Source organism: Pseudomonas sp. 21 (genome assembly GCF_000955805.1).
Taxonomy (GTDB): Bacteria; Pseudomonadota; Gammaproteobacteria; order Pseudomonadales; family Pseudomonadaceae; genus Pseudomonas.
Map to the genome: position 1 here is coordinate 1 of NZ_JYOA01000019.1, position 90,478 is coordinate 90,478.

Consider the following 90,478-nt stretch of genomic DNA (forward strand, 5'->3'; position numbering starts at 1 on the left):
CTAGGAAAGCCGGGGCGATTCATGTTGTAAACATCTCACCTCCAAAAAGAACCCTATAGAGTGTAGCTCTATAGGGCTCATTTGACATCAGCCCGTGTCGCAATCAGCGGCTCGAGCCGACGATCAGCTAGCCGATAGCAAAGCTCCTTCCAGCGCATTTCCCCAGTAGGACCGGAAGGGCTTTTACCTTGAGCCATAAGGCGCGTTCTCGCTCGCGCTCTGTACCCAAGGCTCAAGGCCAACACGGTCTTTCGCGGAGAACTGTGAAGGCCAGCCGCGGCGCTTGAGCTTCGGGCAATCGCCGTGACGGGTTGGGTCGAGGCCTGGAGTCGGAGAGCGGCGCTGTGGCGTCGTCCACACTAAAGCTGTACAAGGGCGCTATCTCGTGGTTTAGCTCTTTAATTCCGTAGTTCGTAGATTGATCACTTCCGAGGAATTGATGGTCCGACGTTTGCCGCCAGCAGTGGAACTGCAGCACGACTACAGCCGTGAGATGAGGATGACAAACTGGCCATAGGTGATCAGGTAAAAGCTAGAAAACCTTGTAGCTCTAGGCGAAATAGCTTTCATAAGCCACTGATAGAAAAGGCTTTATAGTTTTTAAGTGATTTTTCGCATATTTAACTGAATACGACAGCAGTGGTGCCGCTTCTCAGCCCTTAGGCTTCGCATAATGTATATTATGTTAAATTACAGATAGACCGATGGGTCGTTATCCAGGGCTGTCTGCTATTTCCGCATTCCCCACCAATTCTCCAACTGCTCCTTCAGCGATCCATTCTGGTCAACGCCATTTCCCCGCGAGCATCCCCCGACAACTTCGAAAGCATTTGGCACGAGCCCGACTATTCTTCTGTGCATACGGCCTGCCGGAACTCCGATGGGCAACCAGGAGACGCTTCTTGAATCGGACTCGACTGCTCACTGCATCCTGCCTGTCACTGATTTCGTTCTTCGTCCACGCCCAAACCCAGGTGGCTTTTCTCCAGGGCCACCTCTACGAGCTTCGTCGCGATACTTCGCCAGCCACTTGCACCGAGTGGCCAAACGGCCTCCCGGACGGTGTCTGGGGCAATGGCGGCGATTACGTTCCCGATGGCGAACACCTGAGCGCAAATGGCGATGTGCTGATCACGTCGGCGATCTACAAGCCCACGGGTATCCGCGTTTCCCACACCTTCTATAAAAGCCGGCAGTCCTGCCTTGCGGACCTTTCCCCGCAACCGCAGGCGACGGCCGTGACGCACGACGGCCAGGGAAGCTACGTCGACAGGCTGCAGCGTAATTTCGGCAGCCGCCTGTATTTCAGTTCCGCCGAGGCCGAAGCCCTGGTGAAGAAGATCAATATCGACTGCAAGGCTCCCGATGGTCGTTACCTGCCGCTCTACAACGCACTTCTGGCGCGCCTGGATGAAGGCAGCACGCCCGATGCCTGGATGGAAACCAGCGTGGTCAACACCGGCAAGAAGCTGCAGGTGTTCGACAGCGTTCGGCTGAAAAGCGGCAAGGAGCTCACGCCTCAGCTGACCCTGGAAATCAACGAGTTCGGCGGGTACGAAACCCACGGCGTGCGCCCGCAGGCGCTGTCGAATGCCTGCTTTGGCAGCTACGGCCCGATCTGGAAGCTCTAGTTTTCCTCACCCCTCGTAAGTATTTGAATCTGCTGGATTTGTCTTTTCCGACAGGTGATGCCGACTTAAGCTCGCCGGCCGGCAAAAAGCTGCGGATCACCCATACTCATTCCACACCGATCAGCGCCTGCCAAGCCATCCACGACGCGTGGCCTGTGCGAGGCGAGTGCCTGAACGGCGCAGTAGCAGATGCAAGCCCCCTGCTCTCTTTCCCCAGAGAAGCCCTGGGAGCGGGGTGTCGTGGCCGCCAGGATGCAGCCGGCGGGACAAGCACCCGCCGGGCAATATCGACAGGGCCAAGAGGCCCGCAAGGAATCACAAGAGGGCTGATGAATGCCACATGACGGGAGCCTGCTGCAGGCGACGGTAATCTTCCTGCTGACGGTCGTCATTCTCGTACCCCTGGCGCAACGCCTGAGGTTGGGCGCAGTGCCGGGTTATCTGCTGGCCGGCATCCTCATCGGTCCGTCCATTCTGGGCCTGGTCAGCCATCCAGAGAACGTCAGCCGCCTCTCGGAGATGGGCGTGGTGATGCTGCTGTTCATCATCGGCCTGGAGCTTTCCCCGCGCCGCCTGTGGATGATGCGGCGCTCGCTGTTCGGTGTAGGGTCGCTGCAGGTGGGGCTGACGGCTCTGGCGCTCGGGCTGATCGCCTTCCTGCTGTTCGACCAGTCGCCTGCCGCTGCGGTGGTACTGGGCGTGGGCCTGGCGCTCTCCTCCACCGCCTTCGGCCTGCAGGTACTGGCCGAGCGCAAGGAACTGGGCAAGCCCCATGGCCGGTTGGCCGTGGGCATTCTTTTATTCCAGGATATCGCCGCCATTCCGCTGATCGCCGTGGTGCCGCTGCTGGCCGGTAGCGGTGATCCGTCAAACGAAGGCATTCGCCCGTTGCTGACGGTGGCTGTCGGTATCGGTGTGGTGGTGATCGGCGGCCGTTACCTGCTGCGCCCGGTGTTTGCCTGGGCGGTCGGCTCGGGGCTGCGCGAGCTCTCCACCGCCACCGCGCTGCTGGTGGTGCTGGGCACCGCCTGGATCATGGAGCACGTGGGTGTGTCCATGGCGCTGGGCGCCTTCCTCGCCGGCATGCTGATGGCCGAGTCGCAGTTCCGCCATGAACTGGAATCCCAGATCGAGCCGCTCAAGGGCTTGTTGCTCGGTTTGTTCTTCGTGGGCGTGGGCATGACTGCCGACCTCAGTCTGCTGGTCGATGCGCCGTTACTGGTACTGGGCCTGACGGTGCTGCTGGTCGGCATCAAGCTTCCGCTGCTGTTCGGTCTCGGGCGCTTCACGGGTGGACTGCAACGTTCCGAGGCGCTCTGCCTTGGCGTGGTACTGGCGTCCGGCGGCGAGTTCGCCTTCGTGGTGTTCAAGCTGGCCCTGGATCACCACCTGCTGGATCAGCGGGTGCACGACGTGCTGGTACTGGTCATCACCCTGTCGATGGCCGTGGTGCCGCTGGTGATGATGGCGCTGGCCCGCCAGTTGCGCGGCGATGCGCCCGCCGCCGCGGTGCCGGATGGGCCGCCGGAAGTGAGCGACGAACCGCGCGTGGTGATAGCCGGCATGGGCCGCATGGGCCGGGTGGTCGCCAATCTGTTGCAGGCCCAGGGTGTATCGGTGGTGGCGCTGGATACCTCGATGGACGCCATCGTTCGCCAGACCGAGGAAGGCCATGTGCCGGTGTACTACGGCGATCCGACGCGCCCGGAAATCCTCCACGCCGCCAAGGTCGGCGAGGCGGAACTGGTGATAGTCGCCACCGACGATCCGCAGATCAACCTGAACACCGTGGACGCCCTCTCCCGCCTCTACCCCAAGACCCGCGTGATCTCTCGCGCGCTGAACCGCCAGCAGGTCCTGCAATTGCTCGACCGGGGCGCCAATCCGGTACGCGAAACCTTCCATTCCAGCCTGGAGATGGGTCGCCGCGCCTTCATCGAACTGGGCGTGAGCGAAGAGCAGGCCGCCGCCTGGGTGCGCCGCTACCAGTTGCAGGAAGTGCAGTCGCTGCTTGAACTGCACCGCCAGGGCCGCGACGACGAACCCGGCGGCCGCTTCGCCGACGATGGCAGCGGACTTGCCGGTGTCACGCCCGCCGCGGCACAACAACCCGAGCAACCCCAACCAGGCGCTGATCAGCGCAATGACCGCCCCGCCTGAGGAGAAAAGCCATGCAACCAGGATTCAAGCTCGATGGAGCCCTCTCCCAGGGCATGCTCGACATACTCATCAAGGCCGGACTGGTCGCCGCCCTGGTGATCTTTTCCTTCGAGGTGTTCCAGCCGTTCCTCGAACTGATGCTCTGGTCGGTGATCCTCGCGGTCACCCTCTATCCGGTGCTGCGCTGGGTCAAGGTGCGCACCGGGTTGAAGGACGGTCATGCCGCGACGCTGATCGTGCTCTTCGTGCTGCTGGTCCTGATCGCGCCGATCTACCTGATGGCGACGTCCATTGCCGACTCCGTAGACAGCGTCGGCGCCGTCCTCAAGAGCGGCACCCTGAGCGTACCGGCGCCCTCGCCCTCGGTGGCCGAGTGGCCGCTGATCGGCCCGCGCGTCTATGACTTCTGGCTGGCCGCCTCCAACAGCCTGAGCGATGTGCTGCGCAGCCTGATGCCCAACCTCAAGGACGCCGGCCGCATGCTCCTGGGCGCCGCTGCCAGCGCCGGCGGCGCCTTCCTGCTGTTCATCGGCGCGATCATCATCTCCGGCATCATCATGGCCTTCGGCGAGATGGGCACCATTGCCTCGCAGCGCATCGCCCTGCGGATTTCCGGCGCGGAACGCGGCCTGCACATCTCCGCGCTGTGCACCGCCACCATTCGCGCAGTCGCGCTGGGCGTGATCGGCATCGCCTTCATCCAGATGCTGCTGATCGGCATCGGCTTCGTGATCAAGGGCGTCCCGGGCGCGGGCATCCTGGCGCTGATCGTACTGGTGCTGGGCATCGCCCAGGCGCCGGCGACCCTGGTCACCCTGCCGGTCATCATCTATGTGCTGAGTACCGAAGGCTTCACGGGTACGACCATCGTGTTCGCCATCTACATCTTCGTCGCCGGCCTCGCCGACAACGTACTCAAGCCACTGCTGCTTGGGCGTGGCGTGGACGTGCCGATGCCGGTGGTGCTGATCGGCGCCCTCGGCGGCATGGTGGTCAAGGGCATCATCGGCCTGTTCCTCGGCCCGGTGATCCTCGCCGTGACCTACAAGCTGTTCTGGCAATGGGTGGACCAGCAGGTACCGAAGATGGACAAGCCCGCCACTCCGTCCGAATGACCCAGGGATCGCCATGCCAGAGCGCGCCAGACGCTGCACCCTGATCCTCGCCGCCCTGCTGGGTGGCTGCACCCAGGTCGGCCCGGACTACCAGAAACCGGAGCAGCCGTGGCTGAACGACTGGAGCACGCCGCTGCTGGACCAGGCCGGCCACCGTGCGGCTGCTCCGGATTTCAGCCGCTGGTGGACGGTCTTCGCCGACCCGACCCTGGATGCGCTGATCGCCGAGGCCGACGCGCACAACACCAGCCTGCGCGTGGCCGGCCTGCGCATCGCCGAGGCGCGCGCGCAACTGGCCATCGCCGAGACCGGGCGCTACCCGCAGCTGCAGCAGATCAGCGCCGACAGCCTCTACCTCAAGCAGAACCAGCACGGCGCGCCCAGCGCGCGGGATTCAGTGTTCTGGCAATCCAGCGTCGGCTTCGACATCGGCTGGGAGATCGACTTCTGGGGCCGCTTCAGCCGCGCCATCGAGTCGGCTGACGCGGTGTATTTCGCCTCCCAGGCCAACTACGCGGACGCCATGGTGCTGCTGCGCGCGCAGGTCGCCGATACCTACTTCGGCCTGCGCACCGCCGAGGCGCGCCTGGACATCGCCCGCGAGAACGCCAAGCGCCAGGAGCGCAGCCTGGAAATCACCGAGCGGTTGTTCCGCCACGGCGAAAACGACGAACTGGACTGGCAGCAGGCACGCACCCAGTACCTGGCGACGAAGGCGACCATTCCCGAATTCGAGAACCAGGTGAACGCCCTGCGCAACATTCTCTGTGCCCTCCTCGGCCGCCCGCCAGGCGATATGCCGGAGCTGCTCGCGCGCCACGGCCAGTTGCCGATGCCCAATGGCGCAATGCTCCAGGATGTGCCGGCCAGCCTGCTGCAGCGCCGGCCGGACATCCGCGCCGCGGAACAGGCGGTGGTCGCGCAGTCGGCGCTGGTGGGCGTCGCCGAGGCCGACCTGTATCCGTCGCTGAGCCTGATCGGCAGCCTCGGCTGGAGCTTCGTCTCGGCCAGCAACCTGCCCGACAGCTTCAACCTCGCCGCCGGCCCGAGCCTGATCTGGAACCCCTTCGACTACGGCCGGCGCAAGAACGCCGTGCGCGTGGAAGATGCGCGCCTGCAGCAACTGATCGAGCTGTATCAGCAGGACGTGCGCAACGCCGCGCGCGAAGCCGACGACGCCGCCAGCGGCCTGGTGCGCTCGCTGCAGAGCGCCGGCATCCGCGAACAGGCCTCGCAGGCGGCACAGCGTTCGCTGAGCCTCGCCAGCTCGCAATACCGCGAAGGTTTCGCTGACTTCCAGCGCGTACTCGATGCCCAGCAACTGCTGCTGCAACAGCAGGATGGTTATCTCGTCAGCCGCGGCAACGCGGTCAGCAGCCTGGTGGCGCTGTACAAGGCGCTCGGCGGCGGCTGGGACAGCCTGCGCGCCCCGATCGACTCCGCCACCCGGCAACAGATGCAACAACGCACCGACTGGGGCGACCTGCTCGATGAGCCCTCCCCGGCCGCCAAGGATCAAGGAAGCCCGAAATGAGCGACACCCCCGCTATGCCGCCGGCACCACCCTCGCCTCCTGCTCCCGGCAAGTCCGCACCGGATCGCGGCATGCGTCTGGTATTGCTGCTGATCGTCGTCAGCCTGGTCTGGTACCTGCTCGCCGACCGCTTCACGCCCTACACCCAGCAGGCGCGCCTGCAGGCGTACGTCGTCCCGGTCAGTGCCGAGGTGGCTGGCCAGGTGAAGCGCGTCGCCGTGGGAAACAACCAGGAAGTGCGCAAGGGCGACGTGCTCTTCGAGCTGGACCAGGAGCAATACCGCATCGCACTGCAGCGCGCCGAGGCGGACCTGGACACGGTGCGCCGGCAGATCGGCGCAAGCACCGCCGGCATCGATTCAGCCCAGGCCTCGCTCGCCGCCGCCCAGGCCAACGAACGCAAGGCCAGGCAGGACGCCGAGCGTCTGCAACGGCTCTATCAGGAAGACCCCGGTACGGTTTCCGTGCGCCGGCTGGAGTCCGCGCAGGCGACCCGCGAGCAGGCGGCCAGCCAGGTGGCAGCGGCGCGCGCCGAAGTCGAGCGCGCCCGCGAGCAGCAAGGCGGTCACGAAGAAGACAACGCCCAGTTGCGCAGCGCCACGGCCAACGTCGCCAAGGCACGCCTGGACCTGGACCGCACCCGGGTACACGCCGACTCGGACGGGCTGATCACCGACCTGCGCACCGACGTCGGTCATTACGTCGGCCCCGGCAGCCCGGTGATGACCTTGATCGCCATCCACGACCTGTGGATCAGCGCCGACATGACCGAGAACAACCTCGGTCACCTGCGCAACGGCACACCGGTGCTGGTGGTGCTCGATTCGCTGCCCGGTGAACTGCTCAAGGGTCGCATCCGCAGCATCGGATATGGGGTCAGTGTCGGCCAGAGCACGCCGCCGGGTTCGCTGCCGACGGTGCAGAACAGCCGCGAATGGCTGCGCTCGGCGCAACGCTTCCCGGTGATCGTCGAGCTGGACCGTGACCAGCTGGAAAGCCCGGCTGGCCTGCGCGTGGGTGGCCAGGCCGAAGTCATGGCGCTGCCCAGCGAAGGCAATCCGCTGAACCTGCTCGGCCGCGTGTTCATGTGGCTCATGAGCTGGCTGAGCTATGCCTACTGAGCTGAAGCCAGTCGAGCTGCGTCGCCGCCGCGCGCTGCGACTGGCCTGGGGCACGGCGCTGTGCCTGGCGGCAAGCTACGGAATCGGCATGCCGGTTCCGTTCCTCGCCCCCGTGCTTGCGGTGCTCCTGCTGGCGATGCGCACCCAGGCCCTGCCGCTCAAGGCGGCTCCGGCGCTGGCGGTGCTGGTGATGCTCAGCTGCGGTATCGGCCTGCTGCTGATCCCGTTGCTCCGCCACGCGCCCCTGAGCGGTGTGCTGTTGGTCGGCGTCGGTCTGTATTGCGTATTCCGCTATGCGCTGCGCGGAGGCAATGGCCTGCTGGCGAACCTGCTGGTCATCGGCCTGACCATGATCGCCGCCGCCGGCACCAGCGATTTCACCCTGGCCTTGTCGGTGGTCGAAGCGCTGGCCAAGGGAATGCTCCTCGCCGTGCTGAGCACCGCAGTGGCCCATGCCCTGTTCCCGGAGCCGAGCAATGCGCCTTCCCCCCCTGCCCCACCCCTGCCGAACGAGCAGGACGTCGGCTGGATCGCCCTGCGCGCCACGCTGATCGTGATGCCGGCCTTCCTGCTGGCGATCATTGCGCCGGATCGCTTCATGCCGTTGATCATGAAGTCGGTGAGCCTCGGCCAGCAGGCCGGGGAAACCCGTGCGCGCCACGCCAGCCGGGAGTTGATCGGCTCCACTCTGCTGGCAGGCGTGCTGGCAATCCTGGTCTGGAGCGCCCTGAGCCTGTTCGTGCACCTGTGGATGTTCTTCCTCTGGGTGCTGCTGTTCACCCTCTGGCAAGGGCGTCGCCTGTACGCCGCCGTGGCTACGCGAAAAAGCCCGGCGTACTGGGTCAGCTGCCTGACCACCATGCTGATTCTGCTCGGCCAATCGGTGGCGGACAGCGCCGGCGGCCAGGATGTCTATCGCGCCTTCGCCATCCGCATGGCACTGTTCCTCGCCGTGTCGCTCTACGCCAGCGGCATGCTCATATGGATTGACGGGCGTCGCGCGCGGGCCCGCGCCGCCTAGGGCTTCCAGTCCACGCCGGAGTCGGCCAGGTAGGCATCCACCGCAGCGCCCACCGTCGGGTGAAACGCCGATTCGCCCAGGCCCTCGAACAGCTCGAACTGCTTCATCTTGTCCTTCACCGGATCCTTCATCTCGGCGAACTGCAACTCGACGCCGCGCTGCTCCAGCGCCTTGTCCAGCTCGGCGAGCATGTCCGCGGAGGTCACGTCGATACTGGTCACCGGGCTGGCGGCGATCACCAGTCGCTGTACCGGCGTCGGTGACTCGTCCAGCGCCGCCAACACCTGGTTCTGGAACTGCTCGGCGTTGGCGAAGAACAGCGGTGCATCCCAGCGCAGCAGCACCAGGCCGGGAACGCGCCGGGAGTCAGGGTAACGCGTTACGTCGTGATAGCCGCGCACGCCATCGACCCGGCCCAGCACCGCATGGTGCGGCCGCCAGCCGTCCCAGAGGAATTCGATCACCGAGATCGCCACCGCGATGCAGATGCCCGGAATGGCACCGAACACCGCGACACCGACGAAGCAGCTGATGGACAGCCAGAACTCCCAGGGCTGCATGCGGTAGATGCGTTTCAGGTCGGCGAACTCGAACAGGCCCAGCGCGGCGGCGATCACCACCGCAGCCAGCGCGCTGTTGGGCAGATGCTCCATCAGGTTCGGCGCCACCAGCAGCAACAGGGTCACCGCCAGCGCGCCGATGATGCCGGTGAGCTGGGTTTTCGATCCCGCCGCTTCGGCCACGGGAGTGCGCGAGGAGCTGCTGCTGATGGGAATGCCCTGGAACAGGCCGGAGGCGACGTTGGCCACGCCGAGGCCGAACATTTCCTGGTTGGGGTTCACCGGGCTTTTCAGTCGGGCGGCGTAGGTGCGCGACAGCACGCTGGTGTCCGCGAAGGAAATCAGCGCCACCGCGACCCCGCCCAGCACCACTTCCAGCAGATCGATATCGGTCACCCAGGGGAAGGCGAGCGACGGCAGCCCTTGCGGCAGCTGACCCAGTACCTTGACGCCATGGCTGCCGAGGTCGAACAGGCTGACCGCCAGCGTTGCCAGGACCACCGCAATGAGGATGCCCGGAATGCGCTGGTAGGGTTTGAGCAGCAGGATCAGCCCCAGGCTGCCGGCGCCCACGGCGAAGCTGGTCCAGTTGGCGCGCCCCTCCAGCAGCGCCTGGCCCAGGTGCCAGATATCCCGCAGCGGTCCCTCGCTGTCGACCTTCAGGCCGAACAGTTTGGGCAACTGGCTGATCAGCACCGTGAGCGCGATGCCGTTCATGTAGCCATAGCGGATCGGCTTGGACAGCAGTTCGGTGATGAAGCCCAGGCGCAGCAGGCCGGCAACCATGCACACCGCACCGGACACCAGCGCCATCAGGCTGGCAATCGCGATCGCCCGTTGCGGGTCGCTCGCCGCGTACTGCACCACCACCGCGAGGATTGGCGCGGCCAGTGCCGAATCGGGGCCGAGCACCAGAATCCGGCTCGGCCCGAACAGCGCATAGGCCAGCAGCGGGATGATGGTCGCGTACAGTCCGTAGATGCCCGGCACGCCGGAAGCTTCGGCATAGGCAATGCCCACCGGCACCAGCATGGTGGTCAGCACCAGGCCGGCGGCCAGGTCCCTGGGTAGCCAGCCCGCCTGGTAATGGCGCAGGGTGACGAGGCCAGGCAGCCAGCGCTGCCAGTCGAAGCCGGCTCGGGATCGCGATGGGGTTTCGGACATCGGGGACATGGCTCCTGGCGAAACGACAAATGGCCAAGCGAAGCGGCAACCTTATCGTCGTACAGCGTAGATCAGCGGCCCTGCCGCCAGCGTCGATCCAGCAATGATAGTTTCCGCGCCACCGGCGGATTCGCACCTAGACTTCCCTCAGCCTTCCGCCACTGGAGAAACGCCCGGCCATGAGCAGTCTGTTCGACGCTATCCTACTTGGGCTGCTCGCTTTGCTGCCCCTGATCAATCCACCGACGACGGTCGCGCTGTTCCTCGCCCTGTCCCAGGGGTTCAGCCGCGAAGAGAAGAACCAGCAGGCGCTGCTCACCGCCTGCTACGTGTTCATCATCATGACGCTGACCTACTACATCGGCGAGTTCATCATGGGGGTGTTCAGCATCTCGATTCCGGGGCTGCGCATCGCCGGGGGCGGCATCCTCTGCATCATCGGCGGACGCATGCTGTTTCCCGCGCCCATGCCCTCCCCCGACGCCCGCGAGGACCTGCCCGAGCGCACCAGCTTCGCCTTCATTCCGCTGGCCATGCCCAGCACTGCCGGGCCCGGCACCATCGCGATGATCATCAGCTCCGCGGCCAGCATCAAGCACAGCACCAGCTTCCCGCACTGGGTGATCCTGGTCGCGCCGCCGCTGATTTTCCTCTGCACCGGGTTGATCCTCTGGGGTTGCCTGCGCGCCTCGGACCTGATCATGAAGGCCACCGGCAAGTCCGGCATCGACGCCATCTCGCGATTGATGGGCTTCCTGCTGGTGTGCATGGGCGTGCAGTTCGCCATCAATGGCCTGGTGGAGGTCGCGCAGACACTGATCGACAGCAACGCCCACCTGCTCGCTCAACCCTGAAGCGCAAGCGGGCACCGAAGCGCCCGCCTGCAATCCCGCCCGGCCTACGGCCGCGAATAGACCTTGAACAGGTTCTGGTCCAGCTCACTCGGCGCGCCGAAATACCTGCTGTACAGGGGCAGGAAGGCGTCGGAGCGGTACAGCTCGCTCAACGCGGTATCCACCTGCAGGCGGAAGTCCCCATCGCCGCGCGGCATCGCCAATGCAACCGGGGCGAACTCGAAGCGGCGACTGAGCACCATCAGGTTGGCCTTGCCAGGGCTGCGTTCCACCAGGCTACGCAGGGTCATCTGGTCGTAGAAGAAAGCGTCGGCCTTGCCGGCAGCCACTGCTTCCAGGCCTTCCGCCGGGCCTGCCACCGCCTGCACGGTCGCCAGCACCTTGAGCAGGCGCAGTTTTTCCCGCACCCAGGTTTCCACTCGCGTATTGCCGGGTACCGCAAAGGTATAGGCCGCCAGGCCGCGATTGAGCGTGGCGCGCCAGGTCGGCCCGCTCTGGTCCACCTCACCGTTGAGCGAGCGGACCAGGAAGAATGGCGCATCCTTGCGCACCACCACGCCCAGCCCGGCGGTGTATACGGGCAGGGAGAAATCGAGGCGCTGGCGCAGCTTCAGGGTTTCCGCCATCGGGCTGCAGAGCAGGTCGACGCCGCCGGCTTGCACCGCTTCCAGCGCCTTGTCGGCATCCAGCGGGACGAAGCGCACCTGCATTTGCGCCAGGCCCGGCAGGGTCCGCAACTGGTCAGCCACCTTCTGGCACAGGTCGATTCCGTAGCCGACGGCGACCTCGGCTTCGCTGGCGGAGAACGGCGGGCGCTCCGGCAGGTAGCCCAGGTTCAGGGTGTGGCTGCTGCGAATGCGCTCCAGGGTCTGGGCCGGGGCCGCCAGCGGCAACACGCCGGCCAGCAGGAGGATGACGCGGGGGAACCAGCGTTTCATGGCCGACCCTCCACGTTGAGCTTCGCCTGCGGATCGATGAAGCGGTCGGCGATGTAGCCGAACATCAGGTAGCCCACCGCCGTGACCAGCATGCCGCCGAACACCGCTTCCATCCCCGAGGCGTACAGTGCGTAGAAGCTGTAGGCCATGGCAACCAGCAGCGCCGCCACATTGCGATGGTGCGGGTAACCGGTCACGCCGGCCTTCTGCATGATCACCAGCAGCGCCGACAGCGCGGTGATGTAAGGAACGATGTTGGTCACCGCCGCGAGGCTGACCAGCTTGCCGAACTGCTCCGACGCATTGGGCGAAATGGTCGACACGGCCATGGCGCTCTGCAGCGCCGCGTTGGCCACCAACCCGAGGATCGGCGCGCCGAGCAGCGTCACCCTGCTGAACAGACGCGGGAACATGTGCTGGTCGGCGGTGACCTTGGCGGTCTGCGCCAGGGTGAACTGCCAGCCCAGCAGCGAGCCGACGCAGGCCATCACCGCCAGCGCCATGATGATATTGCCCACCATCGGGTTGAACATCTGCGCATAGACGAAGGCGAACGGCGCGCTGGAACTGGCCAGCTCGGGGTTCGGCACGATGCCCATGATCACCGTGGTCGACAACACGTAGACCACCGCCGCGCCCAGGGTCCCCAGCAGGCAGGCCAGCGGCACGTTGCGCTTGGGGTTCTCCACTGCATCGGAGTTCTGCGCCGCCGACTCCATGCCGAGGAAGGCCCAGAGGGTCAGCGGGATGCTCTGGGTGATGGCATCGTTCATGGCGATGTTGTTCGGGTTCCAGGCGGCGTCGAACACCTGCCTGTCGAACCAGAACCAGCCGATGATCGACAGCCCCGCCACCGGAATGATCACGCCCCACACGGTGATCGAGCCGATCTGCCCGGTCACCTTGGGGCCGCCGAAGTTGGCCAGGGTGGTCAGCCAGATCAGTCCGACGGTGCCGACGAACAGCGGCATGGCGCCCGTACCCAGCCAGGGAATGAAGGGTGTCAGGTAGCCCACCGCTGAGATGGCGATGGCCACGTTGCCGATGGCCAGCGACAGGAAATACAGATAGGAACAGAGGAAGAACGCCGACTTGCCGTGGGCCTCCTCGGTGTAGGCCGACATCCCGCCCGAGCGGGGGCAGTAGATGCCGCACTGAGCGAAGCAGTAGGCGATGGCCATCGAACCGACGGCGGTGATGATCCACGACAGCAGGGAGATGGCCCCCAGCTGCGCCATGCTGGTGGGCAGCATGATGATGCCCGAGCCCATCATGTTGACCGCGACCAGGGTAGTGAGCCCGGTCAGGGTCATTTTCTTGCCGGATGCTTCCATGTGCATGCTCTTTTGCTGGAGAAGTGCTCAGGCGACAGGAGCAGTCCGCTGGGGCTGCCGCCGTCGATCCCATTGAACCTTGCTGACATGAACCCGCCTGCTGGGCGCGACTATTCCTCCTCCATCAGCATTTTGTAGAGGATCGGCGGCTGGTCGATGCTGCGCGCCCGCGCCTGGGAGCCTTCCACTGGCCGTGGGCCTCGCGGGGGGATTTCTGCCGCAGGCGCTGGCCGATGTGCAGGCGTTCGTCACGGGAATGGAACGGCGTGGCGGGCTCGGGGGAGCCAGTTTTCTTGCCGGGAGTTTTCTTCGGGGAGGCCATGATGCGGTCGTCACCAGGGATGAGGGGCGTGCGGCGCGCGCGAACGCGGCGCCGTCCTGCTCGCGGAGCCGGTGCGGGTACCGGCTCCCCTCCATTGAAACTAGATCAGTTTCGACAGCATCACTGAGGCCCGGGCGCCTTTTTATCGTGCCGCGGCCCTGTCCCGTTCTGGCGACAGATTCAGAGCGCTTCCCCGAGCTCCTGCAGGGTAACGAACAGCTCGCGGGCCAGACCGTAGCCGGCAACCTGGAAGACCGGCGCCTGTTTGCCCCTGTTGGAGGCGTTGTCAGTCGGCGGCGCTGGCCAGCAACCGCCGGGCGCGGCCCAGCACCGGCGCGTCGACCATCTGCCCGTCTACCTGGAAGGCCGCCGCGCCGCTCTCGGCGGCCGCCACCACGCGGCGCGCCCAGTCCAGCTCGTCGGCGCTCGGGGCCAGCGCCGCATGGGCGACGCCCACCTGCCTGGGATGAATGCACAGCGCGCCGAGCAGGCCGAGGTCGCGGCCATGGCGGATGGTCGCGGCGAAGCCTTCGGCGTCGTCGAACGCCGGGAACACGGTATCCAGCGGCGGTTGCAGGTCGTTCACCCGCGAATGCAGCAGCAGGCTCAGGCGCACCTGGTCGTAGACCACGGCGGCCGCCTGGGTGCCACTGCTCATGCCGATATCCAGCGCCAGGTCGAGGCCGCCGAAGGTCAGGCGTTCCACGCCTTCGCAGGCTGCGATTTCGCCCAGTGCCAGCAAGCCACGGGCGCTCTCGATCAGCGGCCAGACCGGCTTGCCGCAGGACGCGGCAATGCGCACCTGCATGGCGCGCTCGGCCTTGGGCAGCAGGATGCCGATAACGCCCGGCAGGCGCCGGCACAGTTCAAGATCGGCGGCCTGTTCCGGATCGCCGGCGGCATTCACACGCACCCGCACGCGGGCCTGAGGGTTGGCGTCGAGGAAGGCTTCCAGATTGTCGCGGGCCTGGGCCTTGAGCGACGCCTCGACAGCGTCCTCGAAGTCGACGATCACCGCATCGGCGCCGCTGGCCAGGGCCTTGGCGAAACGCTCCGGGCGGCTGCCGGGAACGAACAGCGCGGTTCGTGCGATGGAATCCGCCGGGCTTGCATGAATCATTGGGTTCTCCTGGGTCATACCGCGCCCTGCTCGTGCAGGCGCTGGATATCACCGGGGGTATAACCCAGTTCCTGCAGCAGGTCATCCGTCTGCTGACCTAAAGCCGGCACAGCGCCCATGCGCGGTGCATAGGCACTGCTGGTCACCGGCGGCAAAAGCGCCGGCAGGCGGCCCGCCGGGCTGTCGATCTCACGCCAGCGGTCGCGGGCGGCCAGCTGCGGGTGTTGCCACAGGCCACGCATGTCGTTGACGTGGGCATTGGCGATCTGCGCCTGCTCCAGGCGTTCGACCACCTGCTCGGCGCCCAGGGCCGAGAAGGCCTCGACTATCGACTCGCGCAGGGCATCGCGGTTGGCCACGCGCAGGCTGGTCGCGGTGAAGCGCGGATCGGCCGCCAACTCCGGGCGCTGCAGCACGATCTCGCAGAACAGCTTCCACTCACGTTCGTTCTGCACGCCGAGCATGACGCTGCCGCCATCGCCGGTGGGGAACGGCCCGTAGGGATAGATGGTGGCGTGGGCCGCGCCAGCGCGCGGCGGCTGCGACTGGCCTTCGAAGGCGTAGTACATGGGGAAGCCCATCCACTCGGCCATGCCTTCGAGCATCGACACCTCGACGCGGCTGCCCTCCCCGGTACGGCCACGCAGCAGTAGCGCTGAGAGGATGCCGCTGTAGGCGTACATGCCGGCGGAAATGTCGGCGATGGAGCAACCGGCCTTGGCCATCTCGTCAGCCCCCGGCCCGCCGGTGACCGAGAGGAAGCCACTTTCGCTCTGGATCAGCAGGTCGTAGGCCTTCTTCTGCTCGTAGGGGCCGCCTTCACCGTAGCCGGAAATGTCGCAGACGATCAGGCGCGGGAAGCGCTCGTGCAGCGTTTCGAACGACAGGCCCAGGCGCGCGGCGGCCCCCGGCGCAAGGTTCTGCACCAGTACGTCGGCGGTTTCCAGCAGTTGCTCCAGCACGGCCTGCGCCGGCTTCTGCTTGAGGTCCAGCGACAGGCTTTCCTTGGATCGGTTGGTCCAGACGAAATGCGAGGCCAGGCCGCGCACGCGCTCGTCGTAGCCACGGGCGAAGTCGCCGACACCGGGGCGTTCGATCTTGATCACACGGGCGCCGAGGTCGGCCAACTGGCGGGTGCAGAACGGCGCGGCGATGGCGTGTTCCAGGCTGACGACGGTAATCCCGTCGAGGGGACGCGAACTCATGGGCAACTCCAGACGCCGGCCGGGTGGCCGACGCTACGATTCGGTGGGATCGGGCGGCCGAGCCGCCCGCGAGTCTGTTTCAGTGGAAGTCGTCGAGGTTCGACAGCTGGTGCAGCCGCCAGCTGGCCTGCACCAGCCGATCCGCTTCAGCCTCGCTGCGCTGGCCGGCGAAGGCCAGCAGGCGGCGGAACTTGTCTTCCAGTTCGGCACGGCTCAAGCCGTTGCCCGGATCGCCCTTGGGCTCGTCGATGGCGCCGTGCAGCTGGCGGCCATCGGTGGTCAGTACATCGACACGGCCAAGCCAGCGCCGCGGGTAGGCACTGTCCACTTCCGCATCGAGCTGCATGCTGACCTTCTCGCGGAAGGCCGCGACCTCGGCGTCTCCCAGGGAGAATTCCTCGAATTCCACCAGCCCGGCCTTGCCGTGCACGGCGATCAGCCCCAGCACGGTGCCCATGGAGAACTTCGCCTGGTGCACCGTCTGCGGCACCACCACGCGGCCGAGCACATCGATGGCGCCCTGGTGCACGCGGGTGGTGACCTTGGCGATATCGCCGTGCGCCAGCCCTTCGCGCTGCATCAGGCCCAGCAGCGCATCGGCGGCGGGATGGGTATGGCGGCAGGAGGCGTGGAACTTGTAGGAGGTCTCGCAGAGCGCCCAGCGGGTGCCCAGGCCGTCCACCAGACGGCTCGGGTCGGCGTCGCTGGACATGCCGGCCGCCATGCCCTGCTCGCCTTCGAGGATGTTCTGCGCGCCGGTCAGGCCGTCGGCCGTCAGGTAGGCGGCGAGCAGGCCGTCGGCAGCTGCCTTCGCGGTGTGCAGCTGTTTGGAATCGGCGGCGTCGCGCAGGAATTCCCAGAGGCCGGCGGCCTGGGTCCCGGCGCTGCCCAGGCAGTTGACGAACTGGCGGCTGTCCAGCCCCAGCAGCTTGCCCACCGCTACCGTGGCGGCCAGCGTGCCGACCGTGGCGGTGGTGTGGAAGATGCGGTAGTGCGAACGACCGAGGAACTCGCCGATGCGGATGCCCGCCTCGTAGCCGGCGACGCTGGCGAGGATCAGTTCGCGGCCGGACTTGCCCAGCTCCTGCGCGGCCGCCAGCGCCGCCGGGAAGACCACGGTGGCCGGGTGCAGCACGGAGCTGTTGTGCAGGTCGTCCTGCTCCACCAGGTGCGAACTGGCGCCGTTGACCAGCGCGGCGAAGTACGCGGAGGTCGAGCTGCCATCCACCAGTACGCGGCTCTTGCCACTGGCCGGGCCCATGCGCTGGGCATAGCGCTGGAACAGCGGGATCGGGTGGCGGTTCTGGCTGGCCAGGGCCGAGCCGAGCCAGTCGAGGAACAGTTCTTCGGTGTACTCGACCACTGCCGCGGGCAGGTCTTCGTAACGCAGGCCGGCAAGGAATTCGGCCAGGGCGTGGGTATTGTTCATCGCTTGTCGTCCCGGTTCGTCAGAAGGAGCGCGGCAGTTCGAGCAGGTGCTCGGCCACGTAGGACAGGATCAGGTTGGTGGAGATCGGCGCCACCTGGTACAGGCGGGTTTCGCGGAACTTGCGCTCGACGTCGTACTCGTTGGCGAAGCCGAAACCGCCGTGGGTCTGCAGGCAGGCGTTGGCCGCTTCCCAGCTGGCCTTGGCCGCCAGGTACTTGGCCATGTTGGCGGCGGCGCCGGCGTTCTTGCCGCTGTCGTATTCCTGGCAAGCGCGCCAGCGCATCAGGTCGGCGGCCTCGATCTCGATATGGGCCTCGGCGATGGGGAACTGCACGCCCTGGTTCTGCCCGATCGGGCGGCCGAACACCACGCGGTCACGGGCGTACTGCGCGGACTTCTCGGTGAACCAGCGGCCATCGCCGATGCACTCGGCGGCGATCAGGGTGCGCTCGGCATTGAGGCCGTCGAGGATGTACTTGAAGCCCTTGCCCTCTTCGCCGATCAGGTTGCCAGCGGGGATTTCCAGGTTGTCGAAGAACAGCTCGTTGGTCTCGTGGTTGACCATGTTGGCGATCGGCTGCACGGTCAGGCCGTTGCCGATGGCCTCGCGCAGGTCGACGAGGAAGATCGACATGCCTTCGGACTTCTTCTTCACCTCGGCCAGCGGCGTGGTGCGAGCCAGCAGGATCATCAGGTCGGAGTGCTGGATGCGCGAGATCCACACCTTCTGGCCGTTGATCACGTACTTGTCGCCCTGGCGCACGGCGGTGGTCTTGATCTTGGTGGTGTCGGTGCCGGTGGTGGGTTCGGTGACGCCCATGGACTGCAGGCGCAGCTCGCCGCTGGCGAGCCTGGGCAGGTAGTAGGCCTTCTGCTCGGCGCTGCCGTTCCGCAGCAGGGTGAACATGTTGTACATCTGCCCATGGATGGTGCCGGAGTTGCCGCCGCAGCGGTTCACCTCCTCCAGGATCACCGAGGCCTCGGCCAGGCCCAGGCCCGAGCCGCCGTACTCTTCCGGGATCATCGCGGACAGCCAGCCGGCTTCGGTCATGGCGCGGACGAAGTCCTCGGGGAAGCCTTTCTCTTCATCGATCCGGCGCCAGTACTCGGCGGGGAACTCCGCACACAGGGCGCGTACGCCTTCACGGATGGCCTGGAGTTCTTCGGGGGTGGAAGTCATCGAATCACCTTTGCTCTTTTCTTGTTGGGAGGGCACCGCCGGGGTGCGATCAGTCGAATTCCACTTCGCCGCGCTGGGCGATGCCGGCACCGTTGCCAGCCCAGACTTCGGCCTTGCCGGGGCCATTCAGGCGGCCGCCGACGGTGAAAGGTTCGGGGCTGATCAGCGGGCGCAAGCCACGGTAGGCGTAGCGGCGCAGGCGTGCTTCGGGGTTGGCGCGGCAGAACGCGCGCAGGTTCAGGGTGCCGATCAGCGGGCCGTGCACCACCAGGCCGGGGTAGCCCTCGGCTTCGGTGACGTAGGGCCAGTCGTAGTGGATGCGGTGGCCGTTGAAGGTCAGCGCGGAATAGCGGAACAGCAGGATCGGTGTCGGCTCGACGGCCTCGCTCCAGTCGCCGGCCGGCAGCGCGTCGCCGCTGGAGAGCCGGGGCGGCGTCGGTTCGCGGTAGACGATGTCCTGTTCCTCGCTGAAGGCCAGGCGGCCGTCCTGGTGGAATTCATGGCGCAGGGTGACGAACAGCAGCGAGCCGGTGCGGCCGTGCTTTTCCTCGACGTTGAGGAGGGTCGTGGTGCGCTTCGCCATCCCGCCGACACGCAGCGGCTCATGGAACTCCAGGCGGCCGCCGGCCCACATGCGGTTGCGCCCGTCGGCCGGCGGCAGGAAGCCACCGCGCGCCGGATGGCCATCAGCGCCCAGGCCGGGCTCGACCACCTCGTCCTGGAAGAACATCCAGTGCCACAGCGGCGGCAGCGCCTCGCCTGCGGCCGGTACGTCTTCCGCGAGGGTCACGGCCAGACGGCGGACCAGCACGGCACTCAATTCTTCCTCGCGTTCCTGGGAACGGCCGATCCAGTCGGCGTACGGCGAATCGCTCATGGGTGACCTCTTGGCAGAGTGGATGAGCCGAGGATGCAACAAGGGCTTGCGTTCGGCGAATCCACATTTTCATAATCCAGCGTTAAGCAGAAACGAACGCCACTCCTATCCCCAAGCCTAGCGGGAACCCGTTGCATGCATTTCGACCTCGCCGACCTGCGTCTCTTCATCCATATCGCCGAAGCCCCCAGCCTCACCCAGGGCGCCCGCCGCGCCCATCTTTCCGCCGCTGCCGCCAGCGCGCGGATCAAGGCACTGGAGGGGCAGCTCGACTGCCGGCTGTTGTACCGGGACAACCGCGGGGTCGAGCTGACCCCCGCCGGCGAGCGCCTGCTGCAGCACGCACGGCTGATCCTGCGCCAGGTGGATCACCTGAAGAGCGACTTCAGCGGCCAGGCCGGCGACCAGGTCGGGCATATCCGCATCTTCGCCAACACCACCGCGTGCACCGAGTTTCTCCCCGAAGTACTGGCGGACTTCCTCGCCGAACGCCCCGGCGTCAGTGTCGACCTGCAGGAACGGCTGAACCGCGACATCGTCCGCGCCATCCTCGATGGCTCGGCGGACCTGGGCATAGTCGCCGGCCCGGTGCGTGCCGAGGGCCTGCAGATCGTCCACTTCAGCACCGACCGGCTGGTGCTGGCCGTGGCCCCCGACCACCCGCTGTGCGCCCTGCCCCGCCTGACCCTGGCCGATACCCTGGATTACCCGCACATCGGCCTGCACGAAGGCAGCACCCTGCAGAGCTTCCTGCGCGAGCGGGTGGACCGCATGGGTGGCGAGCTCAACCTGCGCATCCAGGTGGCCAGCTTCGAGGCGATCTGCCGGATGGTCGAGGCCGGGGTCGGCATCGGCGTCATCCCGGAAACGGCCGCCGTGCGCCACAGCCGCACCATGAACCTGCGGATACTGTCGCTGGACGAGCCCTGGGTCGTCCGCGAACGCAGCGTGCTGCTGCGCGACCGCGAGGCCCTGCCCGCCTGCGCCCGCGCGCTGGTCGACCTGTTGCGCGAAATGCCGGAGGCGGAGTCGCCCCAGCCATCCCCTTGAGTCGATCGGATCGCTGCGGGAAATAGCGTCAACCGCGCGGCTGCCCTTCCGTCGCCAGCAACTCCAGCGCCACATCGCGGAATTGCCGCACCACGCGGCTTTCGTTGTCCGGGTTGTACACCAGGGCGAGCGCGACGGTGCGCTCCTGGCGAGGTGTTTCCAGCTCCAGGAAGCGCACCGGCGCCGATGAATTGCGCGCATGAAGCGCCGGTACCAGGGCCACGCCCAGCCCGCAGGCGACCAGGCTGATGGCGGCCTGCACCTGGGTCGTGGAATGCACCAGTTTCGGCACGAAACCGGCCGCCTGGCAAAGCTGCAACAGCACGTAGTGCAGGCCTTCGGTGTGCGGATAGTCGATCAGAGGCTGATCGGCGACCTCGGCCAGGTGCACGGCGGTGCGCCCGCTCGACGCCAGCGGGCTGTCCTGCGGCACGACCAGCATCATCGGCTCCCACACCAGCGGAATCAGCTTGAGCGGAGTCGACTGCGGCAGCGGGAAGCGCACCAGGCCGATGTCGGCGCGGCCGTTCTCCACCAGTTCCAGCACGCCGCTGGAAGGCAGCTCGCGCAGCTCCAGCGTGATGCCCGGATAGCGCCGGCGAAACTCGGGGATCAGCCGCGGAATCAGCGACAGCGTCGCCGACCCGACCGAGCCCAGCGTCAGCTGCCCGCGCTCGCCCGCCCCTGCCTCCAGCGCGTAGCGCCGCGCCTGCTGCAGGTGCAGCAGAGCCTTGCGCAGCTCCGGCAGCACCGCCTCGCCCGCCTCGGTGAGAGTCACCTGCCGCGTGGTGCGCTCGAAGAGCGGCAGGCCGATGTCCTCCTCCAGCTTGCGGATCGACACCGACAGCGGCGGCTGGGACATGTGCAGGCGCTCGGCGGCCTCGCGGAAGTTCAGGGTTTCCGCCAGGGCGAGGAATTGATGAATCTGGCGCAGCTCCATACTGATACTCCCAATGTATCAATCGTTCTCCAAATAATATTGGATGAGTACGAACGCTGACCATAGCCTGACCCCACTCGACGACAACAATCCCAACAGGAGAGTGGTGCATGGCACGCAATGAAATCGCCCTCGGGCAAGGCTATTACTGGCAGGACATCGAAGCCGGCCAGCGCTTCCGCACCTTTCGCCGGACCGTCACCGAGGCCGACCTGATCGGTTTCATCGGCGTCACCGGGCAGACCGAGGTGATCTTCATCGACAGCACCTTCAACGGCGCGATCCAGGGCCGCCCGGTGCCTGCCGCGCTGAGCTACAGCCTGATCGAAGGCATCCTCATGCAGACCATGCTGCAAGGCACCGGCCTGGCCCTGCTGGAACTGCACAAGAGCGTGCGCGGCCCCGTGCTGGTGGGCGACACCCTGGAAGCCGTGGTGGAGATCGACGAAGTCCGCCCGACCTCCAGGCACAACCGCGCCGTGGTCACCTCCCGCGTCTTCGTACTCAACCAGCGCGAAGAGACGGTGATGGAGTACCAGGTCAAGCGCCTGCTCGCCGGCCGCCCCGAGCGGAGCGCCGGCTGATGCTCGAAGCTCTCGACTTTCGCGCACTGCCGGCCCGGCACGAGGCCTTGCGCGAGGAGCTGCGCCGCTTCCTCGCCGAGCGCCTGGGGGACTATCCCATCGATCTTCGGGCGCGCAGCTGGCAAGGCTTCGACGCCGGCTTCAGCCGCTCCCTGGCCGAGCGCGGCTGGGTCGGCCTGACCCTGCCGCGCGAGTACGGCGGCGCCGGCCTCGACCCGCTGGCGCGCTTCGTGGTGGTGGAGGAACTGCTCTGCGCCGGTGCGCCGGTGGCGGCCCACTGGATTGCCGACCGCCAGAGCGGCCCGTTGCTGCTGCGCTTTGGCAGCGAGCAGCAGAAGCGCCTGCACCTGCCGGCGATCTGCCGTGGCGAGCAGTTCTTCTGCATCGGCATGAGCGAGCCGAACTCCGGCTCGGACCTGGCCAGCGTGCGCACCCGCGCCGAGCCCAATGCTGGAGGCTGGCTGCTCAACGGGCAGAAGATCTGGACCACCTACGCCCAGCACAGCCACTACATGATCGCCCTGGTGCGTACCTCCGGCAGCGCCCAGGACCGCCATCGCGGGCTGTCGCAGGTGCTGGTCGACCTGTCGCTGCCGGGCGTGAGCATCCGCCCGATCCGCGACCTCACTGGCGCCGAGCACTTCTGCGAGGTGTTCTTCGACAACGTGCAACTGCCGGCCGACGCGCTGGTCGGCGAGGAAGGCGACGGCTGGAAGCAGGTTACCGCCGAGCTCGCCTTCGAGCGCAGCGGGCCGGAGCGCATCTACTCCAGCATCGCCCTCCTCGACGCCTGGTTGACCTGGCTGCGCGATCAGCCGCAACCGGGGCACGAGCGGCTGCTGGGACAACTGCTGAGCGAGCTGATGGTGCTGCGTGCGCTGTCGGTCAGCCTTGCCGCGCAACTGGCGGATGGCCGCAGCCCGGTGGTCGAAGCCGCCCTGGTGAAAGACCTGGGCACCAGCTTCGAGCAGTCCATCCCGGCCCTGCTCGGCGACCTGCTGGGCGCGGTGCAAGGCGCCGCCGTCCCGCACCTGCTGCAACGCACCCTGGCCTACCTGGAACGCACGGCCCCGGTGTTTTCCCTGCGCGGCGGCACCCGCGAAATCCTGCGCGGCGTGATCGCCCGCGGCCTTGGCCTGCGATAGGAAACCCCATGAGCCTCGATAACCTGATCATCGACGCCTTCAGCCAGTGGCTGGACGGCGAAGTCACCGCCGAGCGCGTACGCGGCATTGACCTGGGCGAACCCGCCAACGGGCTGTGGCGTTCCCTGGCCGAACACGGCTTCGCCGACCTGCTGCTGCCCGAGGAACTCGGCGGCGCGGCAGCCTGCGCGGAAACCGCCTGCCACCTGCTCTTCGCCACCGGTGGCGCGGCACTCCCGCTTCCGCTCGCCAGCACCTGGTGGGTACGCCTGGCGCTGGCCGAGGAAGGCCTTGCGCTTCCCGAGGGCCCCATCGCGCTTGCGAACGCCGAGTCTGTCGGCCACGGCCTGCGCTGCCACTCGGTGCCTTTTGCCGCGCAGGCCGACTGGGTGCTGGCGGCGCTGCCGGAAGGCGCCTGGCTGTTGCCGGTACATGGCGCGCAGCGTCGGGCAGACGGCGTCTACGCCAGCGCCACGGAGGAACTCTTCTGGCCCAGCCTGCCCGAACGCGCGCAACGGCTGTCTTCGGCCAAGGACTGGAGCGCCCTGGGCGCTGGCTACAGCGCGGCGCTGATCGCCGGTGCCGCCGAACGGGTGCTGCAGCTGACCCTGGACTACGCCACTACCCGGCAGCAGTTCGGCAAGCCGGTCGGTGCTTTCCAGGCCATCCAGCAGCAGCTCAGCGTACTCGCCGAGGAAGTCTTCGCCGCGCGCATGGCCGCGCAACTGGCGCTGCGCGGGGCGACCTGGCCCCAAGGTATCCCGGCGGCCGTGGCCAAGGCCCGTTGCGCAAGCGCCGCGGTGCGCATCTGCAGGATTGCCCATGCGGTCCTCGGCGCCATCGGCGTCACCGAGGAATGCGACCTGCAGCTCTACACCCGGCGCCTCTATGCCTGGCGATCCGACTTCGGCAGCGAGGCGTACTGGCAGCCGGTGATCGGCCGTGCCGCCCTGCGCGAGAGCGGCGACAGCCTCGCCTTCCTGCGTCGCCACCTGCCCGCAGCCTGACCCGTGCCGCCCACGGGCGGCACACCGTGCTTCTCATAACAATGACAATGGAGAACACCCATGGCCCACACACTCAGCCCATCGCGGAGTGCCGCAACGCAAGGGAGCGCCACCAGCGCCCGCCCCATCGCCTGGCGCACCATCATTGCCGGCAGCGTCGGCAATACCGTGGAGTGGTTCGACTGGACGGTCTACACCGCCTTCGCGCTTTACTTCAGCCACCAGTTCTTCCCCTCGGACAACGAGACCACCGCCCTGCTCGCCTCCTTCGCGGTGTTCGCCATCGGCTTCGCCATGCGCCCGCTGGGTGGCTGGCTGATCGGCATCTTCAACGACCGCGCCGGGCGCAAGGCGGCGCTCAACCTGACCATCCTGATGATGGCGCTGCCCTCGCTGCTGATCAGCCTGATGCCGACCTACTCCACCATCGGTATCGCCGCCCCCGTGCTGATGGTGCTGGCACGCATGGTCCAGGGGCTGTCGGTCGGCGGTGAGTACGGCGCTGCCGCGACCTTCCTCGCCGAATCGGCGCCGGCCAGCCAGCGCGGGCTGTACTCGGGCTTCTTCTTTGCCAGCATCGCCCTCGGCCTGCTGTTCGCCTCGGGCCTGGCCTGGGTGCTGAGCCAATGGCTGAGCCGCGACCAGCTGATCGACTTCGGCTGGCGCATTCCATTCTTCATCGGCGGCCTGGGCAGTCTCGCCGGCTTCTGCATTCGCCACGGCGTCGAGGAGACCGCGGCCTTCCGCAAGGGCCAGGAACAGCGTCGCGGCCAGCGCATGGAGCAGCCACTGCGCACCCTCTGGCGCGAGCATCCGCAGGCGGTGAAACGCCTGGTCGGCATCAGCCTGCTGGGGGCTTTCGCTTTCTACCTGTTCGTCAGCTACCTGCCGGTGCACGCCATCCGCACCCTCGGCGTGGAGCCAGGCACCGCCTACGCCGCCAGCAGCCTGGCGCTGGTGGTGTTCATGATTTCCCAGCCGCTGTTCGGCTGGCTGTCCGACCGCATCGGCCGCCGCCCGCAGCTGATCGTCTTCGCCCTGGGCTACGCCGCGCTGCTGTATCCGGTGGTCCGTTCGATGAGCGCCTCGTTCACCTCGATCCTCGCCGTCGAGCTGTTCGGTCTGCTGCTCTACGGCCTGTATTCGGCCATCGCCCCGGCGATCAAGTCGGAGCTGTTCAGCACCGACATCCGCGCCCTGGGTATCGGCCTGCCGTACAACCTCGTGGTGGCGATCTTCGGCGGCACCACGCCCTACCTGATGACCTGGCTGCAGAGCCGCGGCCACGAACAGTGGTTCCTGGTCTACGTCTCGGTCATGGCGTTGATCACCCTGGTGGCCTTCGTGCGCATGCCCGAAACCCGCGGCAAAGACCTGCACTGAAGCCCCGCAGCGAACTGGAGAACAGCATGAGCAACACCCAAGCCACCCCGCAGGGCCCGCTCTCGGGCCTGCGCGTCCTCGACCTTTCGCGGGTCCTTGCCGGGCCCTGGGCCACGCAGATCCTCGGCGACCTGGGCGCGGACGTGATCAAGGTGGAGCGCCCCAGCCGGCGGGACGACACCCGCACCTGGGGCCCGCCCTTCCTGGAAGACAGCAGCCCCACCTGGGATGCCGCCTACTATTTCTGCGCCAACCGCAACAAGCGCGCCATCGCCGTGGACTTCGGCCACCCCGACGGCGCCGACCTGCTGCGCCGTCTGGCCGCCTCCGCGGACGTGCTGGTGGAGAACTACAAGGTCGGCACCCTGGCGCGCTATGGCCTGGATTACGCCGCGCTCAAGGCACTCAACCCGAAGCTGATCTACTGCTCGGTCACCGGTTTCGGCCAGACCGGCCCCTACGCCGGGCGCGGCGGCTACGACTTCCTGGTGCAAGGCATGAGCGGTCTGATGAGCATCACCGGGCGCCGCGACGACGAGCCCGGCGCCGGGCCGCTGAAGGTCGGCCTGCCGGTCAGCGACCTGTTCTGCGGGCTGTACGCGACCATTTCGATTCTCGCCGCGCTGAACCATCGGCACACCAGCGGCGAAGGTCAGCACATCGACTGCGCGTTGCTCGACAGCCAGCTATCGCTGATGGCCAACCAGGCGATGAATCACCTGGTCAGCGGGCAGGTCCCGCAGCGACTGGGCAATGCCCACCCCAACGTGGTGCCCTACCGTGACTTCGCCTGCAGCGATGACTACATCCTCGTGGCGTGCGGCTCCGACGGGCAGTTCCGGGCGTTGTGCCATCTGCTCGGCCGCGATGACCTCGGCAGCGACCCGCGTTTCACACGCAACCCCGGACGCAGCGAGCACCGCCGGGAACTGGAAGTGGAGCTGGCGAAAAGCATCGCCGGCTGGCGCGCCGCCGACCTGCTGGCGGCCATGGAAAAGGCCGGTGTGCCCGGCGGGCCGATCAACAACCTGCAGCAGGCCCTCGCCGATCCGCAGGTGCAGGCCCGCGGCCTGTTGCAGACCCTGACCCGGCAGGACGGGACCCCGGTCACCCTGCTCGGCTACCCGGCGCGCTTCTCCGCCTCGCCGCCGACCTACCGCCTGGCGCCGCCGATGTTCGCCCAGGACACCGCGCAGGTACTGGCCGAGCAGCTGGGGCTGGCCACCGAGCAACTGGCGGAGCTGGCTGGCGATGGCGCGATCGCCCTGGCCCAGCCGCTGGCGGAGCCTGTCTCGAAGGCCGGCTGAGCCGCCGGTTTTGCATTCCCTCGCCTCGATCAATATGATGCATATATGTTTTGTTATGCTTCATAGCGAATTACCTCCGAGAGAGGCGGGAGAATCATGGGCATCATCAACCTGGACGACGACCTGCACGACCAACTGCGCCGCGCCAGCTCCGTGGCCTGCCGGTCGATCAACGCCCAGGCGGCGTTCTGGATCAAGATCGGCATGCTCTGCGAGCTGGAGCCGACCCTGAGCTTCAACGAGATCGTCACCCGCGAACTGCAGGAAGCCGGGGTCAAGTACGCCGCCGCGGGAGGCGCCAAGTGACCAAGACTCCGGCGGAACTGGCGCTGATGGCCGAATCGGGCCGGCTGCTGGCGAAGGTCTTCGGCTTCGTCGATGGCCTGCCGCTGGAAGGCATGACGACCCTGGAAGTGAATGACCGGGTCGAGCGCTACATCGTCGATGAGCTGCAGGCGCGGCCGGCCAGCAAGGGCCAGTATGGCTTCGCCTACGTGCTCAATTCCTCGCGCAACCAGGTGGTCTGCCATGGCGTTCCCTCCGCGGCGGACCGCCTGCAGGACGGCGACATCGTCAACTTCGACATCACCCTGGAGAAGAACGGCTTCATCGCCGATTCGAGCAAGACCTACCTGATCGGCAAGGTCTCGCCAGCCGCAAGGCGCCTGGTGGAAATCACCTACGAAGCCATGTGGAAAGGCATCCGCGCGGTGAAGCCCGGCGCCCGCCTGGGCGACGTCGGCCACGCCATCGAGCGGCACGCCCGCCAGCACGGCTACAGCGTGGTCGAGGAGTACTGCGGCCACGGCATCGGCCGCGAGATGCACGAGGCGCCCCAGGTGCTGCACTTCGGCCGCCCGCGCACCGGGCAGGTGCTCAGGGAAGGCATGACCTTCACCATCGAGCCGATGCTCAACCAGGGGCATTCCGGGGTGAAAACCCTGGCGGACGAATGGACCGTGGTCACCCTCGACGGCAAGCTCTCCGCGCAGTTCGAGCACACCGTCGCGGTGACTGCCACCGGCTACGAAGTCCTCACGCTGCGCCCCGAAGAACGCAACGCCGGGTACTGATGCGCCGCTCAGCCGTCGGTGGAGCGCGTGAGCGCTTCCCAGTGGCTGATCTCGTCCTGCAGGGCTGACAATTTCTGCCGCACCAGACCCAGGGCGTCGCTGCCCAGCAACAGATGCCGTGGCGGTACCGGCGCCTCGATGGCCGCCAGCATCGCCTGTGCGGCTTTCGCCGGGTCGCCCAGCTGCTTGCCGCTCTTTTCCTGCCGCGCCTGGCGCACCGGGTCGAACAGTGCGTCGTAATCGGCGATGCAACGCGGGCTGCGCACCATGGAGCGCCCCGCCCAATCGGTGCGGAAGGACCCCGGCGCCACGGCGGTCACCGCGATGCCCAAACCCTCGACCTCCTTGCCCAGTGCGTCGCTGATGCCCTCCAGGGCGAACTTGCTGCCGCAGTAGTAGGCGATGCCCGGCATGGTGATGTAGCCGCCCATGGATGTGATGTTGAGGATGTGCCCGCGCCGGCGCCGGCGCATGTGCGGCAGCACGGCCTGGATCATCGCCACGGCGCCGAAGACGTTCACCTCGAACTGCCGGCGCATCGCCTCCAGCGGCGACTCCTCGAGGATGCCTTCGTGGCCGTAGCCGGCGCTGTTCACCAGCACCTCCAGCGGGCCGACGCTGGCCTCGATCTCCGCGACCAGGCCCGGCATGGCGTCGACATCGGTCACGTCCAGCAGGCGGCCGAAGGCCTGCCCGGGCGCCAGTGCTTCCAGTTCGGCGCGGGCCTGCTCGGTGCGCACCGTGCCGACCACGCGATGTCCGGCAGCGAGTGCCTCGCGGGCCAATGCGCGGCCGAAGCCACTGCTGGCGCCGGTGATCAGCAGATTCTTGAGAGGTGACATGGGGTGACTCCGTTGCTGGGAAATTGAGTGCACAATACTCAGCATCATCGCCATCCCGCAGACCTCAAACTCTGACTTTATTGCCTGATTCTATGAGAACGGAAATCCAAGCCAGCCTCCCCGATCAGGCGCGCATGGCCGACCTGCTCGCCGCACTGGCTCCCCAGGAAGGCTACAACCTCACCGCGCTGCCGAGCGTGCGGCTGCTCCGCTCGAACCGACCGCTGGCGCGCACCCCGGTGCTCTACGACCCCGGCATCGTGATCGTCTGCCAGGGCTGCAAGCGCGGCTATTTCGGCGATGAAACCTACCTCTACGACGAGCAGCACTACCTGGCCGTCGCGGTGCCCGTGCCCTTTACCATGGAAACCGACGCCACGCCGGAGCGCCCGCTCCTGGCCATCTACCTGCACCTGGACTTCCAGCTCGCTGCCGAGCTGATGTTGCAGATCGACCAGCAAAGCCTTCAGCTGGGCCGACCGCCCGCCGAGGACGCTCCGCGCAGCCTCTTCTCCAGCCCGATGGACCCGGCGCTGACGCAGTCCGTGCTGCGCCTGCTCGAAACGCTGGGCGATCCGCTGGCGGCGACGATCCTCGCGCCGGCCCTGCTGCGCGAGCTGTACTTCCGCGTGCTGACCGGCGCGCAGGGCAATGCCATGCGCGCAGCGCTGGCCATGCGTGGCCGCTTCGGCAACATCGCCAGGGCCCTGCAACGCATCCACACGAGCTACGCGCAGCCCATCGACCTGCCGCAACTGGCGAGCGAGGCCGGCATGAGCGTTCCGTCCTTCCACAGCCACTTCAAGGCCATTACCCGCACCTCGCCCATGCAGTACCTCAAGTGCACACGGCTGCACCAGGCGCGGCTGCTGATCGTGCGCCAGGGCATGACCGCGCAGGCGGCAAGCCTGGCCGTCGGCTACGCCAGCGCCTCGCAGTTCAACCGCGAGTTCAAGCGCCTGTTCGGCCGCACGCCCCTGGCGGAGGCACAGCGAATGCGGGAGAACTTCGCGATTCCACCGGCGCAGGAAGCCTCGGCTTACGTTTCTTCTCACTGAAGCGGGCAGCCTTCCGGAAATTCTAGCAATCACTCATCTTTCGATCATTTATTGCTGAAAACACCCGATAACAGCCATGACTCGCTTAAAATCAGCCAAGTATTTCACCTAGAATGCAGACTCCCCCAGGAGCCCCGCATGAAACCGCTCGACATTCCCACCCGCCGCGCAGGCCACGCCCCATGACCTGCGCCCTCTCCCTCGAAGCGCTGGCCTATGACCACCAGGATGGCGAGGAAATCCTGCCGCACTGCCACACCCAGGCGCAGCTGATCCACTCGATCTCCGGCGTGATGCTGGTGGGCGCTGCGCAAAAGAGCTGGGTGGTGCCGGCCGGGCACGCGCTATGGGTGCCGCCGGGTACCGAGCACCAGATCCGCATGTTCGGCAGTGTCCGCATGCGCACCCTGTTCATGCCTGCTTCCACCTGGCCCTGGGGCGGCCAGCGCTGCCAGCTGATCGCGGTAACGCCGTTGCTGCGCGAGCTGCTGGTTGCCGCCAGTGCGGTGCAGGCCGGCGACGGAAACGAGCACCGCCGCCGCTGCCTGCACGAACTGCTGCTGGTGGAGATGGACGCTGCGCAAACGGTCGCCATTCACCTTGCCATGCCACGGGACCCGCGCCTGCTGCGGCTGTGCAACGCGGTGATCGCCGCACCGGCGGACGAAACCGGCATGGAGGACTGGGCGCAGCAACTGAACATGAGCAGCCGCACCCTCGCCCGCCTGTTCCAGCGCGAACTGGGGATGAACTTCGGCGACTGGCGCACCCGCGTGCGCATGGTCCTCAGCCTGCAGCGCCTGATCGCCGGCGCCTCGGTGCTGGAAGTGGCGCTGGAGCACGGTTACCAGAGTCCGAGCGCCTTCTCGCAGACCTTCAAGCGCATCCTCGGGCAGTCGCCCAGCCACTACCAGGCGGTCCGCCGCTGAGCAGCCTGTCATTTTCGCGAGGCTGGTTGTCGGCCGTGCGAGAGAGCCGCGCCGGCTGAGTCCCTAACCTGCGGGAGTCCGAAGCAAAGGGACTCCCCGACATGCCCATACCCTCCCCCAACCCGCGACATTCGCTGCTCGCCCTGGCTTGTGCCGGCCTGCTGCTCGGCGGCTGTTCGGCGGTCAGCGAACATCAGGCGCCTGCTATCCACCCGCCCGCTGGCGGCGACTGGCAGGCGCTCGCCAGCGGTACCGCTGCGCAGGAGCCGCCCACCGATTGGTGGCGGCTGTATCAGGACCCGCAACTCGACCAGTTGGTCGTCCAGGCCCTGCAGCATAACCAGGACCTGCAAGCGTCCCTCGCCCACGTCGACGAGCTGCTGGCCCTGCTCGGCCAGGCGCGGGCACAACGCTGGCCCAGCACCACGGCGAGCTGGCAGACCTTCTACGGCCGCACCAGCGACGACCAGACCGAAGCCAAGGCCACCGGCAACCGCGCCGGCGCGCAGTGGAACCAGGTGCCGGGGTTCGCGCTGGACTACCAGCTCGACCTCTGGGGCCAGGTGCGCCAGTCGATCCAGGCCGCCCAGGCCAACGCGGAGGCCGCCCAGGCCGCCCACGACCAGTTGCGCGTCAACGTCGCGGCCGACACGGCCCGCGCTTTTGCCAATGCCTGCGCCTACGCCGCGCGGGCGGCCATTCAGCAGCACTCGGTCGCGACCGTGGAGCACAGCCTTGACCTCACGGTCCGCCAGCGCCGGGCCGGGCTGGCTACCGATCTGGAAGTGGATCGCGTGCGCAGCCTGCTGGAGGAGACCCGTGCACTGCTGCCGCGCCTGGAGGCCGAACACCAGGCCGCGCTGGAAGAACTCGGCGTGCTCACCGGCAGCGAACCGGAGCAACTGCCGGCGGCCGTCAGCGACTGCCAGAGCGTGCCTCAACTGAGCCAGGCACTGCCGGTTGGCGATGGCTGGGCGCTGCTGCAACGCCGCCCGGACATCCGCGCCGCCGAACGCGCGCTGGCAGCCGCCGGGCATGAAGTGGGCGTGCGCCAGGCGGACTTCTACCCGAGCGTGTCCTTCGGCGCATCGATCAGTTCCTCCGCCGAGCGCCTGCATGACCTCGGCGACCACGAGGCGATTACCTATGCCGTCGGGCCACTGATCAGCTGGAGCTTTCCCAACCTGCTCGTCACCCATGCCCGCCTCGAAGGCGCCCAGGCCCACGAACGCCAGCAGCTTGCCCGCTTCCAACAGCAGGCGCTGGTGGCGCTCAAGGAAGTTCGTCAGAGCCTGGCCCGCTACAGCGGCGAGACCGGCCACCGCGAAGCCCTGGCCGGCGCGCTCGACAGCAGCCGCAACGCCTACCGCCTGGCGCAGGTGAACTACCAGGCCGGCGCGCTGGACTTCCTCGACGTACTCGACAGCGAACGCGCCATGGTCCGCCTCGAAGCGGACAAGACCGAGGCCGACCGGCAACTGGTCGAGCGCCAGATCGAACTCTTCCGCGCCCTTGGCGGCGGCTGGCAGGACTCGCCGGCCGGCGTACCTGCCAGGCGCATCCTCTCTTCTACGGAACCCGCACGATGAACATTGCCGTCGATGACCCGCAAGCCAACGCCGCCGAACAGGCCGCACAGTTCAACCGCAAGCGCCGCCAACGCCGCCTGACGTGGCTGGGCGCTGGCCTCCTCGCCGCCGTCGCGCTGGGCTATGGCTTCTACTGGGCTGGCATCGGCCGCTACCTGGAGGAAACCGACGACGCCTATGTGCGCGCCGACTGGATCACCATCAGCCCGAAAGTCTCCGGCTACGTCGCCGAGGTACTGGTGGAGGACAACCAGCACGTCACCGCCGGCACCCCATTGGTACGCATCCAGGCGCGCGACTACCAGGCCCGCGTGCAACAGGCGCTGGCGCGACAGGCCGAGGCCCGCGCCGCCATCGCCGCGCAGCAGGCCGCACTGGTGACGCTGGATACACAGTTGAAGGAGCAGAAGGCGCTGATCGACCAGGCCGACGCCGATATCGACAGCGCTCGTGCCGAACGCCAGCGCGCGCAGCTGGACTTCCAGCGCTACCGCGACCTGGTGGCGCAGAAGGCCGCGAGCGACCAGCGCCTGGAGAGCGTGACCGCCGACTTTGCCCGCGCGCGTTCGGCCTTCAGCGGTGCCCAGGCCGCGGCCAGCCGGCAACGCACCCGCCTGAGCGTGCTCCAGGCCAGCCGCGAACAGGCCGTCGCCCAGTTGCAACAGCAGCAGGCTCGGGCCGCCGGGGCGGACGCCAGCCTGGCCCTGGCGGAAAGCCGACTGGAAGACACGCTGGTCCGCGCGCCCATCGCCGGCGTGGTCGGCCAGCGCCGCGTGCGCCAGCGTCAGTACGTGACGCCCGGTTTGCCGCTGCTGGCCCTGGTGCCGGTGGAACAGTCCTACGTGGAGGCCAACTACAAGGAGACCCAGCTGCGCCGGATGCGCCCCGGCCAGCCGGTGGAGGTGCGCGTGGACAGCTTTCCCCAGGCAGTGCTGCACGGCCGCGTCGAGAGTTTCTCACCCGGTTCCGGCGCCCTCTTCGCCCTGCTGCCGCCGGACAACGCCACCGGCAACTTCACCAAGATCGTCCAGCGATTCCCGGTGAAGATCGCCCTCGACCCCGGCGCCCGCCAGCAGGTGCCGATCCTGCCCGGCATGTCGGTGATCGCCGAAGTGGATACGCGCCAGCACAGCGAGGCCCAGCGGCATGACCAGTGACGCGGAAAAGACTTCGCTGAAGGCCTGGGTCGCGGTCATCGGCGGTTTGTTCGGTTGTTTCATGGCGGGCATGAACGTCCACGTCACCAGTGCCGCCCTGCCGGAAATCCAGGGCTCGCTGAGCGCCAGCTTCGAGGAAGGCTCGTGGATTTCCACGGCCTACCTGGTCGCCGAGATCGTGATGATCCCCCTGACCGCCTGGCTGGTGGAGGTGTTCTCCCTGCGCCGGGTGATGCTGGTCGGCTCGGCGATCTTCCTGGCCGCCTCGGTGGCCTGCTCGTTCTCGCCCAACCTCGCCACCCTGATCGCCATCCGTGTCATCCAGGGCGCGGCCGGCGCCGTGCTGATCCCGCTGTCGTTCCAGCTGATCATCACCGAGCTTCCTGCCTCGCGAGTGGCCATGGGCATGGCCCTGTTCAGCCTGTCCAACAGCGTCGCCCAGGCTGCCGGGCCCTCCATCGGCGGCTGGCTCACCGACGCCTACAGCTGGCGCTGGATCTTCTACCTGCAGCTGATCCCCGGTGTGTTGCTGCTCGCCGCCGTGGCCTGGGCGATCGAGCCGAAAGCGATGCAACTGCAGAAGCTGCGCAATGGCGACTGGCTGGGCATCGCCAGCATGATCGTCGGCCTGGGGGCGATCCAGATCGTGCTGGAGGAAGGCGGTCGCAAGGACTGGTTCGGCTCCGACTTCATCGTCTGGATGCTGGTCATCGGCGTGATCGCACTGCTGCTGTTCATCTGCACGCAGCTGTTCGGTCGACGCTCGTTCATCAACCTGCGCCTGCTGGCGGGCTACAACTTCGGCGTGGCCAGCGCGGCGATGTTCATCTTCGGCGCGGCGACCTTCGGGCTGGTGTTCCTGGTGCCCAACTACCTGTCCCAGTTGCATGGCTATAACGCCCGCGAAATCGGCGTCAGCCTGATCGCCTACGGCCTCGTGCAGTTGCTCCTGGCACCGCTGATGCCGCGCCTGATGCGCTGGCTGAACCCCAAGCTGATGGTCGCCAGCGGCTTCGCCATCATGGCCCTGGGCTGTTATCTGGGTGCGCACCTGGACGCCGACAGCGCGGCCAACGTGATCATTCCTTCGACGGTGGTGCGTGGCATCGGCCAGCCTTTCATCATGGTGGCGCTGTCGGTGCTGGCGGTCTCCGGGCTGTCCAGGCAGGAAGCCGGCTCGGCCTCGGCGCTGTTCTCCATGCTGCGCAACCTGGGGGGCGCGGTCGGCACGGCGGCACTGACGCAGATCGTCTCGCAGCGCGAGCGCTTCCATTCCGAACGTATCGGCGAGCAGGTGACGCTCTTCTCGCCCGCCTTGCAGGAGCGCCTGCAAGGTGATCCCGGCAGCGCCTTCACCCTCAACGAATGGCTGCCGGCACAGGCCGAAACCCTTGCCCGCCTGGGCGCGCACATACGCCACGAGGCATTCATCATGGCCTATGGTGATGCGTTCTACCTGTCCTTTATCGCCCTGCTGGCCTGCGCGGTGGCCGCGCTGGCCTTGCGCGGCAACAAGAGTTCCTAGAGGAGTCTTCATGCCCATCGATATCTTCAAGCACAATCAGGACGCCTGGGACCGCCAGGCCCGCCAGCAGGGGCCATGGAGCCAGCCGGTCGGGCCGGAGGTCACGGCGGCTGCCCGGCGAGGTGACTGGCAGGTGCATCTCACGCCTTCTCCACTGCCTCCGGCCTGGCTGGGCGATGTCAGCGGCCAGCGCATACTCTGCCTCGCCTCCGGCGGTGGCCAGCAGGCCCCGGTGCTGGCGGCCGCCGGGGCGCTGGTAACGGTGCTGGACGCCAGCGCGGAACAACTGGCGCGGGACCGTGAGGTCGCCGCCCGCGATGGCCTGCAGCTGGAGACGCTATTGGGCGATATGCGCGACCTGTCGGCCTTCGCCGACGGCTGGTTCGACTGCATCTTCCACCCGATTTCCAACCTCTATGTGCCAGATATCCGACCCATCTGGCACGAGTGCTTCCGCACCCTGCGCAGCGGCGGGCGGTTGCTCAGCAGTTTCTACAACCCGGTGGTGTTCATCGGCGAGCGCGACCCGGCGCTGGCCGAGCAAGGGCTGATCCGCCCGCGCTTCAAGCTGCCCTACTCCGACTTGCGCGACCTGCCGGCCGAAACGCTGAGCGCCAGGCAGGAGCGCGGCGAGGCCCTGGTATTCGGCCACAGCCTGGCCGAGCAGATCGGCGGCCAGTTGGAAGCCGGCTTCCTCCTCAGAGGCTTCATCGAGGATGAGCAGCCAAACCCCCGCTTCGTGGTGGACCGCTTCCTGCCCACCTTCCTGGCGACCTGGGCCGAGAAGCCCTGAACCGCCCGGAAGGCGGCCCCGGTGTCACTCGATGGCGAAGCGGATGCTGTAGTTCACCGTTTCGCCGCGCCGGGCGCTGGCGCGCATCTGGTAGACCTGCACGCTGTAGGACCCCGAGGCCGGCAGCGCGCCGTTCCAGTCCTGACCGACGGCGCCGCTGCCCAGTGCCGTCGACTCTCCCGGCTTGGCGCCCGGTGCGAAGAGGTTGAAGTTGGCATTGCTGCTGCCGCTGACGCCGACTTTCATGTGTTGCCCGGCCTTTGCCGACAGGGTGTACAGGACCGTGTCATAGCCCTTGAAACTGCCTTTGATGGTGGTGCTGCTCGCGCCCTGGGCGAAGTGCACCGGGACCGTGGTGACGGTATCGGCCGCCAGCACGATTGCGGGGGTGGCACTGAGCAGGCAGAACAGCAGCAGGGAGGTTTTCATGGTGATCATCCTGTTGTCAGGGTTTGGAAGTCATGAAGCCGCCAGCCAGGCCTGGCCGGCGACGTAAGCGAGGAATTCGTTCAGCGGCATCGCCCTGCCGAACAGCCAACCCTGGCCGTACTGCACGCCGCGCTGGCGCAGGTACTGCAGTTGTTCGTCGGTCTCGATGCCTTCGGCCACCATCAGCAGGTCCAGCTGGCGGGCCATGGCGATAGTGTGGTCGGTCACCGGGCAAGGCGCACCGGCCGACAGCGACTGGACGAAGGAGCGGTCGATCTTCAGCAGGTCCAGCGGCAGGCGGCGCAGGTACTGCAGGCTGGAATAGCCGGTGCCGAAGTCATCCAGGGCGATCGGATGGCCCGCCTCACGGCTTTGCGCCAGTGTCCGGTGCGCCGCGTCGATACTCAACAGGCTGCTTTCGGTCACCTCCAGCCAGATGCAGCCGGCCGCGATGCACGCCTGCTGCCGTGCTTCGGCCAGGTGCGGCAGGAAGTTCCCGCTCGCCACGTCGAGCGCCGAGAGGTTGATCGACACGTGCTGCAACGCCCCCGAGGCGAGGCTGTTCCCCAGCTCGCGGCAGACCATGGAGATCACCTGCGCGGTGATCGCTTCGACCACTCCACTGGATTCGGCCAGGGGCAGAAAACTGTCGGGCATGGCCACCGAGCCGTCCGCGCGGCGCCAGCGCACCAGCGCTTCGGCGCCAATGCAGCGGCCGTCGCGCAGATCGAGGATGGGCTGGTAGAAGGCGGTGAATTCGCCGCTCGCCACCGCCCGCGTCAGCACTGCCAGCGGCGACAGGTAGGCCCGCACGCGGCGTGCGACCACCCAGCACCACAGGCCGGAAAGCAGCAGGCCCAGCGGCGTGAGCATGAGCAGTTCGCGCCACAGGTCGCGGACCAGCTCCTCGCGGCTGACGGCAGCCACCGTCTGCCAGTTGCCGTGGTTGACCCGCGTATAGAGGTAGCCGTCCCGCAGTGCGGTGTGCGGCTCGCTGTGGATGCGCGAGAGGACCTGGGCGAAGCCGGCGGCCGGCGTGCCCAGCCAGTGCCCAGCCGGCGTGCCCAGCGCCAGGCTGACGCCGGGCGCGAGGGAGGTTTCGAGGAAGTGCTCGGGGTCGATCAGCAGGTTGAACGCCGCATCGCGCAGCGCCAGCATGGGTTTGGCCGACGCCACGAAGGGCTGCACGTTGATCGACACGCCCATGCCTTCGCGGGTGCGGAAGTCTTCCGGCCAGCGCTACGCCGGGCGGCCGACCAGGCCCCAGGAACTGCAGGCGAACACTTCTTCCTCGACGTAGCCCACCGCCTTCACCGCCAACGTGTCGATGGCCAGCAGGCGCATCTGCTCGATGCCTCCAGCCGAACAGGGCGGCAACGGCGATCGGTTCAACTCGCGCAGCATCGCGGCGGCCTGGGCGAAGGTGTCGTCCGCCCGTTGGGAAGCAAGCCTGGCCAGCGTCTCCAGCCGTTCGGCGGTGTGCTGCACGACCAGGCTCCAGGCCAGGTAGCCGGTGCCGGCCAGTACCAGAGCGACACCCAGCAGGCTGGCGATGGCGCCAGTCCTGACGATGCGAGCGCGACTCATGATGGTCACCTGAGGGAAAGTGATGGGGCTTGATGGGCATTCTTTGCCGGCTATCGCGAAGTGACGATGCGAAAGCCAGTCACGCCTTGTAGGAAAATGATTACACGCGTGCGGTAGCCATGCCCTAGAGTGAAGGGCAAACCTGGGGGATGACATGGCGCGGATACTGATCGCGGACGAACACCCGATGACCCGCTACGCGTTGCGCACGCTGCTGCAGGCGGAGCGTCACAGCGTGGTCGGCGAAGCCTGCAACGGCCTGGAGGCGCTGAGCCTGGCCACACGCCTGGCGCCGGACCTGCTGATCATCGACATCGACCTGTCGCAGCTCACCGGCCTGGACGTCATCTCGCGCCTGCGCAGCCGGGGCAGGACGCTGCCCATCCTGGGCTACAGCACCCAGGATTCGGAACACTATGTTGGCCGCTTCCTGCAGGTGGGCGCCTCGGGCTTCGTCAGCAAGCACCAGGACGTCGACCGGCTCAAGGAGGCCCTGGCAGTGGTCCTGCGCGGACACAGCTACTTCCCCGCCGACATGCTTGGCAGCGTGCACCGCGGCAGCCTGCACGAGAACGATGCCGAGCGCGTGGCCTCGCTGTCCAACCGCGAACTGAGCGTGCTCAGCCTGCTCGCCAGCGGCTACAGCAACCAGGAGATCGCCCACGAGCTGACCATCAGCGACAAGTCCGTCAGCACCTACCGGGCGCGCATGCGCAGCAAGCTCAATCTCTCCAGCATGCTGGAGCTGATCGACTTCGCCCGCCGCAACCATCTCGCGGCACCGGCAAGTCATACCCATGACGCGGGCGCCGACACAGGTGAAGCCCCCCTGTGGCGCTCCATGGTGGAAAGCCTGCCGGCCGCTTTCTATGTCCGTGATACCGAGGCGCGCCTGGTGTACGCCAACCCGGCGCACCTCGAGCTGTATCAGACAGAACTGGAAGACGTGCTCGGTACCCGCACCACCGAGGTGGACTGGTACCCGCCCGGCGACGCACGCAACATGCTGCGCTTCCTGCAACGGGCAATCACCGAGGAGCAGTCCTTCAGCAAGGACATCGAGCTCACCGTCCATGGTCAGCGCCGCGTACTGCACCACTGGGGCACGCCCTACCGCGACGGCGACGGCAACCTGCTCGGGATGATCTGCTGCAGCACCGACATCACCGAGCGCTACGACCAGCTCAATGATCTGCGCAGCCGCGCCGAAGCCGGCGAACTGGCGCACCAGCAACTGACCGACCTGTTCACCAGCGCGACGACGCATCTCAACGAGCGTATCGAGGCGCTCGCCGAAACCCTCGCGCAGCCCAACGCCACGAACCGCGACCAGGCCCTGGCGATCCTCGAGGAACTGAAGGTCCACGGTGCCTCGCTCAAGCGTGCGCTCATCGCCCAGGAGGAAGTCCCCCTGCTGCCGACGCGGCTGGACGAGCTCGCCGCCGAGGTGCTCGACGCCCTGCACACACAGGCCGACCCGAAACAGTTGCCGCTGAAACTGGAGGCCGACAGTCGCTCGCGCCAATCCCTGCTGGTCGACGCCAAGTCCCTGCGCGAAGCCCTGCGGCACCTGGGGCTGTACGTGATCGACCTGACCGACGACGGCAGCGTCCAGTTGCGCATCGCCGCCAGCCCGAAGCAGCAGCAGATGGGCGTGCGCATCACCCTCGAGGGGCTGCCGGGCAGCAAACGCCGCGAAATGCGCGCCTATTCCCTTTCCGAACTGACCCGCGACTACCCCGCGCGCAACCCGGCCCGCAACAGCCTGAGCCTGAACATCGCCCAGCACCTGATCAACAGCATCGGCGGCGAGTTGCAGGTTTCCCACCTGCCCGGGCAAGGCTGCTGCGCCACCGTGCATCTGCTGCTGCAACAGGCCAGCACGCGCTGAGCCCCTCAGCAGCGCCGCTCATACGATCGTACAGGCGCCATCGCTGCACTTCTTACCTTGGGTGAATTGTCCGTCCGGGCCTCCCCCTGCACCCTCTCCCTCCCCCTTGCCGGCCGACGAAAACGGGCTCCTGCCGCCCGTTGCCGGCTCCAGAAAGCTGCCTGCCCGGCCACTTATAAATTCAACAAAGGTTGTACCCATGAGCGTGTTTGATGTCATTGAACATTCCCCGGTATCGAAATTTCACCGGAAACTGCTGCTGGCCTGCTGCGGCGGCCCCTTCCTCGACGGCTACATCCTCAGCCTGATCGGCATCGCCCTGATCGGCTTCGGCCAGGACATCGCCGCCACTTCGGTGGAAACCGGGCTGATCGGCGCCGCCTCGCTGCTGGGCATCTTCTTCGGCGCGACGGTGTTCGGCGCCATCACCGACCGCATCGGCCGGGAAACCATGTACGCCCTGGACCTCACCGTGCTGGTGATCGCCTGCGGCCTGTCGGCCTTCGTCACCGAAGCCTGGCAACTGATCGTGCTGCGTTTCGTCATCGGCTTGGCCGTGGGCGCGGACTACCCCATCGCCACCTCGCTGCTGACCGAATTCACTCCGTCCAAACGGCGCGGCTTCATGATCGGCGTGTCGGGCCTGGCGTGGTCCTGCGGCGCCATGACCGCCTTCATCGTCGGCTACCTGATGGTCTCCTGGACCGGTGACCACTCGCTGTGGCGCTGGATGCTGTTCAGCGGCGCGGTGGTCGGCATCATCGTCGTGCTGATCCGCCGGGGTATCCCGGAATCGCCGCGCTGGCTGGCCAGCAAGGGGCGCATCGAGGAAGCGCAGAAGGTCATCAAGCTGGTCTACGACAAGGACGTGGTGATCACCCCGGCGGACGTCGCCGAGCTGAACGACGGCGGCCGTCATCGTTCGTGGAAAAGCGACCTGAAGATGATTTCCTCGGGCGGCTACCTCAAGCGCACCATCATGTGCGGCATGCTCTACTTCGCGCAGATCACCCCGCAGTACGTGCTCTACACCTTCGGCAGCATGATCCTGCTCACCGCCGGCATCAAAGGCGAGAACTCCTCGACCCTGGGCGAGCTGATGATCGCCATCCTCTTCGCCATCGGCGTGATCCCGGCGCTGAAGCTGGTGGAAACCTGGGGTCGCCGGCCCATGGTGGTGGTGCCCTTCGCGCTGATGGCGCTGCCGCTGCTTGCCCTGGGCCTGTGGGCGGACGCGCCGGCCTGGTTCATCGTTGGCGCCTTCGCCTTCTACGCCTTCGTTTCCGGCGGCCCGAGCATCCTGGAGTGGATCTACCCGAACGAGCTGTTCCCCACTTCCGTGCGCGCCACCGCCGTCGGCGTAGCGGTCGGCTTCAGCCGCATCGGCGCGGCCACCGGCACCTACCTGATGCCCATCGGCATCGAGTCCATCGGTTTGCAGGCCACCCTGCTGATCGGTGCGGCCATCACCCTGCTGGCGTTCTTCATCTGCCTGGCCTGGGCGCCGGAAACCAAGGGCCGCTCGCTGCAGCAGTCGGCATCGCTGAGCCTGGCGACCTGATCCGTTATCCCGCGTGACCCCAAAGCCCATCGGCGACCCCGATGGGCTTTTTTGTGGGCGAGCGACCCGCGTTCCGGCAAGAGCGGACCTTGTCCGTGAGCCGTTCCCGACCGTACCGGGCCTGGTTCGCGAGCAAGCTCGCTCCTACAAGAAATGCCAGGCCCATCTGCAGGACCGAGGGGGACGCCTGGTCCTTGCTCGCGAACATCGAAGGCACCGGTCTCCGGTTCGCGCAGGCGAAGCCTGATCGCGGGCGCAGCTCCGGCTCATCCGCCCATAAAAAAGGCCACCCGAAGGTGGCCTGAAAGTGCGGGCGGGACCGCACACTGGGAAGGCTTACTGCTTGGCGGCCCAGGCGTTGAAGCGCTGCTCCAGCTGCTCGCCATGGTCGGCCCAGAAGGCCGCGTTCATCGCCACCTGGCCGGCCAGGTTGGCCTCGTCGGTGGGCATGTTGCTGCGGCGCGCGGCATCCACCAGCGGGACGGCAGCACGGTTCACCGGGCCGTAGGCGATCTGCTGCGCGTAGTTCTTCTGCTGCTCGGTCTGCAGCACATACTGGATGAAGCGCAGACCTTCTTCGGTGTTCTTCGCGCCCTTGGGAATGGCGAAGGCGTCCATGTCGTAGATGCCGCCGTTCCACACCACGCGCAGCTGGCTTTCATCCTGCACGGCGGCGATCCGGCCGTTGTAGGCGGAGCTCATCACCACGTCGCCGGAAGCCAGGTACTGCGGCGGCTGCGCACCGGCTTCCCACCACTGGATGCTCGGCTTGATCTGGTCGAGCTTCTTGAACGCACGGTCCTGGCCTTCCCTGGTCCCGAGCACGGAATAGACATCCTTCGGCGCTACACCGTCGGCCATCAGGGCGAACTCCAGGGTGTACATGGCGCCTTTGCGCAGGCCGCGCTTGCCGGGGAATTTCTGCGTGTCCCAGAAGTCCGCCCAGCCGGTGGGCGCGCTCTTGAGCTTGTCGGCGTTGTAGGCCAGTACCGTGGACCAGACGAAGAAGCCCACGCCGCATGGCTGCACCGCGCCGTCCAGCAGTTCAGGGGCGAGCCTGGCGATGCCCGGCTGTTCGCCGATTTCCTGCAGCAGGCCTTCATCACAGGCGCGCGCCAGTTCCGGCATCTCCATCTCGACGACGTCCCAGGAAACGCTGCCGGTATCCACCTGCACCTTGACCTTGGCCATCTCGCCGTTGAACTCGTCGGCGATCAGCCGGCTGCCGCTCTGCTGCATGTAGGGCTGGTAGAAGGCCTTGACCTGGGCGGCCTTGTTGGCGCCGCCGTGGGAGACCACGGTGAGGTCGGCCAAAGCAGGGAAAGTCGCCGCGCAACCCAGGGCGCAGGCGATGGAGGAACTCAGGATCTTGTTCATTGTTATGGTCTCCGGTGAGTAGACGGCCCGCCTCGCGGCAGGCGGCGCCATCCGGGGCCTCCAAGGGCTCGCATGGCGCACTGCCAGCTAGTCTTGGGGCTCGCGGGCGGGCTCCACAATCAGACGGAACTACAATTCGGAGGGCCCTGCTCGTATCCCGGTACGAACCCCGAAAGGCTCGCTCAAGCCAGGCGCGACAAGGCCTCGCGCTTGGTGGCATGCTTGCCGGCCCGATCGATCGTCATTCCTGCCCGCGGACTCGCCATGCCATTCCATATCCAGGACATCCTCGACAACGCCTCCCTGCGCACCCGCCTGCTCGGCGGCAGCGAAGGCGTCGGCCGGCGCCTGCGCTGGGCGCACGTGTGCGAGCTGGCGGACCCGACCGAATGGCTCGGCGAAGGTGACCTGCTGATGACCACCGGCATCGGCATTCCCGCGCAGGCCCAGGCCCAGCGCGACTACCTGCAACGCCTGGCCGGGGCACGCATCTCGGGGCTGATGATCGGCGAGAACATGCAGGCGCCGGCGGATATCCAGGCCCTGCAGGACGAAGCCTGCCGGCTGGGTTTCCCGCTGCTGATGACCGACTACGCGGTGCCCTTCTCCGCCGTCACCCGCGCCATCGTCGACGCCAGCAAGCAGGAAGAACACGAGCGCCGCAGCGCCGTCACGCGCATCTATGAAAGCGCCCGCATCGGCCTGCGCGGTCTCGGCCTCGCCGGACTGTTGCGCCGGTTGTGCAGCGACGTGCGCGCGCAGCTGTTCCTGTTCGATTCGGCCACCCTGCAACCCTGGCAGGAAGTCCTGCCGCCGCTGCCGGACAGCTGGCGGGCAACCCTCGCCCAGCGTCGCTCGGTACCGGACACCGTGACTCGCTGCAGCAATGGCGAGCAGGAAGCGCTGGTGATGCCGCTACCGTCGCTGGCCACCTGCGAGATTCTCGCTACCGGCGGCGAGCTGCTCGACTACGGCCTGCTGCACCACATCGTCGCGGTGCTGGGTATCGAGCTGGAGCGCGCCCAGGTCGAGCACGAGCGCATGCTGCGCCTGGGCTCGGAACTGCTGGACGACCTGCTGCAGCAGCGCCTCACCGAGCGCGCCGCGCAGGAGCGCCTGGCGCAACTGAACTGCCCGGTGGATGCCGCCTGCCTGGTGCTGGCGCGCGCCGCCGGCGAGTTGCCAAGGCACTGGCAGCAACGTCTCCAGCGATTGGGAATGGGGCTGCTGGTGCGCCACCAGGGCAACGAGCTGATCCTGCTGCTGAGCGATCCGGCACAGGCGGCAACCCTGCAGGCCGAGCTGGACTGCACCCTTGGCCACAGCAACCCGCTGGGCCATGCGCTGCGAGCGGTGGAAGCGTTGCGCGAGGCGCGCCTGGCGCTGGCCCACGCCAACCGCGAGCGCCCGCTGGTGGCCTATGCCGATGCCCAGGGAGCACAGTCCTGGCTGCCGGCGAGCCTGGAAGAAGCCCGCCGCGTGCATCGCCGGGTGCTCGGTGCGCTGGCGGATTACGACGCGCAACAGGGCGGCCAGCTGCAGCACACCCTGCGCGTCTTCCTCGAACAGAACCGCTCCTGGCAGAAGGCCGCGCAACGGCTCAACGTGCACAAGCAGACGCTGGTCTACCGCATCCGCCGCATCGAGGAAATCACCGAGCGCTCGCTGGACTGCACCGAGGATGTGGCCGTCCTCTGGATCGCCCTGCGCTCGGCGGAGATTGCCGGCATCAGGGAATGATCACGAAGCTCTTGCGTACGGTCTCGCGGACATCCCAGGTGCCCTGACAGTTCGCCGGGAACAGCACGGCGTCGCCAGCGCGCAGTTCGATCGGCTCGCCGTCGTCCGGGATGAACAGGCAGTGGCCACTGATGAAGTGGCTGAACTCCCGCGACAACACCTGGCGCCGCCAGCGGCCGGGCGTGCATTCCCAGACACCGGTGAGCAGGCCACCCTCGCCTTCTTCGGCGTGGGTCGCGGTGCTGGACACGGGCGTACCCAGGGGTTCCTTCACCGGCAGCGGCGCCGGCAGTTCGAGTCCGGCGGTGCCGGTGAGCAGGATCGGTTGGGGCATGGTTTTTCTCCTAGAGGTCCTTGTCTTCGAGGCCCGCCGGGGCGAAGCCGGCCAGGGTACGGTCGAGCCAGTTGCCTTTGCGGTTCTGCGCCTCGGCCTGTTCCTTGCGTTGCACCGCGCCGCGCACCATCAGGCCACCGATGTAGCGCACCGGTTCGAGCGGGAAGCGCTTGGGCTGGCGGCCAACCAGGCCGCAACGGCTCCATTCGTCATCGATGCCCAGCGCGAGACTGGCGAGGATGCGTCCGCCGAGGCGGCTCGGACCGACGCCGTTACCGCTCCAGCCGATGCCGTAGACGATGTGCGGCGCGCCGTTCAGATGGCCGAACACCGGCAGGCTGTCGTAGGTACGGTCGATGGGGCCGGACCAGCTGTGGGTCACCGGCACGTCGTCCAGTTGCGGGTAGGTCCGACGCAGGTCCTGCTCGGTGTCTTCGCTGAGCTGCGGGTTGTGGTCGTAGCTCTCGTCGATGCGGCTGGCGAAGCTGATCATCCCGGTGCCCTTGCCGAAGGCGATGCGGCCATCCTGCGTGGTGCGGTAGTAGTCGACCATCAGCTGCGAGTCGGTGACGGCTTCGCCGCCGGTCCAGCCGATCTGCTCCAGGCGCTCGGGAATCGGCGCAGTGGCGACCACCGTGCTGGTCACCGGCAGGATGGTGCGGCGCAGCTCGGGAATCGCCGCCGCCCAGGCGTTGGTCGCCATCACCACCTTCGGGGCACGCAATTCACCACCGGGCGTACGGATCACGGCCGGCTGGCCGCGATCCAGGCTGAGCATCGGGGTGTTCTCGAAGATGCGCACGCCCTTCTCCAGCGCCACCCGGCGCAGGCCGCGCACCAGCCGGGCCGGCTGCACGGTGGCGTTGCTGGCTTCCAGCACGCCTTCGAGGTGCTTCGGCGAGCCGGCGCGGCGGGCCACTTCACTGTTGGAAAGCGACTGGAAGACCGGCTCGCCGAGGCGCTCGCAGGTCTGCTGCACGCCCTTCCAGGCGCCACGCTGGGCGTCGGTGGTGGCGGTCCACAACCAGCCGGCGCGGCGGAAGTGCGCGTCGATAGCGTGGGCCTTGCAGAATGCCTCGATCTCGCCGATGGCCGCCGCCGAGGCACGAGCCAGGCGCAGCGCCTCGTCCTTGCCGCACTGCGCGGCCAGCGAGCTGATCTTCGGCCACCAGGACATGACGAAGCCGCCGTTACGCCCCGAGGCGCCGCCACCGCAGATGTCGCGCTCGAGGATGGCGATACGGCAGTCAGGCTTCAGCTCCAGCAGGCGCAGCGCGGTCCAGAGGCCGACGAAGCCGCCGCCGACGATGGCCACGTCGACGTCGAGCGGGCCTTCCAGCGCAGGCAGCGGAGTCAGCTCGGAGGCGATTTCCTCCAGCCACAGGGAACGTTTCATGTGCGGATTCCAGATTGAACGGTAGTGCGCCACTGTCCTGCGTCAGGCCAGTGCCGAACAATCGTCCGTTCCATGCAATCCGGGGGAAGGCCTCATACGAAGATATGAAGCCATTGGCTGCGCATCCATGCCATTGCGCCTGACGGGACCATTCGCCGGGCTCCGCGCCTGCGTTTACTTCCTTCACCCTACCCCTCTGGGAGAGGGTTAGGGTGAAGGCCGACCCGAGCACAGGACTCAGTTGCGGGTCTTTCTGGGGGCGAGGCCCGGCTTGGCGAACTTCACGATCAGCCAGTTCTCCGACTTGCCGTGCTTGACCGTGACCTCGGCCACGCGAATGTTCGCCGGCACCGTGGCCAGTACCTGGCGAGCGTCCAGGCCCGGCTTGATGTAGTTGTCGAGCTGTTCGTAGAGGCGGTAGCTGATCATGCCGTTGCGCAGCGCATGGGTCTCGAAGTCGCCGATGGCCTTGGCATCGGCCTCGGTGCGGTTGGGGTTCAGGGTATGCGCCAGGACATCGACCACGTTCTTGTCATCGGCGATGGCCACCAGCATGAAGCGCTTGGCCACTTCCTGCAGCACGCGCCGGTAGGCGGCGTCGTTGTATTCGCTGTACAGCACGGCCTCGACCAGCTTCTGCTTGTCGAAGGTCAGCGCCAGGCGGAAGCGCGTGCCGGCGTAGTCCACGCCATCCTTGCAGCGCGCGGTGACGCCCATGGGCTGCAGGCATTCGACAAAGCCCTGCGGCTTGCCGAAGCCTTTCTGTGCCGCACCGTAGTTGTAGTTGCCGAACAGCGGCTCGGCCGCCGACGCCATGCCCGCCACGCACATCAACAGTGCGCCCATTGCCCATCTGCCCATCACAAACCCGTCTCACTCAATGCAAAGGACGCGAGGATAGAGGATTTGGCGCAATCATGGCTGCATGCAGACGATGATCGGACGTGGAGGGATGCGGGTTCGCGAGCAAGGACCAGGCGTCCCCCTCGGTCCTACGAAAAGCGCTGCGGAGCTGACCTGTAGGAGCGAGCTTGCTCGCGAACCCGCACGGCACCGCTCAATCGAAGCGATACTCCAGCCCCGCCCCCGCGTACCACGACCGCCCCGGCGCCGCCTCGTAGTAACGCCCGTTGCTGTCGCCGACGATCACCGAACCGACGTACTGGCGGTCCAGCAGGTTGTCCAGGCGCACCAGCTGGTGGAAGGTCCAGGGGCCGACATGCTGTTCGAAGCGGGTGCGCCAGTTGAACACCGCGTAGCTGGGCGCCGGCTTGTCCTCGTTGCTGTCCTCGACATAGACCTTGCTGCGGTACTGGCCTTCGAAGCCCATGCTGATGCCGTCCTGCGGCTTCCACACCAGTTCGCCGAACAGGCTGCTGCCGGGCACGCCGGGCAGGTGGTTGCCCTTCTCGATGGTGCTGCCGCTCTCGACGAAGTCCTCGTCGTAGGTGGCGTCCAGGCGGGTATAGGCGAGGTTGGCCTGCCAGTGTTCGGACAGGTCGCTCTGTACGCCCAGTTCGAAGCCCCGGCGCAGCGTCTTGCCGGCGTTCTGGTAACTGGTGCGGCCGCCGCTGGAGCTGGCGACGACGATCTCGTCGTCGGTGCGTATCTCGAAGATCGCCGCGTTGACCCGTGTATTGCCGGCAACCCTGGCCTTCAGGCCGACTTCGTACTGGGTGCTGGTGGCCGGGTCGAGGCCGAAGTTGAAGCTCTCGGTCAGGCCCGGCGCATAGGCCATCTCGGCCTGGGTCGGGGTCTCGAAACCCTTGCCGGCGCTGACGTAGCCGTGCAGCTCGGGGGTGAAGGCGTACATCACCGAGAGCGACGGGGTGTTCTGCTGGTACTTCTTCGAGCCGCTGGAATCGCCGTTGCTCAGGTAATGGTCGTCCACTTCCATCTTCATGCTGCTGTGGCGCAGGCCGGCGTCGAAAGTCCAGTTGCCCAGCTCCCAGCGCGCCTGCACGTAGGGGTCGAGGCTGGTGGCGATGTCGTTTTCGTTGCGGCGCATCTCGCCCTTCACACCCAGCTGGTCGCCGCTGAAATTCTGGAAGCCCTTGCGGTCATCTTCGCTGCGGTCGTAGTCCACCCCGGTGGTGACGGTCAGCTCACCCGGCACGCCGTGTACCGGCTGGATCCAGCGCAGGGTGCCGCCGTGGAATTCGCGATCGAAGTCCACCACCCCGCCACCGCGCTGGGCATTGGAAGCCACGCCCCTGGGGATCGACAGGTACTGCACCACGCTGCGCTGGCCGGCGTAGAGGTTGAACTGCAGGGTCGCGTCGCCGAAGTAGCGCTCGTAGTTCATGCCCAGCTGCTGGTGGTCGATGCTCTTGCGCGTGTTGTAGGTCTCGGCCGCCGCTGCCACCGAGCGCGGGTCGTGCTGGTACGCGTCCCAGGTCTGGCCCAGCGGGTCCTGCGTGCCGTTCTGCTCCAGGCTGCTGTAGATCAGCGCCAGGCGGCTGTCTTCGTCGGGCTTGAAGTTGAGCTTGGCGAAGGTCTGGTCGCGGCGCGCGGCGCTGTGATCGCGGTAGCCGTCGGTGTCCATGCGCGAGGCGTCGAGCAGGAAGCCGGCCTGGTCGGTGCCGCCCTCGGCATAGAGGTGGTTCTTGTTGAAGCCGTCGCTGCCGAAGGTGGTTTCCGCACCGACTTTCGGCGGGCCGTAACCGTCGCGGGAGAACATCTGGATCACCCCGCCGCTGTTGCTGCCATAGAGCGTCGAGGCCGGGCCGCGCAGGACTTCGATGCGCTCGGCGACATCCAGGTTCAGCGTCGCCGCCTGGCCCTGGCCGTCCGGCGTGCTCGCCGGGATGCCATCGCTGAGCAGCTTCAGCCCGCGAATGCCGAAGGCCGAGCGGGCGCCGTAGCCGCGGGAGGAAATCTGCAGGTCCTGGGCGTAGTTCTGGCGGTTCTGCACCACCAGGCCGGGGACCCGCTGCAGCACTTCGGAGGCATTGACGCCGAGCTGGCCATCGCTGAGCTGCGGCTGTTGCACGGTATCGATGGAGAACGGCAGGTCGAAGCTCGACACCGGCGCATAGGCGCCCGTCACCACCATGGGCGCGGCCAGGGCCTGCTCGGCGCTCTGCGGGTCAGCGGCGCGGGCCAGCTGGGCGTGGGCGATGCCGCAGATCAGCAGTGGCAGCAAGTTGAGTCGGGAGGGCACGACAGAGCGGGGAACAGGCACGGCAGCTAGGATTCTTCTGTAGGACCGAGCAGCGATGCTGCCAGTCTCGGCAGCCTCTGCACAGAGGGTCGATCAATCGGGATGTCGCGGGGAATGAAACGTGCGAGAGGCTATTTCATTCATCCGGACTTTCTTTTGAAGCAAAAAGAACGGACTTCGACGTTTGTACTATCTAGTTAATTAGCTTGCTAAGAGTATAATCGGCGAATCCAACAGTGAGAACCTTCTGTATGAAACCGGTACAGCGCGCCTCCCGCGTGAGCACTTTCCTCCTCCTCGGCCTGGGTGTGGTCATCGCCCTCCTCGGCCTCGCCCTGGCCGCCGGCGGCGTCCGTCTGGTCGGCCTCGGCGGTTCCTGGTACTTCCTCATCGGCGGTCTGGCCATGGCCGTTTCCGGCCTGCTGATCGCCCTTCGCAAGCCGGCCGGCGCCTGGCTGTTCGCCGCCTTCCTGGTCGCCACCGCGGTCTGGGCCGTGGCCGATACCGGGCTGGTGTTCTGGCCGCTGTTTTCGCGCCTGTTCATGTTCAGCGCCATCGGCGTGGCAGTCGCGCTGGTCTACCCGCTGCTGGCGCGCTCCGCTGGCCGCCAGCCCGGCCGTGGTGCATATGGCATCGCTGGCGTACTGGCAGTGCTGGTGGCGATCGCCGCCGGCAACATGTTCGTCGCCCACCCCAGCGTTGCCCCCACCGGCAACGGCCCTGGCCTCACGCCGGTCGACCCGGCCCACGCGCAGAAGGACTGGGCGCACTACGGCAACACCGAGGGCGGCAGCCGCTTCGCCGCGCTGGACCAGATCAACCGTGGCAACGTCGACAAGCTCAAGGTGGCCTGGACCTACCACACCGGTGACGTGGCGGTCAGCGACGGCAACGGCGCGGAAGACCAGCTGACCCCGCTGCAGGTCGGCGACAAGGTGTTCATCTGCACCCCGCACAACAACCTGATCGCGCTGGACGCGGACACCGGCAAGGAGCTGTGGAAGAACCCGATCAACGCCCAGTCCAAGGTCTGGCAGCGCTGCCGTGGCATGGCCTACTTCGATGCCACCAGGGAAATCGCACAGCCGACCCAGCCCAACAGTACGCCGGTCATTGCCGCCAGCGTTCCGGCCGGCGCCAACTGCCAGCGTCGCCTGCTGACCAACACCATCGATGCGCGCCTGATCGCAGTGGACGCCGACACCGGCGAGTTCTGCCAGGGCTTCGGCAATAACGGTCAGGTCGATCTGAAGGCAGGATTGGGCGACGTACCCGATTCCTACTACCAGCTCTCCTCCGCCCCGCTGATGGCCGGCACCACCGTGGTGGTCGGCGGTCGCGTCGCGGACAACGTCCAGACCGACATGCCCGGCGGCGTGATCCGCGGCTTCGACGTCATCACCGGCGCCATGCGCTGGGCCTTCGACCCGGGCAACCCGGAAGACAAGCAGGCCCCGGCGGACGGCAAGACTTACGTGCGCAGCACCCCCAACAGCTGGGCGCCGATGTCCTACGACCCGGCGATGAACACCGTGTTCCTGCCCATGGGCAGTTCCTCCACCGACATCTATGGCGTGGAGCGCACGAAGCTCGACCACACCTACGGCGCCTCGATCCTCGCCGTGGATGCCACCACCGGCGCCGAAAAGTGGGTCTACCAGACCGTGCACAACGACCTCTGGGACTTCGACCTGCCGATGCAGCCGAGCCTCGTCGACTTCCCCGTGGCCGACGGCAAGACCGTTCCGGCAGTCGTCATCGGCACCAAGGCCGGGCAGATCTACGTGCTCGACCGCGCCACCGGCAAGCCGCTCACCGAGGTCAAGGATGTACCGGTCAAGCCGGGCAACATCCCCGACGAGCCCTATTCGCCGACCCAGCCGAAGTCCGTCGGCATGCCGCAGATCGGTGCGCAGACCCTCAGCGAGTCGGACATGTGGGGCGCCACGCCCTATGACCAGCTGCTGTGCCGCATCGACTTCAGGAAGATGCGCTACGACGGTCTCTACACCGCGCCGGGCACCGACCTGTCGCTGAGCTTCCCCGGTTCCCTGGGCGGCATGAACTGGGGCAGCCTGTCCACCGACCCGGTACACGGCTTCATCTTCGTCAACGACATGCGCCTGGGCCTGTGGATCCAGATGATCCCCTCGGCCAACAAGGGCGCGGCCGCCGGCGGCGGTGAAGCGCTGAACACCGGCATGGGCGCCGTGCCGCTCAAGGGCACGCCCTACGCGGTGAACAAGAACCGCTTCCTGTCGATCGCCGGCATTCCTTGCCAGGCTCCGCCGTTCGGCACCCTCACCGCCATCGACCTGAAGACCCGCCAGGTAGCCTGGCAGGTTCCGGTGGGCACCGTGGAAGACACCGGCCCGCTGGGCATCCGCATGCACCTGCCGATCCCCATCGGCCTGCCGACCCTCGGCGGCACGCTGTCCACCCAGGGCGGCCTGGTGTTCATCGCCGGCACCCAGGACTTCTACCTGCGTGCCTACGACAGCGGCAACGGCAAGGAAATCTGGAAGGCCCGCCTGCCCGTCGGCAGCCAGGGCGGCCCGATGACCTACGTGTCGCCGAAGACCGGCAAGCAGTTCATCGTCATCACCGCTGGCGGTGCGCGCCAGTCCACCGACCGTGGCGACTACGTGATGGCCTACGCGCTGCCCGACACCCCGAAAGCCAGCCAGTAACCCTCCCATCGCGCCCGCCTCGTGCGGGCGTCTCCTTCCGGCGCGGCACACCCACCGCGCCTTTTTTTATTCGCTTCAAGCTCAGGACATCCCATGCGCACTTCCCTTCGCCTCACGCCCGGCCTGCTGCTGTGCGTCGCCTCGCTGCCTGTGCTGGCCGAAGACGGCCTGCTCAACCGCAACACCCTGACCGGTGACTGGGGCGGCCTGCGCCACCAGCTGGAAGAAGACGGCGTCAAGTTCAGCGGCGACTACAGCGGCGAGACCGCCTACAACGCCCACGGCGGCCTGCACCGTTCCGCGCGCTATTCGCAGAACATCAAGCTGGGCGTGCAGTTCGACCTGTCGAAACTCTATGGCCTGGAGAATGGCGGCAAGGTCCAGCTGACCCTCAACGACCGCCGCGGCAACAGCGCCTCGGAAGACCTGGTGGGCAACCGCCTGCCGGTCCAGGAAAACTACGGCGGCCTCTACACCCGCCTGACCGAGCTGAGCTACGAGCGCGACCTGGGCCAGGCGGTGAACCTCAAGCTCGGCTACATGGCCATGGGCAACGACGTCGGCGGGCTGGACAGCGGCATCCCCTGCAACTTCATGAACGCCGGTTTCTGCGGTCACCCGCTGAACATGTCCGGCGGCAGCGGCTGGACCAACTACCCCAACGCGCACCTGGGCGCGCGGGTCAAGTACAGCTTCGCGCCCGACTGGCAGCTGCGCATCGCCGCCTTCAACGTCGACCCGGAAAGCAACGGCAACTCCAGCCGCGCCTGGCACCTCACGCCCAAGCACACCACCGGCACCGTGGTGCCCATCGAGCTGATCTACAAACCCCAGGGCGAGCTGCCCGGCGAGTACAAGCTGGGTTGGTACTACGACAGCTCCGACGCGCAGCGCATCGGCAGCGACCAGGAAGAGTCCGGCCGCAGCGGCCACTACCTGCTAGTGGACCAGGCCGTGTGGAACGACCCGGCCTCCAAGGGGCGCAGCCTGCACGTCTTTGGCCAGGCCTCGGCCGCCAGCAGTGCGGCCTCGCCCTTCACCAAGTGGTACGGCGCGGGTGTCGTCCTCTACAAGCCCTTCGCAGGCCGCCCGAAGGACAGTCTCGCGCTCGGTTACGGCCGCGCCGTGCCCAACCCGCGCAGCCGCGAAGTGCAGGAGAACAGCGCCCTCGCCAACGGCCAGGACTACCCGAACCTGGACAGCGGCGAACAGCTCATCGAACTGAGCTACGGCTACCAGGCCACACCCTGGCTGACCCTGCGCCCGGACCTGCAGTACGTCATCGAACCGGGCGCCTTCTCCGGCCAGGACATCGACGACGCCCTGCTGCTCGGCCTGCAGGTGAAAGCGACGTTCTGAGACCCGCGATCCTGAGACAAATTGATACAGTAACCACATGATTCATAGGACTTTTCCTCTACAAATAGAGTGCTCATCCTCCTAAACTGGCCTGTCACCCTGCGGGAACACCCGCAGGACGTTGACACCGGTTATATGGAGCTACACATGCCCGGTTGGTATGAAATCAAGGAACTCAGCAGCGGCAGCCGTCGCGTTCTCCTGAAGAACACAGCCCACGGTACTCTGCTGGAAACTCTGGCCTACCCGACACAGGAGGCAGCCGAGCAGGCCATCAACAGCCTCCGCAGCTCCTGTGCGGCCGTCGAACGCTACAAGCGCCAGATGTCCCCCGGCGGCAAGAATTTCTTCGTGATCCGCGATAACACCGGTGCAGAACTGCTGGCCAGCAAGCTGTATGACTCCGAGGCCGCACGCGACCAGGCGATCGCAACGATCGCCCAGGCCGGCCTCAGCACCGAGCTGCGCAAGCACGCCTGAGTGACGAGTGAATGAAAGAGCCCCGCGCAATGCGGGGCTTTTTTGTGGGCGCCTGAACGCAAGTGCTCCCTGCCGGCACGTGCCAGAGCCACCCCGCACGAGGTCGCGTGAATGGACGACCGCCACCCACCGCGGCCGGAGGCATGCAATGCCGGCGATGTGACGGAAGCCGCAAGCCTGCCTATCCTGAACCTCGCCCCGTCGTGGACCGGCGGGTAGGCTGCATGTCCCTCACCAGTGCCGGCGCTTACATGGACCAGACTTCGACATCGCAACCACGCCGCACCCGACAGGCCAGCCCATGAAGCGCTGGAGCCGCAAGCCACTGACCCTGCGGGTACTGATACTCGTCTTCGTGCTGCTCGCCGCGCTGGCCACCCTCGGCAACAGCCTGGTGGTCGCCTACAACGTGCAGCGCACCGCGCTGATCCATTCGACCCTGGAGGCCAACCGCGCCTATGCGGCCAAGGTGGCGTCGAGCATCAGCGAGTTCCTCGGGTCCGCGCGGCGCAACCTGGCCTACAGCTCCGGGATACTCGCCAACCACTTCCACGAGCCGCCGGTGCTGCACGCCGAGGCGATGCGCCTGCAGGCCCAGGACACCTTTTTCAACTCCATCATCATCGTCGACGCCAGCGGCAAGGTGCTGCAGGCCTACCCCGACTCGCTGCAGATCGTCGGTACCACGCTGCGCTCGGAAAGCGTGCAGGAAGCGCTGCGCCTGAAGCAGCCGAAGATCAGCCAGGCCTACGAGTCCATCGCCGGCAACCTCGTGGTACTCATCTCGCAGCCGATCACCAGCCCCAGCGGCGAGTACCTGGGGCTGGTCGGCGGCTCGGTGTACATCCTCAAGCCCAGCGTGCTGCACAGCATCATCGGCAGCCATTTCCAGCAGGAAGGCACCTTCGCCTTCGTCGCCGACGCCAACCGCCGCCTGCTGCACCACCCCGACCGTCAGCGCGTCGGCGAAGTGGTCAATCACAGCAGCACGATAGAAGCCGCCCTGCGCGGCGAGAACGGCTCCATGGAAGTGACCAACTACAAGGGCGTGCCCATGCTCGCCGGCTACGCCCAGGTGCCCGATGCCAACTGGGCGGTGGTCGCCCAGCAACCACGCGATCTCAGCCTGTCGCCGCTGCACCTGCTGATGAAGGACATGTTCCTCGGCCTGATCCCGGCCAGCCTGCTCGGCGTACTGGCGATCTGGGCCGGCACCCTGCTGATCACCCGCCCACTGCGCCAACTGGCGCAGAGCGCCGAGCAACTGTCCAACCCGGAAACACCGCGCGAACTGCAGGACATCAACACCTGGTACCGCGAGGCCGCGGCGATCCGCAAGGCACTGCTCACCGGCGTCGGGCTGATGCAGCAAAAGCTCGGCCAGCTGAGCCATGAGGCGCAGAGCGACGCCCTCACCGGCCTGGCCAACCGCCGCGCGCTGGGCGTGGCGCTGGAAGCGCTGGAACAGTCGGGACTGGCCTACGCGGTACTGGCGGTGGACATCGACCACTTCAAGCGGGTCAACGACACCTGGGGCCACGATGCCGGCGACGAAGCCCTGCGCCGGGTCGCGGCGGTGCTGCGCGACTCCTCCCGCGCCGGCGATCTGGCCTGCCGCGCCGGCGGCGAAGAGTTCGTCCTGCTGCTGCCGCAAACCTCCCTGGAAACCGCCGCCGGCATCGCCGAGCGCATCCGCGAAACGGTGGCCGTCACGCAGATACCCCGGGTGGGGCTGGTCACGCTGTCCATCGGCGTCGCCGATCTCGGCGCACCGGCCCAGACCCCGGAAGCGGTGCTCAAGCTCGCCGACCAGCGCCTGTACTGCGCCAAGCAGACCGGCCGCAACCGAGTCGTCAGCAACGACGAAACCTGAGCCGCCGTCTCCGGCATCGCCAGGCGCGACGCCAGATCGGCAATCCGCCCGCCATCGCCCAGGCCGAAGGCGATAGAGCGCGCCGCGCCCGGCCACTACCACCGGTCGATGCCGGCCTGACGCGACGGGGCTGAACTGCAGGAGCGGCACCGTTCGTCCCTCGCAGCGAACAGCCGGCCCCGGAACCGGTCTTCCGATAAGGCGGCGCGACAGACGTCGCCCACTGCCAGTGCTCATACCGAGCTGCTCACGCTTAACCACTCTCGCTGGAACAGACCTGGGAGGTGCGAACGATGGGCTGCAACGAACACCACGACCTTGAACGCTCAGAGGGCCTTCGCCGCCTGCTCGACGAAGGGGTCCTGGAGGCCGACAGCCGCCAGGAAGCTCTCGCCCGCTATATCCTCAACCACGGCTTCGCCGCGCTTTCCGAGGCGCAGCAGCAGGAGTTCCACGACGACCTGCTGCCGCTGCTCGACCGCCGCGACCGCAGCGAAGGCCTGATGCCACAGGGCAGCCTGGACCCTGCCATGGCCGAGCCCGCCATCAACGACCCGGGCAATGAAGACCCCGGTTCGCTGATCGAGATGGAAGTCGCCGAAGGCCTGCGCCCCGCGCGTGAGACCCCAGGGCGCTGACATCGCCCCCCACGACAATCACCGACCTTGAGCCGAAGCGCGCCATGCGCCTGGTCACGGGCATGGCGTGCTCCCGGAGGGGCGCTGCCGTCGACCAGGTTCGGTTGTTCTACCCGGCGTTCTTCACCTGCAACAGCAGCGCGAGCAGCTGGTTGCGGTCGAACGGCTTGGGCAGGCGCAGCACCGAATCGGCCAGGGTGTCCACCCGCCCGGCATAGCCGGTGGTGAGTACACAGGTCAGCGCCGGATGGGACTGGCGCACCTGCTGGATCAGCAGCATGCCGTCCATGTCCGGCATGGCGAAGTCGGTTATCAGCAGGTCGAAGCCCGACTGTTCCAGCAGTTGCAGGGCCGCCCGCGCCGAGTCAGTGCGCGCGGCCTGGCAGCCGAGATCGGCCAACAACGCACTGGTGCCGTCCAGCACCAGCGCATCGTCGTCCACCACCAGCACCCGCAGCCCCAGCGGTTCGGTCGGCTCGGCCAGCGTCGCGGCGATCGGCACATCGTCCACCGCCTCGGGTTCCGCCTTCGTCTTCACCGCCGGCAACCAGATTTCCGCGGTGGTGCCCTGCCCTGGCGTACTGCGCAACAGCAGCGCCCCGCCCTGCTGCTGGGCCAGCCCATGGACGATGGACAATCCCAGCCCGGTGCCCTTGCCGGTCGGCTTGGTGGTGAAGAAAGGCTCGGCGGCGCGGCGCAGGGTGTCCTCGTCCATGCCCTGTCCCGAGTCGGTCACGGCCAGGCACACGTACTCCCCTGGGGCCAGCTTGCCGCTCTGGCGCGGCCCGACCTGGGCGTTGCGCGCCGAGAAGGTGATGCTGCCGCCGCCAGGCATGGCGTCACGGGCGTTGTTGGCGAGGTTGATGATCGCCAGCTCCAGCTGGTTCTGGTCGCTCATCACACAATCGAGCTGAAGCGGAAAGCGGGTCTCCAGGCTGATGGTCGGCCCCAGGGAGCTGACCAGCAGCTCGCTCATGTCCTGCAGCAGCGCCGGCAGCTGGATCGGCTGCGGGAACAGCCGCTGCTTGCGGGCGAACGCCAGCATCCGCTGGGTCAGCTGGGCGCCGCGGCGGGTCGCCTCCAGGGCGTTGCGCCAGATGGTCTGGACCTTCTCGCTGTCCTTCGGCAACTGCCGTTCGAGCATTTGCAGGCCACCGAGAATCACCGTCAGCAGGTTGTTGAAGTCATGGGCGACGCCGCCGGTGAGCTGGCCGAGGGACTCCATCTTCTGCGACTGGATCAGCTCGTCGCGGGCGCGCTCCAGCTCTTCCTGGGCGCGGCGCTTGTCGGTGATGTCACGGGTGATCTTGGCAAAACCCAGCAGCTTGCCGGTGTCGTCGAACACCGGGTCGATGACGATGTTGGCCCAGAAGCGCGAACCATCCTTGCGCATCTGCAGGCGCTCTTCCTCGTAGCGTCCTTCCGCCAGTGCGGTGCTCAGGCTGGTTTCGGGGACGCCTCCCTGGCGGTCCTCATCGCAGTAGAAGCACTCGAAGCGGCGGCCGATGATTTCTTCGGGGTGGTAGCCCTTGATCCGCTCGGCCCCGGGGTTCCAGCTGGTGACGTTGCCCTCGGGGTCGAGCATGTACAGCGCGTAGTCCGTCACGCCGTTGACCAGCAGGCGGAACTGCTGCTCGCTGCGCCGCAGGGCTTGCTCGGTCTCATGCTGCTCGGTGCGGTCGCGGGTGATCTTGGCGAAGCCCAGCAGCTCGCCGGAGACATCGCGAATGGCGTCGATCACCACATGGGCCCAGAACGAGCTGCCATCGCGGTGCAGGCGCCAGCCCTCGCTTTCATAGCGGCCGACCCGCGCTGCCTCGCCCAGCGCCAGCTCCGGCAACCCGGCCTCGCGGTCGGCAGCGGTGTAGAAACGCGAGAAGTGCTGGCCGAGGATCTCGTCGGCGGCGTAGCCCTTCAGGCGTTGCGCCCCGGAGCTCCAGCTGCTGACGCGACCATCGGGGTCGAGCATGTAGATGGCGTAGTCGGTCACCGCCTCGACCAGCAGGCGGTAGCGCGCATCTTCGACGAGCTGAGCGGTGCTGGCGGTCGTATCGGGCATCTAGTCTGCTCTCTTGGCTCATTGGAGCAAAGCATAGGCGCAGCTGTGTCACTTCGGGGGCCGCCGGACGGCGCTCAGTCCAGCGGCAGAAGGACGCTGAACGCCGCGCCCTGCCCCGGCTCGCTGCGCACCTCGATACGTCCGCCGTGGGCCTGGACGATCTGCTCGGAGATGAACAGCCCCAAGCCCAGGCCGGCCACGCGGGCCGCGCCGGCGCCACGTTCGAATTGCTGGAAGATACGTCGCTGCTCGTCGGCGCCGATGCCGTCGCCATGGTCGCGCACGCAGAGCTGCGCGTAGCCATCCGCCACCGCGACGGTCACGTCCACCGGCTGGCCGGGCCCGTAGCGCAGGGCGTTGCTGACCAGGTTGCTGATCACCTGCTCCAGGCGGTAGGCGTCCCACACACCTTCCACCACTTCAGGCGCCTCCAGGCCCAGCCTGCAGCCGGCGGCCTGGGCCTGTACGGCAAAGTTGCCCAGCACGCGACGGGCGATATCGGCGAGGTTCGCCGGCTCCGGACGGATAGACAGCTTGCCGGTGCGGATGCGCGAGACGTCGAGCATGTCCTCGATCAGCCGGTTCAACCCGGCAAGCTGGCGTTCGTCGCGCTCGAACAGCACCCCCAGGCGCTCCTGGGCGAAGTGCTCCAGCTTGCCCTTGGACAGGTACAGGCGGCGCAGCTGGGTATCCAGCATCAGGCCATTGAGCGGCGTGCGCAATTCGTGGGAGACGATGGACATGAAATCGTCGCGCATCTTCACCGCGCGCTGCAGCTCCACCTGGGTCTCGCGCAGTTCGGCGAGCAGCGCGTCCTGCTCGGTGCGCGCCTGCTCCAGCGCCTCCAGTTGCCGCGCCAGCACCTTGCGCTGGCGATACAGATCGACGAAGACGTTCACCTTGCTGCGCACCGCGTGGTTGTCCAGCGGCTTGTAGAGGAAGTCCACCGCGCCGCTCTCGTAGCCTTTGAAGGCATAGTTCAGCTCGCGCCCGGCGGCGGTGACGAAGACGATGGGGATATTCCGGGTGCGCTCGGTGCCGCGCATCAGCTCGGCCAGGGCGAATCCGTCCATGCCCGGCATCTGCACGTCGAGCAGCGCCAGGGCGAATTCGTGCTCCAGCAGCAGCGACAGCGCCTCGTCCGCCGAGGACGCCTTGAACACCTCGCGCCCCTCTCCCTTGATCAACGCCTCCAGCGCCAGCAGGTTCTCCGGCAGGTCGTCGACGATCAGCAGTTTGCTTCCCTGGTTACGCAGCATGTTGGGTGCCCATTCGGGTCAGGAGCGCGTGAATCTCACGCAGCGGAAGAATGTGGTCCGGGGCGTGCAGTGCAATCGCCGCCTCCGGCATGGTGGACACGGCGGCTTCGGCCGGGTCCTGGACGATGCTCAACCCGCCCTGGTGCTGGATGCGCGCCAGGCCCTCGGCGCCATCCTGGTTGGCGCCGGTCAGCAGGATGCCCGCCAGCCCCTTGCGGTAGGCGTCCGAGGCCGAGTCGAAGAGGATGTCGATCGACGGCCGGGAGAAATTCCTCGGCGCCTCGCGGCTCAGGGCGAAGGTGCGATCCTGCTCGATGGACAGGTGGTAACCGGCGGCGGCGAAGTACAGCCGGCCCGCCTCCACCGGCGCCTTGTCGCGGGCCTCTTCCACGGGAATGGCCAGGCGCCGGGCGAACAGGTCCACCAGCTGGCTCTCGTGGTTTTCCGGCAGGTGCAACACCGCCACCATGGGCAATGCGAAATCCTCCGGCAACCCGCCGAACAGCTGGAACAGCGCGTCCACGCCGCCCGCGGACGCACCGATGACCACCGCTTCGACCTTCCGCTGCGCGCTCATCGCTTGCGGAACACCCGTTCCCGGCGGTTCACCACCTCGAACTCGGCGGCGAAGTCGGTGAAGTCCAGGCTTTCCTTGCTGCCCAGGCCGAGGAAGCCCCGGTGGCACAGCGATTCGTGGAACAGGCCGATGGCGCGGTTCTGCAACTGGCGGTTGAAGTAGATGAGCACGTTGCGACAGGAAATCAGGTGCGTCTCGGAGAACACGCTGTCGGTGGCCAGGCTGTGGTCGGCGAAGGTCACGTTGGCGCGCAGCATCTTGTCGAACAGCGCGCCGTCGTAGGCCGCCGTGTAGTAGTCCGAGAGCGATCCCCTGCCGCCGGCGGCACGGTAGTTGTCGCTGGCCTGGGCCAGGTCATCCACCGCGTAGATACCGCGCCGCGCCTGCTCCAGCGAACGCGGGTTGATGTCGGTGGCGTAGATCAGCGTACGCTCGAGCAGGCCTTCCTCGTGCAGCAGGATGGCCAGCGAATGCACCTCTTCGCCGGTACTGCAACCGGCCACCCACAGGCGCAGCGACGGATAGGTACGCAGCACCGGCACCACTTCCTGGCGCAGCGCGAGGAAGTAACCGGGGTCGCGGAACAGCTCGCTCACCGAGATGGTCAGGTACTGCAGCAGCTCATGGAAGGCGTGTGGGTCGTGCAGGATGCGCTCCTGCAGCGCCGAGATGCTGCGGCACTCGAACAACTGGGTGGCGTGCAGCACGCGGCGCTTGAGCGAGGTGCCGGAGTAGTCGCGGAAGTCGTAGCTGTACTTCAGGTAGATCGCCTCGATCAGGAGGCGCAGCTCGATGTCCTGGCTGCGATCAGGCATGTCAGATGCGCTCCAGCTTGGGTAGCCATACACGGATCAGGGAGAACAGGCGGTCGAGGTCGATGGGCTTGGCCAGGTAGTCGTTGGCGCCGGCGCGCAGGCACAGCTCGTGGTCGTCCTTCATCGCCTTGGCGGTCACCGCGAGGATCGGCAGCTTCTTCCAGCGCGGTTCCTGGCGGATCAGGCGCGTCGCTTCGTAGCCGTCCATCTCCGGCATCATCACGTCCATCAGCACCAGGTCGATGTCGCCGACTTCGTTGAGCTTCTCGATGGCCTCTCGACCGTTGCGCGCCACTTCCACCCGCGCGCCCTTGTGCTCCAGGGCGCTGGTGAGGGCGAAGATATTGCGCACGTCGTCGTCCACCAGCAGGATGCGCCGTTCCTCGAAGGCCCGGTCGCGGTTACGCGAGGTACGCAGCATGCGCTGGCGCTCGCTGGAGAGCTGCGACTCGACCTTGTGCAGGAACAGCGTCACCTCGTCCAGCAGGCGCTCCGGCGAACGCGCGCCCTTGATGATGATCGAGCGCGAATACTTGAGCAGCTCGGCTTCCTCGTCGCGGGTCAGGTTGCGCCCGGTGTAGACGATCACCGGCGGGAAGGAGCAGATGTCCTCCTCGCCCATGCGCCGCAGCAGTTCGTTGCCCTGCATGTCCGGCAGCTTGAGGTCGATGATCATGCAGTCGTAGATATTCTTGCGCAGCAGCTCCAGGGCCTGCTCGCCCTGCTCCACCGCGGTGATCTCGATGTCGTCGTCGCCGATCAGCCGCGAGACGCTGTCGCGCTGCAGCGGGTCGTCCTCCACCAGCAGGATGCGCTTGACCTCCTGGGTCAGCTTGGCCTCCAGCTTGCCGAACACCTCGCGCAGCTGCTCGCGGGTGGTGGGCTTGAGGGCATAGCCGATGGCCCCCAGGTGCAGGGCCGCTTCACTGCGATCCTCCACCGACACCACGTGCACCGGCACATGGCGGGTGCGCGGGTTGGCCTTCAGGCGCTGCAGCACGGCAAGGCCGGATTCGTCGGGCAGGTGCATGTCCAGCAGGATGGCGTCGGGGCCGTGCTCGTCGGCCAGGCGCAGGCCTTCCTCGGCGCCCATGGCCACCAGGCAGCGGTAGCCCAGCTCGCGGGCCAGGTCATAGAGGATGCGGGCGAACTTCGGCTCGTCCTCCACCACCAGCACGCAGCGCTGGCCGACGCCGGCCTGCTCGCGGTCATCGGCGAAGGCCGCAGCGGCCGGCGCGCGCACCACCGGCGGCGCTACCGGAGCCGGTGCCGGCGCGACGATCGGCGCGGGCGCGCTGACTGCTTCCACCTCGGCCGGTGCCTGGTAGCTCAGCGGCAGCAACAGGCTGAACACGCTGCCCTTGCCCGGCTCGCTGCTGACGATGATGCTGCCGCCCAGCAGGTGCGCCAGGTCGCGGGAGATCGACAGGCCCAGGCCGGTGCCGCCGTAGCGCCGGTTGGTGGCGCCATCGGCCTGCTGGAAGGCTTCGAAGATGCGCGCGAGCTGGTCTTCGGCGATGCCGATGCCGCTGTCGCGGACGTCGAAGCGCAGCCCCTCGGGAGCGCTGCCCACGCGCAGGGAAACCTCCCCGGCATCGGTGAACTTGAAGGCGTTGGAGAGCAGGTTCTTGAGGATCTGCTCGACCCGCTGGCGGTCGCTGAACAGCAGGGCCGGGGCATCCTCGGCCACTTCGGCGACAAAACGCAGGCCCTTGTCGTCCGCCTGCGGGCGGAACAGTCCTTCCACGGCCTCCACCAGGCGGCGCACGCTGGCATTCTCCGGGCGCACTTCCAGCTTGCCGGCCTCGACCTTGGAGATGTCGAGGATGTCGTTGATCAGGTTGAGCAGGTCGTTGCCGGCGCCGTAGATCGACTCGGCGAACTTCACCTGCTCGTCGTCCAGGTTGCCCTGCTCGTTGTCCGCCAGCAGCCGCGCGAGGATCAGCGAACTGTTGAGCGGCGTGCGCAGCTCGTGGGACATGTTGGCGAGGAACTCGGACTTGTAGCGGCTGGCACGTTGCAGCTCGTCGGCGCGGCCCTGCAGGTCCAGGCGCGCCTGGTTCAGCTCGGTGTTCTTGCCGTCCAGGTCGTCGCGCTGGGCGGCCAGTTCCTGGGCCTGCTCGGCAAGGCGCTCGTTGGTCTGCTCCAGTTCCGCCTGCTGGGCCTCGAGGTGCGCCTGGGACTCCTTGAGCACCCGCGACTGCTCCTCCAGTTCCTCGTTGGCGGTCTTGAGCTCTTCCTGCTGCACCTGCAGCTCTTCGTTGAGCTGTTGGGTTTCCGCCAGCAGGTCCTGCAGGCGCTGGCGATGCTGGGCGGCGGCGATGGCGCTCCCCAGGGTCTCGGCGACGTTCTGCAGGAAGGCCTGGTCGCGTTCCTCCAGCTGGCGCAGGAAGCCCAGCTCCAGCACGCCGACCACGCCGCCATCGTTGAGCAACGGCAGCAGTGCCACGCTCACCGGCTGGCCGTTGCCCAGCGCCGAGTTGACCTTCAGATAGTCCGGCGGCAGGCCGTCGACCACGCGCAGCTTGCGCTGCCGGGCAGCCTGGGCGATCAGGCTTTCATCCGGGGCGAAGTAGTCCTCGCCCAGCGCGCTGGAGGCGAAGCCGAAGGTACCCGACAGGCGCAGCCCGCCGCGATCATCACGGACATACAGCGCGCCCACCGGGGAGGCGACGAAATCGCCGAGGAAGTCCATCAGGCTGCGTCCCAGCGTCGGCAGCGACTGCTGGCCGATCAACTGTTCGCCCAGGCGGCTCTGGCCGTCACGCAACCAGGCCTGGCGCTGCAGTTGTTCGTTGTGCAGCACCTGCCGGCGCAGGGATTCGGCGTAGGACTCGGACAGGCTGACCAGTTGCCGCCGGCCGAAATAGGCCAGCAGCGTACCCACCACGATGCTGAACAGCAGATAGAGGATGACCACCCCGGTGGACAGGCTGGAAGCGAACTGGTTGCGATCATGGCGCAGCTGCTGCTCGGTATTGATCAGCGAGGCGTACTGGGCGCGGATCGCGTCCATCATGCTCTTGCCGCGTCCGGCCTTGATCGCGTCGGACGTGTCCTGGCCCTGGCGGCGCTGCTCGATCATCTGCTGGGCGAAGGTCATCCACTCCTCCTGCATCGAGGTCAGGCGCGACACCCGCTCCACTTGCGGCGGGTTGTCGGCGACCAGTTCCGTCAGGCTCTTGAGTCCGGCATTGATGCGAGGCCGTGCCTGCTCCAGCGGCTCGAGGAAGCGCGGATCACCGGTGATCAGGAACCCGCGCAGACCGCTCTCCTGGTCCACGCTCAGGCGCTGCATCTCGTTGGCGCTGGAGATCACCCGATCGGTGTGTTCCACCCAGCCCAGCACGTCGAGCATGTAGAGGATCAAGCCGATGAACAGCACCGCGCCCAACAGGCAGATGCCCAACGGCAGCGCCATGTTGCGCGCCAGGATGCGGCGGAAGGCGCTTTCGTCAGCGACGACTTTCTGGTTCATCGATGGATTCCCTGATGCGGTGCTTCCCTGGAAGCGATCGGCCGGTCTGGCGGCCATGGCGACAGAAGCCAGGTAAGTATTTGAAATTATTGTAAGTACGATCTGAAACAGCAGAAATAATAACGTGAAGCGTTGTAGGCTTCACACCGGCTGGCCAATTGACACCCGCCCCCGCACGGGCGTTCGAATTATTTCCAGCCCATTGCAGAGAAAAGTGGAATCTTCTGTCGCAGGGCCTTTCCAACGTCCGACAAGGAACAGAAGATCAATCGATCGCAGGGTTTGCTCGATGCCAAGCTCCCAGGGGGACACCCCTCTTTCGCCAGGCGACTTCCTCAACAGCAGTAGCGCCATGGCACCGCTGATCCGTCAGCACGACTGGGCATCTTCCCCGCTCGGCCCCATGGACCAATGGCCGGCCATCCTCAAGGGCATCCTCGAAGTCGGGCTCAACTCCCGCCTGCCGGTGTGCATCTACTGGGGCCCGGAATTCATCCTGCTGTACAACGACGCGTGGAGCGCCATCCCCGGCGACAAGCACCCTGCCTGCCTGGGGCAGCCGGCGCGCGTCGCCTGGTCGGACATCTGGTCGATCCTCGACCCCATGTACAACGGCATCCTGCAGACCGGCGTCGCTGCCCACGAGGAAGACCGGCTGCTGCCCATGGTGCGCTTCGGCTACGTCGAGGAGGCCTACTTCACCTACAACGTCAGCCCGATCTTCGGCCAGGACGGCAGGCCCATCGGCCTGTTCAATACCGCCGTGGAGACCACCGGGAACGTCATCGAGCAACGCCGCCAGCGCCTGCTGACCCGCCTGGCGGAACGCCTCGGGCAGGCCGACGACAGCGCGCAGATCTGCGCCCAGGCCTTCGCTCTGCTTGGCGAAGCCAGCCACGACGTGCCCTTCTGCCTGCTCTACCAGGCCGGCAACCTGCTCGGTGCCTGCGGCACCGAGGCGAACGACCGCTTCGCCCCGGCGCAACTGACGGTCGACGACGACCCACTGCACCTGTTCAACGGTCTCCAGGAGGCCCACCAGTCGCCGCTCGGCAGTCAGTACGCGCGGGCCTTCGCTCCATGGCCGGAAGTGCTCGACAGCACCTACGCCACCCCGCTGGATGGCCATGCCGACAGCCTGGCGGTATTCGGCATCAGCCCGCGCCGGCGCCTGGACGAGAGCTACGCGAGCTTCTTCAACGAACTCGCGGCCCTGCTCGGCCATGCCCTGGCCGCCGCGAGCCAACGCACGGAGGAACGCAGGCTGAAGGCAGCGGTGCAGGAAGAGGCCCGGCAACGCACCCTGGAACGCGACCGTGTCTGGGCAGTCAGCCAGGACCTGCTCTGCGTGCTCGATCACCAGGGCATCCTGCGCAGCGTCAACCCCGCCTGGGGCAGCTTGTTGGGTTGGAGCGAGGAGCAACTGGCCGGACGCAACAGCGAAGAACTGGTGCACCCGGACGACCTCGCGCCGAGTATCGATATCCGCGCCACCCTGGCCCGTGGCGCGCGCCTGCAGCACTTCGAGAACCGCATGCGCCACGCCGATGGCAGCTACCGCTGGATTTCCTGGCACGCCACCGAGGACAACGGCGTGATCTACGGCTGCGGCCGCGACGTAACCGAGCAGAAACGCGGCGCCCTGCTGCTGGAGCAGGCACAGACCGCCCTGCTCAACGCCCAGCGCATGGAAGCCGTCGGCCAGCTCACCGGCGGCATCGCCCACGACTTCAACAACCTGCTGGCGAGCATCCGCTTCAGCCTCGACCTGATCACCCGCCGCGCGCCGGCCAACGCCCAGCCGGAGCTCAGCCACATCCTCCATGCCGCCACCCAGGCCACCGAGCGCGCCGCCGAGCTGACCCACAACCTGCTCGCCTTCGCCCGTCGCCAGGCGCTGGCCATGCATCCGGTGGACCTCGGCCAGCAATTGCGCGACTGGCAGGATGCGCTCATCGAACGTGCCGGGCCGGCCGTCGTCGTGACGCTGTCGCTGGAGGACGTGCAAAGCGTGCTGACCGATCGCGACCAGTTGCACAAGGCATTGCTGCATCTCGTGGACAACGCGCGCGAAGCCATGCCGGACGGCGGCAGCCTGGCCATCTCCCTGCAGCAGCGGATCATCAGCGGTGACCACGACCTGCCCGCCGGCGACTACCTCGTCCTGGCCCTGCAGGACAGCGGCCAGGGCATGAGCGCGACGACCCTGCCCCAGGTTTTCGATCCCTTCTTCACCACCAAGGGCATCGGTCCCAACAGCGGACTGGGCCTGTCGATGGTCTACGGTTTCATCAAACAATCCGGCGGGCACATCCGCCTGCGCAGCGAGCCTGGCCAGGGCACCTGCGTCACACTTTACTTCCCAAGAGGCAGCTCCGTGGTCAATATCCCCGACGTTCCCGTCACCCCCAGCGAGTCGATCGGCCAGCAACTCTGCGTGCTGGTGGTCGAAGACAACGATCTGGTGCGCATGCTCACCGTGGAAGTGCTGGAGGAGATCGGCTACCAGGTGCTGCAGGCCGAGGACGCCGAAGAGGCGCTGCCGATCCTGCAGGGCGACACTGCCATCCACCTGCTGCTCACCGACGTCGGCCTGCCGGGCATGAACGGCGAGGAACTGGCCAGCGCCGCGCGGGAGGCCCGACCGGAGCTGCCGATCCTGTTCGCCACCGGCTTCGCCGAGATCGTCCACATCGACGGCAGCGAGCTGGCCACGCGCATGTCGATGATCGCCAAACCGTTCTCCATCGACGCGCTACGCGACAAGGTGAACGGTATGCTCGGGCGCAAGGACGCCTGAGCCGCCCCACCCTCAATGGCTTAGCAGCACGCTCAGCGTCGCGCGCAGCTTGCCCGGCTTCACCGGTTTGTTCAGCAGCGGCATCCCCAGCCGCTGCAGCGCACGACGGCAATCGTCGCTGCGGTCGGCGGTGATCATCAGCGCCGGCAGCTCGCGGCGGAAATGCTCGCGCAACCCGCGCACCGCCTCGCAGCCGGTGCGGCCATGGTCGAGGTGGTAGTCGGCCAGGATCACCTCCGGCGCCTTGCCCCCCAGCGCCTGCAACGCCTCCTCGAAGCTGGTCGCCACCAGCACCTCGCAGCCCCACTGCCCGAGCAGCGCCGCCATGCTGGCGAGGATCGCCTCCTCGTTGTCGATCACCAGCAGGCGCCGGCCCGGCAGCGGGTCGCCAGTCACCGGCCGCGGGCCGCTCTCCACCAGCCCCGGCTGCGGCACGTCCCGCACCAGCGGCACTTCGATGGCGAACACCGAACCGCGCCCCGGCACCGAGCGCACCTGCACCCGGCAACCGAGGATGCCGGCGATGCGATCGACGATCGCCAGCCCCAGCCCGACACCCCGCCGGTTGGCCGCGCGGCCGGCGTCGAGCTGGTTGAATTCGAGGAAGATGGCTTCCAGCTGGTGCGCCGGAATCCCGCGCCCGGTGTCCCAGACCTCCAGCCTGGCACTCTCGCCCCGCCGCCGCGCGGCGAGCATCACGGCGCCGCGTTCGGTGTAGCGGCAGGCGTTGCTGAGGAAGTTGCGCAGGATGCGCGACAGCAGGCGATGATCGGTGCGCACCGCCAGCGCGGGAATCCGTTTACGCAGTCGCAGCCCGGCGGCGCGGGCCACTTCGTCGAACTCCGAGACCAGCGGGCCAAGCAATTCGTCCAGCGGATAGACATCCAGGTCCGGACGAATCGCGCTCTGGTCCAGGCGGGCGATTTCCAGCAGGTCCGTGAGCAGGTCCTCGGCGCCTTCCAGCGCCTGGTGCGTACGCTCCACCAGTACCTGCTCGGCGTTCGGCAACTTGCGTTCGCGCAGGGTGGAAACCAGCAGGCGCGCGGCGTTCAGCGGTTGCAGCAGGTCGTGGCTGGCAGCGGCGAGGTACTTGTCCTTGCTGTTGTTGGCGGCCTCGGCGGCGTCGCGGGCCTCGCGCAGCTGCTGGTTCAGCCCTTCCAGCTCGCGGGTGCGCTCGGTGACACGCTGCTCCAGCTCTTCGTTGAGGCTCTGCAGGCGCTGCTGGGCCTGGACGCGCTCGGTGATGTCGGCGACGAAGCCTTCCACCAGGCCCTCTTCATCGGGCTTGATCAGCAGGTTCATCAGCACGATGAGGTGACTGCCATCGCGGCGGCGCAGGCGCGTCTCGTAGCCGAACAGTCCCCGGCCCTCGCGCAGCAGCGCGCGGATGCGGCGCATCTCCGCCTCGCCGCCGACGAACAGCTGGCTGGCCATGTCCTGCAGGTTCCACAGCACCTGCTGCGGGTCGTCATAGCCGAGCATCCGCGCCAGCGCCGGGTTCGCCGCGCGAAGCCCCTGGTTCAGGCTGGCCTGGAAGATGCCGTGGACGGCGTGCTCGAACAGCCATTTGTAGCGGTTGCGCTCGGTTTCCAGCTCGTCCAGGCGCGCCACCAGCTCGGGGTAGTGGCTCTTGCGCGCGGAATGGCTGCCCAGCCCCAGCAGCCCGGCCAGGGCCTGTTGCTGCTGCTCGTCAGAGGGCCTCGCCATACACCACCTCGACATCGCGCTGGCTGGATTCGCGAGGGTTGGTGAGGATGCACGGGTCCTGCATCGCATGGCGCGAGAGGAAGGGAATATCGGAGCTGCCCACGCCGTGCAGGCCGAGGCTTTCATGGAAGCCCACGGCGTTCTTCAAGGCGATCAGGTGCTCGACCAGGCGCTGGCGGATCTGCGCATGGCTCATGCCCCGGCAATCGATGCCGAAGGTCTCGGCGATCACCTTGAAGCGCTCGGGCGCGGCACTGTAGTTGAAAGCCACCACGTGCTCGACCAGCACCGCGTTACACAGGCCGTGCGGCAGGTCGAGGTAACCGCCGAGGCTGTGGGACATGGCGTGCACCGCGCCGAGGATCGCGTTGGAGAACGCCAGCCCGGCCTGCATGCTGCCCAGCATGATCTTCTCGCGCAGGGCGATGTCCGCCGGATGGGCGATCATCTGCACCAGGTTGCCGTTGATCAGCCGCATCGCCTCCAGCGCGTGGGGGTCGGTGAGCGGGCCGTGGCCGGTGGACACGAACGCCTCGATGGCGTGCACCAGCGCGTCGATGCCGGTGCAGGCGGAGAGGAACGGGTCCATGGTCAGGGTGGTTTCCGGGTCGATCAGCGACACATCGGGCACCACCGCCTTGCTGACGATGGAGAACTTCATCCGCTCGTCCTGGTTGGAAATGATCACGAATTGCGAGACGTCCGCCGAGGTGCCGGCGGTGGTGGGAATCAGGATCAGCGGCGGGCTGGGCACGCGCAGGGTGTCCACGCCCTCGAACTCGAGGATGTTGCGGCCGTGGGCGGCGACGATGCCGATGCCCTTGGCGCAGTCCATCGGGCTGCCGCCGCCGACCGCGACTATCACGTTGCAGCCCTCGCTGCGGTATACGTCGGCACCGCGCATGACTTCTTCCACGCGCGGGTTGGGCGATACGTCGGTGTAGCGGCAGAAGGGAATGTCCTGGGCGGCCAGGCTGGCCTCGATATCGGCGACCCAGCCGGCGGCGACTACACCGGGATCCGACACGACCAGGACCTTGCGGGCGCCGAAGGTTTTCACGTAATTGGCGACATTGTGCCGGCATCCGGCACCGAAAATGATCTCTGGCGAGACGAATTTGCGCAGCTGGCTGAGCTCGTGGGACATCGGGGGCTCTGTCGTTATTGTTATGGGATATTTCCGGGAGCCTACTGCATCCGTCAGGTATTGCAATGCGACCTTGGCAGACGGTTCTTACAGCCCGACCTGACAGGTATCAGCCGGCCAGAAGTGCCTGATAGAAGCGCCACTCGGCCTCCAGCGCATGGGCCAGGTTGGCAGCCTGGCGGAAGCCATGGCGCTCCCCGGCGTAGCGGTGCACTTCCACCGGCACGCCGCGCTGGCGCAGGCTGTCGACCATGGCGTCGGTCTGTGCCGGCACCACCACCGCATCCAGCTCGCCCTGGAAGAAGATCATCGGCGCGTGAATGTGGTCGGCCTGCAGCACCGGCGTACGCTCGCGGTAGCGCTCGGCGTCCTGTAGCGGGTCGCCGATCAGCCAGTCCAGGTAGTCCGCCTCGAACTTGTGGGTGACCCGTGCCAGCGCCTGCGGGTCGCTGACGCCATAGAGACTGGCGCCGCCGCGCAGCCCCGGTAGCCGCGCCAGCGCCATCAGCGCGCTGTAGCCGCCAGCACTGGCGCCACGCACGAACACCCGCTGGCGGTCGATACGCCCGGCCCGGGCCAGGAAATCCAGCGCCGCGCCGATGTCCTCCACTTCCACCCGTCCCCAGCCCAGGTGCAGCCGCTCGCGGTAGGCGCGACCGTAGCCGCTGCTGCCGCGATAGTTGATGTCCGCGACGGCAAAACCCCGGCGCGTCCAGAACTGGATGCGCCCGTCGAACACCGGGTAACTGGCCGAGGTCGGCCCGCCATGCAGGAACACCACCAGCGGCGGCGCGCCGTCCGTAGCGTAGGGCGGATAGAAGAACCCATGGCCGCACTCGTCCTCGCCCACCGGGTAGTGGAAGGCCTCGCCACGGGACAGCTCGGCCTCCGCCAGCGGCTTCTCGCCACCGGCCAGCACCTGGAGGGAACCGTCGACCCGGCGGATCGCCAGCAGCGTCGGCAGGCGATCCGGTGCAGCGGCGATGCAATAGAAGTGGCGCTCATCCACCGCCAGCGAGCGGAAGCGGCTGTACTCCGGCGCCAGCCGGCGTTCGCCGCCCTGTCCGTCATACAGCACCAGCACGCCGCGGCCCTCTTCGTAGCGGGTCGCCAGCAGTTCACCGCGCGGCAACGGCAGGAAGGTGCGCCCGCCCAGTTGCCAGGGTGCGCTGGCGTGGTCCGCCGCTGCAGGCTGCCAGGCACCATGCCCTTCGTGGTACGGCTGCCAGTAGCCGTCACAATCGCTCAGCCAGTGCAGGCGGTCGTCCTCGGCGAAGCGCGGTTGCTGGATGGATTCGTGGCGAGCCTGTCCGGCCAGGCAGCGTTCCTCCCCGGCGAAGGACTCGCACAGGCGCGTGCGCGTCCAGGGCTGATGCGGCCGATCCCACTCCACCCAGGCAATGCGCTCGGCACGGCTGTCAGCCACCGGGGAAGCGTAGAAATCCGCACCCGACGCGATCACCCGGCGGCGGCCATCGGCGTCGAGACGAACGATGCGGTGGTTCACCCCGCCGCTGCCGTTCTCCTCTTCCACCGCCAGCAGCGCATTCCAGGCGGGGACGAAGTGCAGGTCGCCATAGCGGCAGTCGTCGCGATGGGTGATGGGCCGCGGCGCGCCCCCCAGGCGCAACCAGTGCACCTGCTGGTCGCCTTCTTCCACCCAGGCCACACCGTCAGCGGTGGCACAGCAGGAGCCGCCGCCGTACTCGTAGACGCGGCTGCGAACCGAGGCGCCGGGTGGCGTCAGCTCGACGCTCTGCCCTTCACGGCGGAGGAACAACCGACAGCGCGAGCTGGTGGGGTCGAAGGCGGCCCACAGCAACCCGCCGTGGGCCACGTGCAACTCGGCAAAGTCCCCCGCGGCGGCGGCCGCGCGTTCGGCGCTCCAGTCGCTGCGCGGCATCTTCAGGCCTTGCAGATCAGCTGCGAGGCCCGCTCGTTGCGCAGGGTCAGCGCGCTGAGTGGCGCGGCGGCGGTTTCTGCCTCGCGGCGGGCGTCGAGGATGATCCCGTGGTGGGCCGACTTGGCGCATACCGGGTCGGTCGCCTCGGCATCGCCGGTGAGCATGAAGGCCTGGCAGCGGCAGCCACCGAAGTCGCGTTGCTTCTCGTCGCAGGACCTGCACGGCTCGGGCATCCACGAGTCGCCCCGGAAGCGGTTGAAACCGAACGACTCGTACCAGATGTGCTGCAGGCTGTGCTCACGCACGTTGGGGAATTTCACCGGCAGTTGTCGCGCGCTGTGGCACGGCAGCGCGGTGCCGTCCGGGGTGACATCGAGGAATACGCTGCCCCAGCCGCCCATGCAGGCCTTGGGGCGCTCCTCGTAGTAGTCCGGTACCACGAAGATCAGCTTGCACGGGTTGCCCTCGGCGGCCAGGCGCTCGCGGTACTCGGCAGTGATGCGTTCGGCCCGTTGCAGCTGCTCGCGGGTCGGCAACAGGCCGGCGCGGTTCAGCTCGGCCCAGCCGTAGAACTGGCAGGTGGCGAGCTCGACGAAGTCGGCCTCCAGCTCGATGCACAGCTCGATGATACGGTCGATGCTGTCGATGTTGTGCCGGTGGGTGACGAAGTTCAGCACCATCGGGTAGCCGTGGGCCTTCACCGCGCGGGCCATGGCGAGTTTCTGGGCGAACGCCTTGCGCGAGCCGGCGAGCAGGTTGTTCACCTCCTCGTCGGCGGCCTGGAAGCTGATCTGGATATGGTCGAGCCCGGCGTCGGCGAACTCCTTCAGGCGCTTCTCATTGAGGCCGATGCCGGAGGTGATCAGGTTGGTATAGAAACCCAGCCCGCGCGCGGCGGCGATCAGCTCGGCGAGGTCCTGGCGCACCAGCGGCTCGCCGCCGGAAAAGCCCAGCTGCGCCGCGCCCATCTCGCGGGCCTGGCGGAACACCTCGATCCACTGCGCGGTGGACAGCTCCTCGCCGCCCCTGGCGAAGTCCAGCGGGTTGGAACAGTACGGGCACTGCAGCGGGCAGCGGTAGGTCAGCTCGGCCAGCAGCCAGAGCGGCGGGCCTACCGGCGCCTCAGCGCAGCTCGATCCAGAATTGCGCATGGGCCACCTCGAGGAATGCCAGGATGTCTTCGTCGATGCCCGGCACGCCGGGGAAATCGGCACGCAGGCCATCGATGATGCCGGCCACGTCGGCTTGACCGTCGACGCGCCCGAGAATCGCCCCGGCGCTCTCGTTGAGCTTCACCATCCCTTCAGGATAGAGCAGCACGTGGCAGCCCTGGGCCGGTTCGAATTGCAGGCGGAAGCCCCGGCGCAGCGCCGGTACGCTGTCCAGCGAAGGCAGACTCATCACAGCAACCCCCTGTGCCATACGCGCTCGGTCGTCACCGTATGGTACGGCGGGCGCTGCAGTTCATAGGCCATGCTCATCGCGTCGAGCATGCTCCAGAGCACGTCGAGCTTGAATTGCAGGATTTCCAGCATGCGCTCCTGGGCCTCGCGGGTGCGGTAGTGCTCCAGGGTGATGCGCAGGCCGTGCTCGACATCGCGGCGCGCCTGGGACAGGCGCTTGCGGAAGTAGTCGTAGCCGCTGGCGTCGATCCACGGGTAATGCTGCGGCCAGCTGTCCAGGCGCGACTGGTGGATCTGCGGGGCGAACAGTTCGGTCAGCGAGCTGCTGGCCGCTTCCTGCCAGCTGGCGCGGCGAGCGAAGTTGACGTAGGCGTCCACCGCGAAGCGCACGCCAGGCAGCACCAGTTCCTGGGACAGCACCTGCTCGCGGTCCAGCCCCACGGATTCGGCCAGGCGCAACCAGGCCTCGATGCCACCCTCTTCGCCCGGCGCGCCATCGTGGTCGAGGATGCGCTGCAGCCATTCGCGGCGCACCTCGCGGTCCGGGCAGTTGGCGAGGATCGCCGCATCCTTCAACGGAATGTTCAGCTGGTAGTAGAAGCGGTTGGCCACCCAGCCTTGGATCTGCTCGCGGCTCGCGCGGCCTTCGTACATGGCCACGTGATAGGGGTGGTAGATGTGGTAGCAGGCACCCCTGGCGCGCAGGGCCTGTTCGAATTCGGCGGGGCTCATGGCTTCGCGGGTCATCGCGAGGCTCCTTCTGAATGGGCCGTCACAGGAAGATGCCCATGCCGTCGAACGCTACCTCGATACCGCGCGCGTCGAGTTCGGCGCGTTCGGGCGAGGCGATGTCGAGGATGGGATTGGTGTTGTTGATGTGGATGAGCACCTTGCGTGGCCCGTCGATGCCGTCGAGCACCTCGATCATGCCGCCGGGGCCGCTCTGGGCCAGGTGGCCCATCTCGCTGCCGAGCTTGTCGCCGACTTCGCAGACGCGCATCTCGTCGTCGCGCCAGAGCGTGCCGTCCACCAGCAGGCAGTCGGCGCGGCGCATCCAGGCCAGCAGGCTGTCGTCCACTTGCCCCAGGCCGGGCGCATAGAACAGCTTGCCGCCGCTGGAGGTGTCCTCGACGAACAGGCCGATGTTGTCCCCCGGATGCGGATTGCCCCGGTGCGGCGAGTACGGCGGCGCGCTGCTGCGCAGGGCGATGGCGGTGAAACGCAGGCCCGGACAGGCCGGGATGCAGAAGGGCTCGGCGTCCAGTTCGATGAGCCTGTGCTTCAGCCCGCCGTTCCAGTGCGACAGCATGGGGAACAGCGGAAAGCCCGTGGACAGGTCCTGGTGGACCATCTCCGTGCACCAGACTTCGTGCGGGCAGCCCTCGCGCAGGCTGAGCAGGCCGGTGGTGTGGTCGATCTGGCTGTCCAGCAGGACGATGGCGGCAATCGCCGAATCGCGCAGGCGCCGCGCCGGCTGTAGCGCCGGGAAGGACGCCAGCTGGGCGCGGATGTCGGGCGAGGCGTTGCAGAGAATCCAGTGCTCGCCATCGTCGGACAGCGCGATGGACGATTGGGTACGTGGCTGCGCGATCACGCTGCCGTCGCGTACGCCGCGACAGTTGCGGCAATTGCAGTTCCACTGGGGAAAGCCGCCGCCGGCGGCCGACCCGAGAATTCGGATGTGCATGACAGTGCCCCGTGGGCAGGGGCCCCGGCGGACCGGGGCGCAGTGGATCAGCGGTTGGCGAAGTACAGGGTCACTTCGAAGCCAAGGCGCAGGTCGGTGAAGCTAGGCTTGGTCCACATGGGTCTGTCCTCTTTCTTGTTGGAAGGCGCCGGCAGAACCGGCAAGGTCGAGTTAAACACCAGGGTCAGGCACTCCGAATGATACTTTCGAAGGAGATTCCCCCCTGATTTGGTAGCGGGCCCGCGACAGCTGTCGCGCCCCGCCGCTACAACTGTCCCATCGCTGCGACAGCCATTGCCCGATAGCGCCCGCGCCCCTGGCCGGCGGGCGGTCTGGCGCGGGGCTCGGCGCCCCGCGCGGGGTGTTTCGGCACAGGCCTTGCTCGGGCTCTCGTCGCCCGTGACCGACCGGTCTAGACTAGCTGGTCCGAGGAAAGGTCCTACACGAGGCCTGCCCCCTACAAAAACAATGCGCCGCAGTCCGACTGACGGCCGCCGGGAGTGACCATGCACCCGCAATCCCTGGAAAACTGCCCGAACGACCTTGCCGCCTTCATCGCCGATCACTTCGGCGAGCGTGACATCCAGCCCGAGGGCGCCATTGCGCGGTCCTGGTACCGCAGCGTGATGGAGCACCATCTCGACCCCCGCGCGCGGGCGGAAAAACACATCCTCACCGCCGGGGAAATCCGCGAGCACCAGGGCCTGCACCAGGACTACCTGGCCATCGCCAGCCAGGGCGTCACCGGCCTCGCCCGGCGCGTGCTGCCGGCGGGCTTCGCGGTGCTGCTCAGCGACGAAAACGGCATCACCCTCGATGCGCGCCTGCCCAGCGAGCGCGACCGCTACACCCAGGCCGGGCTGATCGTCGGCGCGCGCTGGGACGAATCCATCGCCGGCACCAACGGCATCGGCACCGCCCTGGCCGCTGGCGAGGCGCTGACCATCCACCGCCAGGAACACTTCCTGGTGAGCAACTTCCGCCTGAGCTGCTCGGTGGCGCCGATCTTCGATGCGCAACACCAGTTGCGCGGCTGCCTGAACGCCACCTGCCTGTACAACGACGGGCCCAAGGACGCGCAGTACCTGACGCTGCAACTGGTGATCCTGTACGCCCGGCTGATCGAGAACGCCAGCTTCCGCCAGCGCTACCGCGACCGCCTGACCCTCTCGGTGAAGGCCCGCGACGAGGTGTCGGACCTGGCGAACGAGCAGCTCATCGCCCTCGACGAACAGGGCCGGGTGATCGGCGCCAACCACGCCGCCTTCACCGCCTGCCGGGGCGAACTGCTGGGCAGCCGCATCGAGCAGTTGCTGGAGGCGGACGTCGACCAGTTGCTCGACCTGAGCAAGGGCGGCGCACGGGGCATTCGCCTGCGCACCCTGGCCGACCACGCACTGGTGGACGTGGGCCTGCGCACGCCGGCCAGCCCGCCGCGTCGTCAATCGCCGACCCGCAGCGGCTCCAACAGCCCGGAACATCCCGATCTCACCCGCCTCGCCGGCACCGACCCGCGCCTGCAGGACGGCGTGCGCAAGCTGCGCAGAGTGCTCGACAAGGGCATTTCCATCCTGGTCACCGGCGAGACCGGCACCGGCAAGGAAGCCTTCGCCCGCGCCATCCACCAGGCCAGCGCGCGGCATGCCGGGCCCTTCGTCGCGCTGAACTGCGCGGCAATCCCGGAAAGCCTGATCGAGAGCGAACTCTTCGGCTACCGCGGCGGCAGCTTCACCGGCGCCAGCAAGAAAGGCATGAAGGGCAAGCTGGAGCTGGCCAATGGCGGCACCCTGTTCCTCGACGAGATCGGCGACATGCCGGCGCACCTGCAGACGCGCCTGCTGCGCGTGCTGGCCGAGCGGGAAATCCTCCCGCTGGGCGCCGAGGCACCGGTGGCGCTGGACGTGCAGGTAGTCTCGGCGACCCACCAGCACCTGGCCGAGATGATCCGCACCAGGGGCTTCCGCGAGGACCTGTTCTACCGCCTCGCCGGCATGACCCTGCAGTTGCCGGCGCTGCGCGAACGCACTGACCGCGAGGCGCTGATCGACAGCCTGCTGGCGGGCCTGGGCGACAACCTGCACCTCGACAGCGCGGTGCGCGAGCGGCTGCGCGGTCATCCCTGGCCGGGCAACATCCGCCAGTTGCTGAACTGTTTGCGCTACGCCGCCGCGCTGGCCGAAGACGGCCGCATCGATCTGGACTGTTTGCCGATGGAGTTGCATCAGGCGGCTCCCGCCGTCACTGCCGATATACCGCACACAGCCGCCACGACCGCCCTCGCCGCCCGCCTGGACGACGATGAGGCGCGCCACCTGCTGGCGGCATTGCGCGAGCGGCAGTGGAACATCAGTGCGGTGGCGGAACAGTTCGGCATTGCCCGGTCGACCCTGTATCGGAAGATGAAGAAGCACGGCATCGTGCAGCCCAATGCGCTGTATTGATCCTTTCCCTTTTCCCTGCGTCCGCTGATCAGGTGGAGTGCTGACCCGTGTTGTAGGAGCGGACTCTGTCCGCGATAGGTCCGCATCGCGCCGGAGGCCATCGCGGACGAAGTCCGCTCCTACGCAAAGGCCACCTGCAGGCGCAGGGAAAAAGGAGCGGACCGCACCTGGCAAGGACGGCCCGCCCAGTCAAACTGGTGATGCATTTGCGGATACAGCATTCCCTTTCCCAGGAAACGCCGTGCGCGTCTTGACGCCCTCTCCCCCGCCCTCTCCCTGAAGGGAGAGGGAGTATTCGAGGGAAGCGCACAGACAGTGCCTTCCTGACACGTTTGGATCAGGAAAGAACCGCGCTTGCGCCCACGCCGATCCAGTACCCTCTCCCTTCGGAGCGGGGCGCGTAGCCAGGGTTAGGGAGAGGGGCTCCTGGGAGTTCCTACGATTCACTCCTGCGCATAAACCACATGGGTATGGGTGTACTCGTACAACCCATGCTTGCCGTCCGCGCCGCCGATGCCGGACTTGCGCGTGCCGGCATGGAAGCCCTGCATCGCCTCGAAGTTCTCGCGGTTGATGTAGGTCTCGCCGAAGTCCAGCTCGCGGCTGGCCTTGAGCGCAGCGCCGAGGTTGCGGGTGTAGATCGACGAGGTCAGGCCGTAGTCGCTGTCATTGGCCAGGGCGATGGCCTCGTCGAGGTCGTCCACCACCTGGATCGGCAGCACCGGGCCGAAGATTTCCTTGCGCATGATCTCCATGTCGCCCTTGCAGCCGGCCAGCACGGTGGGTTGGTAGTGGAAGCCCTGGCCCAGGTCGGCCACCGCGCCGCCGGTGATGACCTGGGCGCCCTGCCCGGTCGCCGTGCGGACCATCTGCGCAACCTTGTCCAGGCCGATGCGGTTGACCAGCGGGCCCATGTCCAGGTCGGCCTGCACGTTCGGGTCGCCGAAGCGGGTGGCGGCCATGGCGGCGGCAATCTTCTCGATGAACTGGTCGGCCACCTGGCGCTGCACGTAGACGCGCTCGGCGCAGTTGCACACCTGCCCGGTGTTGATCACCCGCGACGCCTTGATGGCGTTCACCGCCAGTTCCAGGTCGGCGTCGGCGAGGACGATGGCCGGCGCCTTGCCACCCAGTTCCAGGTTCAGCTTGGTGATGTTCGGCGCGGCCGCGGCCATGATCCGCGAGCCGGTGGCGACGCTGCCGGTGAAGCTGATCAGGTCGACCCCGGCGTGGCTGGTCAGCGCACTGCCGGCGCTGGCGCCGGTGCCGCCGACGACGTTGAAGACGCCAGTAGGCAGGTCAGTCTCGGCGACCAGGCGGGCGAATTCGAAGCAGTTGATCGGGGTTTCTTCGCTGGGCTTGATGACGATGGTGTTGCCGGTCAGCAGGGCCGGCGCCATCTTCCGGGCGATGAGGAAGAACGGGAAGTTCCACGGCAGGATGCCTGCCACCACGCCCAGCGGTTTGCGCAGCAGGAAGATGTGCTCGCCGACGCGGTCGCTGGTCAGCACCTCGCCTTCCAGGCGGCGCGCCCACTCGGCCATGTAGTCGAGGTAATCGGCGGTGAAGTTCACCTCCACTTCCGCCAGCGCCGGCACCTTGCCCTGCTCGGCGGTGATGATCCTGGCCAGGCGCGGCGCGTTGGCGCGCACCTTGTCGGCGATCCGCCGCAGGTAGCCGGCACGCTCGATGGCCGGCTTGGCCGCCCAGCCCTTCTGCGCCGCGCGGGCGGCGCCGATGGCGGTGTCCACCTGGGCCGTACTGGCCTCGGGGATGCGCGCCAGCAGCTCGCCATTGGCCGGGTTGTGCACTTCGATCAACGGCTCGCCGGCGACGAAGCGGTTGTCGATGTAGTGCTGGTAGGTCGTTACGTCAGTCATGAGTCGGTCTCCTGCGGGACTGCTTCTTATAGAGAGGTCACTTGGCGGCGGTCTTCTGCGCGCCGGCCAGTTGTTCCTTGAGGTCGTAGGCGCGCTTGATCAGGTACTGGTGCACGGCCTCGGCCTGCTGCAGGTCGAGGTGGCCCTGGAACGAGGGCATGCCGTCGGGGATGCGGCCGCCATAGACGATGCCGAGGAAGCGCTGGTGATTCTCCGCACTGAGGGTGCGCAGGTCGGGCACCACGCCGCCGCTGATGGCGTTGATGCCGTGGCACTGCGAGCAGCTGGAGTTGAACAGCTCGCGGCCCTGGTCGATCTGCGCGGTGGTGCCGGTCAGCGCCGGTGGCTCGGGCTTGCGGTCGGCCCACTTGTAGTTGGCGTCCGGCAGCTTGGCGGTACCGCCGAGCTTGTAGGTCAGCACCTGGGCGTTGGGCTTGACCCCGGCGCGCAGCGACAAGGCGCCGGCGAAGGTGGAGAAGGCGCCGCCCCAGCCGGCCATGAAGGTCACGTACTGCTCGCCGTCCACTTCATAGGTGATGGGCGCGGCCATCACACCGGTGTTGGCCGGGGACTCCCAGAGCTTCTTGCCGGACTCGGCGGCGTAGGCCACCACGCGGCCGTCGGCGGTGCCTTCGAACACCAGGTTGCCGGCGGTGCTCAGGGTGCCGCCGTTGAAGATGGTGCTGTAGGGCACCTCCCAGCGCTTTTCCTGCTTCACCGGGTCCCAGGCGATCAGCTTGCCGGTCCAGGTGTCGGCGATCTTGCGCAGGCCTTCCGGGTCTTCGGGCATCATCCCGGTGTTGACGTCGAGCTGGTAGATGCTCTTGAACTTGGAGCGCGGCGGCGCGCCGTCGACGTCCTGGTACATCGCCGACATGATGTGCGCCGGGATGTAGACCAGGCCGGTGTTGGGGTTGTACGACATCGGTTGCCAGTCGTGGGCGCCCCAGAACGCCGGCTGGATCAGGCGGGCCTTCTTCTGCGGGTCCTTCCAGTAGTCGGACACCGCCTCGTTGCGGATCGGCCGGCCGGTCTTCAGGTCGACACCCTTGGCCCAGTTGATCGGCACGATGTTGTTGGCCGAAAGCAGCTTGCCGGTCTCGCGGTCGATAACGTAGAAGAAGCCGTTCTTCGGCGCCTGCATCAGCACCTTGCGCTGTTTGCCGTCGATCTCCATGTCCACCAGCATGATGTGCGCGGTGGCGGTGAAGTCCCAGGCGTCGCCGGGCGTGGTCTGGTAGTGCCAGACGTACTCGCCGTTGTCGGGGTTGATCGCCACGATGGACGAGAGGAACAGGTTGTCGCCCTTGCCTTCGCTGCGGATGCGCGGGTTCCACGAGGAGCCGTTGCCGACACCGATGTACAGCAGGTTCAGCTCCGGGTCGTAGGACATGGAGTCCCACACGGTGCCGCCACCGCCCTGCTTGTAGAAGTTGTCGCCGAACCAGGTCTTGGCGGCGATCTCCATGCCCTTGCCCTTGGGCATCTCCTTGGGGTCGCCGGGCACGGTGAAGAAGCGCCAGTCCTGCTTGCCGGTCTCGGCGTCGTAGGCGGTGATGTAGCCGCGCACGCCGAACTCGGCGCCGCCGTTGCCGATGATCACCTTGCCCTTCACGATGCGCGGCGCACCGGTGATGGTGATGCTGCGCGACGGATCGGTACGGGTGTCGACGCTCCACACGCGCTGGCCGGTCTTGGCGTCGATGGCCTCCAGGCGGCCATCGAGCACGCCGACGTAGACCTTGCCCTTCCACACCGCCACGCCGCGGTTCACCGCGTCGCAGCAGGCTTCGCCGGCGCGGCTGCGGTCGGACTGCGGGTCGTACTTCCACAGTTGCTCGCCGGTGCGGGCGTCCAGCGCATAGACGATGGAGAACGGCCCGGTGGTGTACATCACGCCATCGACCACGATGGGCGTGGCTTCCACGCCACGGTCGATGTCCAGCTTGTGGCTCCAGGCCAGGCCCAGGTTGCCGACGTTGCTCTGGTCGATCGTCTTCAGCGGGCTGAAGCGCTGCTCGTCGTAGGTGCGGCCGGTGGTCATCCAGTTACCCGGCTCCTTGTCGGCGGCGGCGATGCGCTGGCCATCGACGTTGGCCGGCCCCTCGGCAGCTTGCAGGTTGGCGGACAGACCGGCCATCAGCAGCGAGGCGGTCAGCAGGGAATGACGCAGGGCGGGTTGCAGGCGAACGGAAGGCACAGACAGGCCAATCGATCTCATGGAGGTTCTCCGATTCTTGTTGGTGCCGCAGGTCGTTCGCCGCGGCTTGCAAGGCTCAGAGCAACCGCTGTGCCAGGGTTTCCAAGTTGGGCTGGAGGGCTCGCCGTTCGGGGCTTCCGGCGTTTTCTGGCGGACCTGGAGCGGGTGTTGCGGGCGCTACAGGTGTTGCGCTCATCGACGGCAGGTGTTGCGGGTGCGGGACGGAAGCTTGCGTGTTTGGGCGGGTTCGCGAGCAAGCTCGCTCCTACAGAAGAGCTGCGAACCCAACCTGTAGGAGCGAGCTTGCTCGCGAACAACGACTCATCCGGAAAAAGAAAACGCGGCCGGAGCCGCGTTCGACGAAGGCCGTCACCCGTGGAATGGGTACGGAAGCGGACGGCCGCCCGAACGGGCGCGTCGACACAAGGGATGCCTGGTGGAGTGCCAGGCGGGGTACAGCGGAAAGGGCCGGCGAGCCTGATGGGGGAAGGCTCGCCGGTTTACTGCAAAGGGTCAGAAGAAGCCCAGCGGGTTGATGTCGTAGCTCACCAGCAGGTTCTTGGTCTGCTGGTAGTGGTCGAGCATCATCTTGTGGGTCTCGCGGCCGACGCCGGACTTCTTGTAGCCACCGAACGCGGCGTGGGCCGGGTACAGGTGGTAGCAGTTGGTCCACACACGGCCGGACTGGATGCCCCGGCCCATGCGCCAGGCACGGTTGATGTCGCGGGTCCACACGCCGGCGCCAAGGCCGAACTCGGTGTCGTTGGCAATCGCCAGGGCTTCGGCTTCGTCCTTGAAGGTGGTCACGCCCACCACCGGGCCGAAGATTTCCTCCTGGAACACGCGCATGCCGTTGTGCCCTTTGAGCAGGGTCGGCTGGATGTAGTAACCGCTGGCCAGGTCGCCTTCCAGGCGCTCGCTGGAGCCGCCGGTGAGCAGCTCGGCGCCTTCGCCCTGGGCGATGTCGAGGTAGGACAGGATCTTCTCGTACTGCTGTTGCGAAGCCTGGGCGCCGACCATGGTCTCGGTATCCAGCGGGTTGCCGCGCTTGATCGCCTTGATCTTCTTCATCACCTCGACCATGAACGGTTCGAAGATCGACTCCTGCACCAGCGCCCGCGACGGGCAGGTGCAGACTTCGCCCTGGTTGAAGAAGGCCAGCACCAGGCCTTCGGCGGCTTTCTCGATGAAGGCCGGCTCGGCGTTCATGATGTCTTCGAAGAAGATGTTCGGGCTCTTGCCGCCCAGCTCAACGGTGGACGGGATGATGTTCTCCGCCGCGCAGTGGAGGATGTGCGAGCCGACCGGGGTGGAGCCGGTGAAGGCGATCTTGGCGATGCGCTTGCTGGTGGCCAGCGCCTGGCCGGCTTCCTTGCCGAAGCCCTGGACGATGTTCAGCACGCCCGGCGGCAGCAGGTCGCCGATGATCTCGGCCAGCAGCATGATCGACAGCGGGGTCTGCTCGGCCGGCTTGATCACCACGCAGTTGCCCGCGGCGAGCGCCGGGGCCAGTTTCCACGCAGCCATCAGCAGCGGGAAGTTCCACGGAATGATCTGCCCGACCACGCCCAGCGGTTCGTGGATGTGGTAGGCGACGGTGTTCTCGTTGATCTCGGCGGCGCCGCCTTCCTGCGCGCGGATGCAGCCGGCGTAGTAGCGGAAGTGGTCGGCGGCCAGCGGCACATCGGCGTTGAGGGTTTCGCGCACGGCCTTGCCGTTGTCCCAGGTCTCGGCGACGGCGAGCTGTTCCAGGTTCAGTTCGATGCGGTCGGCGATCTTCAGCAGGATCAGCGCGCGGTCCTGCACTGAAGTACGACCCCAGGCATTGGCAGCGGCGTGAGCAGCATCCAGGGCGAGTTCGATGTCCTCGGCGGTGGAGCGCGGGAACTCGGCGATGATTTCGCCGTTCACCGGCGAGGTGTTGCTGAAGTACTGGCCCAGCACCGGCGCGACGAACTCGCCGCCGATGTAGTTGCCGTAGCGCGGCTTGAGGGTGACGACGGCGCCTGGGGTTCCGGGTGCGGCGTAGATCATGGGGATGCTCTCCTGTCGGTTCCCGGCCTCCATCGGCCAGGTCATGGAGCGATCTTAGGCAGCGCCCTTCCCGGCCAGGAATGCACCCATGGGAGGGGTGGGTTCCTCATTTGGTAGTAGAGGCCGAGGCATGGCTATTTGTAGGAGCGGGCCATGCCCGCGATCGCGCCCATGGGGCGATCCTGTAAGGTGGCAGCGATATTTTCAGCCGCGCTACGAACCGTCTGACACGCCGGCCCTGCCGGCGGATCGCGGGCATGGCCCGCTCCTACAAGGGTGTTTCCAGTGAAACATCCGCACACTCCGGACGCCCCGTTCAGGAGGCCTCGTTGAAACTTCGTTTCAACGAGGGAATTTTTCGCCTAAGCGAAAAACCGGATGTCCGGGGCAAGACCTTTGGTTACTTTGCGTCGTTTGGCAAAGTGACTCGCCCGAGGGGGCGAAACCAGAAGCCCACGCGCACACCAAAGCGACGCGGAAAGTCCAGGCGCGAGGCAGACATATCGCGGACAAAGTCCGCTCCTACGCTGCCTGATAGTACCGATGCTCCTGAGGAAAAAATCCACGCGATAAGCGCGCCAAAACAAAGGGCCGGCTCAACGGCCGGCCCTCTGCTCGCCTCACAGAACCATTACTTCTTGGCGACGAGATCCTTCGGCAGCTTGAAGGTCCAGATCATCCCGCCCTGGTCCAGGTCCTTGATGCGCTTGGCCACCTCGCCGCCCCACAGCGGCACCGCGCCGCCCCAGCCGGAGAGAACGGTCACGTACTGCTCGCCGTCCATTTCCCAGGTGATCGGCGAGGCGATCACGCCGGAGCCGGTGTTGAACTGGTAGAGCTTCTTGCCGGTCTTGGCGTCGAAGGCCATCAGGTAGCCCTCGGGGTTGCCGGTGAACACCAGGTTGCCGTGGGTCGCCAGCACGCCGCCCCACAGCGGCGCGTAGTTCTCGTAGCGCCAGACCTGCTTGCCGGTCTTCGGATCGATGGCGCGCAGCACGCCGATGTACTTCTCGTTCAGCGGCTTGATGGTGAAGCCGGCGCCGAGGTAAGCCGCGCCTTTCTTGTAGGCGATGTTCTCGTTCCACATGTCCATGCCCCACTCGTTGGACGGCACGTAGAACAACCCGGTGTCCTGGCTGTAGGCCATGGGCATCCAGTTCTTGCCACCGAGGAAGGACGGCGCGACGAACACCGACGTGCCCTTCTCGCCGCCTTCACCCGGCGCACCAGGACGGTGGGCGTCGTCGTAGATCGGCCGGCCGTTCTCGTCCAGGCCCTTGGCCCAGGTCACCTTGTCGACGAAGGGGAAGCCACGGATGAACTTGCCGTTGGTGCGGTCGAGCACATAGAAGAAGCCGTTGCGGTCGGCGGTGGCGGCGGCCTGCACGGTCTTGCCACCGTCCTTGTAGTCGAAGGACACCAGCTCGTTGACGCCGTCGAAGTCCCAGCCGTCGTGCGGGGTGGTCTGGAAGTGCCACTTGATCGAGCCGTCTTCCGGGTTCAGCGCCAGCCGCGAGGAGGAGAACAGGTTGTCGCCCGGACGCAGGTGCGAGTTCCACGGCGACGGGTTGCCGGTGCCGATGAACAGCGAGTCGGTACTCGGGTCGTAGTAGCCGCCCAGCCAGGGCGCGGCGCCGCCGGTCTTCCACAGGTCGCCCGGCCAGGTCTTGCCCGCCTCGCCGCCGGAGATGCCGTTCTCCACCGGCTTGCCGTCCTTGTAGACGTAGCCCATGTGGCCTTCCACGGTCGGGCGGCTCCACAGCAATTCACCGTTGGTGGGGTTGTAGGCCTCGATCTTGCCGACCACGCCGAACTCGCCGCCGGCCACGCCGGTGATCAGCTTGCCCTTGGCAATCAGCGGCGCGGCGGAGATGGAGTAGCCGGCCTTGTAGTCGGCCACGGTTTTCTTCCATACCACCTTGCCGGTGTCCTTGTTCAGGGCGACCAGCTTGGCGTCGAGGGTGCCGAAGATCACCAGGTCGCCGTACAGCGCCACGCCACGGTTGATCACGTCGCAGCAGGGCATGATGCCGTCAGGCAGGCGCGCGTCGTATTGCCAGAGCTTGCGCCCGGTGCGCGCATCGGCGGCGAACACCCGCGAGTAGGAGGCGGTGACGTACATCACGCCGTCCTTGATCAGCGGCTGCGCCTGCTGGCCGCGCTGCTTCTCGCCGCCGAAAGACAGCGCCCACACCGGCCGCAGCTCCTTCACGTTATCGCTGTTCAGGGTGTTCAGCGGGCTGAAACGCTGGCCCTGCTGGTTGATGCCGTTGACCACGATCTGGTCGGTGCGCTTGGCGGCATCGCTGATGTCCTGGTCGGTGACGCCGGCGTGGGCGCCCAGGCTGGCCAGGCCGATGGCGGTGAACAGCACGGTGCGGGCGAAAGGTTGAAGCTGTCTCATGGCGGTGCGCCTCTGCGATTGTTGTTGTACCCGGGGAAATGTCCCGGTCTGTCGCAGATTCTTGGTTTGGCACGGCGGGCCAACAATTGAACGCAGTGCCGAATTTCCTAGTTCCTTGGTAGCAATACCGGGCCTTGGCGGCACGAAATAAGCGGATTACCCAGGGCGCCCGGAGCTTCCCTGTAGGAACGGGCCATGCCCGCGATCGCGCGCATGGCGCGCTCCTACAGTCGAGCGACGTGCCGATCGGTGCGCGGGGATGATGGGTATCGCTACGCTCCACGCCATCCTACGGGAGCAATGTCAGGGCGTATCGACGCGCGGCAGGACCTTCTGCTCATAGCGCGGATACAGGTGGCTGACGCTGCGGATCAGCTCGTAGCGCGTCAGGCTGATACCGGCAAAGCGGTCCGGGATTGGCGTGCGCAGCAAGTCGTTCATGTCGGCGCCCTGGGCAATGCCGTCACGCATCGCAGTGTCGAGCCAGCCCAGGTAGTCGCGCATCTGCGCAAACGGTTCGGCATCGCTGGCGATGGGACCGTGGCCGGGGACTATCTGTTTCCACGGCAGCTGCTGCAGCGTATCCAGGTCGGCCAGCCAGACGCCGAGACCAGGACTGTTCGGCGTGGTCAGCGCGCGCTGGTAGAAGACGATGTCCCCGGCGAACAGCACGCCGGTGGTTTCATCGAGGATCGCCAGGTCCGCGCCGGTATGTCCGCGCAGGGCCAGCAGGCGGAAGCGGTGGCTACCCATCTGCAGTTCCCCCGGCTCCACCGTCTCGGTGGGCAGCACGACCTCCGTGCCACGCATCCAGTCGCCGACCAGGCGGTACATGTTCTCCGCCATGGCATTGCCCTGTTCCTTCAGCAGCTTGCCGGTGCCGGCCAGCGCGCCGATGGGCACGTCGGTGAAAGCCTGGTTGCCCAGCACATGGTCGGGGTGGTGATGGGTCAGCAGCACGCGCTTCACCGGCTGGCCGGTGGTCTGCTGGATCAGCACGCGCAGGGCTTCGCCATAGCGCTTTGACGGGCCAGTGTCGATCACCAGCACGCCGTCGCCGGTGTCGATGAAGGCGACGTTGACGATGGCGCCGCCGTTGCCCTTGGCGAAGTTGTCGGTGCTGCCTTCCACTACCCAGGTGCCCTCGGCGATCTGCCGGGGCTGGAGGTGGTACTGCAGGTCGGCCAGTGCCGGCAGGCACAGGCACGCAAGGGCGATCAGGAGGAAACGCATGGGCACCTCGTTAGCGCAGCGCGGCGTCAGCGCAGAGCGGCCTGGAATTCGTTGCCGTTGTTATCGTGCAGCCAGAGTTCGGTATGCGGGTCGCCGCGCACCTCGAAGGTGAAGGTCGGGTTCTCGCTGACTGCCGGGAACAGGTCCAGGCGGGCGAAGACCTCGCCCTCCGGCCCACGCAGCTCGGCATGGTCGAGGTAGAACTCGGGGATGCCGCCGACCAGGCCGTTGTCCATCGGATGCGAGACCGACAGGCGCACGCGGCTGTACTCCCCTTTGGGATAGGACTCGCCGTGGACCTGGCCGAGGCGGTCTTCCCACCCCGGTTGCGCACGCACCACGCTGGGCGCTGTGCAGCCGCCACCGGCCGCGTCAATCCAGGCCGAGCCGACGTGCCAGACGCCCTTCTCGTCCCGTAGCGCGGCGCGGATCGGCGTGGCCTGTTCGATGCGGATACGCACCGCCAGCAGCGGCGCCAGGTGCTCGCCGGGATAGAGCGTCAGCACATGGGGAATCGGATTCAGCTCGGCCCACAGCAGCAGTCGGTCGAAGCGTCCCGGCATGGCGCGGGCGTCCACTTCCACCGGGACCTGGCGGGAGTCCTCGGCGAACGGCGGCACGCCCAGCTTCACTCGCTCATCGAAGACGTAGGGCTCGCCGTTCAACAGGCGCTTGTGGTGGTAGTCCCACATCACCGAGGGCATCGGGTCGCCCTCCACCGCCGCCGCCAGCAGCGGCAGCGCACAGATCCCAAGCAGCAGTTCGCGCCTGTGCATCATGATTCCCTCACTGCACGTCCTGGTAGAGCCCCGGCAGTTCGTAGCGCATGCCGTAGGCCGCGTAGAGCTTTTCCATCGCGCCGCTGCGCACCAGTTCCTCCAGTTCGCCGTCCAGCGCGTTGGAGAGCTGGCGATTGCTTTCATGCACCGCCATGCCGATGTCCCACTCGGGCTGACCGAGGGCGGGATAGGTGTTCCCGGCGTTCTTCAGATGCTCGTCGGCGGCTTGCGCGCGCATCCAGTCCAGTTCGCCGCGCAGGGCCATCACCGCGTCCACCTTGCCTGCGCGCATGCCGTCGAAGGCCGCCTGGGTGCTGGGGAAGTGCACGGTCATGCGGCTGAGCTGGCCGCCCAGCACCGAGGTCAGGTAGAACGACGGCACGCTGTCCAGCTCGACGCCGATGGGGTGTTCGCGGAACGCCGCGATGGTATCCACCTCGGGCAGGCGACGGTCATCGCTGACCACCTGCCAGCGCTCGCGCTGGTAAGGACCGAACATCACCACCTGCTCATTGGCGAACTCGCCGACGTCATTGCGCCGGTTGGCGTACTGGCGGTCGTAGGGCACGCGCAGCATCACGTCGGCGACCACGCCGGGGCGCAGGTAGTGGCCCTTCCAGATGAAGTTGCGCAGGTCGTCGTCCAGGCGTTCGCCGGGGGTCACCCAGAGGAACTCCGCCCGCAGGCCCAGCCCGCTGGCCAGGCGCTGCGCAAGGTCGACGTCGACCCCACGTGGCTGCCCGCCCTGCATGAAGCTGTAGGGCGGGAAGTTCTCGTACACGGCCACTCGCAGCACGCCGCTGGCGACCATGTCCTCGTAGGGGCGCACCCCGGCCTGCGCCTGCCCCAGCAGCAGGCACAGGGCCAGACTCAGGAGCGCGCCGATCAGCAGATTGGGCAGGCGCATGGCGATCACTCTTCCACGTGCACGCTGTCCAGGTAGGTGCGGATCGCCCAGAGGCCTTCCTGGCTGATGTAGTCGGCCATCTTCGGCATGTACACCGCACCGTCACGCACTGCGCCGTTGATCACCCGCTCCTTGAACCACTCATCGCCCTCGGCGCCCACGTCGAGCATGCGCAGGTCGGGAGCGATGCCGCCGGACTTGGCTTCCAGCCCGTGGCAGCGCGCGCAGTTCTGGTTGTACGCCGAAGCGCCGATCTCCACCGCCTTGGCGTGGTTGGCGTAGGGCTCGCGGTAGGGGTTGGTGTCGCGCCATTCCTTGCCCAGCGGTTCCAGCCCCGTGGTATCCACTGCCTGGGGCGTCACATTGCCGTGGGACAGGGCCAGACCCGAAACACCCAGGCCGCCCACTAACAGCAGGCCACACAGCACGTTCTTGTTGTTCATCACTTCATCCTCTCATCGAGATGCTTGGCAAGGCACGGCGCCAGGAACGACGCCTGTGATGAGATGGTAAGAACGCGCGGCCGGCGGCCGAATCCTGCTTTGGATGCTCCCGCCTACTCCCTTGGTACTAGAACGGCGGTCGGCCACGATCGTTGAATGGCCCCATTGGTCTGCCGGTATTGCCGGGAATTGGCTATTCGAAGGTGACGCCGCGAGCGGTAACTTAGCTCCATTCCCGCACTACCGCGGGCCCCCACTGGAGATCACCATGAGCGCACGTATCGAATGGGCCAAAGCCTCCCCCGACGCCTACAAGGCCATGCTCGGCCTGGAACAGGCCCTGGCCAAGTCCGGGCTGGAGACCTCGCTGCTGGAGCTGATCCGCCTGCGCGCCTCGCAGATCAACGGCTGTGCCTACTGCGTGAACATGCATGCCAATGACGCGCGCAAGGCCGGCGAGACCGAGGCGCGGCTGCAGACCCTGAGCGTCTGGGAGGAAACCCGCTTCTTCACCGAACGCGAGCGTGCCGCCCTGACTTGGGTGGAAAGCCTCACCCGCCTGCCGGAGAAGCACGCCCCGCAGCACCAGTTCGACACCCTGCGCGAGCACTTCAGCGACGCCGAGATCGCCAACCTGACCCTGGCGATTGCCACCATCAATGCCTGGAACCGCTTTGGCGTGGGCATGGCGATGGTGCCCTGAGCAACACGATCTGCTCCCGTAGGATGGTGTGGAGCGCAGCGATACCCATCCTACGAACTACATCTGTGGCTCGCGTTTGGCGCATTACCCGGCACGGGTTATGCGCCAAACGGTTCAACCGGCATTCCCCTGTAGGAGCGCCCCATGGGCGCGA

Annotated in this window: 71 protein-coding genes; 32 read left to right on the plus strand and 39 right to left on the minus strand. The window is 67.0% G+C overall.

Going from position 1 to position 90,478, the window contains the following annotated elements; translation table 11 throughout:
- Positions 1 to 902 precede the first annotated feature (902 nt).
- The 6 genes from UB43_RS28215 to UB43_RS28240 all read left to right on the plus strand — a co-directional run bounded on the left by UB43_RS28215 (position 903) and on the right by UB43_RS28240 (position 8,582).
- Positions 903 to 1,631 carry a hypothetical protein gene (locus tag UB43_RS28215; RefSeq protein WP_045217925.1) on the plus strand — a complete coding sequence of 243 codons (729 nt, stop codon included), beginning with the start codon at positions 903 to 905 and terminating at the stop codon, positions 1,629 to 1,631.
- Positions 1,632 to 1,964: 333 nt separating this feature from the next.
- Positions 1,965 to 3,791 carry a monovalent cation:proton antiporter-2 (CPA2) family protein gene (locus UB43_RS28220; protein WP_045217926.1) on the plus strand — a complete coding sequence of 609 codons (1,827 nt, stop codon included), beginning with the start codon at positions 1,965 to 1,967 and terminating at the stop codon, positions 3,789 to 3,791.
- Positions 3,792 to 3,802: 11 nt separating this feature from the next.
- Positions 3,803 to 4,906: an AI-2E family transporter gene (locus tag UB43_RS28225; RefSeq protein ID WP_045217927.1), complete on the plus strand. Its 1,104-nt coding sequence runs from the start codon at positions 3,803 to 3,805 to the stop codon at positions 4,904 to 4,906.
- A 13-nt stretch (positions 4,907 to 4,919) separates the two neighbouring features.
- On the plus strand, positions 4,920 to 6,440 hold the full coding sequence (locus UB43_RS28230) for an efflux transporter outer membrane subunit (RefSeq protein ID WP_045217928.1): 1,521 nt from the start codon (positions 4,920 to 4,922) through the stop codon (positions 6,438 to 6,440).
- 14 nt (positions 6,441 to 6,454) lie between these two features.
- On the plus strand, positions 6,455 to 7,561 hold the full coding sequence (locus tag UB43_RS28235) for an HlyD family secretion protein (RefSeq protein WP_045218007.1): 1,107 nt from the start codon (positions 6,455 to 6,457) through the stop codon (positions 7,559 to 7,561).
- Positions 7,551 to 8,582 (plus strand): DUF2955 domain-containing protein, encoded by a 1,032-nt coding sequence (locus tag UB43_RS28240; protein WP_045217929.1) that lies wholly within the window; start codon positions 7,551 to 7,553, stop codon positions 8,580 to 8,582. The genes UB43_RS28235 and UB43_RS28240 overlap by 11 nt, the downstream gene beginning before the upstream one ends.
- Here the strand turns inward: UB43_RS28240 and UB43_RS28245 are convergent.
- Positions 8,579 to 10,306 (minus strand): SulP family inorganic anion transporter, encoded by a 1,728-nt coding sequence (locus tag UB43_RS28245; RefSeq protein ID WP_045217930.1) that lies wholly within the window; start codon positions 10,304 to 10,306, stop codon positions 8,579 to 8,581. The two genes, UB43_RS28240 and UB43_RS28245, sit on opposite strands and share 4 nt — an antisense overlap.
- Before the next feature lie 179 nt (positions 10,307 to 10,485).
- Here UB43_RS28245 and UB43_RS28250 point away from each other — a divergent pair, with 179 nt between their 5' ends.
- Positions 10,486 to 11,160, plus strand: coding sequence for a MarC family NAAT transporter (locus UB43_RS28250; RefSeq protein ID WP_045217931.1), 675 nt, complete (start codon positions 10,486 to 10,488; stop codon positions 11,158 to 11,160).
- A gap of 44 nt (positions 11,161 to 11,204) precedes the next feature.
- On the opposite strand, the gene UB43_RS28255 is transcribed toward UB43_RS28250, so the two are convergent.
- From UB43_RS28255 to UB43_RS28285, 7 genes are all read right to left on the minus strand, one after another.
- The gene (locus tag UB43_RS28255) at positions 11,205 to 12,098 is read right to left on the minus strand and encodes an amino acid ABC transporter substrate-binding protein (RefSeq protein WP_045217932.1); all 894 of its coding nucleotides are present in this window, start codon (positions 12,096 to 12,098) and stop codon (positions 11,205 to 11,207) included.
- Positions 12,095 to 13,432: a putrescine-ornithine antiporter gene (gene potE / locus UB43_RS28260; protein ID WP_045217933.1), complete on the minus strand. Its 1,338-nt coding sequence runs from the start codon at positions 13,430 to 13,432 to the stop codon at positions 12,095 to 12,097. The genes UB43_RS28255 and potE overlap by 4 nt, the downstream gene beginning before the upstream one ends.
- Positions 13,433 to 14,040: 608 nt before the next feature.
- Positions 14,041 to 14,874 (minus strand): CoA ester lyase, encoded by an 834-nt coding sequence (locus UB43_RS28265; protein ID WP_045217934.1) that lies wholly within the window; start codon positions 14,872 to 14,874, stop codon positions 14,041 to 14,043.
- A gap of 14 nt (positions 14,875 to 14,888) precedes the next feature.
- Positions 14,889 to 16,079 carry a CaiB/BaiF CoA-transferase family protein gene (locus UB43_RS28270; RefSeq protein WP_045217935.1) on the minus strand — a complete coding sequence of 397 codons (1,191 nt, stop codon included), beginning with the start codon at positions 16,077 to 16,079 and terminating at the stop codon, positions 14,889 to 14,891.
- A 79-nt stretch (positions 16,080 to 16,158) separates the two neighbouring features.
- Complete coding sequence (locus UB43_RS28275; protein ID WP_045217936.1) at positions 16,159 to 17,508, minus strand: MmgE/PrpD family protein; 1,350 nt, start codon at positions 17,506 to 17,508, stop codon at positions 16,159 to 16,161.
- 19 nt (positions 17,509 to 17,527) lie between these two features.
- On the minus strand, positions 17,528 to 18,688 hold the full coding sequence (locus UB43_RS28280) for an acyl-CoA dehydrogenase family protein (protein WP_045217937.1): 1,161 nt from the start codon (positions 18,686 to 18,688) through the stop codon (positions 17,528 to 17,530).
- A gap of 49 nt (positions 18,689 to 18,737) precedes the next feature.
- The gene (locus tag UB43_RS28285) at positions 18,738 to 19,565 is read right to left on the minus strand and encodes a MaoC family dehydratase N-terminal domain-containing protein (protein ID WP_045217938.1); all 828 of its coding nucleotides are present in this window, start codon (positions 19,563 to 19,565) and stop codon (positions 18,738 to 18,740) included.
- Positions 19,566 to 19,700: 135 nt separating this feature from the next.
- On the opposite strand from UB43_RS28285, the gene UB43_RS28290 reads away from it, so the two are divergent.
- The gene (locus tag UB43_RS28290; protein ID WP_045217939.1) at positions 19,701 to 20,615 is read left to right on the plus strand and encodes a LysR substrate-binding domain-containing protein; all 915 of its coding nucleotides are present in this window, start codon (positions 19,701 to 19,703) and stop codon (positions 20,613 to 20,615) included.
- A 28-nt stretch (positions 20,616 to 20,643) separates the two neighbouring features.
- Here the strand turns inward: UB43_RS28290 and UB43_RS28295 are convergent, their stop codons facing one another.
- Entirely contained in the window at positions 20,644 to 21,555 is a 912-nt protein-coding gene (locus tag UB43_RS28295; protein WP_045217940.1) for a LysR family transcriptional regulator, read from the minus strand.
- Between the two features lie 110 nt (positions 21,556 to 21,665).
- On the opposite strand from UB43_RS28295, the gene UB43_RS28300 reads away from it, so the two are divergent.
- The 7 genes from UB43_RS28300 (at position 21,666) to map (ending at position 28,054) form a co-directional block, all read left to right on the plus strand.
- Positions 21,666 to 22,139 carry a MaoC/PaaZ C-terminal domain-containing protein gene (locus UB43_RS28300; RefSeq protein ID WP_045217941.1) on the plus strand — a complete coding sequence of 158 codons (474 nt, stop codon included), beginning with the start codon at positions 21,666 to 21,668 and terminating at the stop codon, positions 22,137 to 22,139.
- Positions 22,136 to 23,284 carry an acyl-CoA dehydrogenase family protein gene (locus UB43_RS28305; RefSeq protein ID WP_371318998.1) on the plus strand — a complete coding sequence of 383 codons (1,149 nt, stop codon included), beginning with the start codon at positions 22,136 to 22,138 and terminating at the stop codon, positions 23,282 to 23,284. Before UB43_RS28300 ends, UB43_RS28305 begins: the two co-directional genes overlap by 4 nt.
- A gap of 8 nt (positions 23,285 to 23,292) precedes the next feature.
- Positions 23,293 to 24,291: an acyl-CoA dehydrogenase gene (locus UB43_RS28310; protein WP_045217943.1), complete on the plus strand. Its 999-nt coding sequence runs from the start codon at positions 23,293 to 23,295 to the stop codon at positions 24,289 to 24,291.
- 60 nt (positions 24,292 to 24,351) lie between these two features.
- On the plus strand, positions 24,352 to 25,674 hold the full coding sequence (locus tag UB43_RS28315; RefSeq protein WP_045217944.1) for an MFS transporter: 1,323 nt from the start codon (positions 24,352 to 24,354) through the stop codon (positions 25,672 to 25,674).
- A 26-nt stretch (positions 25,675 to 25,700) separates the two neighbouring features.
- Positions 25,701 to 26,981, plus strand: coding sequence for a CaiB/BaiF CoA-transferase family protein (locus UB43_RS28320; protein WP_045217945.1), 1,281 nt, complete (start codon positions 25,701 to 25,703; stop codon positions 26,979 to 26,981).
- 96 nt (positions 26,982 to 27,077) lie between these two features.
- Entirely contained in the window at positions 27,078 to 27,287 is a 210-nt protein-coding gene (locus UB43_RS28325) for a ParD-like family protein (protein WP_045217946.1), read from the plus strand.
- Complete coding sequence (gene map, locus UB43_RS28330) at positions 27,284 to 28,054, plus strand: type I methionyl aminopeptidase (protein WP_045217947.1); 771 nt, start codon at positions 27,284 to 27,286, stop codon at positions 28,052 to 28,054. The genes UB43_RS28325 and map overlap by 4 nt, the downstream gene beginning before the upstream one ends.
- A gap of 8 nt (positions 28,055 to 28,062) precedes the next feature.
- On the opposite strand, the gene UB43_RS28335 is transcribed toward map, so the two are convergent.
- Positions 28,063 to 28,896 (minus strand): oxidoreductase, encoded by an 834-nt coding sequence (locus UB43_RS28335; protein ID WP_045217948.1) that lies wholly within the window; start codon positions 28,894 to 28,896, stop codon positions 28,063 to 28,065.
- 104 nt (positions 28,897 to 29,000) lie between these two features.
- Between UB43_RS28335 and UB43_RS28340 the strand changes: the two genes are divergently transcribed.
- The 6 genes from UB43_RS28340 to UB43_RS28365 all read left to right on the plus strand — a co-directional run bounded on the left by UB43_RS28340 (position 29,001) and on the right by UB43_RS28365 (position 35,947).
- Positions 29,001 to 29,954 (plus strand): AraC family transcriptional regulator N-terminal domain-containing protein, encoded by a 954-nt coding sequence (locus tag UB43_RS28340; protein WP_371318999.1) that lies wholly within the window; start codon positions 29,001 to 29,003, stop codon positions 29,952 to 29,954.
- A gap of 182 nt (positions 29,955 to 30,136) precedes the next feature.
- Positions 30,137 to 30,883 carry a helix-turn-helix transcriptional regulator gene (locus tag UB43_RS28345; protein ID WP_045217950.1) on the plus strand — a complete coding sequence of 249 codons (747 nt, stop codon included), beginning with the start codon at positions 30,137 to 30,139 and terminating at the stop codon, positions 30,881 to 30,883.
- A 101-nt stretch (positions 30,884 to 30,984) separates the two neighbouring features.
- Complete coding sequence (locus UB43_RS28350; protein ID WP_045217951.1) at positions 30,985 to 32,472, plus strand: efflux transporter outer membrane subunit; 1,488 nt, start codon at positions 30,985 to 30,987, stop codon at positions 32,470 to 32,472.
- Positions 32,469 to 33,629: an HlyD family secretion protein gene (locus tag UB43_RS28355; protein WP_045217952.1), complete on the plus strand. Its 1,161-nt coding sequence runs from the start codon at positions 32,469 to 32,471 to the stop codon at positions 33,627 to 33,629. Before UB43_RS28350 ends, UB43_RS28355 begins: the two co-directional genes overlap by 4 nt.
- Positions 33,619 to 35,154 (plus strand): MDR family MFS transporter, encoded by a 1,536-nt coding sequence (locus tag UB43_RS28360; RefSeq protein WP_045217953.1) that lies wholly within the window; start codon positions 33,619 to 33,621, stop codon positions 35,152 to 35,154. Before UB43_RS28355 ends, UB43_RS28360 begins: the two co-directional genes overlap by 11 nt.
- A 10-nt stretch (positions 35,155 to 35,164) precedes the next feature.
- Positions 35,165 to 35,947 (plus strand): class I SAM-dependent methyltransferase, encoded by a 783-nt coding sequence (locus tag UB43_RS28365; RefSeq protein WP_045217954.1) that lies wholly within the window; start codon positions 35,165 to 35,167, stop codon positions 35,945 to 35,947.
- A gap of 24 nt (positions 35,948 to 35,971) precedes the next feature.
- Here the strand turns inward: UB43_RS28365 and UB43_RS28370 are convergent, their stop codons facing one another.
- Genes UB43_RS28370 through UB43_RS30170 form a run of 3 tightly spaced genes read right to left on the minus strand, consistent with a single transcriptional unit; the run spans position 35,972 to position 37,963 of the window.
- Positions 35,972 to 36,376 (minus strand): hypothetical protein, encoded by a 405-nt coding sequence (locus UB43_RS28370; RefSeq protein ID WP_045217955.1) that lies wholly within the window; start codon positions 36,374 to 36,376, stop codon positions 35,972 to 35,974.
- A gap of 30 nt (positions 36,377 to 36,406) precedes the next feature.
- A complete protein-coding gene (locus tag UB43_RS28375) occupies positions 36,407 to 37,582 on the minus strand; it encodes an EAL domain-containing protein (protein ID WP_256205379.1) in 1,176 nt (391 codons plus the stop codon).
- A 33-nt stretch (positions 37,583 to 37,615) separates the two neighbouring features.
- Entirely contained in the window at positions 37,616 to 37,963 is a 348-nt protein-coding gene (locus UB43_RS30170) for a CSS-motif domain-containing protein (RefSeq protein ID WP_256205380.1), read from the minus strand.
- A gap of 154 nt (positions 37,964 to 38,117) precedes the next feature.
- On the opposite strand from UB43_RS30170, the gene UB43_RS28940 reads away from it, so the two are divergent.
- On the plus strand, positions 38,118 to 39,854 hold the full coding sequence (locus tag UB43_RS28940; protein ID WP_052969632.1) for a response regulator: 1,737 nt from the start codon (positions 38,118 to 38,120) through the stop codon (positions 39,852 to 39,854).
- A gap of 199 nt (positions 39,855 to 40,053) precedes the next feature.
- Positions 40,054 to 41,415 carry an MFS transporter gene (locus UB43_RS28385; RefSeq protein ID WP_045217956.1) on the plus strand — a complete coding sequence of 454 codons (1,362 nt, stop codon included), beginning with the start codon at positions 40,054 to 40,056 and terminating at the stop codon, positions 41,413 to 41,415.
- A 336-nt stretch (positions 41,416 to 41,751) separates the two neighbouring features.
- Here the strand turns inward: UB43_RS28385 and UB43_RS28395 are convergent, their stop codons facing one another.
- The gene (locus UB43_RS28395) at positions 41,752 to 42,792 is read right to left on the minus strand and encodes an ABC transporter substrate-binding protein (RefSeq protein WP_045217958.1); all 1,041 of its coding nucleotides are present in this window, start codon (positions 42,790 to 42,792) and stop codon (positions 41,752 to 41,754) included.
- Between the two features lie 264 nt (positions 42,793 to 43,056).
- Between UB43_RS28395 and UB43_RS28400 the strand changes: the two genes are divergently transcribed.
- A complete protein-coding gene (locus tag UB43_RS28400; protein ID WP_045217959.1) occupies positions 43,057 to 44,532 on the plus strand; it encodes a PucR family transcriptional regulator in 1,476 nt (491 codons plus the stop codon).
- Here UB43_RS28400 and UB43_RS28405 read toward each other — a convergent pair.
- The 4 genes from UB43_RS28405 to UB43_RS28420 all read right to left on the minus strand — a co-directional run bounded on the left by UB43_RS28405 (position 44,522) and on the right by UB43_RS28420 (position 49,425).
- Positions 44,522 to 44,866 carry a cupin domain-containing protein gene (locus UB43_RS28405; RefSeq protein ID WP_045217960.1) on the minus strand — a complete coding sequence of 115 codons (345 nt, stop codon included), beginning with the start codon at positions 44,864 to 44,866 and terminating at the stop codon, positions 44,522 to 44,524. The genes UB43_RS28400 and UB43_RS28405 overlap by 11 nt on opposite strands.
- Before the next feature lie 10 nt (positions 44,867 to 44,876).
- On the minus strand, positions 44,877 to 46,262 hold the full coding sequence (locus UB43_RS28410) for an FAD-binding oxidoreductase (RefSeq protein WP_045217961.1): 1,386 nt from the start codon (positions 46,260 to 46,262) through the stop codon (positions 44,877 to 44,879).
- Positions 46,263 to 46,499: 237 nt separating this feature from the next.
- The gene (locus UB43_RS28415; protein WP_045217962.1) at positions 46,500 to 47,108 is read right to left on the minus strand and encodes a hypothetical protein; all 609 of its coding nucleotides are present in this window, start codon (positions 47,106 to 47,108) and stop codon (positions 46,500 to 46,502) included.
- Between the two features lie 211 nt (positions 47,109 to 47,319).
- Positions 47,320 to 49,425: a TonB-dependent receptor gene (locus UB43_RS28420; RefSeq protein WP_156160528.1), complete on the minus strand. Its 2,106-nt coding sequence runs from the start codon at positions 49,423 to 49,425 to the stop codon at positions 47,320 to 47,322.
- Positions 49,426 to 49,676: 251 nt separating this feature from the next.
- Here UB43_RS28420 and UB43_RS28425 point away from each other — a divergent pair, with 251 nt between their 5' ends.
- From UB43_RS28425 to UB43_RS28445, 5 genes are all read left to right on the plus strand, one after another.
- A complete protein-coding gene (locus UB43_RS28425; protein WP_045217963.1) occupies positions 49,677 to 52,115 on the plus strand; it encodes a glucose/quinate/shikimate family membrane-bound PQQ-dependent dehydrogenase in 2,439 nt (812 codons plus the stop codon).
- Between the two features lie 93 nt (positions 52,116 to 52,208).
- Positions 52,209 to 53,474 carry a carbohydrate porin gene (locus UB43_RS28430; protein ID WP_045217964.1) on the plus strand — a complete coding sequence of 422 codons (1,266 nt, stop codon included), beginning with the start codon at positions 52,209 to 52,211 and terminating at the stop codon, positions 53,472 to 53,474.
- 147 nt (positions 53,475 to 53,621) lie between these two features.
- Positions 53,622 to 53,954, plus strand: coding sequence for a hypothetical protein (locus UB43_RS28435; RefSeq protein WP_045217965.1), 333 nt, complete (start codon positions 53,622 to 53,624; stop codon positions 53,952 to 53,954).
- Between the two features lie 301 nt (positions 53,955 to 54,255).
- Positions 54,256 to 55,827, plus strand: coding sequence for a sensor domain-containing diguanylate cyclase (locus UB43_RS28440; protein WP_045217966.1), 1,572 nt, complete (start codon positions 54,256 to 54,258; stop codon positions 55,825 to 55,827).
- Positions 55,828 to 56,120: 293 nt separating this feature from the next.
- Entirely contained in the window at positions 56,121 to 56,465 is a 345-nt protein-coding gene (locus tag UB43_RS28445) for a hypothetical protein (RefSeq protein WP_045217967.1), read from the plus strand.
- A 109-nt stretch (positions 56,466 to 56,574) separates the two neighbouring features.
- On the opposite strand, the gene UB43_RS28450 is transcribed toward UB43_RS28445, so the two are convergent.
- The 5 genes from UB43_RS28450 to UB43_RS28470 form a co-directional block, all read right to left on the minus strand.
- Entirely contained in the window at positions 56,575 to 58,524 is a 1,950-nt protein-coding gene (locus UB43_RS28450; RefSeq protein ID WP_045217968.1) for a PAS domain-containing sensor histidine kinase, read from the minus strand.
- 74 nt (positions 58,525 to 58,598) lie between these two features.
- The gene (locus UB43_RS28455; RefSeq protein ID WP_045217969.1) at positions 58,599 to 59,783 is read right to left on the minus strand and encodes a hybrid sensor histidine kinase/response regulator; all 1,185 of its coding nucleotides are present in this window, start codon (positions 59,781 to 59,783) and stop codon (positions 58,599 to 58,601) included.
- A complete protein-coding gene (locus UB43_RS28460; RefSeq protein WP_045217970.1) occupies positions 59,773 to 60,360 on the minus strand; it encodes a chemotaxis protein CheB in 588 nt (195 codons plus the stop codon). Before UB43_RS28460 ends, UB43_RS28455 begins: the two co-directional genes overlap by 11 nt.
- Positions 60,357 to 61,175, minus strand: coding sequence for a protein-glutamate O-methyltransferase CheR (locus UB43_RS28465; RefSeq protein ID WP_045217971.1), 819 nt, complete (start codon positions 61,173 to 61,175; stop codon positions 60,357 to 60,359). Before UB43_RS28465 ends, UB43_RS28460 begins: the two co-directional genes overlap by 4 nt.
- 1 nt (position 61,176) lies before the next feature.
- Entirely contained in the window at positions 61,177 to 64,653 is a 3,477-nt protein-coding gene (locus UB43_RS28470) for a response regulator (RefSeq protein ID WP_045217972.1), read from the minus strand.
- Positions 64,654 to 65,005: 352 nt separating this feature from the next.
- On the opposite strand from UB43_RS28470, the gene UB43_RS28945 reads away from it, so the two are divergent.
- Complete coding sequence (locus UB43_RS28945; RefSeq protein ID WP_052969633.1) at positions 65,006 to 67,453, plus strand: ATP-binding protein; 2,448 nt, start codon at positions 65,006 to 65,008, stop codon at positions 67,451 to 67,453.
- A 12-nt stretch (positions 67,454 to 67,465) separates the two neighbouring features.
- Here UB43_RS28945 and UB43_RS28480 read toward each other — a convergent pair whose 3' ends face one another.
- From UB43_RS28480 to pqqA, 8 genes are all read right to left on the minus strand, one after another.
- On the minus strand, positions 67,466 to 69,160 hold the full coding sequence (locus UB43_RS28480) for a NahK/ErcS family hybrid sensor histidine kinase/response regulator (protein WP_045217973.1): 1,695 nt from the start codon (positions 69,158 to 69,160) through the stop codon (positions 67,466 to 67,468).
- On the minus strand, positions 69,144 to 70,307 hold the full coding sequence (gene ercA, locus UB43_RS28485) for an alcohol dehydrogenase-like regulatory protein ErcA (RefSeq protein ID WP_045217974.1): 1,164 nt from the start codon (positions 70,305 to 70,307) through the stop codon (positions 69,144 to 69,146). Before ercA ends, UB43_RS28480 begins: the two co-directional genes overlap by 17 nt.
- Positions 70,308 to 70,416: 109 nt before the next feature.
- The gene (locus UB43_RS28490) at positions 70,417 to 72,210 is read right to left on the minus strand and encodes a S9 family peptidase (RefSeq protein ID WP_045217975.1); all 1,794 of its coding nucleotides are present in this window, start codon (positions 72,208 to 72,210) and stop codon (positions 70,417 to 70,419) included.
- 2 nt (positions 72,211 to 72,212) lie between these two features.
- A complete protein-coding gene (gene pqqE / locus UB43_RS28495) occupies positions 72,213 to 73,361 on the minus strand; it encodes a pyrroloquinoline quinone biosynthesis protein PqqE (protein ID WP_045217976.1) in 1,149 nt (382 codons plus the stop codon).
- Positions 73,333 to 73,611, minus strand: coding sequence for a pyrroloquinoline quinone biosynthesis peptide chaperone PqqD (gene pqqD / locus UB43_RS28500; RefSeq protein WP_045217977.1), 279 nt, complete (start codon positions 73,609 to 73,611; stop codon positions 73,333 to 73,335). Before pqqD ends, pqqE begins: the two co-directional genes overlap by 29 nt.
- Positions 73,611 to 74,360 carry a pyrroloquinoline-quinone synthase PqqC gene (gene pqqC, locus UB43_RS28505; protein WP_045217978.1) on the minus strand — a complete coding sequence of 250 codons (750 nt, stop codon included), beginning with the start codon at positions 74,358 to 74,360 and terminating at the stop codon, positions 73,611 to 73,613. The genes pqqD and pqqC overlap by 1 nt, the downstream gene beginning before the upstream one ends.
- Before the next feature lie 25 nt (positions 74,361 to 74,385).
- Positions 74,386 to 75,300 (minus strand): pyrroloquinoline quinone biosynthesis protein PqqB, encoded by a 915-nt coding sequence (gene pqqB / locus UB43_RS28510; protein WP_045217979.1) that lies wholly within the window; start codon positions 75,298 to 75,300, stop codon positions 74,386 to 74,388.
- Positions 75,301 to 75,347: 47 nt separating this feature from the next.
- Positions 75,348 to 75,419 carry a pyrroloquinoline quinone precursor peptide PqqA gene (pqqA, locus tag UB43_RS28515; protein WP_003106462.1) on the minus strand — a complete coding sequence of 24 codons (72 nt, stop codon included), beginning with the start codon at positions 75,417 to 75,419 and terminating at the stop codon, positions 75,348 to 75,350.
- A 387-nt stretch (positions 75,420 to 75,806) separates the two neighbouring features.
- Between pqqA and UB43_RS28520 the strand changes: the two genes are divergently transcribed.
- Positions 75,807 to 77,741, plus strand: coding sequence for a sigma-54-dependent Fis family transcriptional regulator (locus tag UB43_RS28520; protein ID WP_156160529.1), 1,935 nt, complete (start codon positions 75,807 to 75,809; stop codon positions 77,739 to 77,741).
- 443 nt (positions 77,742 to 78,184) lie between these two features.
- Here the strand turns inward: UB43_RS28520 and aldA are convergent, their stop codons facing one another.
- From aldA to pedF, 8 genes are all read right to left on the minus strand, one after another.
- Positions 78,185 to 79,621: an aldehyde dehydrogenase gene (aldA, locus tag UB43_RS28525; RefSeq protein ID WP_045217981.1), complete on the minus strand. Its 1,437-nt coding sequence runs from the start codon at positions 79,619 to 79,621 to the stop codon at positions 78,185 to 78,187.
- A 37-nt stretch (positions 79,622 to 79,658) separates the two neighbouring features.
- Positions 79,659 to 81,842: a PQQ-dependent dehydrogenase, methanol/ethanol family gene (locus tag UB43_RS28530; RefSeq protein WP_045217982.1), complete on the minus strand. Its 2,184-nt coding sequence runs from the start codon at positions 81,840 to 81,842 to the stop codon at positions 79,659 to 79,661.
- 492 nt (positions 81,843 to 82,334) lie between these two features.
- Positions 82,335 to 83,855: an aldehyde dehydrogenase family protein gene (locus UB43_RS28535; protein ID WP_045217983.1), complete on the minus strand. Its 1,521-nt coding sequence runs from the start codon at positions 83,853 to 83,855 to the stop codon at positions 82,335 to 82,337.
- A gap of 631 nt (positions 83,856 to 84,486) precedes the next feature.
- The gene (locus tag UB43_RS28540) at positions 84,487 to 86,259 is read right to left on the minus strand and encodes a methanol/ethanol family PQQ-dependent dehydrogenase (protein WP_045217984.1); all 1,773 of its coding nucleotides are present in this window, start codon (positions 86,257 to 86,259) and stop codon (positions 84,487 to 84,489) included.
- Positions 86,260 to 86,562: 303 nt separating this feature from the next.
- Positions 86,563 to 87,492: a quinoprotein relay system zinc metallohydrolase 1 gene (locus UB43_RS28545; protein ID WP_045217985.1), complete on the minus strand. Its 930-nt coding sequence runs from the start codon at positions 87,490 to 87,492 to the stop codon at positions 86,563 to 86,565.
- A gap of 26 nt (positions 87,493 to 87,518) precedes the next feature.
- Complete coding sequence (locus UB43_RS28550; protein WP_045217986.1) at positions 87,519 to 88,271, minus strand: quinoprotein dehydrogenase-associated SoxYZ-like carrier; 753 nt, start codon at positions 88,269 to 88,271, stop codon at positions 87,519 to 87,521.
- Positions 88,272 to 88,278: 7 nt separating this feature from the next.
- The gene (locus UB43_RS28555; RefSeq protein WP_045217987.1) at positions 88,279 to 89,178 is read right to left on the minus strand and encodes an ABC transporter substrate-binding protein; all 900 of its coding nucleotides are present in this window, start codon (positions 89,176 to 89,178) and stop codon (positions 88,279 to 88,281) included.
- Between the two features lie 5 nt (positions 89,179 to 89,183).
- Positions 89,184 to 89,621 carry a cytochrome c-550 PedF gene (gene pedF / locus UB43_RS28560; protein ID WP_045217988.1) on the minus strand — a complete coding sequence of 146 codons (438 nt, stop codon included), beginning with the start codon at positions 89,619 to 89,621 and terminating at the stop codon, positions 89,184 to 89,186.
- Positions 89,622 to 89,889: 268 nt separating this feature from the next.
- Between pedF and UB43_RS28565 the strand changes: the two genes are divergently transcribed.
- Positions 89,890 to 90,324, plus strand: coding sequence for a carboxymuconolactone decarboxylase family protein (locus UB43_RS28565; protein WP_045217989.1), 435 nt, complete (start codon positions 89,890 to 89,892; stop codon positions 90,322 to 90,324).
- Positions 90,325 to 90,478: the final 154 nt, after the last annotated feature.

Bases quoted from the DNA above. Each gene is read 5' to 3' on its own strand.
- UB43_RS28480 (WP_045217973.1), bottom strand. From the start codon at position 69,160: ATGGCGAGGCCCTCTGACGAGCAGCAGCAACAGGCCCTGGCCGGGCTG.
- UB43_RS28520 (WP_156160529.1), top strand. From the start codon at position 75,807: ATGCACCCGCAATCCCTGGAAAACTGCCCGAACGACCTTGCCGCCTTC.
- UB43_RS28530 (WP_045217982.1), bottom strand. From the start codon at position 81,842: ATGAGATCGATTGGCCTGTCTGTGCCTTCCGTTCGCCTGCAACCCGCC.
- UB43_RS28360 (WP_045217953.1), top strand. From the start codon at position 33,619: ATGACCAGTGACGCGGAAAAGACTTCGCTGAAGGCCTGGGTCGCGGTC.
- UB43_RS28335 (WP_045217948.1), bottom strand. From the start codon at position 28,896: ATGTCACCTCTCAAGAATCTGCTGATCACCGGCGCCAGCAGTGGCTTC.
- UB43_RS28460 (WP_045217970.1), bottom strand. From the start codon at position 60,360: ATGAGCGCGCAGCGGAAGGTCGAAGCGGTGGTCATCGGTGCGTCCGCG.
- UB43_RS28300 (WP_045217941.1), top strand. From the start codon at position 21,666: ATGGCACGCAATGAAATCGCCCTCGGGCAAGGCTATTACTGGCAGGAC.
- UB43_RS28490 (WP_045217975.1), bottom strand. From the start codon at position 72,210: ATGCCGCGCAGCGACTGGAGCGCCGAACGCGCGGCCGCCGCCGCGGGG.
- UB43_RS28455 (WP_045217969.1), bottom strand. From the start codon at position 59,783: ATGCTGCGTAACCAGGGAAGCAAACTGCTGATCGTCGACGACCTGCCG.
- UB43_RS28270 (WP_045217935.1), bottom strand. From the start codon at position 16,079: ATGAGTTCGCGTCCCCTCGACGGGATTACCGTCGTCAGCCTGGAACAC.
- UB43_RS28470 (WP_045217972.1), bottom strand. From the start codon at position 64,653: ATGAACCAGAAAGTCGTCGCTGACGAAAGCGCCTTCCGCCGCATCCTG.
- UB43_RS30170 (WP_256205380.1), bottom strand. From the start codon at position 37,963: ATGAGTCGCGCTCGCATCGTCAGGACTGGCGCCATCGCCAGCCTGCTG.
- UB43_RS28325 (WP_045217946.1), top strand. From the start codon at position 27,078: ATGGGCATCATCAACCTGGACGACGACCTGCACGACCAACTGCGCCGC.
- UB43_RS28450 (WP_045217968.1), bottom strand. From the start codon at position 58,524: ATGCCCGATACGACCGCCAGCACCGCTCAGCTCGTCGAAGATGCGCGC.
- UB43_RS28230 (WP_045217928.1), top strand. From the start codon at position 4,920: ATGCCAGAGCGCGCCAGACGCTGCACCCTGATCCTCGCCGCCCTGCTG.
- UB43_RS28355 (WP_045217952.1), top strand. From the start codon at position 32,469: ATGAACATTGCCGTCGATGACCCGCAAGCCAACGCCGCCGAACAGGCC.
- UB43_RS28385 (WP_045217956.1), top strand. From the start codon at position 40,054: ATGAGCGTGTTTGATGTCATTGAACATTCCCCGGTATCGAAATTTCAC.
- UB43_RS28220 (WP_045217926.1), top strand. From the start codon at position 1,965: ATGCCACATGACGGGAGCCTGCTGCAGGCGACGGTAATCTTCCTGCTG.
- UB43_RS28310 (WP_045217943.1), top strand. From the start codon at position 23,293: ATGAGCCTCGATAACCTGATCATCGACGCCTTCAGCCAGTGGCTGGAC.
- UB43_RS28545 (WP_045217985.1), bottom strand. From the start codon at position 87,492: ATGCGTTTCCTCCTGATCGCCCTTGCGTGCCTGTGCCTGCCGGCACTG.
- UB43_RS28565 (WP_045217989.1), top strand. From the start codon at position 89,890: ATGAGCGCACGTATCGAATGGGCCAAAGCCTCCCCCGACGCCTACAAG.
- aldA (WP_045217981.1), bottom strand. From the start codon at position 79,621: ATGACTGACGTAACGACCTACCAGCACTACATCGACAACCGCTTCGTC.
- pqqD (WP_045217977.1), bottom strand. From the start codon at position 73,611: ATGAGTCTGCCTTCGCTGGACAGCGTACCGGCGCTGCGCCGGGGCTTC.
- UB43_RS28255 (WP_045217932.1), bottom strand. From the start codon at position 12,098: ATGAAACGCTGGTTCCCCCGCGTCATCCTCCTGCTGGCCGGCGTGTTG.
- ercA (WP_045217974.1), bottom strand. From the start codon at position 70,307: ATGTCCCACGAGCTCAGCCAGCTGCGCAAATTCGTCTCGCCAGAGATC.
- UB43_RS28435 (WP_045217965.1), top strand. From the start codon at position 53,622: ATGCCCGGTTGGTATGAAATCAAGGAACTCAGCAGCGGCAGCCGTCGC.
- UB43_RS28445 (WP_045217967.1), top strand. From the start codon at position 56,121: ATGGGCTGCAACGAACACCACGACCTTGAACGCTCAGAGGGCCTTCGC.
- UB43_RS28315 (WP_045217944.1), top strand. From the start codon at position 24,352: ATGGCCCACACACTCAGCCCATCGCGGAGTGCCGCAACGCAAGGGAGC.
- UB43_RS28400 (WP_045217959.1), top strand. From the start codon at position 43,057: ATGCCATTCCATATCCAGGACATCCTCGACAACGCCTCCCTGCGCACC.
- UB43_RS28345 (WP_045217950.1), top strand. From the start codon at position 30,137: ATGACCTGCGCCCTCTCCCTCGAAGCGCTGGCCTATGACCACCAGGAT.
- UB43_RS28940 (WP_052969632.1), top strand. From the start codon at position 38,118: ATGGCGCGGATACTGATCGCGGACGAACACCCGATGACCCGCTACGCG.
- UB43_RS28395 (WP_045217958.1), bottom strand. From the start codon at position 42,792: ATGAACAAGATCCTGAGTTCCTCCATCGCCTGCGCCCTGGGTTGCGCG.
- UB43_RS28250 (WP_045217931.1), top strand. From the start codon at position 10,486: ATGAGCAGTCTGTTCGACGCTATCCTACTTGGGCTGCTCGCTTTGCTG.
- UB43_RS28375 (WP_256205379.1), bottom strand. From the start codon at position 37,582: ATGGGCGTGTCGATCAACGTGCAGCCCTTCGTGGCGTCGGCCAAACCC.
- UB43_RS28235 (WP_045218007.1), top strand. From the start codon at position 6,455: ATGCCGCCGGCACCACCCTCGCCTCCTGCTCCCGGCAAGTCCGCACCG.
- UB43_RS28245 (WP_045217930.1), bottom strand. From the start codon at position 10,306: ATGTCCGAAACCCCATCGCGATCCCGAGCCGGCTTCGACTGGCAGCGC.
- UB43_RS28290 (WP_045217939.1), top strand. From the start codon at position 19,701: ATGCATTTCGACCTCGCCGACCTGCGTCTCTTCATCCATATCGCCGAA.
- UB43_RS28285 (WP_045217938.1), bottom strand. From the start codon at position 19,565: ATGAGCGATTCGCCGTACGCCGACTGGATCGGCCGTTCCCAGGAACGC.
- potE (WP_045217933.1), bottom strand. From the start codon at position 13,432: ATGGAAGCATCCGGCAAGAAAATGACCCTGACCGGGCTCACTACCCTG.
- UB43_RS28410 (WP_045217961.1), bottom strand. From the start codon at position 46,262: ATGAAACGTTCCCTGTGGCTGGAGGAAATCGCCTCCGAGCTGACTCCG.
- pqqC (WP_045217978.1), bottom strand. From the start codon at position 74,360: ATGACCCGCGAAGCCATGAGCCCCGCCGAATTCGAACAGGCCCTGCGC.
- UB43_RS28550 (WP_045217986.1), bottom strand. From the start codon at position 88,271: ATGATGCACAGGCGCGAACTGCTGCTTGGGATCTGTGCGCTGCCGCTG.
- UB43_RS28225 (WP_045217927.1), top strand. From the start codon at position 3,803: ATGCAACCAGGATTCAAGCTCGATGGAGCCCTCTCCCAGGGCATGCTC.
- UB43_RS28350 (WP_045217951.1), top strand. From the start codon at position 30,985: ATGCCCATACCCTCCCCCAACCCGCGACATTCGCTGCTCGCCCTGGCT.
- UB43_RS28320 (WP_045217945.1), top strand. From the start codon at position 25,701: ATGAGCAACACCCAAGCCACCCCGCAGGGCCCGCTCTCGGGCCTGCGC.
- UB43_RS28240 (WP_045217929.1), top strand. From the start codon at position 7,551: ATGCCTACTGAGCTGAAGCCAGTCGAGCTGCGTCGCCGCCGCGCGCTG.
- UB43_RS28945 (WP_052969633.1), top strand. From the start codon at position 65,006: ATGGCACCGCTGATCCGTCAGCACGACTGGGCATCTTCCCCGCTCGGC.
- UB43_RS28370 (WP_045217955.1), bottom strand. From the start codon at position 36,376: ATGAAAACCTCCCTGCTGCTGTTCTGCCTGCTCAGTGCCACCCCCGCA.
- UB43_RS28540 (WP_045217984.1), bottom strand. From the start codon at position 86,259: ATGAGACAGCTTCAACCTTTCGCCCGCACCGTGCTGTTCACCGCCATC.
- UB43_RS28555 (WP_045217987.1), bottom strand. From the start codon at position 89,178: ATGCGCCTGCCCAATCTGCTGATCGGCGCGCTCCTGAGTCTGGCCCTG.
- UB43_RS28430 (WP_045217964.1), top strand. From the start codon at position 52,209: ATGCGCACTTCCCTTCGCCTCACGCCCGGCCTGCTGCTGTGCGTCGCC.
- pqqB (WP_045217979.1), bottom strand. From the start codon at position 75,300: ATGCACATCCGAATTCTCGGGTCGGCCGCCGGCGGCGGCTTTCCCCAG.
- UB43_RS28365 (WP_045217954.1), top strand. From the start codon at position 35,165: ATGCCCATCGATATCTTCAAGCACAATCAGGACGCCTGGGACCGCCAG.
- UB43_RS28535 (WP_045217983.1), bottom strand. From the start codon at position 83,855: ATGATCTACGCCGCACCCGGAACCCCAGGCGCCGTCGTCACCCTCAAG.
- UB43_RS28415 (WP_045217962.1), bottom strand. From the start codon at position 47,108: ATGGGCGCACTGTTGATGTGCGTGGCGGGCATGGCGTCGGCGGCCGAG.
- UB43_RS28425 (WP_045217963.1), top strand. From the start codon at position 49,677: ATGAAACCGGTACAGCGCGCCTCCCGCGTGAGCACTTTCCTCCTCCTC.
- pqqE (WP_045217976.1), bottom strand. From the start codon at position 73,361: ATGCGCAATTCTGGATCGAGCTGCGCTGAGGCGCCGGTAGGCCCGCCG.
- UB43_RS28295 (WP_045217940.1), bottom strand. From the start codon at position 21,555: ATGGAGCTGCGCCAGATTCATCAATTCCTCGCCCTGGCGGAAACCCTG.
- UB43_RS28440 (WP_045217966.1), top strand. From the start codon at position 54,256: ATGAAGCGCTGGAGCCGCAAGCCACTGACCCTGCGGGTACTGATACTC.
- UB43_RS28275 (WP_045217936.1), bottom strand. From the start codon at position 17,508: ATGAACAATACCCACGCCCTGGCCGAATTCCTTGCCGGCCTGCGTTAC.
- UB43_RS28265 (WP_045217934.1), bottom strand. From the start codon at position 14,874: ATGATTCATGCAAGCCCGGCGGATTCCATCGCACGAACCGCGCTGTTC.
- UB43_RS28405 (WP_045217960.1), bottom strand. From the start codon at position 44,866: ATGCCCCAACCGATCCTGCTCACCGGCACCGCCGGACTCGAACTGCCG.
- UB43_RS28465 (WP_045217971.1), bottom strand. From the start codon at position 61,175: ATGCCTGATCGCAGCCAGGACATCGAGCTGCGCCTCCTGATCGAGGCG.
- pedF (WP_045217988.1), bottom strand. From the start codon at position 89,621: ATGAACAACAAGAACGTGCTGTGTGGCCTGCTGTTAGTGGGCGGCCTG.
- UB43_RS28280 (WP_045217937.1), bottom strand. From the start codon at position 18,688: ATGACTTCCACCCCCGAAGAACTCCAGGCCATCCGTGAAGGCGTACGC.